Origin of the sequence: Sphingobium bisphenolivorans, from assembly GCF_000412635.1 — a bacterium.
GTDB lineage: Bacteria > Pseudomonadota > Alphaproteobacteria > Sphingomonadales > Sphingomonadaceae > Sphingobium > Sphingobium bisphenolivorans.
Window position 1 is genome coordinate 1 of sequence record NZ_ASTG01000002.1, and the last position, 81,269, is coordinate 81,269.

The window sequence follows — 81,269 nt, forward strand, 5'->3', positions numbered from 1 at the left end:
TCCGAAGATCGCCGCCTGTCTGCATTTCGTCAGCGACGGGGCGAGGAAATCAATCCTCGCTGCGCACGTCCCGGCGCTCGGCGATGCGAGCGCGCTTGCCGGTGCGGCCGCGCAGATAATAGAGCTTCGCACGACGCACGACGCCGCGGCGGACCACGGTGATCGAATCGATGTTCGGCGAATAGAGCGGGAACACGCGCTCCACGCCTTCACCGAACGAAATCTTGCGCACGGTGAAGTTGCTGCCCATGCCCTTGTTCGAGCGGGCAATGCAGACGCCTTCATAATTCTGGACGCGGCTGCGGTCGCCTTCGATGACCTTCACGCCGACGCGCAGCGTGTCACCGGGGCGGAATTCCGGAATATCCTTGGCGAGGGCCGCGATGTTCTCGGCCTCGATCTGCTGGATCAAGTTCATGACTTAGGTCCTGTCTTTTCGCGTTGCGCACCAGAGGGCGACTGGTCCCGAACGCCGATATGGCGTTCCCAAAGGTCCGGCCGCCTTAGCCGAGTATCTTCTTCCGCCCTTTGTTTCCGCCAGGCGGCGATCTTCGCATGATCCCCCGATCGCAACACTTCAGGGATCGTGCGCCCTTCCCACAGAGCGGGTCGGGTATAGTGCGGATATTCGAGAAGGCCGCTTTCGAAGCTCTCTTCATCCCCACTGGAAGCGGCGCCCATTACCCCGGGCAGCAGGCGAATGCAAGCATCCAGCAGCAGCAACGCGCCCATCTCTCCGCCAGAGAGGATGATGTCGCCCATGCTGATCTGCTCGACGGCACGAGCCTCGAAAATTCGTTCGTCAAACCCTTCGAAGCGGCCGCAGAGAATGGTGGCGCCGGGGCCGGCGGCGAGTTGGCGGACGCGGGTCTGCGTGATCGGCTTGCCTCGCGGGGTCATGGCGATGACCGGCAGGTCGGGCGCCTTCTCCACCGCATGATCGATCGCGAGCCCGAGAATATCCGCACGCAGCACCATGCCCGCGCCGCCGCCCGCGGGCGTGTCATCCACGGTCCGGTGCTTGTCGGTCGCGAAGTCGCGGATATGGATAGGATCGCACGTCCACTTCCCCTCCGCCAACGCGCGGCCGGCGAGCGACACGCCCAGCGGGCCGGGAAACATCTCCGGATAAAGAGTCAGGATTTGCGCGGCGAAGGTCATGCCTCGCGGGCCCGGAAAGACACTGGCCAAAGGACGTCATGCTGAACTTGTTTCAGCATGACGTTCGAGGAGGAAGTCGACTCCACCCGATCAGACCGCAAAGGGGGCTTCAACGACAGCGCGATCCTCGGCGATCGTCACCGCATGCATAGGCGCCATGAAGCGCTTGCCGGTCGGCCGCTCCACCTCGACAATATCGCCGGCGCCAAAATTCTCGACCGCAACGATCGTGCCCAATCCCTCTCCTTCGTCGGAAAAGCAGGCCAGGCCGATCAGGTCGGCATGATAATATTCGCCCTCCCCCAACGGCGGCAGCGCCGAGCGTGGAACCGTGAGTTCGGTACCCCGCAGCGCCTCGGCTGCGGAGCGGTCGCCGACTTCGGCAAAGCGGGCGACAGCACCGTTCGGTCCCGGCCGGATCGACTTCAACGTGAGCTTACCCAAGCCAGCGTCGAAACTCTGATAGCCCTTGAGCGCTTCCGCGCCCTCGCCGAATATCTTGAGGCGCACCTCGCCCGATACGCCATGTGCGCCGATGATGACGGCCAGGGTCACAGGGCGGTCGGTAGTCATGCGATCCTCATACGACAGAAACAGCAGAAGCGGGCGCTGGAGGCCCGCTTCCTTGGTCAGATGGGCGCGGACAGGCCTTGCCCTCGCCCGATCTGCGACGATCAGCCCTCGGCAGCAGCTTCTTCGGCCGGTGCTTCTTCAGCGGCCGGAGCAGCAGCGGCTTCAGCGGCGGCAGCCTTGGCGGCTTCGGCAGCTTCAGCGGCTTCGGCAGCCTTGGCCGCGCGATCTTCGGCGCGATCCTTGGCCTTCTGACCCGGCTCGGCCTTGTTCGGGTTGTTGCGGGCGGCGCGCTCCTTCACGCCGGCGGCGTCGAGGAAGCGGGCAACGCGGTCGGTCGGCTGCGCGCCAGCGGCAACCCAGTGCTTCGCGCGCTCAACGTCCAGAACGACGCGCTTCTCGTCACCCTTGGGCAGGACGGGGTTGTAGCTGCCGATGCGCTCGATGAACTTGCCGTCACGCGGCGCGCGGCTGTCGGCCACGACGATGCGATAATAAGGACGCTTCTTGGAACCACCGCGCGAAAGACGAATGGACGTTGCCATGACTATTTTTGACCTTTCTACTCTAATCTAAATGCTTGAAACTATTTATTTCTTCATGAAATTCTGAAAGCCGGGCGGCAGGTTCGGCATATTGCCGCCGCCGCCAAGCCCGCCGAGGCCACCGAGCCCGCCAAGGTCGGGGGCGCCGCCCGCGCCACCCATCAGCTTGTCCATGCCGCCGCCGGTGAACATCTTGGCCAGGCCTTTCAGGCCGCCCATCTTGCGGATCTTCTTCATTGCGCTTTCCATCTCCTGATGCATTTTCAGGAGCTTGTTGACTTCCTGCACGGTGCGGCCGGAACCCTTGGCGATGCGGATCTTGCGCTTGGCGTTGATGAGCGCCGGCTTCTCCCGCTCCTTCGGCGTCATCGACCCGATCATCGCGTCCAGATGGATCAGCGTCTTGTCGCTGGCGCCGCTCGCCGCCATCGCCGCCTGCGCCTTTTTGAGGCCCGGCAGCATTCCGGCCAGCGCGCCAAGGCCGCCCATGCGGCGCATCTGATTGAGCTGGGCGCGCAGGTCGTTCATGTCGAACTGACCTTTCGCCATCTTCTTGGCAAGCTTGTCCGCTTCCTCGGCGTCGATCGTCTCGGCCGCGCGCTCGACCAGCGACACGACGTCCCCCATGCCAAGGATGCGCTGCGCCACGCGCGCAGGATGGAAGGGCTCGATCGCGTCAAGCTTTTCGCCCGTGCCCGCAAACTTGATCGGACGGCCCGTGACCGCGCGCATCGACAGCGCCGCACCACCGCGCGCATCGCCGTCCATGCGGGTCAGCACCACGCCGGTCAGCGGAACCTGCTGGGTAAAACTGGTCGCGACATTGACCGCGTCCTGGCCGGTCAGCGAGTCGACCACCAGCAGGATTTCCGCCGGGTTGGAGACTTCGGCCACCGCCTTCATCTCGTCCATCAGAGCCTGGTCGACGTGGAGACGACCCGCCGTGTCGAGCATCACCACGTCGAAGCCCTGAAGCTTCGCGGACTGGAGAGCGCGCTTGGCGATATCTACGGGCTGCTGGCCCGGTACGATCGGCAGGGTCGCGACGTCGGTCTGGGTGCCCAGCACTGCCAGCTGTTCCTGTGCAGCCGGGCGCTGGACGTCGAGCGACGCCATCAGCACCTTCTTGCGCTCTTTTTCCTTCAGGCGCTTGGCGATCTTCGCCGTGGAGGTGGTCTTGCCCGAGCCCTGCAGGCCGACCATCATGATGACGGCGGGCGGCGTGACATCGATCAGCAGGTCGGACGTCTCGGCGCCGAGCGTCTCTGTCAGCGTGTCGGAGACGATCTTGACGACCATCTGCCCCGGCGTGACGGAGCGCAGCACGTCGCTGCCGACAGCCCGCTCCGTTGCCTTCTCGACGAACTCACGAACGACCGGAAGCGCGACGTCGGCTTCCAGCAGCGCGATTCGCACCTCGCGCATCGCGGCGCGGACATCGTCCTCCGTAAGCGCACCGCGCCCACGCAGCTTGTCGAATACCCCACCAAGACGATCGCTGAGCGAATCGAACATCATCACCTCATATGGGCCAAAAAGCCCGGAAAACTGCGCCACCCTGCCAAACGACAAAATCGCCGGCGGGCGAAAACTCGCCGGCCAGCGTCCATCCGGTACTCCTCTTGAGTGCCATGGATCTGTCAGGGTATCGGACAGCTAGCCGCCCGATTGCTGGGGCGCCCTTAGCGCAACGGGCCCATATGCGCAAGCAGCCGGGCTGGTCTTTTGCGCGCGCACCCCTTACATGCGCGGCGCTATGGGCCGTTTTTCGAAAATGCATGGACTGGGCAACGACTTTGTCGTGATCGACGCGCGCGAGCAGGGCCTCGACATGCCCCCGGCGCGCGCGCAAGCCATAGCCGACCGGCACGCCGGCATCGGCTGCGACCAGCTGATCCTGATCGGCGCCTCCGACAGGGCCGACGTGTCGATGCGCATCTTCAACAGCGACGGCAGCGAGGTCGAGGCCTGCGGCAACGCCACCCGCTGCGTGCCGCTGTTCGTCGGCCGCGACGTGCTGATCGAGACGAAGGCGGGGCTGCTGGACGCCAGGAGCGTCGATGGCGGCTCGAGCGTCGATATGGGCGAACCGCGGCTGGAGTGGAATGCGATTCCCCTCGCCTACGCCATGGACACGCTCACCCTGCCGGTCAGCTGGGAAGACCTTCCCGCACCCGCAGCGGTCAATGTCGGCAACCCGCACGTCATTTTCTTCGTGGACGATCTGGACGGTGTGAACTTCGGCCATTTGGGGCCGCTGATCGAGACGGATGCGCTCTTCCCCGAGCGGGTGAACGTGAACTTCGCGCAGGCCGTGGGCGACAATCACATCCGCCTGATCGTCTGGGAACGCGGCGCAGGCCTGACGCGCGCCTGCGGCACCGGCGCCTGCGCGACGGCGGTCGCGGCTGTGCGGCGCAAGCTGGCGAGCGGCGCGGTTCGCGTCACCCTGCCCGGCGGCGACCTCATGATCGACTGGCAGCCGGGTGGCCGCATTCTGATGACCGGGCCGGCCGCCCATGTCTTCGACGGCGAGGCTGACTGGACGCGCTTCTGAAATGGGCGGGCCGCAGATCATCACCATGGGCTGCCGGCTCAACATCGCGGAGAGCGAGGCAATCCGCGAAATTGCGGGCGGACAGGATGACCTGATCGTCGTCAACAGCTGCGCGGTCACGGCAGAAGCCGTGCGTCAGACGCGACAAGCCATTCGCCGGGCACGGCGCGAACGGCCGGACGCACGCATCATGGTGACCGGCTGCGCCGCCCAGACGCAGCCTGAGACGTTCGCCCGCATGACAGAAGTCGATGCGGTGATCGGCAATCGGGAGAAGATGGAGGCGGCATCTTACTCCACCGCCGTTCGTGTCGAGCAAAGTCGAGACACGGACGCACGGCCACTTCGCGACTTTGCTCGAAGCGAAGGGCACTCTGCGGCAGTCCAAGTCTCCGACATCATGGCCGTCCGCGAAAGCGCGCCGCACATGGCGAGCGCCTTTGCCGAACATGCCCGCGCCTTCCTGGAGGTGCAGAATGGCTGCGACCATCGCTGCACCTTCTGCATCATCCCCTACGGGCGAGGAAACAGCCGCTCAGTTCCGGCCGGCGCCGTCATCGACAAAGCGCGCGAACTGGTGGATGCCGGTTACCGGGAGATCGTGCTGACCGGCGTGGACGTCACCAGCTATGGCCCCGACCTGCCCGGCGCGCCGTCGCTCGGCCTGCTGATCGAGCGCATCCTGAACGGCGTGCCCAATCTCACTCGCCTGCGCCTTTCCTCGCTCGACAGCGTGGAGATCGACGACCGCCTGTTCGATCTGCTTGCCCATGAACCGCGCATGATGCCACATCTGCACCTCTCGCTGCAGGCGGGCGACGACATGATCCTCAAGCGCATGAAGCGCCGCCACAGCCGCGCCGAAGCGATCCACACCGTTGAACGGCTGAAGACCGCCCGCCCAGATATCAGCATCGGTGCAGACATCATCGCCGGTTTTCCGACCGAGGATGAGGCGATGTTCGCCAACAGCCTGAAGCTGGTAGACGAGTGCGCGATCGTCCACGGCCACATCTTCCCCTATTCGCCCCGTATCGGAACGCCCGCCGCCCGCATGCCGCAGGTCGACCGCTCCACGATCAAGGCACGCGCCGCCCGCCTTCGCGAAGCGTGCGAGGTGCAGCGGCGATACTGGCTCCGCGGCCTGATCGGCTCCGGCCAGTCGGTGCTGGTCGAGCGCAACGGCACCTCCGGCCACGCGGAAAATTTCGCCCCGGTCCGGTTCGCGGCGCCGCAAACGCCATCCTCGATCGTCCGCGCGACCATCACGGGCCTTGAGAATGGCTCGCTTATCGCGCAAGAGGCGGCGTGATTGGGAAATCTATCTACCTTGTCATCCCCGCGGAGGCGGGGATCCATCTCGAGCGCGAGCATATGTGGATATGGGGGGAGTATGGACTCCCGCCTTCGCGGGAATGACGGTGTCGACTAATGGCTGAAACATCCTGGCGCGATCGCCTCTTCGGCGGCCTCAAGCGTACTTCCGACAAGCTGGGCGAGAATCTCACCGGCCTCTTCACCAAGGCCGCGCTCGATGAGCAGACCCTGGACGAGATCGAGGAGGCGCTGATCGTCAGCGACCTTGGCCCGGCCATGGCCGCCCGCGTGCGCGACCGCCTGTCGGAGGGCCGCTACAATCGCGAACTGACCGAAGAATATCTGCGCGAGATCATCGCCGAGGAAATCGAGAAGACCCTCGCTCCCGTCGCCCGTCCGCTGGAGATCGAGGCTTTTCCACGCCCGCAGGTAATCCTGGTCATCGGCGTCAACGGATCGGGCAAGACCACCACGATTGCCAAGCTCGCCAATAATTTCCTGGAGCAGGATTATGGGGTGATGCTGGCGGCGGGCGATACGTTCCGAGCCGCTGCCATCGGCCAGCTCAAGGTCTGGGCGGAGCGCCTCGGCATTCCGATCGTCGCAGGCAAGGAAGGCGGCGACGCGGCTGGGATCGTCTTCGATGCGGTAAAGCAGGCCACCGCCACCGGCATCGACGTGCTGATCGTCGATACGGCCGGGCGGCTTCAGAACAAGACCGAGCTGATGGATGAACTGGCCAAGGTGCGCCGCGTGCTGGGCCGCCTCAACCCGGCCGCACCGCACGACGTCGTGCTGGTTCTGGACGCCACGACGGGGCAGAATGCATTGAACCAGATCGAGGTGTTCAAGGAAACCGCACAGGTGACCGGCCTTGTCATGACGAAGCTCGACGGCACGGCGCGCGGCGGCGTGCTGGTCGCGGCCGCGGAGAAATTCCGGCTGCCGATCCACGCCATCGGCGTCGGTGAGAAGATCGAGGACCTGCGTCCCTTCGATCCGGGTGACATGGCTCGCGCCATTGCGGGAACGGCTTATGCGCGGTGATTTCCCCCACCTTCTCCAAACCCATCTCGTCCTCCCCGCGGAGGCGGGGATCCATCTCCCAACCTCGCGATTGGGAATATGGCCGGAGATGGATGCCCGCCTTCGCGGGAATGACGAAGGATAATATATGGCTGACGCAAAACCTACCCATGGCGGCAATCTCAGCCTGGCGCTCGATTTCGGGCCGCTCCTCATCTTCTTCCTGACCTACAAGGGCGCGGGTTGGTTGTGGGGTCCGGCCAATCCGATCACTGCCATGACGTTGGGGACCGGCGCCTTCATGGCCTCGATCGTGATCGCCGTCATCGTCTCCAAGGTGAAGCTCGGCCGCGTGTCGCCGATGCTTTGGTTATCGGCGCTGCTCATCCTGTTCTTCGGCGGCCTCACCATCTATTTCCGCGACCAGAGCTTCATCCAGGTGAAGCCGACCATCATCTACGCCTTCTTCGCTCTGATGCTCTTCGGCGGGCTGGCGCGCGGCAAGGCGCTGCTCAAATATCTGCTCCAGGCCGCCTATGACGGGCTAACGGAGGAAGGCTGGCGCAAGCTGTCGCGCAACTGGGCCTTCTTCTTCGTTGCCATGGCGCTCGCCAACGAAGTGATGCGGCGGACCATGAGCTTCGACAGCTGGCTCGCGGTCAAGGTGTGGGGCATCACGATCGTGTCGATCATCTTCGCGGCCGGCAACATCCCCATGCTGATGCGCCATGGTTTGACGCTGGGCGAAAAGCTCGACAGCGACGAAATCGGCGAAACCACTCCGCCCCAAGGCTGATCCGACGGCGAACCGGGGAGCCTAGGCCATCGTTACGTATCTGTCACATGGATATTTTCAGCCCTTCTGACAGAAATATGATGTTTTCTGCGATAGGCCAAGGCTGCTAGGGCCAAGGAGCCTTCCGGCCGCAGCGTCGTTATGCGGCCATCCATCACGAACCCGAGGAGTTCCGACATGGCATTCATTCTGCCCGATCTGCCTTATGCCAAGGATGCATTTGGCGACATTCTTTCCGCCGAGACATTCGACTATCACCATGGCAAGCATCACAATGCCTATGTCGTGAAGGCGAATGAGCTGGTCGCCGCCGATCCTGCCCTGCAGGGCAAGTCGCTGGTCGAGCTGATCAAGTCCAGCAAGGGCGCGCTGTTCAACCAGGTCGGTCAGATCTGGAACCACACCTTCTACTGGCACTCGCTCTCGCCGGAAAAGAAGGCCCCCTCGGGCCAGCTGCTCGACCTCATCAACGAAGGCTTCGGCTCGGTCGATGCGCTGCTCGACAAGCTGAAGGCGGAGGCCGTCGGCCATTTCGCCAGCGGCTGGGCCGCGCTGATCCTGAAGGACGGCAAGCTGGAAGTGACCAGCTATCATGACGCCGACACGCCGGTCGCGCATGACCATGCGCCGCTGCTGATCCTCGATGTGTGGGAACATGCCTATTATATCGATTATCGCAACCTGCGCCCCAACTATGCTGAAAAGCTGCTGAAGGAAGCGATCAACTGGGACTTCGTCGCCCAGAATCTCGACGGTCAGGGTGCCAGCCGCGCCGACCAGCCGGGCTGATCATGGCGCCTCCGCCGCCGGGGACAGGCGGCGGAGGCGACACACCGTTTCTTAACGTCCTTGCCCCACTGTGGTTCGACGGGACGGCAGGGAAACGATCTACATGAATCTCGACGAGTTGCGGCAGCAACATGACACGATCGAGGCTCTTGCCCGCCGATTCCAGCAGGCGGTTGCCGACGAGGGCAGTCCACAGCGGCTGGGTACGCTACGCTGGCAATTCGCCCGCGAGTTGATGGCTCATCTGGCTGTCGAGGACCGGCTTTTCTACCCCAATATCCAGCGGCAAAGCCATGAGGCGCTGCGCACGATGGCGGCGCGCTTGCAGATCGAGATGGCGCCCCTCGCCGACCGTTTCTCCGCTTATCTCGCCCATTGGAGCGACGAGCGGATCGCCGAGAACTGGCCTGCCTTTTGCCGCGAGACACGCAACATGCTGAGCGCCATCCTTGCACGCGTGGAAAAAGAGGAGCGATTGCTGATGCCGCTGCTCCAGGAGGCGGGGCTGAACCCGCTGCTCAAGCGGGCGGGCTGAGCGGCGGCGCCAAATCGAGCGCTTGCGCCAGTTCGTCCAGATCGGCGCCCGGCCGCACCAGCAGCCAGTCGCGTGACCGCGCGCCGTTCACCACCGTCACCGCGCCCTTGGGACAGACGCCTAGGCAATTCACCTCAAGGATACCTGCGGCGGCCTTGCGCCCCTTCTTGAGCGACAGGTGGCGGCGCAGCGCCTTGGCGAGCCGCTCCTCACCATCAGGACCAAAGCCGCCGTCGAGCTTCTTCGAACATTTGCGGCAGATGAGCACCGCATGGTCCCAGTTCGACCTGACGAACTGCTTCAATCCGCCTGCTCCCGCGGCTTCCACGTGCGCCGTTCCTCGGCCGCGCGCAGCACCTCATAGGCGGCCTGGATCGTCTGAAAGCGGACCGCGGCCTGCGCGTCCCCCGGTTTGACATCGGGGTGGTTTTCCTTGGCGAGCCGCCGCCAGCTTTTCTTCACCGCGTCGAAATCGGCATCGTCCTCCAGCTCGAGCGCTTTCAAGGCGTGAAGCTCGTCCCGCGACCGGCTGCCGTCGCCCGGGCCTCCCCAGCCATGATAGGCGCTGTGCTGATAGCCCCCGGCATCGCGCCGCTCGGCATGTTCGCGCTGCTCCCGTTCCTCGCGGTCGAGGCCCTGAAAATAGTCCCAGTTCCGGTTATACTCCGCCGCATGGTCGGTGCAGAAATACCAGCGCTCGCGGCTGTTGGGTGACTTGGGCGCGGGGCAGTCGCCCGGCCGGTCGCAACCGTGCCGATCGCACAGACGCACCTGCTGCGCCTCACGCGATGCGCCATAGCTGCGCCAGCGGGGAAAGCCCCAGTCATTGGATCGGCTGTTTCTTGCCATGGTTCCAAATTAGGCAGGCCGCAGGCGGAACGCCACCCCGGCGGTTGAGGAATTTACGCGGTTCAGGATCGCGATCCTGTGCCAGAGGGCCTGTAAGCCGGGTTCTGTCCTCCCGAAGGAGTGGCGACCATTCCTCTAGGGGACGGATTGCTCCGTCCCTCAAGCAACCAACCCGGGCGATCTCAGTCGAAACAGACCTAGCAGCCAAATTCTCTCGAACAGTCTGCGCGCCGCCCCTATTCGGTCTTGCTCCCGGTGGGGTTTACCGTGCCGCCTTCCGTTGCCGGAGACGCGGTGCGCTCTTACCGCACCCTTTCAATTTCGCGTGGTCGAAACCCCAATGTCCTAAGACAAAACGCGACCTGCTTTCTGTTGCACTGTCCCTTGGATCACTCCAGCCGGCCGTTAGCCGGCACCGTCATTTCGTGGAGCCCGGACTTTCCTCGCCGTGGAAGTTACCCGCCACGCCGCGGCCGCCCGGCCCTCTGGCACGAGCGCCTATACACGGACGATCGGCGTCAGTCATCCCCCTGCGGACGGGGAAGCAACAGCGCGAGCAGGATTGCGCGGCACTCGCCATCGATGATGCCGTCGATCAGTTCGGGGCGGAACCGGCGCTGGAAGGCGACCACCGCCGCCTGCGGGTCGGCAATGTCGTAACCGAACCGTTCCAGCGCGAGCATGAAGCCGCCATCGCTCCACAAGGGGTCCATCAGATTCTTGGTCGGGCGCGGCAACGCCAGCCTGAGCCGGGCAAGCTGCCCCCAGGGGAAAAGTTCGCCCGGGTCCTGCTTGCGCGCCGGGGCCACATCGCTGTGCCCGACGATGTTGCCCCGCGTGATCTTGTGCCGCCGGGTGATGTCGTGGATTAGCGGGATAAGCGATCCCATTTGCGCATCGGGGAAAGGCCGATAGCCCCATTCGTGACCGGGATTGACTATCTCTATGCCGATGCTCGCCGAATTGATGTCATCAATGCCCCGCCAGTGGGAACGGCCCGCATGCCAGGCACGCTTGCTCTCATCGACCATGCGGACCACCTGCCCATCCTCGGTCACGACATAATGAGCGGAAACCTTCGATTCCGGGCTCGCCATCCAATTGATCGCGCTCGCCGCGTCCGGCATGCCGGTATAGTGCAGCACCAGCATGGAGATCGGCAGGCCGCGCTCATCGAAATTGGGCGATGGGGTTTCGATCATCGGAAAATCGGTCATCGCGATAAGGCCAGCACTCGCATTCGTCGATCGTCAAAGCGCAGCGGGGCTGCGCTTGCCCGACAATGGCCGACAGCCTCGCGCCAATCAAGCGCGGCGTAGAAAGACGGCGCTGACGGAAGTGGCGATCAGACTACCTTGCGCAGCGGTTCGCTCCCGGCCGTGGCGATCCGCCGTCCATATCCGCCGCGAAAGTCGGGGTGCGGGATGAAATCTTCGCTATGCCCGATCACCGTCTCCCCCGCCCCTAGCAGCAGGACGGAACGCGGATGGCTGTGCCGCGCCAGCAGGCGAAGCACCGTCTGGCGCCGTTCCGGGGTGAAATAGAGCAGCACGTTGCGGCAGAGCAGCAGGTCATATTCGCCGATGGGTGCTCGCGCATCGAACAGATTGTCGGTCCGAAAGTCGATCATCTGGCGCAGACGGGAATTGGCGCGCCAATCATCGCCCGAAGGCTCGAACCATTTGATGAGATCGCCGACGGCCAGCCCCCTCTGGACATCCATCTGCGAAAAAATTCCCGACTTCGCCTGCTCGATCGCGGCGGAGGAAATGTCTGTCGCCAGTATCTCGATCCGCCAGCCACGCCACCGCGCAACATCATTGCTGAACTGAATCGCGAGCGAATAGACTTCCTGCCCCGTCGAGCAGCCGGCGCTCCAGACGCGCAGGACGCGATTCGAGCGCTCTTCCTGCACGCGCGGCAGGATGTGGCGGCTGATCATGTCGAAAATCTGAAGGTCGCGGAAGAAGCTGCTTTCATTGTTCAGCAGCGCATTCACGACCTCATTTTCAAGGTGGCTGTCCTTGTACCCCACCAGCCGAGTAGCGAGCGCATCCATGTCCGCCAGCCCATGCGCGCGCAGGACCGGCTTCAGCGCCGTTTCCATCCGCCACGCCCGGCTCTCCGACAGGATCTGCCCCGTTCGCGCTTCCAGCAGGCCCGACAGGATGCGGGCCGCACCTCGCGAAGCGGGTCCGGGCGGGGGTGTCAGTTCCATCAGCCTTTGATCTTTCCTCGGTGCGCCACGAAATCCATGATCGCATAGGGTTCCAGCAAGGCACAGCTCAAGCCTTCGCCTGCGACCGATCCGGGCATTCCCCAGACGACGCTGCTGGCTTCATCCTGCGCCACGATCCAGCCATGCGCCGCGACAACATCGCGTGCACCGACAGTGCCGTCGCGGCCCATGCCGGTCAGGACGATCCCTGCCGCGCCCGCGCCATAGGCCTGCGCCATGCTGGAAAACATCGGATCGACGCCCGGCAGGTTACCCGCCGGTGTTCGAGCGGGATCGAGCACGATGTTCACACGACCGTGCAGCCCGGCCCTCACCTGAAGATTGGCGTTGCCGGGCGCGACATAGACGGTGTCGGGAACAACTCTCTCGCCATGCTCGGCCACCTTGACACGCAGCGACGTCATGCGGGTCAGTTGCTCCGCGAAATATTGGGTGAAGCTGGCCGGAAGATGCTGCGTCAACAGGATCGGTACGCCCAGTGGCTCCCGCATGCCCGCGAAAAGCTGGCCCAACGCATGGATGCCGCCCGTGGACGCGCCGATGCCAAGACAGGCCAGCGGCTCGGCTGCGGGTTCGGCCTCCACCCGCAGCGGCGGCGGGTTGGCCACCGCTTGGCCGCTGGTGAACAGGCGTGAGAGCCGCTCGATCAGGGTATGCGGGAATTGTTCGCCGAAGCTGCCGCTGCCGGGCTTGGCGAAAATGTCGCTGGCCCCCAGCGCCAAAGCTTCGATTGCCGGTGCGCTTCCAGCGCGGCAATTGCCGGACAGGATCACCACCTTGGTGCGGGGGTTCGCGCGCAGGATCGCCGGCAGCGCTGCAATACCGCTCTGCCCCGGCAGTTCGATATCGAGCAGCACAAGGTCCACCTCATGCGCGGAGAGATAGTTGAGGGCATGCTCCGCGCTGTTCGTCTTGTGTGTAACGGTAAAGCCGGGGTCCGTGTTCAAGATACGCTCGATCACCGTTCGCACGACCACCGAGTCGTCGACAACCAGCGTCCGCACCGGGGCGGCTTCCTCTTTGCTGCTGGCGATGCTCGGCAGAACGACGCTCATGGGAACAGGACTTTCCGAACGGAAGGTGGGTGGAAGGATGGCGGGGCCAGGTCCGCGCGGGTCAGATCACGCCGACGATCGTCAGCTTGCTCTCCAGCGTTTCGCGGTCGAACGGCTTCATCACATATTCGTCAGCGCCCGCCTCAACCGCCGCACGAATATGGCTGATCCCGTTTTCGGTCGTGCAGAAGATGATCTTGGGCCGGGCAGTCAGCTTGGCGCCCGACAACGCCTGCAGAAACTCCATGCCGCTCATGACCGGCATGTTCCAGTCAAGCAAAACTACGTCCGGGGTCGATTCCTCGCACTGGGTAAGCGCGTCACGGCCATCCACCGCCTCGCTGACCGACAGGTCAAGCGATTCCAGAATATGGCGGGCAACTTTTCGTATGACTTTTGAATCATCAACGACCAGGCAGTTTTTCATGAAGCGTCCCTTTTTTGCTTCTGTTCACGTCAAGCTTTACGTTGCAAAGCCGAGCATTTGGTAAATGCGCGGAAAAAGATATTCAGGCGGCCTGCGGCAAGGCGGTGTTGTCGATAAACCCGGCCAGCGACACGAGCAGATAGGGTTGCCCCTGATGCTCCACCAATCCGCGCACATAGGGGGTCCAGGCCTTGTCCAGCTGGCCACGCAGGGGAAGTTCGCCGTCGGGCAGCTGGCAGATGTCGTGAACGGCATCGACCATCAGCCCATAGCTATGCCCGCTGATATCGGCGATGATGGCAAGACGCTTGTCAGCGGTGGGAGTGGCGTTCCCGCGAATCAGGGCTGCAGCATCGATAATCGTCAGCACGCGGCTTCGGAGAGCCGAAAGCCCCGCGATATGCGCGCCCATGCGGGGAACCGACGTGATGTCGGTGAGCTTCACCACCGCTTCGACCTCTGCCGTCTCGACCGCGATGCGGGTGCCCGCCAGCGTCGCGAGCAGATAGAGCTGATTCATCGACCCGTTCTCCTTCAGCGCCGGACGCCGGCAATGGCCGCCATCAACGAGTCCTGGTCATAGCGGTAGATGCTTTCGTCTTGCGGCCCAGTGGGGCGCGGCGTTGCGCGCAACTGGACAACGCGACAACCAAGCATATCGACTGCCTGCGCAGTGTCGCCGTTGCTGAACAGCAGCACATCGTCAGGCTCGATTGGTGCATCGATGGGTAAACCCAGCACGACTTCATGCCCCGCCTGCCGCAGCAGCGGGGCCAGAATCTCGCGGGTCCAGCCATCGTCTCCATCAGCCAGCAGGCAGCGGCCCGACCCCTTCTCCCTTAATGGACCATCCGGCAGTGCCGCGAAGAGCGCGAAGGGATTGATCACTTCCAGATGCTGCCCCTCGACGACGGCAACGCCGCTCAAGATGCCATGCATCGCCACCATGTCAGGCACGGCCGGCATGTCCACAATGTCGAGCACCGCCGCGACGGGGTAGCAGGCCTCGCGGCTGCCGTCGCGCAGGCGCAGTGCTGCCACCTTTTCTGCGGCAAAATCATGCTGCCCGTTCACGACCGGCACCAGCCTTCCGTCCAACCGCACAAAAGCATGACCGCCAGACCGCCCGAACAGATGAGCGTCGATATCCTCCACCCGCTCGATCAGCGACAGTTTCAGCAGGCGGCGTTCGCCTGTCAGTTCCTCAAAGCGCAGGGCCGACACCATCTCAACACCCTGCTCCCTCTCTTGGTCCTCGCTGCTTCGCCTTGCCGCGGGATCATCGATGATGTTGGGCAGCCCCGCCGCGCTCGCGAGGCCGCCTGCATCCAGCAGCAGCATCGGCTTGCCATTGTCGGGCAAGGTCATGCCGGCGTAGACCCCTGCCGCCATGATCAGCGGAGAAGCGGGCCGGATGACCAGCTCCTCATGATTATCGACCGCCGAGACGCCCATGGCGAAGGGAACGCCGGAGGCGGAGCGCACTACCATGATCGCGCGCGGCCCGGCCTGCTCAGGCTTCTCCATGCCCAGTACATGCTCCAGATCGATCATCGAGTGGCGAACCGACCGGATCGTGGCGATTTTCGCGCCGCCGACTTCGGCAATCTGCAGCGTTTCATTATTGTCGTGCAATATCTCGACCACCGCCGAGCGGGGGATGGCGAAGTGCAGCCCGCCCGCCCGGACGATCAGCCCCGGAATGATGGTCAGCGTCAGGGGTACGCGCAGCGTGATGGTCAGCCCGCGGCCCGGTCGGTTTTGCAGCGTGATCGCGCCGCCGATCCGCTCGACATTGGCGCGCACCACATCCATGCCGACGCCGCGTCCGGATATCGCCGTCACCTTGTCTGCTGTCGTGAGGCCGGGCTGGAAGATCAGGTCCAGCTTCTCCGCCTCGCTCATGCGTATGACGGCATCCTTCGTGAGCCGCCCCGCGTCGATCGCCTTCTCGACCAGGTGTGTAGTATCGATGCCCTTTCCGTCGTCGCTGACCTCGATAACGATCTGGTTGCCGGACTGGCGCGCCTGCAAACATAGCTGCCCCACTTCCGGCTTGCCCAGCGCACGGCGTTTATCAGGCGTCTCGATGCCATGGTCGATACTGTTGCGCACGATATGGGTGAGTGGATCGACCACCATCTCCACCATCTCGCGGTCCATCTCGACGTCGCCGCCCTCCAGCTGCAGATCGATGCGCTTGCCAAGGTCGCGGCCAAGGTCGCGCACCATCCGCGGGATAGCGGTGAACAGCCGATCGACGCGCTGCATCCGCGTCTTGGAAATGGCGTCCCGCATGTCGGCAACACAGGTGGACAGCCGCTCGAACGCACTTTCCAGTTCAGGGTCGCCCGACCGCTCCCGAAGCTTGCGCGACAGTTCGTTGCGGGCCAGCACCATGTCCGACACGCCGTTCATCAACTGGTCGATCAGGGCCAAAGGCAGGCGGATCGTGCGCGGTGCGGCCTGGGTTCCCGACGGGCGAGCGACAGCAACCGAGGCTGCTGCTTCCTCAGCTTTTTCCGCTGCCGGAGCACCGGCATCGGCGATAAGGGCGCCGATCAGATATTCGTCATTTTCCTGCGGCAGCGCGGCACCGATCGCCACCGCCTCGGCCAGCTCCGCGATCCGGTCCATGATCGCCAGTACGGCGCTGACCGTCGCGTGATCCGCGGTGCGCGTGCCTGCCCTGATCTCCGACAGCACATCCTCGGCAGCGTGGCTCAGCCGCTCGAAGCGCGGGAGGTTCAGGAAGCCGCAGCTGCCCTTGACTGTGTGGAAAAACCGGAAAATCGCGTCCAGCCGGTCACGATCGGACGGATCAGCCTCCCACGCGACGACCTCCCCCGCCAGGGCCTCCAGCGTTTCCTGTGTCTCGGATATAAATTCCTGAAGTAGTTCGTCCATTCCCAGGCCCCGTGGATCGGCGGACGGACCATGGGCCAGCCGTGGTTAAAGGGCCGTTAAAGACAGGAAATGCATAGTAAAAGGGCGCCGCGACCGTGATCGCGACGCCCTTTGACAGCTCAGAGCTTCAGACCTTAATGATCGGCCTTCTTCTCGGCGGCATCTGCAGCGTTTTCACCAGCCTCGCGGGTCGCATCAGCCTTGTTCTCCAGCGCGTCGGCTGCGTTTTCAGCAGCAGCTTCCGCGTTGCCGCTCAGATTGTCAGCCATGGCTTCCATGTTATCGGCCTGATTGTCGATGGCGTCCGCCTGATTCTCATACGCGTTCTCAACCTTGTTCTCCTGCTTGGAATCGCACGCTGCGAGCGCGATCAAGCTGGCAAGGCCAAGGACAGAGACGATGGTTTTCACGGCGTGTTCTCCTGTTACGCCCCCCTGGGGCTGACGTCGTTCGGCAAGGGCCGGAAATCCCGGAACCCTGACGCCCAACAACTGGTCGCACGCAGGATGGTTCCCGGCGCAGACTCCTTTCGTCGCAGAAATGATTATTTTTTGAGCGAATCGCGAATTTCCCGGAGCAGCATGACCTCTTCCGGAGTGGCGGCCGGTGCTTCCTCCGGCTTTGGCATCAGCCTGTTCACCGCCCTTACCAGCAGGAAAATGATGAAGGCGAGGATGAGGAAATTGACCAGCACGGTCAGAAATTCGCCCCAGCCGAACATCGCGACGCCTGCGGCCTTCAGATCGACATAGCTTTCCGGATTGCCCTTGAAGCCGGCGGGTATGTCGCCCAGCCGGATGAAGTAGCCGGAGAAGTCCGCGCCGCCGAACAGGAAGCCGACTACCGGCATGATCAGGTCGTCGGTCAGCGACCTTGTAATGGTGGCGAAAGCGCCGCCGATGATGACGCCGACAGCGAGGTCCATGACGTTGCCGCGGTTGATGAAAGCCTTGAATTCGGAAATCAGCCCCATGGAGAAACCCTTGCCCTGATTGCGATCATCTTAGCATGAGGCGTTGCGAACGCATCGACAACCACCTATTTCCGTCAGCGAAACAAAGCTTAAGGATGCTCCATGACGATCCTGCGCCGTCTTCATCTTTTCCTGCTGCCGCTGCTGGGGGCCTTCGCCCTTTCCGCGTGCGGCATAAACAGCGTTCCTGCCGCCGAGGAAGTCGCCAAGGCCAAATGGGCCGACGTGCAGGCGCAGTATCAGCGCCGCGCGAACCTGATCGGCAATCTGGTGGCGACGGTGAAAGCCGCGGGCAAGCAGGAGCAGGACACGCTCGTCCGGGTGACGGAGGCCCGTGCCAAGGCGACATCGGTGCAGGTGAATGCGGAGGATCTTTCCGATCCTGCCAAGGTGCAGCAGTTCCAGCAGGCGCAGGCGCAATTAAGCCAGGGGCTCGGCCGCTTGCTCGCTTCGGTCGAGGCTTATCCCGACCTCAAGACCAACCAGAATTTCCTCGACCTGCAATCGCAGCTGGAAGGGACGGAGAACCGCATCGCCGTCTCCATCCGCGACTATAATGAAGCGGTGCGCGCTTATAATACTCGCATCCGCACCTTCCCCGACGCGATCGGCGCCAAGATCATCCACGGGGCCAAGCCGATGACGCCATTCCAGGCAACCACACCGGGCGCCGAGGAAGCGCCGAAGGTCGACTTCGGCAACTGATCGCCATGCTCCGCCGCCTGCTCCTGATCCTTGCGCTGCTGGTCTTCATTCCAGTGGCGCAGGCCCAGACATTCCCTAAGCTGACCGGACGGGTGGTGGACGGCGCGAACCTGCTCTCGCAGGCCCAGGAACAGGCGCTGAGCGACAAGCTCGCCGCGCTGGAAACACAGAGCGGGCGGCAGCTGGTTGTCGCGACCCTGCCCGACCTGCAGGGCTATGACATATCCGATTATGGCTACCGCCTTCTTCGCGCCTGGGGCATCGGCAGCAAGGAGCGCAACGACGGCGCGATCCTGATCGTGGCGCCCAATGAGCGGAAGGTCAGGATAGAGGTAGGCTATGGCCTGGAGGGCATACTGACCGATGCCCTTTCCTCTCAGATCATCCGCAACAGCATCACGCCGCGCTTCAAGGCCGGCGACATGGCGGGCGGCATCGATGCCGGATCGGATGCTCTCATCACGCTGCTCAACCTCCCGCCCGACGAAGCGCGCGCGCGCGCCGTTGCCGCAGAGGAGGAGCAGCGCGCTGCCAGCGATGACGGCGGTTCGGTCATGCTGATCTTCTGGCTGTTCATCGGCTTGTTCGTGATCCTGCCGATGATCTTCGGCCGGCGCGGCGGACGACGTTATCGTGGCGGCGCGGGACCCGTCATCATCTGGGGACCCGGGAGCGGCGGTTCGGGATGGGGGTCCGGCGGAGGCTGGGGCGGCGGCGGCTTCTCCGGCGGCGGCGGTAGCGGCGGGGGCGGCGGCGCCTCCGGAAGCTGGTGATGCGCATGCACTTCAACCAGGCCGATCATGATCGGGTCACAGCAGCGGTTGCGGAAGCGGAGAAGGAAACGAGTGGGGAGATCGTCACCATTGTCGCCCACCGATCCGACCCCTATCATGACGCGGGGCTGCATTGGGCGATCGGCGTCGTCTTCCTCGCGCTCTCCGCCGCAGCAGCCTTTCCCCACTATTTCCGCGCGCTCTGTGCCTGGCTGCTGCAAAGCTGGGAGCATGAGATTGAGGATTGGAAGCTGCTGACGCTGCTTCTTGGTCTGTTGATCCTCAAATTTCTGATCGTCCGCTATGCGCTGGCATGGATGCCCTTGCGCATGGCGCTGACCCCCAAGGGAACGAAAGCGCGCCGCGTAAGGCGACGGGCGATCACCCTGTTCCGCGCCGTCGCGCAGGGCCGCACCCGCGCCCTGACCGGCGTGCTCATCTATCTGTCGCTCGACGAGCATCGCGCCGAAATCGTCGCCGACGCCGCGATCAACGAGAAGGTGACGCCCGAAGTCTGGGGCGAGGCAATGGCAGCGCTGATCGACGGCGTTCGGGAGGGTCGGGCAGCAGACGGCATGGCCGAGGCGGTTCGGCAGGTTGGTGCCGTGCTGGCGCAGCATTTCCCCGCCACGGGCGACAACCCCAATGAACTGCCCGACAGGCTGATCGAACTATGAGTGACCATGACGCCGACTCTCCTGAAGAAACCATGTGGGAGGGCCGCTTCATTACCGCGAAGCGGCGGGGCCGCTGGGAATATGTCAGCCGATCGCGCGGCATCCACGCTGCCGTCATCCTGGCGATCGAAGATGCTGCGGATGGCCGCCATGTCCTTCTGGTCGAACAATATCGCGTGCCGCTGCGCCGCCGCTGCATCGAACTCCCAGCAGGGCTTGTCGGCGACCATGAAGAGGGCGAGGAAGCCATGCTGGCGGCGAGCCGGGAACTGGAAGAGGAAACCGGCTATCGCGCCGGCCATATGGAATCGCTCGGCGATTTCCACAGCTCACCCGGCATGGTGTCGGAAAGCTTCTCCCTCTTCCGCGCCCATGATCTGCGAAAAACCGGCGAAGGCGGCGGCGTGGATGGCGAGGACATCCGCGTTCATCGCGTGCCGCTGGCCTCGCTGTCGCAGCAGGTGGGCGCTTGGCGGGCGGCGGGCTTCGCGATCGACGTGAAGCTGCTGTTGCTGTTGGGTGCGGGAATGGTGGGGTAGAGAAGCCACCCTCCTGACCCTCGTCCCAGCTTCCGCGTGGACGACGCCACTATTTCACCCGATACCATCCCGCCACGCGATCCAGCGCCAGGGTCAGCACCAGCTTGCCCGCACGACTCGGCCATCCCAGCGCCTTTTCCGCCGCGATCAAGCCTTCGCCCGCGCAGACGACCCGCCACAAAATGTCGGCCAGCCCCGGCCCTGCCGCGCGGAGCGCCCCGTCCAAACGCTCCCGCGCGGAAAGCTGGGCATGTGTCGGATCGGCCTTCAGCCCGCTTCCCTTTTGTGACGGCGCGGCGTCCCAGCGCATCGTGACGCGTGCGCCAAGGCCCGCCCTCTCCCAGTCCGCCCTCAGCAAATCGCCCGCGACATAATGGCGCTGCGACACATGACCACGAGCATGCAGCCAAGCCAGGGGCGATTCGCCGATATTGACCGCCACCTTCTGCATCCGCCCGAACGGGTCTTCCACAAGCTGCTCGACAAATTGCGCTGCCATTGCGACCTCCTTAACTTGATCCGCCAAAGAAGGCCTTGCCATGCCGCGCCGATTGTAGGAAAGCAGAAAAACCAAATAGGTAAAATCAGGAAGCTATATGATCACCCGCATCCGGGAGGTACGCAAAGCCAAGGGCCTTACATTGGAGCAGGTGGGCGCCCTGTGTGATCCACCTACAACGGCACAGACCATCGGACGCCTGGAAACCGGCACCCGAACCGTTTCGGTCAACTGGCTCAACCGTATCGCCAAGGCGCTCGGCGTTTCCTCATCGGAACTGGTAGCGCTGCCAGGACAAAGCGTGGTCCCTGTCGCAGCGCTGCTGGGGCCGGAGGGCGCACGCGCGCCGACCCGCCCCCTTTCGCTGCCGCCGCCAGCACCGGCCGACGCGATGGTGGGCGTTCAAGTGTCCGGCAGTATCGGCGATTACCGCAGCGGTGACGAAATCTGGTGCCGCCGCATCACGCCGGATGAATTTGCGAGCGTGATCAATCGCGACCTGCTGCTGCCCCGTCATGCAGGCCGCTTCCTGTTCGGGCGGCTGATCGGTCGGGAGGACGACCGCCTGCATGTTCTTCCGCTCGGGATCGGCACGCGACAGCAGGTGATCACAGACCCACCCTGGGCCGCCGTAGCGGTTCAACTGGTGAGACGGCTGTAGCCAAACGGGCGCTTCATCCTTAACCCGGAAGAAACCATGACGCTGTAGGAAGATGGCATGACGCTGAACGTCCTGATGCTTTCCACCCTGTTTCCGGACATGAGCCGCCCGAATTTCGGCGTTTTCGTGGAGCGGCAAGCGCGGGAGCTGGCGAGCCGGGAAGGCGTCAGGGTAACGGTGGTCGCTCCGCTTGGCGTTCCCCCATGGCCGCTGTCCGCAACCAAACGCTATGCGGCGCTTCGCGCCCTGCCGCGCAAGGAACGATGGCAGGACCTCACCGTCTATCGACCCACCTTTCCGATCATCCCCAAATTCGGCGGGCGTCTCAATGTCGGCAGCATGACGCGGGCGATCCTCCCGCTCGTCAGGCAACTGCATCAGCAGCAGCCATTCGACGTCATCGACGCCAGCTTCTTCTTCCCCGATGGCCCCGTGGCGCAGCGGCTCTCCCGCGCGCTGGGCATCCCCTATTCGGTCAAGGCGCGAGGCGCGGACATTCATTATTGGGGCGCCCGCAACGACACCCGCAAAATGGTCAAGCGCGCCGCGGATGATGCCGTCGGCCTGCTCGCCGTGTCGGGTGCGATGCGCCGGTCGATGACGCGCATGGGCATCGATGAGGAAAAGATACGCGTCCATTATACCGGTGTCGATCTCGACCGGTTCGAGATCGCGGATCGAGCGGCCGCGAAGGAGGCCTTGGGTTTCGAAGGGCCGGTCGTCCTTTGTGTCGGCGCGCTCATTCCGCGCAAGGGGCAGGACCTGCTGGTCCAGGCCCTGCCGCTGCTGCCGGGCGTGACGCTGCTATTTGCGGGACAGGGTCAGTATCGCCGCGCGCTGGAGAAGCTGGCGGCCGACCTCGGCGTCGACCGCCGCATCGGCTTCCTGGGCTCGGTTCCGCACGACCGCCTGCCCCGCATCTACGCTGCCGCTGACGTCATGGCCCTGCCCTCCTCCTCGGAGGGGCTCGCCAATGCTTGGGTGGAGGCGCTGGCCTGCGGCACGCCGATCGTCATCACCGACGTGGGCGGTGCGCGGGAACTGCTCGACAGGCCCGAGGCGGGACAGATCGTCGCCCGCGAGCCTGAAGCGATCGCCGCCGCCATCAGCGACATCCTCATCAATCCGCCGGATCGCGAAGCAGTGCGCGAAACCGCGCTACGCTTCACCTGGGCCACCAATGGCGATACGCTGGTGGAGCATCTGCACGGCATAGCCGCCAAGGGAGCTGGCTAGCTGTCCCAATAGGCCACCAGCCGCGCCTTGCGGTTGCTGGTGGGAAAGCGGCCCTCGTCGAACGGCACCTCGCCCCAGCGCCAAGGGGTCAACTCAGCATAGGCAGGGTTGGAGATCGGCGCGTGCCTTCTGAGGTTCAGCAGGCGCCTATCCTCATTGTAATAAGCCGTCAGTCGCGCATGCTCGCGATAAATTTCCGCCGGCCGTTCATAATGAAAGGCGTCGCCCCAGCCCATGGCGCGGGCGATCTGCGTCACGATCCACCAATCGGGCCTCGCCTCTCCGGCCAGCGGCAAAAGGTGCCGCTGGCGGCTGATGAGACGGTCCGTGCTGGTGAGCGTGCCATCCTTTTCTATCCACGGCGGCGACGGCAGCGCAATTAGTCGGCCTGTCTTCAGTTCCGGCTCGATCCAGGGAGTGGAGAGGATCGCCAGCGGAATGCGGTCAAGCAGGCCGCGCAGCCGATCGGCGGCGGAGGACAGACCGCCCAGCATCAGCATGGCTTTGATGCGCCCACCGGCCACCGCCTCGGTCAGCGCCTCACCCGACAGCCCAGCGCCGCTCACCAAGGCAGGCGCGCCCCAGAAGCGCGCAACATGGGCGGCCCCCGTGCCACAGAAGTCGCGATGCGCCGAAAGCTCGGCCGCCCCGCAACCAACCTCCCGCGCGCCCATGCTGTTGGGAGCGCCGGCGATGGCGAAGGGCGCAGCGCCGGGCTTGCCGACCTGCCCGGTGGCAAGATGCAGGTTGAGGATCGTGCCAGCGAGCCGCACCCCGACATCGCCGGACGCGTCGCTGTCGGGGCTGAACAGCGTCACCAGCCGGCCACTCCCCAGCACCATCTCATAAAGGCTGCGCAATGGTCCTGCATCGAGCCCGCAAAGGCGCGCTACCGACCAAAGGTCATGGCCTCGCTTCAAGCCGGCCCAGAAATCGGGCGGGATGATCAGGCTGCTCGCGATTAACGACTCGTCCAGCGAGCCGCTATCATGAGCATGCAGCAGCAGTCCGGAGAAGAACGCGGCTTCCGAACCCGGGGCGATGGCGACGCGCAGATCGGCATCGATGTCTCCCCCCTCCTCACCGCGCGCAATCAGGACCAGTCGGCTGCCCTGTCCCGCCCGCGCGGCCTTTATGCGCTCATGCAGGATGGGGTGACGGTGAAGCGTTGCAGCGCCCACGACCAGCAACAGGTCGGCCTGCTCCACATCCTCCATCGCGGCGGGCATGACATCTTCACCGAAGGCGGCGCGTTGCGCGGCGGCTACCCCGTCCGTCTCGATGCCGGGCGCGTCGATATGGGCAGAGCCGACAAAGCCCTTCATCAGCTTGTTGGCGACATAATAATCCTCGGTCAGGAGATCGCCGGCAACGTGCAGCGCCACGCTTTCACCGCCATGGCACGCGATGATGTGGGACAGACGCCGCGCCGCGTGAGAAATCGCCCGCGGCCAGCCGACCGGACGTCCATTGATCATTGGCTGCAGCAAGCGGTCGTCCAGCTTCAGTTGCTCGGTCAAGGCGGTGCTTTTCGGGCACAGCCGGCCGCTATTGACGGGATGCGCCGGGTCGCCTGCTATCGATACTTCGCGCGCCTCCCCCACCACGGCGCGAACGCCGCATCCCAGGCTGCACTGACCACAAAGCGAACGGATTACGGGCATGGATCAGGTTGCGACTCTGATCATGTCCTGAAAGCTCGGCACAACTAAGATGGGATCGCAGATCATCTCGCCGCCTTAGCTGATGGTGAGGCGAGACAAAAGTATGGTGCAATGGCAGAAGCAGCGGATGAAGCCGATTCTCCGCGCGCTCGCGCTCGTCGCTATATTCCTCCATATATCGGATACGCCCGCCATGGCAGCCCAGCGGGGACCGCTGGTCCTGGCCGCCGCGAGCATGCAGGAGGCGATGAACGCAGCCGCAGACGCCTGGGCAGCGCAGCGCCATGTCCGGCCGGTCCTCTCCTTTTCCGCATCCTCGGCTCTCGCCCGCCAGATCAGGGCCGGCGCCCCAGCGGACCTGTTCGTCTCGGCGGATGAGGATTGGATGGACGAGGTTGAGAAGGCGGGATTGGTCGCGCGCGGCACCCGCGCCGACGTGGCGGGAAACCAGTTGGTGCTGATCGCACCCGCGCGCTCCTCGCTGCGGTTGAGGATCGGACCCCGCATGCCGATCGCCCGCGCGCTCGGCACCTCGCGCCTTGCCATCGCCAATCCGGACAGCGTGCCGGCGGGCAAATATGGGAAGACGGCGCTGACCCGGCTGGGCGTCTGGCCGCAAGTAGCCGACCGGTTGGCCCGCGGAGACAATGTCCGATCCGCCATGGCCCTGGTGGAACGTGGCGAGGCGCCGCTCGGCATCGTCTACGCGACCGATGCCCGTGCTTCGCCGAAAGTGCGCGTCTTGGGCGTATTCCCGGCCAGCAGTCACGAGCCGATCCGCTATCCGTTGGCGAGGCTGACCGGCAGCCGCCATCCAGAAGCAGAGGGCTTTCGCCGCTTCCTACTGTCAGGTCGGGGCCGACAGATCCTTGCGCGCTATGGCTTCAGCAAGCCCTAGCGCCGGGGATCGCATCGGCGCGGCTCGCTTATTTCTGACAAGCGACGATCGCGTCGATCACCGACAGTGTCTCCTGCGGATCGCGTACCCGCACCGTATCGAGGCCCAGCGTCTTGGCCGGATAGTCGTTGCCGCCGGGGAAGATCGCGTCACCGATGAACAGCATCGCCTCCAACGCGATCCCGCTGGCGTCGCGCAGCTTCTGAAGCCCATAGGCCTTGTCCACCCCCTCCCGCGTGATGTCGATGGAAGTCGCGCCACCCATGTTGATCGACAAACCGGGCAGCCGCGTGCGCAGGTCCGCTTGGATCACCTTGCGCTTGGCAAAATCGGGGTCCCACACTTCCTTGGCATGGATCGGCGCCTGCTGGCCGAGCGCCGAGAAGGTGATCTGGCTCCCACGATCCTCGATCCGCTCGCCCCAGGTTTCTTCCGGAACAAAGCCGGTCGCCTCCAGCGACGCGTCGAATGCAGCGAAAATGGCCTGCTTCTGCGCGTCATCGAACAGTTCGGCATAGACCGGCGTCCAGCCGGCCCCTCCATGGGTGAACAGCTTGGTGCCGGTGGTCGGCATCAGCCACAGGCGCGAAAGGTCCGCGCGCGCCGGCAATCGGCTCGCGACCTGCTTGTCGAACTGCGGCCAGTCCCCGCCGGAGATCACCGCGACGTGCGCCACCGCCAGCAGGTTTGCCAGCGCCTCCCCCATGGCCTCGCCCAGCGGCTGCTTGCTTTCCGCCAGCGTGCCATCAAGGTCGAACGCGATCAGCTCTTTCATTTAACGGGCTCCGGACAGGGTACTCGAACGGCATTGCCTTGTGCATCAACGGGATGCAACCGCGATGACGCCGCTTTGCAATTGACCGCAATCGCGAAGCTGGACGAAAGAGGCGGATGATGCCTGGCCTCTCCCCCGAAGAATGGACGATCCTGTTGCTCTCGCTGAAGGTCAGCCTGGTGGCGGTCGCCGCCATGCTGCCGGTGGCGTTCGCCTTCGCCTGGCTGCTGGCGCGCGTCCGCTTCCCGGGCAAGCTGCTGATCGACGCCTTCGTCCATCTGCCGCTTGTCGTTCCCCCGGTGGTGACAGGATGGCTGCTGCTCATCCTGTTCGGCCAGAACGGCCCCGTCGGGGGCTGGCTGGAGCGAACGATCGGCCTCAGCTTCATGTTCCGCTGGACCGGCGCCGCGCTCGCCTCCGCGATCATGGCGATGCCGCTGATGGTGCGCGCGATGCGCCTCTCGATCGAAGGGATCGACCTGCGGCTGGAGGGCGCCGCCCGCACGCTTGGCGCAGGCCGCTGGCGCGTCTTTCTCACCATCTCGCTGCCGCTCTGCCTGCCCGGCGTCATGGCAGGTCTGGTGCTCGGCTTTGCGCGTTCTATCGGTGAGTTCGGCGCGACGATCACCTTCGTCTCCGACGTTCCGGGCGAAACGCGCACCCTGCCCATCGCCATCTATTCTGCGCTGCAACTGCCCGGCGCGGAAGTCGCCGTCACCCGGCTGGCCATCATCTCCATCCTTCTCTCCCTTGCCGCCCTGGTGGCGTCGGAGGCCCTCGCCCGGCGCGCGAGCGGCGGCAGGACCAACCATGTCCTTTGACATCGACATAGACCATCGCGTCGGCGACAGGCGCATCATCCTCCAGGCGCGGACCGGTCCCGGCCTGGTCGCCCTTTTTGGCACATCGGGCGTGGGCAAGACCAGCATCCTCAACATGGTGGCCGGGCTGATCGCGCCGGGGCGCGGCAGGATCGATGTCGACGGCGAATTGCTGTTCGACAGTGAGGCGGGCATCGACCTGCCCCCCGCGCGGCGCCGCGCGGGCTATATATTCCAGGATGGCCGGCTGTTCCCGCACATGCGGGTGCGCGCAAATCTCCTCTATGGCCGCCATGGCGAGCCGCCCCTGCCCTTTGCCGCCGTGCTCGACTTTCTCGGCATCGGCCATCTGCTCGACCGCTGGCCCTCCACCCTTTCCGGCGGCGAAGCGCAGCGGGTGGCGATCGGCCGCGCCCTTCTGTCCGGCCCCCGCTTCCTGTTGATGGACGAGCCCCTCTCGTCCCTCGACCCCGCGCGGCGCGAGGAAATCCTGCCGGTGATCGAGCGGATGAAGCGCGATCTCGCCATGCCGATCCTCTATGTCAGCCACGACCGAGCGGAGGTCGAGCGGCTCGCCGATCACATCATCTCGATGTGACCACCGGTAGTGGCAGCCCGACCGCTGCCAGCGCCCGATGCAGATAAGCAGTAAAAGCTCGCTGCCGTACTGGCCCGCGTGCGCGCAGCCACGCCAGCGCCACCACCGCTCGCCATTGCGGTTCAAGCGACAGCGGCTCGCCCGCGCAACGTCTATAATGAGTCATATAGCGCCGCGCAGCCCAGTCGCGCGCGTGGTTGGTGAGCCAATCCTGCGGCCCCTCGCCGAAGCGGAGCAGCATCTCGCTACGCAGCACATCGGCCGTCGCTGCCCCATGCGCCGCCTTGGACCAGTCGATCGCTATGGGCCCCTCGGCCGACAGCAGGATATTGCTGATATGGAAGTCCCCGTGCAGCAGGCTTTCGCCCTCCGGCAACTCCTGCAGCAAAGCGAGAGCGGCATCCTGCACCACCGGCTCGGCCGGACCATAGCTGATATCGGTCGCCAGCACCTGCTTCAAGGAGCGCAGGCTTGGCGCGGCGCAGCCGTGGATTTGGCGGTGCAGCAGCGCCATGTCGCGCAATAGGGCGTCGCTTTGCAGCGGCCGCGCGCGCATCTGGCGCATGAGTGTCGGCCCTTGCACTTCTGGATAGAGGATCGCGCGCGCGCCTTCGATCATGTCCTCACGCAAGGGGCGAGCCGTGGGGACGCCGCCCTCCGCCGCCAGCGTCGCGGCGGTGAACTCCCGGGCGATCATCTCATCGGAGACGGCCGCGTGGAAGATCTTGACCACGCGCTCCCCCGGGAGCCGGCAAACACGCGAGCTCGCGCCGGACGCGAGAGGGATCAATTCCGCGCTCAACACCGACCGCCGTACGGCTCAGCGTATCGCTGTGCGTGGCGGGGTCCGGTCATGAACGAGCCGTGGCTCGCGCTTCTGCGACCGAGGCACCTCACGCCGGGTCAGCCGCTCCGCCGCGTTGCGCACCAGCATCTCCAGTCCCTCGTCGCTCAGCAGCCCACCCCGAATGAGGCAGCGGTCGATCAGCACCCGCCGGAACGCCGAATAAAGCGCCATGTCGGGCGCGCCCGGTGCCGGCCAGAACTCATCCAGCGACCGCTTGTGGACGACGCCCGGCACCTTGTAGACGGCGTGCCCCAGCACCACGACCGGCTTGCCCGCGTTCAGCGCCAGCGTGCCCACCGTGCTGTTCACCGTGACGACGCCGAGCGACTTGCCCACGACTTCCCCTATGTCCCAGTCGGCGAGGTAGAAGACACGATCTGACACCCCATATTGTGCAGCGAGCCGGCGCGTCAGCCGCCCCCAGCCGACCAGGCCGGGGTCCAGCGGGTGGCGCTTCACCACCAGCGCGGTGTTCGCCGGAGCATGGGCCGCGAAGCTCTTGATGACGAAGCGCAGCGCCGCGCGCATGTTGCCGAACGGCGAATGGACACGGATCTGGTAATCGGAGTCCAGCTGAAGCGGCAGGGTGAAATAGGGCCGGTCCTTGACCTTGCCCCATTCCTCACGCGACCTGCGGCGCTCGACCTTGCGCAGGTTCAGCTTCTTGAACCAGCCCACCGTCTCCCAGAGAAAGCTGTTCGGCCGATGCGTGCGGTAGAAGGGGAAGGCCGGGCGCAGCAGGGCCGATGCCATGCCGTTGCGGCCGGTGTTCAGCGCGCGCTGGCGGAAGGTGGAGGGAATTTGCGGCTCGCGCGTGCCTTCCTCTTCCGAGGAAAGCGCCTTCGCCTGTTCCAGATACCAGTCGGGGTCGAGTGGCAGGGTGGAATTCCCGTTCACCCCGTCCTCCTGCAAGGTCAGGAAGTCGGGGCGAATATAGCCCTCCTCCACCACATGCACGCGCAGGTTGCGCAACCGCGCCATCTTGTGCGCGGACGCGTGATAAGGGCGGCAATCGCCGTACAGGATCAAGTCGGTCACGCCGTGGTTGACGATGAAATCGTCGAAGAAGAGCGGCCAGTTTTTGAAGGTGCCCCGATAGTCGGTCGCGCCCTCGCCCGGCCAGTCGATCTTGTCGCCGCCATTGATGTTGATGCGCAATGCCACATGACCGCGTTCTCGCAGCGCATCGGCCAGCATCGCGAAATAGGGGCCATGGGGTCCCTGGAGAAAAAGGAAAGTTCTGGCCGCCGCGTCAACCATGCAAATACTCAGCAGACAAGGTCATAAATCGCTGCAACTTTCCCTGTAAAGTCCGCATCCGGCTTAGCCATGACCCTGACGACGGCGCCCCGCTCGCCAAACGTTCGACCATCACTTCTGGTCCGCAAGGCAAGCGCGTCACCGGGTCAAGATATCTTGGATAGAGAATCAAGGCTCCCGCGACAAGCTGATCCAGCGTCAGCACGCGGCCCCTGCGATGAGTGGACGGCGCCAGATCGCGGGTCAGTCCCCAGCCGGCATAGAAGGGCATGCCATGCACCGTCACCGGGCGGCCGCGCATCAGCGCCTCGAACCCGGTGAGGGAGGAAAGGACGTGGACTTCATCGACCGCCTGCACCAGCGCCATCAGCGGCGATCCGGTGTCGATCGCGTCGGCGTGGTCGAGGATTGCCGTGTCGCTCAGATGCCCTCGGCGCAGGCCTGCCTGAACGTCCGGATGAGGGCGATAGATGATATGGGCGTCCGGCTCCGCAACCCGCACCCGCCTCAAAAGGTCAAGATTGCCCGCGCAACCTGCCCCGCCGAAGGCGACCGAGAGATCATCCTCGACCTGACCGATCGCGAGCACCGTGCGGCACTCGGCCGGCAGATCGATCATTCGCCCGGTGTCCGTTCCATATTTGGTTACACCCGACGCGCGTATGAGCGCACGCAGGCGAGCAGCGCGCTGCTCCAGCTCAGCCGAGAAATCATGGGTGGCCAGCAATGTTTCGAGATCGCTGGGGAAGCGGGCGTCATAATAGATGCCCGACCGGTCGATGACAACGGACCCAGGCGGATGCAGCGCCGCGCCCAGCCCCTTGGAGCGCAGGAAGCCATCCTCCACCTTGGCGACGGGCACGCCCTCCTGTCGTGCTCGTTCCATGTCAGCCTGCGCTACACGGGATGGCCAAACAGCTAGCGTGCCGCCCGTCTTCCCGGCCAGCCGCAAGCCCCGCTCAGCGGACAGCAAGGGCGGAGAGCCCAGCCCATCCCACAAAAAGCGGCGGATCGCATCGCGCTTCCAGAAGGCCATGCCGCTCGCCGCGGCAATGCCGCGATTGCCTTCGAAATAGCGGCGCCAGTCAGCCAGTTGCGTGACCGCTTGTTCCGCGCCGATGGGCCTGCCGCTGAAGCAATCCCGATAGTTGGCCGCCGCGATCGCCCGGCGCGCGTTGTCCCGCAGGATATGGGGCGCGATCGGCTGCAAATCGGCCCCCAGGACCGGAATGCCCAGCAATCCCGCGATAATCGCCAGTTCATCCTCCGGCTCGGCATGCACCGATCGGGCGGCGGCAATGATTGCCCACGGATCGCAGGGTGACGGTAGCAATCGGCCCGACACCCCGCTCCGTCGCACATTCGCGCCGCGGACTATGCCAATCTCATCGCGCGACAGCCCTTCAAGCAGCGGCTGCGGCACGGCGACACCCTCGCGTACGACCAGAGTCACGCTCTCCGGCCGATGCCCCCAGAAGGAGGAGCCGACGCGCGCCATGGCAACCATGTCGAGCAGTTTGTCAGAAACTGGCGCGTGCGCCTCACCACCCGCCACACTCACCGCAGCGGTGGCAGGTGCGATGCCCGGAAATGGCGGAGAGCGCAGAAATGGTAGCGCAGTCATGAAAAGCCGTCCCCGCCCCTTCGCCCAATCAGCCTGCAACGCAGAGAAGGGCGCGAAATCGCGGCCTTTCAGCGGCTTCCATGATCGTCCGGAACACAGACGTCAAGCAGGTGCCATCGCCGTCATCTCGTCAAGCATGCCCACGACGATATCGAAATAGGCGCCCCAGGTCGGCGGACGCCATTGCGCGATCCGTGCCAGTTGCGCTTCCCGCTGCGGCGAATCCGGCTGGCTATAGGCTTCGACCGTGCGCAGCCATCCGAGGCCATCGAGCGGATCGAGATAGTCAGGCGCTTGCCCCCCGACCTCGCGATGGGCGACGATGTCGCTGCAGATCACCGGCACGCCGGCCGACAATGTCTCGATCACCGGCATGCCATAGCCTTCCTCGAAAGACGGCATCAGCATCGCGCGGGCGCCCGCCACCAGCGCGTTCATCTCATTGTCGGGTACGCTGCCCGCTTCGATCACATGACCGCGCAGGATTTCCGCGCGCTCCAGCATGTCGACCACATTCTCATTTTCCCACCCGCGCCTACCGACGAGAACCAGCACGGGGGCCTTATCGCCCAGCCTCTCGACCAGCCGCCGCCAGACATTCAGCAGCAGCAGGTGGTTTTTTCGCGGCTCGATGGTGGAGATATAGACGAAATAGGGCCGCTCCGGCACCGCATGATTGCCGGTGACCACCATGTCGGGCGCGTCCGCACCGAAATGCGCGACCCGGATCACCCGCCCGTCGAGCCCCCGCTCCAGATGCGGCGCAAGGGCATCAATGGTCGCCTGGCTGTTGCCGATGATGCCGTCGGCGAAGCGGTCGATCGTGCGCACCCGCTTCAGATGCTCCTCCGCCCCTTGCGGCCGGGCGAATTCCGGATGGGTAAGCGGGATGACATCATGCACCAGCGTCACGAAGCGTGCGCCCTCCGCCCGCAGGATCGCCTCGACCTGTTCGGCATCGTCCAGATGGTGGGGCGACACCTGCAGATAGATGCGCGGCCCCTGCGCCGCCGGCACGGGGCGCGGCCGCAGCGCGATCAGATGCTTGATCACCGCCGCCTTGCTCGCCCGCTCGTCCACCGGTTCGGTATTGCGCCAGCGCGCGGCGGTGAAGGCCAGGAACTGGCGCACCGCCGCGTCATTCAGCCGGCCATAATAGCCGCCCGCCGGATGAACCGCCGCAAAGGCGAGCCTGCCCGGGATCCGCTCCAGCAGTTCGCGGGCATAGACGAACTCAACCCTGTCGATCCCGGTCGGCGCGGCATGGAAGCTGCGGGAAAGCAGGCGCGAAACGTCGAGGATCACCTCGGCCGGATGCTCGCCGCCGCCCGCGAAGCGCCGGCTTTCCCGCTTCGAGCGCAAAGCAAGCCGCGCACCGGGCGCCTTGAATGGCTTCAGCGCCATGCGACATCCGTTCCAGACTGGAAAGCGTGCATCAGAACTGGGCGCGAATCTCGTCGGCCAGTGCCTGCAACTCGGCAGGATCGGCAAAATGGCCCTGCGCGTGCGCGACGAATGTGCGCGGCTGCCCTTCCCAGCGCGGCACGATGTGGAAATGCAAGTGGAAGACCGTCTGCCAGGCCGGGGTTCCGTTGAACTGCGCGACATGGATGCCGTCGGGATCGAGCGCCCTGCGCGTGGCGGTGGCGACCTTCTTCACCGTCGCCATCACCTGGGCCAGCGCCTCATCCTCGATCTCGAGGATGTTGCGCGCCTTGGACCATTTGGAGATGACCAGGCTGTGCCCCTTCGACTGCGGCTGGATATCGAGGAACGCATAGGTGTGCTCATCCTCGTAGAGTTTGGTCGAAGGGATTTTTCCCTGTAGAATGAGGGCAAAGACATTGCTCTCATCATAAGTTCCATCAAGGCTCATACCGCCGCTTCCTCAGCTGAGATAAGAGGCGCTAGTCTTAGCCGCGACTTCCTCCGCCGTCACGCCCGGAGCGAGTTCGATGAGCCGGAACGGGCTGTCGTGGTCGGGCCGCTGAAAGACGCAGAGGTCGGTGACGATCATGTCGACCACATTCTTGCCGGTCAGGGGCAGCGTGCAGGCCGGGATGAATTTCGGGCTGCCGTCCTTCGACGTATGCTCCATCACCACGATGATCTTCTTGACGCCCGCGACCAGGTCCATCGCGCCGCCCATGCCCTTGATCATCTTGCCCGGGATCATCCAGTTGGCGATGTCGCCATTTTCCGCGACCTCCATCGCGCCCAGCACAGTGAGGTCGATATGCCCACCCCGGATCATCGCGAAGCTGTCGGCGCTGGAAAAATAGGCCGATTGCGGCAGTTCGCTGATCGTCTGCTTGCCCGCATTGATGAGGTCGGCATCCTCCTCGCCCTCATAGGGGAAGGGGCCGATGCCCAGCATGCCGTTTTCCGACTGGAGCGTCACCTCGACGCCCGCCGGGATATGGTTGGCCACCAGCGTCGGAATGCCAATGCCCAGATTGACGTAGAAGCCGTCCTTCAGTTCCTTCGCCGCCCGCGCGGCCATCTCATCACGAGTCCAGGGCATCAGACAGCTTCCTTCTGGCGAACGGTGCGGAATTCGATCTTCTTGTCGTAAGGCGCGCCGACGATCATGCGCTTGACGTAGATGCCCGGCAGGTGGATCGCGTCGGGATCAAGACTACCGGTCGGCACCACTTCCTCGACTTCGGCGACGCAGATTTTCGCCGCGGTCGCCATCGGCTGGTTGAAGTTGCGCGCGGTCTTGCGGAAGATGAGGTTGCCGCTCTCGTCGGCCTTCCAGCCCTTGATGATCGACACGTCAGCGAAGATGCCGCGTTCAAGGATATAATCCTGTCCGTCAAAATTCTTGACTTCCTTGCCCTCGGCCACGGCCGTGCCGACGCCGGTCTTGGTGTAAAAGCCGGGAATGCCCGCGCCGCCGGCCCGGCAGCGTTCGGCCAGCGTCCCCTGGGGGCAGAATTCCACCTCCAGTTCGCCGGCCAGATATTGCCGCTCAAACTCCTTGTTCTCGCCGACATAGGAGGAGATCATCTTCTTGACCTGGCGCGTGCGCAGAAGCTTGCCGAGGCCCTCGCCATCAATTCCAGCGTTATTGGATGCGATGGTCAGGTCCTTGACGCCGCTATCGCGGATCGCGTCGATCAGCCGCTCGGGAATGCCGCACAGGCCAAAACCGCCGGCGCACAGATGCATGCCGTCGAAGAGCAGCCCCTCCAGCGCAGATGCAGCATCGGGGTAGAGTTTCTTCACCATATCCTGTGGACCTCCTCAACGTGGCCTAGCTGATAAGAGCAAGCAGGCGGGGGGTCAATTTGCTGCGTTGGCGAAAGTTGTTTTGCTGGAGAAGCAAAGGAGATGCTCTCCTGCGCCTCCCTCACCTTACCCAGCGGAAGGGAGGAGAATTCCAATCAGGCCTCGCCTATCTAGATCAGCCCCGCCAGCGGGCTCGACGGATCGGCATACAGGCGCTTGCCCATGCGGCCGGCGCGATAGGCCATGCGGCCGGCGTCGACTCCGGCCTTCATCGCAGCGGCCATCAGCACCGGATCCTTGGCCTCGGCGATCGCCGTGTTCATCAGCACCCCGGCGCAGCCCAGTTCCATCGCCTGCGCCGCCTCGGACGCGGTGCCGACACCTGCATCCACCAGCACGGGCAGCTTCGTGCCCTCGACGATCAGCCGGATCGTCACCCGGTTCTGGATGCCGAGGCCCGATCCGATCGGCGCGCCCAGCGGCATGATCGCGACCGCGCCCGCATCCTCCAGCCGCTTGGCCGCGATCGGATCGTCGACGCAATAGACCATCGGCTTGAAGCCTTCTTTCGCCAGCACCTCCGTCGCGCGCAGCGTCTCCACCATGTCGGGATAGAGGGTGCGCGCCTCGCCCAGAACTTCCAGCTTGACGAGGTCCCAGCCGCCCGCCTCGCGCGCCAGCCGCAACGTGCGGATCGCCTCCTCGCCGGTGTAGCAGCCCGCCGTGTTGGGTAGATAGGTGATCTTCTTCGGATCGATGAAGTCGGTCAGCATGGGGGCCTTGGGATCCGACACATTGACGCGCCGAACCGCAACCGTAACGATCTCCGCCCCCGAGGCGGCGACGGCCGCCGCATTCTGCTCGAAATTCTTATATTTGCCGGTGCCCACGATCAGGCGCGATCGAAACGTCTTCCCTGCGACGGTCCAGCTGTCGTCATCGACCGCCGAAACGTCGCCGCCCCCTACAAAGTGCACGATCTCCAGTTCGTCGCCATCCTCCACGCACACCTGCGCGAGGGTCGAGCGCGGCACCACCTCAAGGTTGCGCTCCACCGCGACCTTCTCCGGCACGAAGCCCAGTTCGCTTGCCAGTTCCGCCAGCGTCATGCCGGCGCGGACGCGGCGATGCTCGCCATTGATGGTGATCGATACGGTTCCGTCGACGTGCAATGCTCTGTCCTGTCTCATCAGAAAGAACGTGTCTCGACTTGGCGCGACACGAACGGCTAAAGATCACGGCGCATATAGGGGCGGCGATGCCCCGCTCGCAACTATAAGGGGACCGCCATGACCGATACGCGCAAAATCTATGTGCTGAACGGCCCCAACCTGAACATGCTGGGCACTCGGGAACCGGATATCTACGGCTATGACACGTTGGACGATATAGCCGAGCGGATGGAGGATGCGGCCGGCCGCGCCCATGTGGAAATCGACTTCCGCCAGTCCAACCATGAGGGTCATCTGATCGATTGGCTGCAGGAGGCGCACACTGAGGGTGCGCACGCCGTGATCCTCAACCCCGGCGGCCTTACCCACACATCGATCGCGCTGCACGATGCGATCAAGGGCGTCACCGTGCCGGTGATCGAAGTTCACCTATCCAATCCCCATGCGCGCGAGCCCTTCCGCCACAAAAGCTATGTCGGCATGGCGGCAAAGGGAACGATCGCGGGTTTCGGCGCCATGTCCTATATGCTGGCGCTGGAAGCCGCGCTCGAACTGTAGAAGCCAGGGGATTTTGGCGCACAAAAGTTGCGCTTCGCCCGAAATGCGCATAGGCGCGGGCGTCAGAACGAAAATTTACCGGCCAGGGACATGACATGAACGACAAGGCTGAAAAGGGCGCAATGCAGGTGGACGTGCAACTGGTGCGGGATCTCGCCGCTCTTCTGGACGACACCAATTTGACAGAGATCGAGGTCGAGGACGGCGATCGCAAGATCCGCGTCGCGCGCAAGGTGGGCGGCGGGAATGGCATCGCCTATGCGCCCGCTCCTTTTGCCGCCGCTCCCGTTGCGGCACCCGCCCCGGCCGCGGCCGCCCCGGCCGAAACCGCTGCGCCCGCCGCTGCCGTAAACGCCGTGCGCTCGCCCATCGTGGGCACTGCCTATCTTGCTGCCGAGCCAGGTGCGGCACCCTTCGCGCCGATCGGTTCGACCGTGAAGGCGGGCGACACCGTGCTGATTGTCGAGGCGATGAAGGTGATGAACGCGATTACCGCGCCCAACGCCGGCACGGTCAAGGCTGTGCTGGTCGATAATGGCCAGCCGGTCGAATATGACCAGCCGCTGATCGTCATAGAATAAGGCCGCTTGCATATGGCCATCGAAAAGCTGCTGATCGCCAACCGGGGCGAAATTGCGCTCCGCATTCATCGCGCCTGCCATGAAATGGGCATCAAGACGGTGGCGGTCCACTCCACCGCCGACGCTGACGCCATGCATGTGCGCCTTGCCGACGAAGCGATCTGCATCGGCCCGCCCGCGGCCAAGGACAGCTATCTCAATATCGCCGCGATCATCTCCGCCGCCGAAATCTCCGGCGCGGACGCGATTCACCCGGGCTATGGCTTCCTCTCGGAAAACGCCCAGTTCGCGGAGATCGTGGAGGCGCACAACATCGCCTTCGTCGGTCCGAAGCCCGAACATATCCGCATCATGGGTGACAAGGTGGAGGCGAAGCGCACCGCCGGTGCGCTCGGCCTGCCGCTCGTTCCCGGTTCCGACGGCGCAATCACCTCGATCGAGGAAGCCAAGCAGGTCGCCGCGAAGATCGGCTACCCCGTGCTGATCAAGGCGGCGTCGGGCGGCGGCGGTCGCGGCATGAAGGTCGTGCCGGAAGAATCCCAGCTCGAAACGCTGATGAAGCAGGCCGGCTCCGAAGCCAAGGCCGCGTTTGGCGACGACACCGTCTATATGGAAAAATATCTGGGCAACCCCCGGCATATCGAATTCCAGATCTTCGGCGACGGCAATGGCAAGGCGATCCACCTAGGCGAGCGCGACTGCTCGCTCCAGCGCCGCCACCAGAAGGTGCTGGAGGAAGCCCCCTCCCCCGTCCTCTCCGCCGCCGAGCGTAACCGGATGGGCGAAGTGGTGCGCAAGGCGATGGCCGACATGGGCTATCGTGGCGCGGGTACGATCGAATTCCTCTGGGAAGACGGCGAATTCTACTTCATCGAAATGAACACCCGCCTGCAGGTGGAACATCCGGTGACGGAGATGATCACCGGCGTCGACCTCGTCCGCGAACAGATCCGCGTAGCGGAGGGCAAGCCGCTCTCGGTCGAGCAGGACGATATCGAGTTCCACGGGCATGCCATCGAATGCCGCATCAATGCCGAAGACCCGCGCACCTTCGCGCCTTCGCCCGGCACGGTCACCAGCTATCATGTGCCCGGCGGCATGCATGTCCGCGTCGATAGCGGCCTCTATCAAGGCTATAAGGTGCCGCCTTACTACGACAGCATGATCGGCAAGCTGATCGTCTACGGCCGCACCCGCGAAGGCGCGATCATGCGCCTCAAGCGGGCGCTGGAGGAATATGTGATCGAGGGCATGAAGACCACGATCCCGCTCCACCAGAAGCTGCTGACCGATCCGGACTTCCTCAACGGCGACTATACGATCAAGTGGCTGGAAGATTGGCTGGCGAAGGACGAGGCCCCGTGACCAAGGCGATCATCTGGCATAATCCGCGCTGCTCCAAATCGCGGGCTGCACTCGCGATCCTCGAAGCGGCGCCGGGTGTCGAAGCCGAGGTCGTCGAATATCTGAAGACCCCGCCCAGCCGCGCGGAGATCGAAGCCGTGCTGGCGAAGGCAGGTGTCCGCCCTTCGGAGGCGCTGCGCAAGGGCGAGGCCGTCATGAAGGAGATCGGCCTGGACGTTACTGACGATCAGGCTGTCCTGGACGCGATGGCCGCGCACCCCATCCTGATCGAACGCGCCATCGTCATCACGGACGAGGGTGCGGTGATCGCCCGTCCGCCCGAGCGCGTGAGCGAGTTGCTGAGCGAAGGCAACTGATCTGCGCCCCTAGCGCACCGTCCATCGACATTCCGTGCGTTAAGAGTCCTTTCGTCACCCCGAGCTTGCCCCGGGGTTCCGCTGCCTCGCCAACGGCAAGGAAGCAGCGGAACCCCGGATCAAACCTGTCCTGAACTTGTCGAAGGGCCCCTTGTGACGGTCACTCGAACTGGGTCAGGCCTCAGCGCACCGTCCACCGATAATCCTCTTCCCGCACCTCCGACACGGCATAGCCGTCGGGATCACGGGCGGGGCGGAAGCGGTAGCGTTCCATGATGATGCGGCAGGTCATCGTATCGACTTCCGGATAACCGCTGCCTTCGATTACGTCGCACTGGTCGACGCGGCCTGACGGGTTGATGGCGTAGCGGACGCCGATCTTCACCCGGCCGGCGCCGCGCAGCTCATCGGGAAAATCCGCATTGCGAAAACGTCCGCCTGTCTGGCGGGCGCGGGAAAATTCGCCGCCGCCTCCGCCCGATCCCTCGCCGTCGCCGCCCCCTCCCGCGCCTGACCCTCCAGAGCCGCTCCCGCTCCCGGTTTCACCCTCACCCCCGGACCCGGAGCCGACAGTGAGCGTCGGCGGCGGACTGGCAGCGGCCAAGGGCTGAGCAGGAAGCGTGACAATGGGCGCTGGCGCAACGACAGCTGTTTCCGCCACGACTTCTTTCCGGCTCGGGGGAGAAGGCGCGGCTTGAGCGCTCTCGCGGCCAGCTGCACGCGGCTTTTCCGGTACCGCGGCAGGATGCGGCTTTTCCGCCGGCGGCTTCAGATCGAAGAGCGCCAGCTGCACCTCATCCTTGACGGTTTGCAACAGCGGACCCGCCTGCAATCCGATGATCAGCGCGTAGCCGATGATCGCATTGACAATGAGCGCGGCGATCGCGGGAGCGATCCTTGCCTGCCCCCGCCATCGCTGCGCCCATGGGCCTGTCATCTCGATAAAGGCCGTGCGCCAGGCACGGCGGCTTCGCGTTTAGCGATAAACGCGGTTGCCGTTGCGATCGATATAATAGTCACGACCGCGGCTGTCGCGCCGCCAATTGCGTTCGCCGTCCGACGTCGCTGCGCCGACGACCGCGCCGCCTGCCGCACCTATCGCCGCGCCTTCAGCCACGCCCAGCCCCGGCACGATCGCGCCGGCGACTGCACCGCCTACCGCGCCGATACCCGCGCCGCGCAGGCTGTCGCGCGTCGTTTCACGCGCACAGCCGCCCACCGAGGCGGCGGCCGCCAAACCTGCAATCAACAAGACTGATTTCATCATCGTCCGTCTCCAGATTAACCTGGATGTGAAACGAAGGAGACGGCGTTTGGTTCGATTATTTCCCTTGCTGGCTCGCGGCGCGCGATCGCCGCCTCCAAAAGGGAGAAGACCGGGAACAAACAAGCGGGCTGGAGCCACTCTGCATAACCCGCTATCCCCTGCGCCATGCCCCAGAATCATCTCTATCTCGTCGACGGCAGCGGCTATATCTTCCGCGCCTATCACCAGCTGCCGCCGCTCACCAACCGGCACGGCCAGCCCGTCGGCGCGGTCTATGGCTATACCACGATGCTCTGGAAGCTGGCCGACGAGCTGGGCAAGGCGGAGGGTCCGACCCACCTTGCAGTCGTGCTGGACAAGGGCAGCCACACATTCCGCAACGACATGTATGACGCCTACAAGGCGAACCGTCCGCCGCCGCCGGAGGACCTGGTTCCGCAATTTCCGATGATCCGCGACGCCACCCGCGCATTTTCCCTCCCCTGCATCGAGGAGGCCGGGTTCGAGGCGGACGACATCATCGCCAGCTACACCAAGGCCGCCGTCGCGGCGGGCTGGCACGTCACCATCGTCAGCTCCGACAAGGATTTGATGCAGCTTATCCAGCCCGGTGTCGACATGTACGACACGATGAAGAATGAGCGGCGCGGCGCCGACTATGTCATGACCAAATTCGGCGTGCAGCCCGAGCAGTTGGGCGACGTCCTCGCGCTGATGGGCGACAGCGTCGACAATGTTCCCGGCGTTCCCGGCATCGGCCCCAAGACCGCCGCCAAGCTCATCACAGAATATGGCGGCCTGGAAGCCGCGCTCGACGCTGCGCCGCGCATGAAGAAATCGAAGATGCAGGAAAATCTCATCGCCCATGCCGACATGGCACGGTTGTCGCGCAAGCTGGTGGCGCTGCACGATGGCATGGACCTGCCCGAACCGCTGGAGGAACTCACCCTTAAAGGTCTCCCGACCGAGCCACTGCAGAATTTCCTCGAGCATCACGGCTTCAAGTCGCTGCTGACCCGCCTCGGCGCGCCGGCAGCCGCGGTGGCGATCGCGACCGCTGCCGCTGCCGTTACCGAAGCGGCCGCTCCTTCAGCGCCAGTGCTGGAGGAGGAGCCGCCGATCGACCGAAGCCTCTATGAAACGGTGGTGACGGAAGGGGCGCTCGACCGCTGGATCGCCGCCGCTCACGCGGAAGGCATCGTCGCCGTCGATACCGAGACGGACATGCTCGACTGCGTGTCCTGCGCGCTGGTCGGCATCAGCCTCGCCGTCGGTCCGAATGCGGCCTGCTACATCCCCGTCGGCCATGGCGGCAAGGATATGTTCGCCGAGCGGCCCGAACAGCTGCCCAAGGAGTTGGTCCTCGCAAAGCTCAAGCCGCTGCTGGAGGACGACAGCGTCCTCAAGGTCGGCCAGAATCTCAAATATGACTTGACCGTCATGCGCCGACACGGGATCGAAATCGCGCCCTATGACGACACCATCGTCATGAGCTTCGACCTTGACGCCGGGCAAAGCCTTGCCGGACACGGCATGGACGAGGCGGCGAAGGTCCACCTCAATCACACATGCATCAGCTTCAAGGATGTGTGCGGCACCGGCAAGAGCCAGATCAGCTTTGCGGAAGTGCCGCTCGACAAGGCAACCGAATATGCGGCAGAGGACGCCGACGTCACGCTGCGCCTGTGGAAGCGGTTCAAGAACCGGATCGCCAACGAAGGCGCGAGCCGCGTCTATGAATTGGTCGACCGCCCTCTCGTCTCGGTCATCGCCCGGATGGAGCATGAGGGGATCAAGGTGGATCGCGAGGCCCTCTCCCGCCTCTCCGCCGAGTTTACCGCCGAAATCGCCAAGCTGGAGGGGGAGATTCATGGCATAGCGGGCCAGCCCTTCGTCATCGGCTCGACTCAGCAGCTCGGCGCGATCCTGTTCGACAAGATGGGCTATAAGGGCGGAAAGAAGGGCAAGTCGGGCGCCTATTCGACCGACGTCACCATCCTGGAGCAGTTGAAGGCGCAAGGGGCGGAGATCGCCGGCAAGGTGCTCGACTGGCGCCAGCTTTCTAAGCTCAAATCCACCTATACCGACGCACTTCAGGCGCAGATCAACAGGGATTCGAGCCGCGTCCATACGAGCTACAGCCTGTCGGGCGCGCAGACCGGCCGACTATCCTCGACCGATCCCAACCTCCAGAATATTCCGATCCGCACCGAAGTCGGCCGCCAGATCCGCCACGCCTTCGTTGCGGAACCGGGTAACGTCATCCTGGCGGCGGACTATAGCCAGATCGAACTGCGCCTCGCCGCCCATATCGCCGACGTGCCACAGCTGCGCGAAGCCTTCCTAGCCGGGGAGGATATTCATGCCGCGACCGCCCAGCAATTGTTCGGCGAAGTCAACCGCGACACGCGCGGGCGGGCCAAGACGATCAACTTTGCGATCCTCTACGGCATCTCTCGCTGGGGCCTCGCCGGCCGGCTGGAGATCAGTGCCGACGAGGCGCAGGACATGATCAGCCGCTATTATGAGCGCTTCCCCGGCATCAGTCTCTACATCACCGAGACGATCGAGAAGGCGCGCGCGCAGGGTTACACCGAAACGCTGTTCGGCCGGAAGACCTGGTTCCCACGCATCAAGGCGCCGGTGCAGCATGAACGGCAGGGCGCCGAGCGCGCCGCGATCAACGCGCCGATCCAGGGAACCAGCGCCGACATCATCAAGCGCGCCATGACCCGCATGGGTCCGGCGCTGGCGGCCGAAGGGCTGCATGGTGTGAAGATGCTGCTGCAGGTGCATGACGAGCTGGTGTTCGAACTGCCGGAGGGCGATGTGGAGCAGGCCAGCGCCATCATCCGCCGCGTGATGGAAACGGCCGCCGAGCCGATCGTGAAGCTCAGCGTGCCGCTGGGCGTCGAGATCGGTCATGGCCCAAGCTGGGGCGCGGCGCATTAGCGGCTTTCACCTCATCATCTTGACGCTTGCGGCAATGACTGAGAGGATAGGCGGCGCCTTCACCCCCGCGCGTACCGATCCTCATAGCGCACGATATCATCCTCGCCGACATAGGACCCCGTTTGGACCTCGATGAACACCAGTGGGATGCGGCCGGGATTTTCCATCCGGTGCCGGGTGCCAACGGGAATATAGACGGACTGGTTTTCCGAGAGCAGCTTGATCTCCTCGTCAACGGTCACCTTCGCGGTGCCCTCCACGATGATCCAATGTTCCGACCGATGGAAATGGCTTTGCAAACTGAGCGAGGCGCCCGGCAGGACGGTGATCCGCTTGACCTGGAACCGTCCGCCGACCAACAGGCTCTCATACCAGCCCCAGGGGCGATGATCCTTGGGGAAATTCTCCGCCTGCGCCGCGCCCTTCTTCTTCAGCGCATCAACCGCCAGCCGCACGTCCTGCGATCGCGACTTGTCGGCGATCAGCACAGCGTCGTTCATGGCGATGGCGATCACATTGTCGAGGCCGAGGCCGACCAGCTCCAGCCCCTCGCTGTCCGAGCGCAGCAGCGTGTCGCGGCAATCGATGGCCGTCGCGGCGCCGGATAGCGCGACGCCCTGCTCATCCGGCTGCAAATGGCTCCACACCGCGTCCCAGCCGCCCAGATCGGACCAGTCGCCGCGATAGGGCACGACGGAGAGGTTCGCCGCCCGCTCCATGATCGCATAGTCGATGGAAATGTCGGGGCAGGCTTCCCAAGGCTCGACCGCGAGCCGGCAGAAGCCCAGATCGCCTTCCGCCTGCTCGACAGCCGCCTTTACCGCGCTCAGCACCTCCGGCGCATGCGTTTCAAAGGCGGCGATCAGGTCCTTGGCCGCGAACAGGAAAATCCCGGCATTCCACAGATGGTCGCCGCTTGCGAGCATGGCAGCGGCACGCTCCGCATCGGGCTTCTCCACGAAGCGGGCCAGCTTCACCGGATGGCCGGCGGCATCGGGCTTCGCAACCAGCTGCAAATAGCCATAGCCCGTCTCCGGCCGCGTCGGCGCGATGCCGAAGGTGACGAGATTGCCTTCCAGCGCTGCTGAAACGCCCTGCCCCACCGCCGCGCGAAACGCGTCGGCATCGGGCACGACATGATCGGAGGGCGCCACCAGCATCAAGGCGCCGGGCCGCCGCGTCTGCAGATAGAGCGCTGCCGCCAATATGGCGGGGGCGGTATTGCGCACCGCCGGCTCGATCAGGATCGCTTCGGGGTCCAACCCCTCCTGCGCCAGCTGCTCAGCCACGATAAAGCGGAAGGTGGAGCTGGTCAGTACCAGCGGGCGTGAAAAGGCGAAGCCCTCCCCCGCACCGGTGAGGCGCGCAGCTGCCGACCGGAACAGCGTTCCCTCACCCAGAAGCGGGACAAATTGCTTGGGGTAGGATTTGCGCGACAGGGGCCAAAGCCGCGTGCCGCTGCCGCCAGCCAAGATGACGGGCGTGACATTCTGAACTTCCGACGCGGCAATCTGGGGCATGGCTCGACTTTTCAACAGGAAACGAGCATCGTCTATGCCCGATCGGCTCCGCATTTCAATCCGCGCGCGCACCTAATCGGAAAACAGGAGGCGTGAAAAAGCCGGACCAGCAATGCCGGCCCGGCTCATCCCGTCAGTCGAAAAGCTCTTCGAGAAAGCTCTTCTTCCGCTTCTTCTGATAATATCGCCCATCATCGCGATAGTCGCGATCCGGCCGGTAGCTCGGCTGGACCACCGGAGCGGCGGCGGCAACATCCCGCGTCGAACGCTCGATGATCTTGTCCAACTCGCCCCGGTCCAGCCAGACGCCCCGGCACTGCGGGCAAAAATCGATCTCCACCCCCTGCCGGTCGGTCATGGAGAGGCCCACATGACAGACCGGGCAGAGCATGGCCGACACCGCATGAGCATCCCGCATTATTCGCGCTCGCCCGTCAGGCTCAGCAGCATCTGGAACAGGTTGACGAAGTTCAGGTAGAGCGACAGCGCGCCCATCACCTGCATCTTCTGCGCGACCTCATGGCCGGCATAGGTGAAATATTCCGACTTGATGCGCTGCACGTCCCAGGCGGTAAGGCCGGTGAAGACCACGACACCGATGATCGAGATCACCATCGCCATGGCGGACGAGCCGATGAAGATGTTGATGAGGCTCGCGACCAATATGCCGATCAGGCCCATGATCAGGAACGACCCGAACTTCGACAGGTCACGCCCGGTGGTATAGCCCCACAGCGCCATGGCAAGGAACATGACCGCAGCCGAGAAGAAGGCCTGTGCGATGCTCCCCCCGGTGAAGACCAGGAAGATGCTGGCGAGCGACACGCCCATCACGCCTGAAAAGGCGTAGAAGGCCATACGCGCTCCCGCGGTCGTCATCTTTTCGATGCGGAAGCTGAAGAAGAACACGAAGGCCAGCGGCGCGAAGATCGCCACCCATTTGAGCGGGGTGCCGAAGATCGCGGCAGCCAGCGCCGGCGTGTTGCCGATGAAGGCGGCGACCAGGCCTGTGATGACCAGGCCGATGCCCATATTGCGGAAAACGCCCAGCATGTGCGCGCGCAGCCCGGCATCGGTCTGCGCCGTCTGGCTCGCACCATAGCCCGGCATACGAACGGGATTGTTCACGGCGTTAATACTCCATCCAAACGTCGGTTAGGGATCGAGTGGCCCGGCGCGGTCTTCGTGCACGTCAGAGGGGGGCAAACGCTCACGAACCTGCACCGAGCACACTCGATGCGGTCCGACATCACGGCTGGATCATGTCACATCGATCCAACCGCCAGAGGGGCCCGGCCCGCACAAGCAATATCGGTGGATGAACGCCCAAGTGCAAGGGATCGGCCCGTTGGCAACAATTTGTTACAAATCACGCCAAAGTTGATTCTTGGGCAGAACCGCCGCATGGCTGCGCCAATGAGCGACCAGTTCACCCCCGCCGAGCAGCATGCCGATGCGCCTTTGCGCCTTTTCAACAGCCTGACGCGCACGGTCGAACCCTTCGCGCCCATCGAAGCGAACCGCGCCCGCATCTATAGCTGCGGCCCGACGGTCTATAATTACGCCCATCTCGGCAATCTGCGCGCCTATGTCTTCACCGACACGCTGCGCCGCACCTTGCTGTGGAAAGGCCTGACGGTCACCCACATCATCAACATCACCGATGTCGGCCACCTGACGAGCGATGCCGACGCCGGCGACGACAAGATGGAAGCCGCCGCCCGCGCGCAGGCGAAGAGCATCTGGGACATCGCCGCCCATTATACGCACGCCTTCAAGCAGAATATCGCCGACCTCAACATCATCCCGCCCAGCGAATGGACGGTCGCCACCGACTATGTCCCGCAGATGATCGAATTTGCGCAGAAGATCGCGCCCATCCACTGCTACGAACTGGAAACGGGACTTTATTTCGACAGCAGCACGGTCCCCGATTATGGCGCGCTGGCCGGCGGCCGGGACGACGCAGCCCATGCCCGCATCGATCCGGTCGCGGGCAAGCGCAACGCTTCGGACTTCGCGATCTGGCGCAAATCTCCTCCGGGCGAACAGCGCCAGATGGAATGGGACTCCCCCTGGGGCAAGGGCGCGCCGGGCTGGCATCTGGAATGCTCGGTGATGAGCGAGGCGCGCCTCGGCCATCCGTTCGATATCCACACCGGCGGCATCGATCATCGCGAGATTCATCACCCGAACGAGATCGCGCAGAACCAGGCCTTTCACGCTTGCTGCGATGCGCCGGATGCCGCGAGCGCAAGCTTCACCGGCGCCAAATGGTGGATGCACAATAATTTCCTGGTGGATCGGCAGGGCAAGATGAGCAAGTCGAAGGGGGGCTTCACCACCCTCTTCTCCCTGATCGATGCCGGCGTGCATCCGCTCGCCTATCGCCTGTTGTGCCTGGGCGCCCATTATCGCAGCGAGCTGGAATTCAGCGCGGAGAGCGTCGCCGCTGCCCTTACCCGGCTGAAGCGCCTCGTCATGGGCGTGGAAAGCCTCAAGGCCCGTGCCGAGGGGGTAACATGGCAGTCACCCCGTCTGCACTATCTGCGTGCCAATCTGCACCCCAAGCTCGCGCCCCTGCTCGAACAGTTCGATGCCGCGCTCAGCGACGACCTTATGACGCCGCGCGCGTTGCCGCTGTTGGAGGAGACGATCGCGCTCAAGAAGGTGCCCGTCGATGAAAAGCTCTGCCTGCTCGCCGCTTTCGACCAGGCGCTGGGCCTCAATCTGCTGACGATAGGCCGTGCGGACCTGCGCTTGGCGCCGAAGGATGCGGCGATCACTCCCGAGGAGATCGAGGCCGAGCTCGACCGCCGCCAGACCGCTCGCGCGGAGAAGGACTTCGCCCTGTCCGATGAAATCCGCGACAGCCTGATCGCTCGCGGCGTGGAGGTCATGGACGGCGATCCGCTGCGATGGGACTGGCGTTTGGCCCTGGCCTGAAAGCCACTCTGGCAGGACGCTAAGGCGGCGTTCAGGTGCAGGAACATAGCCTCCTCTTAAAAGTGCGTAATCCTTATCCTCACTGGAGCGCGGCTCGCGCCCGAGGCACTATGGGCGCGGATTAGACCGTCCGCTTTGGGCAGCCTGTCCGCCAAGGGGCAGTCTTTGCAGATGCCAAGATATGCATTCGCCGCGATCCTCGCGCTCGGCAGCCCTGTATCGCTGCCCGTGGCCGCGCATGCGCAAAGCTATATGTTCGAAACCGGCGCGACCCTGCTCGCCAAGTGCCGCAACAAGGCGCCCGAATATGCGCTCGCCTGCACCGCCTATATCGTCGGCGCGGTCGACGGCATCAAGAAGGACGTGTTCATCGGCCGGGCGCGGCCCAATTGCTGGCCGGCCCAGATGGATGCGGAGGAGGTGAGGCGCATCGTCGTTGCCTACATCACCCGCTATCCGGACCAGCGCAAAGGCCCCGCCTCCGTGCTGGTCAGCATCGCCCTCAACGAACGCTACCCCTGCGACAAATAGCTCCTGGGCCGCAAGCTGCCCGCCACCGCTATAAACTTGCGTTAGCCACTGGTTGCGCGTAGGTGCGGCGCCTATTTCATTATCTTTGGGAGACTCAAAGTGGCGGCGAAATGGACGCCGGAAAGCTGGCGGGAGCATAAGGGCATTCAGATGCCCTCCTATCGTGATGCGGAGGCTCTGGCCGCCGTGGAGGGACAGCTCAGTCAGTTTCCCCCGCTCGTCTTTGCCGGCGAAGCGCGGAACCTGAAGCATGATCTTGCCAAGGTCGCGAACGGAGAGGCGTTCCTGCTGCAGGGCGGCGATTGCGCCGAGAGCTTCGCTGAGTTCCACCCGAACAACATCCGCGACACTTTCCGCGTGCTGCTGCAGATGGCGGTGGTGCTGACCTTCGCGTCCAAGCTGCCGATCGTGAAGGTCGGCCGGATGGCGGGTCAGTTCGCCAAGCCGCGCTCGGCCGATACCGAGACGATCGGCGGTGTGGAGCTGCCTAGCTATCGCGGCGACAATGTGAACGACATCGCCTTCACGCCCGAAGCGCGCGAGCCCGATGCGCAGCGCATGATCCGCGCCTACAACCAATCGGCCGCGACCCTCAACCTGCTGCGCGCCTTCTCGACCGGCGGCTATGCGAGCCTCGACCGGGTTCATGGCTGGATGCTCGATTTCATGGGCCGCTCGCCTTGGGCCGCGAAGTTCGATGCCATGGCAGACCAGATCGGCCAGGCGCTCGACTTCATGCGCGCCTGCGGCCTGTCGCCCGACACCGTGCCCCAGCTTGGCGGAACCAGCTTCTACACCAGCCATGAAGCGTTGTTGCTCCCCTATGAGCAGGCGCTGACCCGGCAGGATTCGCTGACCGGTGACTGGTACGACACGTCGGCGCATATGGTCTGGATCGGCGATCGCACGCGGTTCGAAGGCTCGGCCCATATCGAATATCTGCGCGGCATCGGCAATCCGATCGGCATGAAGTGCGGCCCGAGCCTGGAGCCGGATGCGCTCATCCGCCTGCTCGACATCCTGAACCCCTCGCGCGAGGCGGGGCGCATCACGCTCATCTCCCGCTATGGCCATGACAAGATCGAGGCGGGCCTGCCCAAGCTGGTGCGCGCGGTCATGAAGGAAGGCCATCCGGTAGTCTGGTCCTGCGACCCGATGCACGGCAATGTCATCAAGGCGGCCAATGGCTACAAGACGCGCCCGTTCGACCGCATCCTGGCCGAGGTGCGCGGCTTCTTCGCGGTGCACCGCGCGGAAGGCAGCTTCGGCGGCGGCATCCATGCCGAGATGACGGGCCAGAATGTGACGGAGTGCACCGGCGGCGCCATCGCCATCACCGACGAGGGGCTGGCCGATCGCTACCACACCCATTGCGACCCGCGCCTCAACGCGGCGCAGAGCCTGGAACTCGCCTTCCTGCTCGCGGAAATGCTGAACGAGGAACTGAAGGAACGCCGCGCCGCGGCCTGATCCTTCACAACGAACAAAATCGATCCCGCCGCGTGGACACCTCGCGGCGGGATTTTTTATGGCACAATCCCCTGCGCCATGCGGCGGCTTGAGGGGAATATATCGTGCGCGCCCATCTAGATACAGGATCAACTCGGCGAACCTACCCCCTCCCCGTTCGCCCTGAGCTTGTCGAAGGGCTTGCCCATTCCCCAAAGAAAAAGGGGTTCGACTGGCTCAGCCCGAAGGGAGGCACGTGGAAGGAAAGACCATGACCGAAGCATTGGCCGTCGAAACCCGCAGCTTCCGCGATCTGCGCGCCTTTGCGGAAGGCGCGACCATCCCTGCCGACGCACAAGGGGATGCTTTCCTCGCCAGCCGCGCCACGCTCGGCCTGCCGCAAGGCCCTGTCTCCGTCAGCCTGATCGCCCTGCCCCAAGGGCGTGGCCGGGTAGAAACCCTGCCCGACGACGAATTTCTCATCCTTCTCGACGGCGCGCTTACGCTTGAGAGCAGCGACAGCACGACGCAACTCACCGGCAATCAGAGCGCTGTCGTCACCAGGGGGAGCGGCTTCACCTGGTCCTCGCGCGACGGTGCACGCCTGATCGCCATGCGCCGCAACGGCAGCCCCGCCGCCGCGCCGGCGATCATCCCGATCGATGAGAGCGCGCCGCTCGAACCATCTGGCGCGCCGCTTGCCGAACTGCTCGTCGGCCCCACACCCAGCTGCCGCAACTTCACCGATTATCGCTCCGCCGACACGGAGTTCGTGTGCGGCACATGGGATTCCACGCCCTACCACCGCCGCTCCATGCCCTATCGCCATTATGAGCTCATGCACCTGCTGCAAGGCAGCGTGACTTTCGTGGATGGTGAGGGGCGCGAGCAGACATTCCGCGAAGGCGACATCTTCCTGGTCGAACAGGGCGCGCATTGCAGCTGGGAAAGCCGCGAGCACGTCAAGAAAGTGTACGCCATCTACCGTCCTGCCTGAGCAGGCGTCTCCGGCGGGCTGAACGGTCAACCGTCCCTTGGCCGTTCAGCCCGTCACACCGGCGTAACAATGCCGTGATTTCAGCCCTTGCTTTGGCGGCGCAGCAAGATAGCCTCCGCCCATGGCAAAGGAACCGGCATTGGCGACCATCGCCGTCTACAGCCTCAAGGGGGGCGTTGGCAAAACCACCTTCGCGATAAACCTCGCCTGGGCATCGGCCTGCATCTCCAAGCGCCGGACGCTGCTGTGGGATCTCGATCCGCAGGCGGCGTCGAGCTGGCTGATTTCCACTGAGATGGAGAGCCGCGATGCGGCACAGGCGATCTTCAGCAAGGATGTGGAAGTCCGCAGGCTGATCCAGCCGTCAACCGTGCCCGGCCTCGACCTCATCGCCGCCGACACGTCGCTGCGCAGCCTTGATCATCTGTTCCGCGAAATGGACAAGAAGAAGCGGCTTGCCAAGCTGATCGATACGCTGAGCCGCGATTATGACCGCATCATCCTCGATTGCCCACCGGGCCTTACCGAAACAAGCGAGCAGGTGCTGCGCGCCGCCGACATGATCGTGATCCCGGTCATCCCCTCGCCGCTCGCGCAGCGCGCCATGGGGGAAGTCGCCCGCTATCTGGTGCAGCGCGGCGGCAGCCATCCGCCGATCATGCCGGTTTATTCGATGGTCGATCGCCGCCGCAGCCTGCACCGCGCCGCGCTCGACTCGCAGCCCGGCTGGCCCGCCATCCCGATGGCAAGCACGGTCGAACAGATGGCGGTGCGCCGCAAGCCGCTCGGCGCCTTCGCGGCAGCCTCACCCCCGGCGCAGGCGTTCGCGGGGCTGTGGACCTCGATCGAGCGGCAGGTGCAGAGGGTTTAGGCGCTGGCCCTCAACGGGTCGCGCGGGAACAGGGTGAGTGCATCGGCAGCCGACATCGGCCGCCCGAAATAATAGCCCTGCACCTTGCGGCAGCCCAGCCGCCGCACCATCGCCAGTTCGGCTTCCGTCTCCACCCCCTCGGCTGTGGTCGCCATGCCCAGGCTGTCGGCAAGGGTCACGACGGCGCGAATGATCGCCAGGCTCGCCGCCTTGTTGTTAGACGCGCCCACGACGAAGCTGCGGTCGATCTTGATCGTATTGAAGCGCGTGCGGCTAAGATAGCCGAGCGAGGAATAGCCGGTGCCGAAATCATCGAGCGAAAGCTGGACGCCGAGCGCGAGCAGCTGATCGAGAATCTTGAGTGAGCCCGCAGCGGCGTTGACGAACAGGCTTTCGGTCACTTCCAGCTCCAGCCGGTGGGCATCAAGACCGCTTTGGCCCAGCGCGGACACGACCGCCGCGATAAAGCTGGGGTGCGTCAGCTGCTCGGCCGACACATTCACCGCGACCCGCACCGGGTCAGGCCAGCGCGCCGCCTCCATGCACGCGGTCCGCAGCACCCATTCGCCGATCGGACCGATCAGCCGGGCTTCCTCGGCCACCGGCACGAACTTGGCGGGCGAAATCGGCCCCATTTCGGGATGTGTCCAGCGAGCCAGCGCCTCGAACCCGAGAATGGCGGCGCTGTCCGCATCCACGACCGGTTGGTAAAGGACATGCAGTTGATCCTTCTCCAGCGCGTCACGCAGCGCCAGTTCCAGCTTGCGGCGTTCTTCCGCCTGCGCGTGAAGTTGCGGCTCATAGGCGCAATGCATGCCCCCGCCTTCGCTCTTGGCGCGATAGAGCGCCAGGTCGGCGCTGCGGATCAGCGCTTCGGGTTCTACCCCATCCTGCGGCGCGACCGCCGACCCGACCGAGGCGCCGACGAACAGCATGTGCTGATCGACCTGGTAGGGTGTGGACAGGCCGCTGATGATCGCGGCCGCCAGCCGGTCGATCGCGTGTTCGGGGCCGGAGTGCGGAATGACGATGGCGAACTCATCGCCCCCGATGCGGCCGCAGAATTCACTGCCGGAGCAAATATGACGCAGCCGTCGCGCTACCTGGCTCAGCAGCTTGTCGCCGATCTGATGGCCCAACGTATCGTTGACCGCCTTGAACCGGTCGAGATCGATCATCAGGAAGGCGCAATTGGCCGTTCGGCCAACGCCGCCGCCGCTCATCGCCTGGTCGAGAACGTCGCGCAGATGGGCGCGATTGGGCAAGCCGGTCAGCGCATCGAAGCGCGCAAGCTGGGTGATCCGCTCGGCCGACTCCCGCTGTTCCGTGATATCGGAGCCGACGCCCCGAAAGCCGAGGAACGCGCCCGCATCATCATAGCGGGGCGAGGCCGACAATTCCCACCAGCGGGTCAGTCCCTTGACCTCGACCGGCAGCACGACGTTGCTGAAGCTTTCTCGGCGTTTCAGATGGTCGGCAAGCCCATGAAGACCGGCCGGGAACAATCCGCTGTCCCACGCGCTGCCGGCCAGCACCTGGACCAGTAACGCGCCTTCGACGGCGCTTGCCGGCACCCCCAGCATCTCTGCAAGGCGCGGAGATACGCCGTTCAGCCGCCGCGCTGCATCGGTCTGCCACAGCCAGTCCGGCGCGCCCTGGTCATATTCGCGCAGCAGGAGGCTCACGACCTCGCTCTTTTCCTCGAGCTGGACGCTGGCGCTGTGCTGACGGGTGAAGGTCCGCGCATAGATGAAGCAGCCGACCAGCAGCGACAGGGCGTAGCTGGTCGCCAAGGCAAGTAGCGGAAGCTGGCCGCTGGCATTGAACATCCCCGGCAAAGCCGCGACGCAGGGCAGCAGGAAGCCGGTGGCGGCGAGCGGCGTGGCCGCGAAACTGATCGCGCCGCACACCATGACGCAGCTGATCAAGGTCCAGTGCGCGACCAGCTCAGCCGGACCATGCCCGGTCGGCATCGACACCATGCACCCTGCCCAGAGCAGCCCGTGGAGCAATCCGCCAAGGCCCTGCGAGCGCAGATCGGCGACCGTCAGCCCGCCATAGCCTGACGACCGCCGGCGGCTGCAGGATAGGATATTCAAGACAATCGACAGGATCAGCAGGACGCTGAACAGCGACAGGCGCGAACTCGCCCCGTGGCCGCCGAACACCTGCCAGAGGAAGATCAGGCCGAAGAGGTTCATCGCGTGGCGGAGCAGCGCGACATTGTCGCCCGAGCGCAGTTGCGCCGCGAGGACGCGGGCGGCGGCTTCGCCTCGATCGCTGCCGAGCCCCATCATCGCCTTCAGCGAGACGCGCTCCTGCTGTTCCGGTTCAGGGATCGAGTGTTGCCCGCTTCTCACCCCGACGGTTTAGCGACAAGCGGTTAGCAATCCGTAACCCGCGCGCCTGCTCTTAGGGGTTATATCCTTTGACAAGGGGCAGGAAAGCGGCCTCGACTCCGTTCGCTCAGGCCGCGATATCATAAGGGCGGATTTCACCCGTCAGATAGAGGTTGCGCGCCTTCGACCGGCTGAGCTTGCCCGAGCTGGTCCGCGGCAGGGTGCGCGGCGGCACCAGTTCGACGACGCAGTTCATGCCGGTGATCGCCCGCACCCGCTCGCGAATCTGGTCGCGCAACCGGGTGCGCTCGTCATTGTCGGAGGTGCGGCAATGGACCAGCACCGCAGGCGCTTCCTCGCCGCCCGGCGTGGTGATCGCGAAGGCGGCAATGTCGCCCTGCTTGAAGCCGGGCAGCTGCTCCACCGCCCATTCGATATCCTGCGGCCAGTGATTCTTGCCGTTGATGATGATCATGTCCTTGGCGCGGCCGACAATGTAGAGATAGCCGTCGCTCAAATAGCCCATGTCTCCGGTGTCCAGCCAACCACCGGCCATGCAGGCGTCGGTCGCCTCCTGGTCGCGGAAATAGCCAACCATGAGGCTGGGTCCGGTGGTCCACACCTTGCCGATCTGCCGCTCGCCAAGTACCCCGCCATCCTCGTCGCGGATTTCCACGATCATGTCGCGCGCGGGCTTGCCGCAATTGACAATCGAGCGGAAGCGCTGCGGACGTCCTTCGGTTGCGTCGCCGCCGGACAGGTCGGTTTCCTCGACCAGTTCGACGATGATGCCCTCGCCCGGCGGCATGATGGTGACCGCCAGCGTCGCCTCAGCCAGGCCATAGCTCGGCAGGAACGCCCTGGGGCTGAAGCCCGCGTCGCCGAATGCATCGACGAAGCTCTGCATCACGTCGGGGCGGATCATGTCCGCGCCATTGCCCGCCAGCCGCCAGCGTGACAGGTCGAAACGGTCCTGGGCCTTGGTCTGGCTCGACATGCGCCGCGCGCATATGTCATAGCCGAAGGTCGGCGAATAGCTGATCGACGTGCCTTCATTGCGGCTGATGAGATCCAGCCACGCCAGCGGACGGCGGGCAAAATCCTCGGTCTTCATATAATCGGTCGAAACCTGGTTGGCGACGACCGACAGGAAGCAGCCGACCAACCCCATGTCATGATACCAGGGCAGCCAGCTGATGCAGCGGTCGCTGTCCTGCACCTGCATGCCATGGCTGTGGGCGGCGAGGTTGCTTAGCAGCGCGTGGTGGGTCACCGCCACACCGTGAGGGAAGCGGGTCGAGCCGCTCGAATATTGCAGATAGGCGATTTCTTGCGGCTGCGCTTGCGGCAGGTCGCAGGCAACGGCTTCGCGGGCGATAAAATCCTCGAACGCGATGCTCTCGACATTTTTCTGACGGCCGGACTCACCTGCCATCTCTTCCAGCTCCTTGGGGAAGAGGAACAGCATCGGGTCGCAGCTGTCCAACTGCACATTGAGCTGGTCGATATAGCTTTCCTTGCCACCGAAGCTGGTCGGCAGCGGCAGCGGGACCGGCCAGGCGCCGGCATAGACGATGCCGAAGAAGAGCTGCGCGAAATCCGCGCCCGTCTCCGCCACCAGCGCCACGCGATCCTGCGGTTTCACCCCATGGGCGATCAGCCGGTGGGCGCAGGCGATGGCGTCGGCGCGCAATTCGCTGAACGGATAGGGCCGCGCCAGATTGCCGCGTGCGTCATGGAAATTAAGGCCCCGCTGCCCCATCGCAGCATAATCCAGCGCTTCGCCCAGCGTCTCGAAATCCGAGAAGCGGCGGGGCAGATCGTCGGTGGTCGGCGTAGGTGCCATCATGCTTTGCGAACCCGTCATGTTGGTGTCACCCAATGTCATATTTGTCATAATCATATGTCCGGGCGCGCCGCTAACAGCTTTGAAGCGGCTTTGCACCGGATATTGCATTCCAGCTTGGTCTTCTAGCGCATAAGGGGCGGTAAAATTCCGGCCCGACTGTGGCATAATCAAGGCGTTTGCAGCATGGTGCGCGGGCATGAACGGCAAACGACCCCGCCCCCCGCTGGATGAAGAGGGCCTGCGCGAACTGGCGCTCCGCTATGTCAGCCGCTTTGCCACCAGCCGGGCGAAGCTGCTCTCCTACCTCCAGCGCAAATTGCAGGAACGCGGCTGGGGCGGCGAGGGTCCCGCTGATCCAGAGGCGCTGGTGGAACGGTTCACCGACCTGCGCTATGTCGACGACGCGAGCTATGCCGTGATGAAAAGCGCTTCGCTCGCCCGGCGCGGCTATGGCGCGCGCCGTGTCGCTCAGACGCTGCGCGCAGACGGCATTGCTGAGGCTGACCGTGTGCAAGCCCACGCGCAGACCGAGAAGGAGGCCTGGTCTGCCGCCGATCGCTTCGCCCGCCGCAAGCGCCTCGGCCCCTATGCACAGGCTCGCCCGGACCCCAAGCAGCGCGAGAAGGCCATCGCCGCCTTCCTGCGCGCGGGCCACAGCTACGACATGGCGCGGCGCTGGATTGACGCTCCGCCTGGCGAGGTGCCCGAGCCTCAAGAATGAGCGCCTGTGCTCCTGCAAAAAGCGGGAGCCTGGTTCCGCCGCCTCAACTGGCTCTGTCTTCGCAGGGCGCATTGTCTTCCCTATGGCACCCCGCCAGCTGTTGCAGTAACCCGCTCTCCATGAAGCGCTTTTTCCTCATCGCAGCCACCCTCCTCACCGCCTGTTCCCAAAGCGCCCCGAAAGCGGAAAACGCCGCATCCATCGCGAGCACCCAGTCCACAACCCTGCTACCCCTAACCATCCGCACCCCCAGGGCCGAACACCGTTTCAACGTCGAGGTCGCGCTCTCCCCCAAGGAGCAGGAGAATGGCCTGATGTTCCGCAAATCGCTGGCGCCGGACGGCGGCATGCTTTTCCCGATGGACCCGCCGCGGACGGCCAGCTTCTGGATGAAAAACACGCTCATCCCACTCGACATGCTGTTCATTCACACCGACGGCACGATCGCCTTTCTGAAGGCCAATGCCCAACCCTATTCGCGAGAGCCCGTATCGGCCGGCATCCCCGTCATCGCTGTCCTCGAACTTCCGGGAGGGCGCGCGGCAGAATTGGACATCCGGCAGGGTGACCGCGTCCGTTGGGGGAACTGCGCCGCCTTGGCCGCGGACAAGGGACGCATCGCGCTCAACTTCTGCCCCGATTAGCGCTCCGCCCATAGAAGCGCCTTGCCAAGCGCCAGCCGCAGCGGCTAAGCGCTTCGCCCATGGGAATCCTTGGCAAGATCTTCACCTGGTGGGATGGCGCAACCATCGGCACTTCACTCTTCACCTCCCGCAACGGCACGAAGGTCGGGGAGGATCATCAGGGCAATCTCTATTACGAAGGCGGCAAGGACCCGAACGGGCTGACGCGCCGCTGGGTCATATATAACGGAAATAATGACGCGAGCCGCGTGCCTGCCGAATGGCATGGCTGGCTCCATCACACGATTGAAGGCACGCCGGAAAGCTTTTTGCCGCCGCCGCGCATCTGGGAACGGGATTTCACCCCCAACGCCACCGGCACACCCAACGCCTATCGCCCCTCGGGCGCGCTCGAAAAGGGCGGCCAGCGCCAGAAGGCGACCGGCGATTATGAGGCGTGGAGCCCCGACGCATCATGATGCAGCGCCTGGCGGGGCGCTTCCTGCCGATCCTGCCTTGCGCACTGGCACTGATCGTCACCGGCTGCGGCGGGGATGACATGCCCACCAGCAATCAAAGCGGCCCCGTCCGCATAGAGGGACAGAAGATCCGCAACGGCGGTGGTGCGGCGGCACTTCCCGGCACGCCCATGGCGGAGCGGGCCGCGGTGATCGGCCTGCTCAACAAGCGCAACGGCATCACCACAGACCTCACCATGAAACCCGGCGAAGCGCTGCGCGTGGGCGACGCCATCGTTCGGCTACAAGCCTGCGAAACGACCGCACCCTGGGAAAACGTCCAGGAGACCGGCGCCTTCGTGCAATTGGACGTGCGTAGCACCGCCGACAATAAATGGCGCCGCAACTTCTCGGGCTGGCTTTTCAAGGAACGGCCCGACCGCAACGTGGTGCAGCACCCGATCTATGACGTCTGGGTCAGAAGCTGCACAATGGCTTGGCCTGATACCGGGCCTGACACGGTGAAGCTGGGAGATAAGGGCGGCGTATCGTCGGCACGGGGCAGCGATACCGCATCGCCGGCCAGCGGCGAAAATGCCAGCTCTGCCCAGACGCCGGAGCCGCCTGCCAGCACATCGCGTCCCGCCGCCAACGGCACCCCGTCCAACGCTCCTGCCAACGACTGAAGATATTCGCGCTGGCTGATCTCGATCGCGCCGAGCGATCGGAGATGCTCAGTCATGAACTGGCAGTCCAGCAGGGTGAAGCCGCCGAACCGCATCCGCGCCGTCAGCCAGGCGAGCGCCACCTTGGACGCGTCGGTTCGCCGCGACACCATGCTTTCCCCGAAAAAGGCGCGCCCCAGTGCCACGCCGTACAGGCCGCCCACCAGTTCCTCACCCTCCCAGACCTCGACACTATGGGCGAAACCGATCTCGTGCAGATGGCGGTAGGCGCGTTCGATTGGATGATTGATCCAGGTCGATGGCCGATCGACGGCCGCCTCTGCGCATAGCTGGACTATGCCGGCGAAGCTGCGGTTGGCCGTGACACGGAAGCGATCGCGTTTGATCGTCTTGGCCAGCGAATGCGAGATATGGAAGCCGTCGAGCGGCATGACCGCCCGCCGTTTCGGCTCGATCCAATAGACCTCGTCCGCTTCGCGGTCGTCGGACATGGGAAACACGCCGATCGCATAGGCCTGCAACAACACCAGCGGATCAATCGTCATCAGCCAAAGACTTACCCTGTGACACGCAGACATGCCAGAGGGCGTTTGCGGCTTCAGGCGTCAATCATGGATAGGTCGGGAGAGGGCGCGACCGCCCTCCCGCCCAATCTCACGGATAGCGCGTGCTCCAGTCCGCAGGGTAAGGCGCCTGCCAGCGCGACTTGGGCGCCCACGCCGTTCCTCTTGGTGCGAAGCCTTCCTCTACCGTGCCGACGCGCGTCATGGCATCCTTCGTGGCTGCGTCCCGGCAACTCGGAGCGACGGGACTGGCGCTGTCGGACTCGCCCAGACGTCCGCACAGATAGCGGGCGGTCAAGGAGACGCGATGGCGCAATTCGGCTCTCCCTGCCGCTGTGCTGAGGTCCAGATCGGCGTAGCTCACCGCTTGCGACAGCGACTGAACATTGCTCGGTACCTGGCCGTAGCGGCCCATGACGATGATCTCCTCGTCACTCTGCGCCAGAGCCGGGACGGCCGCGGCGAGCATGAAGCCGGCGAGGGCAATCCCCGCCACTGTCAAAGCCGATGTTTTCATGGGGGCATCCTCCTTATATTCCGGAGACGACTGCGACACGCTCAAGCATTGTTCGCCGTCAGATGCCCAACGAGAGGGAAAGAGCTTCGTTCCGCGCCCGGACTTCTTGCGGGCACCCGTATCGCACAAGAAAAAGGGCGGCACCTTGCGGCCCGCCCTCTTCCGGTCAGCTTATGGCAGGACTTAGTAAACGCGTGCCTTGGGCTTGATATATTCTGCCTCGTCGGTGAGCGTATAATCGTGCACCGGGCGGTAATCGAGCGACACCTTGCCGCCCTTGCCGCCCCAGCCATCAAACCAGCTGACGGTGTGCTTCATCCACCGCTCGTCGTCGCGGTTCGGGAAATCCTCATGCGCGTGCGCGCCCCGGCTTTCCTTGCGATTTTCCGCGCTGACCATGGTGCAAACCGCCTGGGACATCAGGTTGTCCAGTTCCAGCGTCTCGATGAGGTCGGTATTCCAGATCAGCGAGCGGTCGGACACGCCGACATCAGCCAAGCTGGCGTTGACCTGCGCCATCTTGGTGACGCCCTCGGCCAGCAGCGCGCTGTCGCGGAACACGGCGGCATGCTTCTGCATGGTGTGCTGCATTTCCAGGCGGATCTTGGCCGTCGGCGAGCCGCCCTTGGCGTTGCGGTAGTGATCGAGCCGCGACAGCGCCAGATCGGCTGCATCCTTGGGCAGCGGACGGTGCGAACCATTCGGCTGGATCGTCTCCTTAAGGTGCAGACCGGTTGCGCGGCCGAACACGACAAGGTCGATCAGCGAGTTGGAGCCAAGGCGGTTCGCACCATGGACCGACACGCAGGCCGCTTCGCCGACAGCGTAGAGGCCCGGCACCACGACTTCGGGATCGGCGCCAACCTTGGTCACCACCTGGCCGTGATAATTGCAGGGGATGCCGCCCATATTGTAGTGGACGGTCGGCGTCACCGGCAGCGGCTGGCGGGTCAAATCGACGCCTGCGAAGATCTTGCCGCTCTCGGTAATGCCCGGCAGGCGCTCCGCCAGCACCTTGGGATCGATATGGTCGAGGTGCAGGAAGATGTGATCCTTGTTCGGACCCACGCCGCGGCCTTCGCGCATTTCCATCGCCATCGAGCGCGACACGACGTCGCGCGACGCCAGATCCTTCGCCGACGGGGCATAGCGTTCCATGAAACGCTCGCCTTCGGAGTTGGTGAGATAGCCGCCCTCGCCGCGCGCGCCTTCGGTGATCAGCACGCCCGCGCCGTAAATGCCAGTCGGGTGGAACTGCACGAACTCCAGATCCTGCAGTGGCAGACCCGCGCGCAGCACCATGCCGCCGCCGTCGCCCGTGCAGCTGTGCGCCGAAGTGGCGGAGAAATAGGCGCGGCCATAGCCGCCCGTCGCCAGCACGACCGCCTTGCTGCGGAAGCGATGGATCGAACCATCCTCCATGCAGATGGCGATGACGCCCCGGCATTCCTTGCCGTTCGGGCCATCTTCCATGATGAGGTCGATGGCGAAATATTCGATGTAGAAGTCCGCGTCATATTTCAGCGACTGCTGATACAAAGCGTGCAACATGGCGTGGCCGGTGCGGTCGGCAGCGGCGCAGGTGCGCTGCACCGGCGGGCCGGCGCCCATATTTTGCATGTGACCGCCGAAGGGACGCTGATAAATCGTCCCATTCTCGTTGCGACTGAACGGCACACCGGCATGTTCCAGCTCGATCACAGCCGCCGGCGCTTCGCGCACCATATATTCGATCGCGTCCTGGTCGCCCAGCCAGTCGGACCCCTTGACGGTGTCGTACATATGCCAGGTCCAGTGGTCGGGCGAATTGTTGCCAAGGCTCGCCGCGATGCCGCCCTGCGCCGCCACGGTGTGGCTGCGGGTCGGGAACAGCTTGGTGATGCAGGCGGTCTTGAGGCCCGCCTCGGCGCTGCCCATGGTCGCGCGCAGGCCGGAGCCGCCCGCGCCTACCACCACCGTGTCATAGGTGTGGTCGATGATCTTGTAGGCTTCGGTCGACATCAGGAAGCGGCCCCCATGAATGCAATCTTCGCGATGGCGAAGATCCCGGCGGCCGCGCCGCCGATGGCGTAGAAGTTCAGCAGCAGGATGCAGAAGAAGTTCAGACCCTTGTCGTGAACATAGTCCTCCAGCATGATCTGCATGCCGAGGCGCAGGTGATAAAAGACACTGACCAGCATGAGCATCAGCGGCACGGCGACCAGCGGATTGGCGATCCAGTTGCGGACGCTTTCATAATCCAGGCCGGGCAGGCTCACCAGGCTGAAGATCAGCCACAGCACCAGCAGCAGGTTGCCAACAGCAGTGTAGCGCTGCGCCAGCCAATGATGCGCGCCATGCTTGGCCGAGCCAAGGCCGCGAACGCGGCCGATTCCGGTTCCGCTACCCATCAGATTTTCCCCGAGAAGATGGTGGCCCATAGCGCCACGGTGGCGAGCGTCGACAGGGCCGGGATCACCATCGACCAGGTCTTGTTGACGTTGAGTTCATAGCCCGCGCCCAGGTCGAGCACGAAGTGGCGCAAGCCCGACATCATATGCTGGAAGAAGAACCAGCTGATGCCGATCATGACCAGATAGCCGATGGGCGAAGTCGCGCAGGCGATGAACCTGGCGTAGGCCTCCGGTCCAGTCGCGGCGGCGAGCAGCCACCACACCACGCCCAGAATGCCGACGGTCGCCAGACCATTGCCGGTGATGCGGTGCAGAATGGAGATCGCCATGTGCGGCCCCCATTTCCAGATCGTCAAATGCGGCGAGAGCGGCCGGCTTTTGGTTCGCGCCATCGTTACTCCGTCCCTGAAGCTTATCCCTGATTCCCGTCCCCTTAAGAGCGAAACCAGTCAAGGGCAACCCGCCCCGACCCTGCGGCGAACAACATGCGGCTAAGAAGTGATTAACCAATGGCCTCTATGACTGAGCAACCAGGTAAGCTGATTTTTCGAGGTTTCGCCGCTCATGACTTCCGCCGCCGCATATAAGAGCAATCTGGCCGAATTGATGAAGGAAGCCGATCCGCACGGCGACGTGGCAAGGGGGATGCGCGAGATCCGCGAGTTGATCGGGGACGGGGCCACGATCGTCGCGCGCACCTTCTTCGATGCCTATATGGAGGAGACGGGCCTGCGCTCCCGGCTCAACCCTTCGACTCTCGCCAAGGTGGAAACCGAGGCGCATGAATATGTGCGCCAGAAGCTCAGCCATTATGAGGCGGCCGAATGGGCGAATAGCGCCACCGCCTGCGTGCGGCACGCCCGCAGCCACGGCTTTTCCGCGACATCGGTGCTGCGGCCGGTCGCAACCGCGAACCAGAAGCTGCTGGATTTGGTCTGGGAACGTGCCGCCGATGAACCAACGCGGCAGAGGCTCATCAAGCTCCTGATGCAAGTCGGCATGGCCGATGCCGGACTGATGGCGAACGTCACCGCAATGGATGAAGCCGAAGCGCAGCGCAGCGAACGCCAGCAGTTCGGACAAATGTTCGAACAACGGATCATGGGCGAGATCGACAGCGCCTCGCAACTGGGCGAATCGCTGCGGGAACAGGCCAAGGACGCGTCTGCCGCCACCCGTGGCATGCTCGGCAAGGCGTCGGAAGTCGCCGCCGCCGCCGAACAGTCCGCCCTCGCGATGCGTGAAGCCGCCCGCACTTCCGCAGGCCTCATCCGCGCGATCGAGGACGCACGCACCGAAGTGGAAACCGCGGCCGACGTGGCCCAGCGCGCTGCGCGCCAGTCCGGCGACGCCGTCGCCATGTCCACTACCCTTTCGGACCATGCCAAGTCGATCGAGTCGATCCTTGGCCTGATCCGCGACATCGCCGGGCAAACCAACCTGCTGGCTCTGAACGCAACGATCGAGGCGGCGCGCGCCGGCGACGCCGGACGGGGCTTCGCGGTCGTCGCGCAGGAGGTGAAAAGCCTCGCCAACCAGACCGCCCGCGCCACCGACGAGATTGCCGGGCGCATCGCCGACATCCAAGCATCTACCCGCCTGTCGGTCGAAACCAACGAACGCATCCGCGATACGGTAGGGGAAGTCCAATCGAGTGCGGAACGCATCCGCCACGCGATGGACGCGCAGGCGCAGACCGTCACGATGATTACCGCCGCCGTCGATGAAACCGCACTCGCGGCGGACTCCATGTCTTCGACCATCTCGGCGATCCGACAGGATACCGAAGTCGTCGCGTCGGAAATCGACCAGCTGGAACGTGGGTTCATGAGCGTCGAGGGCAAGCTCACCAGCCTGCGCCACGCGTCGTCCGACTTCGGCAAGCAGGTGGCTTGAGGAGGTAAGACGCGCTTCCCCTCGCCTGCGCAAGGGGTTAAAGGGCGGCGTCATGAACGATGCCGCTACTCCGCTCGGCCAGAGCTGGAAAGTCACCCTTCCCTGCACCCGCGCCGAAGCGGAGGCGCTGGACGGGGACATCGCCGCCTTCGCACTGATGGATCGCCCGCCGGTGCTGATGACCAGCGAAGCAGAACCCGACAATGAGGACAGCTGGCGGCTGGATGCCTATTTCGAGGGGCAGCCCAGCCCGACGGCGGTCAAGCTGCTTCGCTCGCTAGTCCCCAGCGCCGCCGGCATCACGCCGCAGATCGAGCAGCTGCCCGATGAGGATTGGGTGACGCTGAGCCAGCAGGGACTGGAACCGGTCACCGCCGGCCGTTTCCATGTGCGCAACCTCCCAGCCGACCCGGAGCAGGCTGGCCATGTCAATTTCCTCATTGAGGCCAGCCGCGCCTTCGGGACTGGACAGCATGAGACGACGGCGGGCTGTCTCGCCATGCTGGACCGCATGCGCCGCGTCGGCATGCGGTTCGGCAATGTCGCGGATATCGGCACGGGAACGGGACTGCTCGCCTTCGCCGCGCTCCACCTCTGGCCGCGCGCCTATGCGACAGCCTCTGACATCGATCCCGTCGCCGTCGAAATCAGTGCGCAGAATGCCGCCGCCAACCGCATCACCCTTGGCAAGGGTCAGGGGCAGCTGGCGCTTTATACCGCAGCGGGCGTGGATCACCCGGCCATCGCCGCCCGCGCGCCTTATGACCTGCTGATCGCCAACATCCTGGCCGGGCCGCTGATCGAACTCGCCCCCTCGCTTTGCGCGCGGATCGAGGAAGGCGGCACGATCGTCCTTGCCGGACTGCTGAAGGAACAGGCCGACGGGGTGCTCGCCGCCTATCGCGCACAAGGCATGCGCCTTGCCGAAAGGGCGGACCGAGGCGATTGGCCGACCCTGCGCCTGCGCAAGCGCCCGAAGATCGGATGGAAGCGCCCGCGACGGATCGACGGCACGGCGCGCGGCGAAGCGCCCGGCTTCGGCAGCCTTTGACTTGGCCTTGCCCTGCTCTCACCAGAAGGATCAGCCCATGACCATCACCCGCCAAGTCATCGTTCATGAGGGCCCCGGAGGCACTTTCGAGAGCATGGCCGTCCTGGACGACCGCGCGAGCGCGCCCCGACCCGGCATCCTGCTCTTCCCCAATGTGCTGGGCACCAAGGAGGCGGACTTCGCCTATGCGGAAAAGCTTGCCGCGTTGGGCTATACGGTGCTCGTCGCCGACGTCTTTGGGCAGGGCAAGCGCACAACCCGCGCGGACGCGGATTTCGGCCGCTACATGGCTGAGCTGAACGCCGACAGGGAGCTGCTGCGCGAGCGGGTGCACACCGTCCATGCCGTGCTGAAGTCGCTTGACGAGGTGGATGCGGATCGCACCGCCGCGATCGGCTTCTGCTTCGGCGGGAAATGCGTACTCGATCTGGCACGTTCAGGCGCTGACATTGCCGGCGGCGTCAGCTTCCATGGGGTCTATGACGCCCCTCCTTTCGAAAACGCGCGAATCACCGCCAAGCTGCTGGTCTGCCACGGCTGGGATGACCCGATCGCTCCGCCCGAAGCCACCGTCGCTCTAGCAACTGAACTTACCGAGGCGGGCTGCGACTGGCAGATTCACGCCTACGGCCACACCGGCCACGCTTTCACCGACCACGACGCGAACATGCCGGACATGGGGCTCGCCTACAACCATGCCGCGGATCAGCGCAGCTTCCGCGCGATGACGGATTTCCTCGGCGAGATTTTCTGAAGGCACCCTCTCCGTCATCCCAGCTTTCGTCGGGGATGGCGGCTGTTACTTCAAACTTCGTCGATCATCTCCGCCAGCACTGCCAGGCAATCCTTCGCCAACTGGATCGAACGGGCGGGCGACCAGCCGAAATCGGCGTCGGGCAGGTCGTCATTATCCTTGAACGGCATCTCCAGCGTCATCGCGACCGCACCAAACCGCTCCGCGAGCTGGTTGGTCGACATCGACAGGTTCGCCTTGCCCTCGCCCGCTAAGGGATAGCCCTTCTTCGTCTGGAAATCGGGTGTCCGCGCGGCGAGCGTATCGCGGTAGCGGTGGTAGAGCGCCAGTTGCCGCTCCGTAATGGAGGGAATGCCTTCGAAGCCGGCGAGGAACACGGCCGCGATTGCTTCATCGCCATGCACGTCCATCGCGAAGTCGACGCCGGTCTGCTCCATCGCCGCGCGGATGTGGAAAACCTCCGGGCTGCGCTCCGTCGATGGCTCATGCCATTCGCGATTGAGGTTGATGCCCGCCGCATTGGTGCGCAGATGGCCCCGGCGGCTGCCGTCGGGGTTCATGTTGGGCACGATGTGGAACGTCGCCCGCGCCCGCAGCAGCCGCGCCACGGCATCTTCCTCGTCGCAGAGCCGCTCCAGCGCGCCCTCCATCCACCATTCGGCCATGCTTTCGCCGGGATGCTGGCGCGCGTAGAGCCAGACCTTCTTCGGCCCATCCCCCAGCACCAGAAGGTCGAGCGGCTGCCCGTCGAGCGTCAGCCCCAGCTCGCGATGCTCGACGCCCGGCTGGCTCGCGGCCCAGGCAACCAGATCATGGTGCCGCTCCATCGAGTAAGGCGCGAAATAGGCGAGCCACACAGCATTGCTGTCAGGCGACAGGCGGATCGTCAACGTACCGTCGGCATAGCCGGTGTCGGCGAGCAGCCAGTTCTCCCGATCCTCGCTGTAGCGCGCCTTGTAGCCCGGCCAGCCATCAGGATAGGCCGATGTGCCGCAATTGGTGATCGCCAGCTCCACCTCACGGCCTGCGACACCGGCGACGCGGAAGTGGAACCACTGATAGAATTCGCTCTGCCGGTCGCGCACGATCTCCAACTCGGCGCGGACCCCAGCGGGGGTATCGGTGATGGAGAGGACGCTGATATTGCCGCTGTCGAAGGCGCTTGTGATCGAGATGGTCATTTGACGGTTATAGTGCGCCCGGATTCCCCCGGATAGCCCCCGATCAGCGCGGATGCGAGCTTCTGCGCGGAGACGCCAGGCTGGGCCGCGGGCGATCCCTCCCGCGCCTGGGTCATCGCGCGGCCTTCCCAGATCGTGGTCGAATCGGATCGGCGACGCAGCTGCACCTGCAATTCGGTATAAACGACTCCTTTGGGCTTGCCCGACAGGTTGATCCCCAGACCAAGGCCCACGCCCGAGAAGCCGCCGCTGCCGACCCCTCCACCTACGCCAACGCTCACAGGGCCGCGCCGGGTATCATAAGCGGGATCGCGGAAAGAGCGGCTGAAACCCACCAGCGCGATATAGTCGCTCCCGGCGGCGGGGGCGGAGGTGAAGCCCGCGCGCTGCAATTCCTGCTCCACGGCCGCCGCATAGGTACGAAATTCCAGCCCGACATCAGGATTGCCGGGCATTTCCTGCACCACGACCGTGCCGCTGCGGGCCGGATTGTCGATGTGGAAGCGGGTTACCTCGACAGGCGGAACCGCGGTCGCACAGGCGCCGAGCGACAGGGCGAGGAGCGAAGGAAGAATGATCTGCTTCAACATGGACGCTTATCTCCGAAGATGATGTCCTCTACACGACGCGGCTACGGGATTTCCCTCTAACGCTTGAAACCGCTCCTTCGCTGCATACCGGATCAACGACATGAAAAGCCACGGCGCAGACCCTTGACTTTGGGGCGCCCCGCCCATAGGGGCTGCGCTTCGATTTTCGATCACAAGATTTCAAGGGCCGACCATGAAGATCCGTAATTCGCTCAAGTCGCTCAAGGGCCGTCACCGGGACAACCGCGTGATCCGTCGTCGCGGCCGCACCTACGTCATCAACAAGACCAACCGCCGGTTCAAGGCTCGCCAGGGCTGACCAATGACGGAGGTTGCCGCCGTCATCTTCGACGTCGGCAATGTCCTCTATCATTGGAACCCTCGGGTTCTGTACGAGCGCCTGATCGATGATGATCGGGCGCTCGACGCGTTTCTGCGCGACGTCGTGACGCCGGAATGGCATTTCCAGCATGATGCGGGACGCCCTTTCGCGGAAACCAGTGCTGAGCTGATTGCCCGCCATCCCGAACATGCCGCACTGATACGACATTGGGGCGACAATTTCATCGACAGCGTCGCCCCGGCGATCTCGGGCATGCCGCAGCTGGTGCGCGATCTGCATGAGGCCGACGTGCCGCTCTACGCCATCACCAATTTCAGCGCGGAATTCTGGCCGCTATTCCATGCCCGGGAGCGGGCGCTTTTCGCACCCTTCCGCGACATCGTCGTCTCGGGCGCCGAAGGGCTGGTGAAGCCCGACAGCGCCATCTACCAGCTCGCCCTCGATCGATTCGGCATTCTCCCGAGCCAGGCGCTGTTCGTGGACGACCGGCCCGAGAATATCGCTGCGGCTGAGGCGGCGGGCATGCGCGGCCATCTCTTCATCGACGCGGCGGCGCTGCGCCGGGACCTGGCCGCGCGGGGACTGCTTACGCCCCGTCCCGTCCCCTGAGTTCATCCCCGCGAATCGCGGTGACGTGCAGCACGTTGGTCGATCCGGGCGTGCCGAATGGCACGCCCGCCAGAACCACGATCTTGCCGCCCTTCTCGGTCATATTGTGGCGCAGCGCCATGCGGCGGGCTTTGCCGATCATTTCCTCGAAATTGCCGACATCCTTCGTCCGCACCGCATGCACACCCCAGGTGAGGCCGAGTTTACGCGCGGTGTCGGTGCGCGGCGTCAGCGCCAGAATCGCGGTCATCGGCCGCTCGCGCGCGACGCGGCGCACCGTGCTGCCCGATAAGGTGAAGCAGGTGATCGCGCTTGCGCCGACCACGGACACGATCCCGGCTGCGCCTTCTGCGAGAGCGTCGGCGGTCGTTGCGTCCGGCTTGGTTTCGGTGAAATGCAGCCGCGCAAAATAGCCGGGATCGCGCTCCACGCTGTGGGCGATGCTGTCCATCATCGTCACTGCCTCGACGGGCCAGTCGCCCGCCGCCGTCTCTGCCGACAGCATGATCGCATCGGCGCCGTCATAGACTGCCGTCGCCACGTCCGACACCTCAGCGCGGGTCGGCGTGGGCGCCTTGATCATCGATTCGAGCATCTGCGTCGCCACCACCACGGGCCGCCCCATGCGGCGCGCGGTGGCCACGATCTGCTTCTGCAACGGCGGCACCGCCTGCGGCGGCAGTTCCACCCCCAGATCGCCGCGCGCGACCATCACGCCATCGGCCAGTTCGATAATCTCCTCCAGCCGCTGCACGGCGGAGGGCTTCTCGATCTTCGCCATCAGCGCGCCATGGCCGCCCATCAGCTTGCGCGCCTCCGCCAGATCCTCGGGCCGCTGCACGAAGCTGAGCGCGATCCAGTCGCAGCCCTGTTCGACCGCGAAGCTGAGGTCGCGCCGGTCCTTTTCGGTCAGGGCCGGCACGGGCACCACGACGTCGGGCACATTGACGCCCTTGCGGTTGGACAGCGTGCCGCCCACCTCGACCACCGTGTCGATGCGGCTGTCCGTCACCGCCTTGACGCGCAGCACCAGCTTGCCATCGTCCAGCAGCAGCCGCGTATCGGGCAGCAACGCCCGATAGATTTCCGGATGCGGCAGGTTGACGCGCTGCGCGTCGCCGGGCGCCGGGTCATTGTCGAGTATGAAGGCGGCGCCCGTCTCCAGCACGGCAAGCCCGCTGGCGAAGGTTCCGACGCGAAGCTTCGGCCCCTGAAGATCGCCCAGGATCGTCGTCGGCCGGCTGAATTCCTTTTCCAGCGCGCGGATGGCGGCGATGCGCGCGGCATGATCCTCATGCGCGCCGTGGCTCATGTTGATGCGGAAGGCGTCTGCCCCTGCCACGAAGAGCGCCCGGATCATCTCCGGGCTGTCGCTCGCAGGGCCAAGGGTCGCCAAGATACGGACCTTGCGCGTGCGGGGCGGTAATCTCATCATTCTGTTCAAGCTCCTGACCGTCATGGTCGCCGCTGATTTGCCAGGGCGCGATTTTCGATTATCCGTGCTGCACGACAGGATTATGTAGACAGCGAAAGGGCTTCGCCGTGACCGACACCATACTCAACGACGTCGTTGCCGCAACCGCCTTCCGACGCTTGGTGGCTCATTTGCAGCATCGCACCGACGTTCAGAATATCGATCTCATGGGCACGGCGGGTTTCTGCCGCAACTGCCTGGCCGACTGGATCGCCGAAGCGGACGGCGCGATGAGCAAGGATCAGGCGCGCGAGATCATCCACGGCATGCCCTTTGCCGAATGGAAGGCACGCCACCAGAGCGACGCGACGCCGGAACAGATCGCGCGGATGCAGGAGAGTGTGGCGAAGAACGCCGATACTCATTAGGAGCGTCCGCCAACCGATTCACACATTACCGGAGACTTGAAGGAATGAGCGAGGGCAACGTCGCCGCAGATCAGCTACGCCTGCTGATCGAGCGCATCGAACGGCTTGAGGAAGAAAAGAAGGGGATCGGCGACGACATCAAGGACGTCTATCTGGAAGCCAAGGCGACCGGTTACGACGCCAAGATCATGCGCCAGATCATTCGCTTGCGGAAGATGCCGGCGCACGACCGGCAGGAGATGGAGGCCATTCTCCAGACCTACCTCGCTGCGTTGGGCATGGAATAAGCCGCGTTTCCTTGACTCCGCTCCCGATGCGCCTGACCAATATGGGCCGGCGTATCGGGACCGCTCTGAGGCGCCTTGCCAACCTCTGTCAGGGATCATGACCATGTCCGAGATCATCGTCAGCACCACCAGCCGTCTGGAAGGGCGACCCGCGAAGGAATATCTCGGCATCGTCACCGGCGAGGTGATCGTCGGGGCCAACCTGTTCCGCGACCTGTTCGCCAGCGTGCGCGACATCGTCGGCGGCCGTTCGGGCGCTTATGAGGATGTGCTGCAACGCGCGCGGGAGCAGGCGATCGGGGAGATGCGAATGCGCGCGGCGACGCTGGGCGCAAATGCGGTGGTGGGCGTCGATCTCGACTATGAGGTGCTCGGCGCCAACGGCTCCATGCTCATGGTGTCGGCATCGGGCACGGCGATCCTCGTCTGACGTTGCGCATCCACGGCGTGCTCGCTAGAGAGCGCGCTTCGGACAAACAGACAGTTTAGGAGCAGGCCGTGGCCGGCCATAGCAAATTCAAGAACATCATGCATCGCAAGGGCGCGCAGGACAAGAAGCGCTCCTCGATGTTCTCCAAGCTCAGCCGCGAAATCACCGTGGCGGCGAAGATGGGCATGCCCGATCCGGACATGAACCCGCGCCTGCGCCTGGCGGTCAACGCGGCCAAGGCGCAGTCGATGCCCAAGGACAACATCCAGCGCGCGATCGACAAGGCGATCGGCGGCGACACGGAAAATTACGAGGAAATCCGCTATGAGGGCTATGGCCCCGGCGGCGTCGCCATCATCGTCGAGGCGCTGACCGACAACCGCAACCGCACCGCGACCAACGTGCGCACGGCTTTCTCCAAGAATGGCGGCAATCTCGGCGCGTCGGGTGCGGTGAGCCATGGCTTCGACCGCATGGGCCTCATCACCTATCCGGCGAGCGCCGGCGATGCGGACTTGGTATTCGAAGCGGCGCTGGAAGCGGGCGCGGACGATGTCTCCTCGAACGACGACGAACATGAAATCTGGACCGCCATGGACGCGCTTCACGAAGTCGCCAGGGCGCTGGAAGCCAAGCTCGGCCCGGCAGAAGGCGCCAAGCTCGCCTGGAAGCCGCAGACCACGGTAGAGGTGGACGAAAGCAACGCCGCGACGCTGATGAAGCTGGTCGATACGCTGGAAGAGGATGACGACGTCCAGACCGTCTGGGGCAATTATGAAGTCTCCGACGAGGTCATGGAGAAGCTGGGCTAATCGCATCGAGTCCGTTCGTGTCGAGCGAAGTCGAGACACGGTAGCGCAACCGCTTCTCGACTTCGCTCGAAGCGAACGGAGGTCCATCCATGATCATCCTCGGCCTTGACCCCGGCCTCGGCACGACTGGCTGGGGCCTGATCGCCGCCGACGGCAATCGACTGACCCACATCGCCAATGGCCAGATCAAGACCGATTCCGACATGGCGCTGGCAAGCCGGCTGCTGGTGCTGGATCTGGCGCTCACCGACCTGATCCTCGAACATCAGCCGAGCGGTGCGGCCGTCGAGGAGGTTTTCGTCAACGTAAACCCGCAGTCCACCCTGAAGCTGGGGCAAGCGCGTGGCGTCGTGCTGCTGGCGGCGTCGCGCTCAGGCATGGAAGTCGGCGAATATGCCGCCCGGCTCGTCAAGAAATCCGTCGTTGGCGTGGGCAACGCGTCCAAGGATCAGGTCCATGCGATGGTCGCACGGCTGCTGCCGGGGGCGAAGGTCGTCGGGCCAGATGCGTCGGATGCGCTGGCGGTCGCCATCACCCATGCGCATCATCTGGCGAGTGCCCGGCGCGTCCCGCGCAAATAAAGCTTTGAAATAGCGGCAATTCACTCCGAAGTTCACAGTGTATGCGCGCGCGTGCCTGAGCGCGCGTGTGCGAGGACTCGATCTATCCACTTTTCAAAGAGGATGGCGGGATAGGCTGGTGGCCGCGAAATAGGACAGGGCCAAATCGCGCTTTGGTGGGAATGTAGGATGTTTTTTTGGCAAGCCTGTGGCCGTTGGGTGACGCTGCGCGTTAGCAGGACGGATGACGCGATGGGCCTCGCTGCCCCTCCCTTGAGGGAGAGGGAGGAGGTTAGCGAAGCCGGCTTCCCGCTGTCCCTACTGCCAGTCGAAGGTGAGCGGCGCCTCGCGGAAGGCGAAGCGGTCGAGATGGTCGGCAACGACTTGCTTGAACCGTTCGACATCCGCGCCCTCCGTTGGCTCGATCGTGAGGGTCAGCGCTTCCGCACCCGCCGTCATGCGGATCGGCCCCATCGGAAAGGCAATGCTGCCCTGGCTCGCGTCGAAGCTCGTCTCGAACTTATGGCTCCAATGCTTGCAGAGCTGCTGGAGATAGCGGCTGCCGTTCGTGGTCGGCACATGAGCGGTCAGGGTCATGGGGTTACAGCCTCTCAATCTTGGTCGCAGCCTCGTCGATTAGCGACGCGACATCGAACATGGTCTGGGCATCGGCCCCTTCCTTTTCAAGCCGCGCCCGGACCGCCATGGACAGATTATGCATGGCCCGCCGGATCGGGGCACCGTCGGTACGCTCGGCCCGCTTTGCCAGTGAAGCCAGCCGCTCCAGCGCTTCCGCCGCAGCGGCTGTATTGGTGGAGAGATGAGCGCTCCCCGCCTCGGTGATGGCAAACAGCTTGCGGCTGCCCTTGCCCGGTTGCTCGGCGATCAGACCCATGTCGGCAAGCAGCGTCAGTGTCGGGTAGACGACGCCAGGACTGGGCGCATAGGCCTCTGCCGACAGGCCCTCGATCTCGCGGATAAGGTCATAGCCGTGGCGCGGACTGTCCGCGATCAATTTCAGCAGGATGAGTTTCAGCGCGTCATTGGTGAAGAGCCGCCGGCGACCGCCGCCGCGCCCTCCCCTTCCGCCGGAGGGCCCGCCTTCGAAGCGGCCTCTGCCGAACCCGCCATGGCCGAAGCCCTCCGGACCGAAGAAGCGGTGATGGTTGCGGCCGTCCCGATGCGGAATATGTCCGCGTTGGGCTGAGTGGAAGTGCACGTCTGTATCTCTCAAATATTCCATGATGGATCTAGATATATCTATAACTCGCGATGTCGACCGTTGCGATATATCTTTTGTATCTGACTGACCGGAAAACGCCCTGCTCCGGCAAGCCAGAAGCGCAGTGAAGCGTTTGGACGGTTTTCCCGCCTGCACAGGAGCACGCATCTCGGCAAAGCAAAGGCCCGCCGAACCGGAGTTCGACGGGCCTTCAACATGTCAGCCAAATGTCAGCCGCCGTCAGTCCGGCTTTTTTGCCACGCTCACCAGCGCCGGGCGCAGCAGGCGGTCCTTGATCATGTAGCCGGCTTGCATCTCCACCATGACCGTGCCCGGCTCCACATCGGCGGAAGGCACTTCCATCATCGCCTGATGCTTGTTCGGGTCGAGAGGCTGACCGACCGACTCCAATTTGGAAATGCCGTTGCGGCCGAACACATTGTCCAGCTCGCGACCGGTGGCTTCAAGGCCGGCAACCAGCCCCTTGAACTTCTCATCCTCGCGCAGGTCCGCCGGGATAGCTGCTAGAGCCCGGCCGAGATTGTCCGCGACGGAGAGGATGTCACGGGCGAAGGCAGTCGCCGAATAGGCGCGGGCGTCGGCCAGCTCCTTTTCCAGCCGCCGCCGTACATTCTGCGTTTCGGCATGGGCGTAAAGGACATCCTGCTTTGCGGTCGCCAGCTCATTTTCCAGCGCCGCGATCCGTTCGGCGGCGGCGTCGCCGGCGGGCGCCGCATCCTCGGGCAGTTCGTCGACGACTTCGGTATTCTCGATATTCTGTTTTTCTTCGCTCATCTCATCAATCTCGATAGCGTCTGGGCAGTGAAGTCCACCATGGGGATCACCCGCGCATAGTTCAAGCGTGTGGGGCCGATCACCCCCACCACGCCCACGACGCGGCCGTCCCCGCCGCGATAGGGCGCGGCTATGACCGAAGAACCGGACAGGGAAAAGAGCTTGTTTTCCGAGCCGATGAAGATTTTGGTCGCGCTGCCCGCCAGCGCGCTTTCCAGCAGGCGGGAAATTTCCTGCTTGCCCTCAAGCTGTTCCAGCAGTTGGCGCACCCGCTCCAGATCGGCGGCGGTGCCGTCATCCAGCAGATGCGCCTGCCCCCGCACGATCAGCACCGGCCGATCGTCGGCATCATGCGACCAGACCGCGATGCCGCGCTCCACCAGTTCACGGGCGGCGCCCTGGAGCGCGCTGCGATCGCCATCCACTTCGCGCCGAAGCGTCTCGCCCGCTTCGCTGAGCGTCAGGCCGTGGAAGCGCGCCGACATGAAATTGGCCGCCTCGTTCAGCATCACAGGGGTGACCCCCGCCGGCAGATCGACCACGCGGTTTTCGATGGAACCGTCCTGCCCCACCAGCACCGCAAGCGCTTGCCGTTCGTTCAGCGGCACGAAGCCGAACTGCCGCATCACCGGCTCACGCTTGGGCACCATGACGATCCCCGCGCAGGCCGACAGGCCGGAAAGCGCCGCGGTCGCGGCGGAGAGCGCCTCCTCGATCGGGCCGCCCTCGGCGATCCCCGCCTCGATCGCGCGTCGTTCCTCGATAGAGGGCTCCGCCGCCTGCATCATGCCGTCCACGAACAGGCGAAGCCCGGTTTCGGTCGGCAAGCGGCCTGCCGAAGTATGGGGAGAGGCGAGCAAGCCCAGTTCCTCCAGATCCTGCATCACATTGCGGATCGAGGCGGGAGACAGGCTCAAGGAAGCAAGCTTGCTGATCGTACGCGAGCCGACGGGCAGCCCGGTGCCGAGATAACTCTCAACCACCAGCCGGAAAACGTCGCGGGCGCGCTCGTTAAGTTCGGTGATCGGGGTGACCGCCATGGCGACTATCTAGGCAAGCCCATGCCGTTGCTCAAGCCTATCCGGCCTTGGTCGGCTTCACCATCGGCGCGACGTCGAGCATTTTGGGGATAGAAGCGATCGCCGCCCGGAGCCGGCCATAGCCCGCATCCATGCAGCCCGACTGGAATTCCAGCCGAGTCGCCGGCGCATCTCCCTTGGTCCACTCGATGACATAGCCCGGCATGTCGGTGGCGAAGCGGGTGCAATTCTCCCCCTGGGCGATGCGCTTCACCGTTCCCTCCGCCGGGCGGAAGGGCGCGAGCGCGGCGCGCAGCCGGCGATATTGCGCGGTCGATACGGTGAAGCGGGTCGGCCCGGGAATCGCGGTGAACCGCTCCGGCTCGATCAGGCCCGATCCGTCAGGCGTCACGCGCAGGCTGTAGCTGGGGCAAACACCGAAACAGGGACCAGCGGAAAAGCGAATGATTTCCCCTGCCGCGACCGGCTTTTCCAGTTCCGGCTTTTCCAGCATGCTGCAGCCACTTAGCAGGCCCATCCCGGTCAAAATCATCAAAGTCTTGAGCCGCATCTGCTGTCCCACCCATGTTTCCCATGCATCCACACTGGCATGACGCCGCGTCGGACGCTAAGCCGCACTCCACTAAACGTTTCGGAGAAAAATTGAAATGCGTCCTTCCGGCCGCGCGCCCGACCAGATGCGCGATATCACCATGGAACCCGGCTTCACCATCCATGCCGAGGGCAGCTGCCTCGTCAGCTTCGGCGACACGCGCGTCCTGTGCACGGCCTCGGTCGAGGAGAAGGTGCCCCCCTTCCTGCGCGGCAAGGGATCGGGCTGGGTTACGGCCGAATATGGCATGCTGCCCCGCGCCACCCACACGCGCGGCAGCCGTGAGGCGGCCAAGGGGAAGCAGTCGGGCCGCACGCAGGAAATCCAGCGCCTCATCGGCCGCTCGCTGCGGGCCGTGGTCGACATGCAGAAGCTGGGCGAGCGGCAGATCGTCGTCGATTGCGACGTGATCCAGGCCGATGGCGGCACCCGCACCGCCGCCATTTCCGGCAGCTGGGTCGCGCTGCGTATCGCCATCGACCAGCTGATCGCTTCAGGCGCGCTCAAGGAGGACCCGATCATCCAGAAGGTCGCGGCGATCAGCTGCGGCATCTATGAAGGCACGCCGGTGCTCGACCTCGACTATGCCGAGGACAGCAATGCCGAGACGGACGCCAACCTGATCCTGACCGGCGACGGCAAGTTCGCCGAGGTGCAGGCGACCGCCGAGGGCGCCGCCTATGACGAGGAAGAACTGCTCCGCCTGCTTCGCCTCGCCCGCATCGGCTGCGCGCAGATTTTCGCGGCGCAGGACAAGGCGACCGGGCGGTAAGCGCTGTTTGACGTCACCCGGGCTTGACCCGGGGTCCCGCTTTCTCTTGATTGAGCGTGGATGAAGAAGCGGGATCCCGGCTCAAGGCCGGGATGACGAAAAGTGAAAGCCAAAGATAATAATGAGCGACGATTTCGGACAGGAACAGGCGATCCGCAAACTGGGGCCGGGCAAGCTGGTGATCGCTAGCCACAATCCGGGCAAGGTACGGGAAATTGGCGAGCTGCTGGCGCCCTATGGCATCGAGACGGTTTCGGCGGCCGAGCTTGACCTGCCCGAACCGGAAGAGACGGGCACCACCTTCATCGCCAACGCCGAGCTGAAGGCGATGCAGGCGGCGGACCTTTCCGGCCTGCCCGCGCTCTCCGACGACAGCGGCCTCTGCGTCGAGGCGCTGAACGGCGACCCTGGCATCTTTTCCGCGCGCTGGGCCGGTCCGACCAAGGATTTCGGGCTCGCCATGCAGCTTGTCTGGGACAATATGCAGGCGAAGGGACCCGATGCGGGCCATGACGCGCATTTCATCTGTGCGCTGGCGCTCGCATGGCCGGATGGTCATGTCGAAGCCTTTGAAGGGCGGGTCGATGGTACCATCACCTGGCCGCCGCGCGGCGACCGGGGTTTTGGCTATGACCCGATCTTCCAGCCCAACGGCCATGACGTCAGCTTCGGCGAGATGGACCCGGAGAAGAAACATGCGATGAGCCACCGCGCCGACGCATTCGCGCAGTTGGTGGCGGCGGTTTTCTGAGGTTTAGCTGACAAGAAACCGTGCTCCTGCGCAGGCAGGAACACCGGGTGTGTTTATCAGCCGCCGCTGGCGTAGCGCGGCGGCGCAGCCTCGTCGCGATCGAGCGGGTTGCGGCCAAAGACATTGCCCGCCGGGAAGTAGCGACAGACGAGATAATCATAGCTCTGCCCTTCGGCCAGGGCGCAGCCCACCTTGCGCGTGCCGCGCCAGATGATCTGCGTATAGTGGCCGACATCTTCCCAGCGGCCGCTGGTGCTGATGTCGGGCAGCTTGCCGGTGCGGCGGAACAGTCGGCGCTCATCAAGGAAGGCGTCGACCATTACCTGATAATCATGATGGCCCCGCGATCCCATCCACAGATTCTCGCCGCTGGGGATGGCGCGGCTGGCGCGCGGGGAGTGGCGGAAAATGTCGGTGCGGGCCATCTCCCGGGCGTAGCTGGCCGCGTCCGCCGCCAGTGCGCTGTCCCACGCCAGCGGGGCAAGACCAAGCGCCTCCCGCTCCGCATTGTGCATGCCCAGCACCACCTCGCGCATCAGGCCGTCGTTCCGTTCGGCTTCCTCCATGCCATAATAAGAGGCAGGCATGGTCGTTGGCAGCGCACGCCAGGCGGGTTCGGCCTTCCCCTGCCCCACCCCCCAGATCAGGCCGGCCGCAATTGCTAGCCGGGCAGGCCAAAGCCGTCTAAGAACGCCCCCGCTCATGTCTTCAAACCCCCTTATGCCCGCTTCGCCGTCCGCCGAACCCCTGGCTTTATATGTGCATTGGCCATTTTGCGTTTCGAAATGTCCTTATTGCGACTTTAACAGCCATGTCCGATCGGACATCGATGTGGCTGCATGGCGCGATGCGCTGCTAAAGGATCTGGCGCATGAAGCGGCGCTGAATGGCGGGCGGCGGCTTTCCTCGATCTTTTTCGGCGGGGGCACGCCTTCGCTGATGCCGCCGGCGATCGTCCAGGCACTGATCGACGCCGCGGCAAACTACTGGTCGCCGACCGAGGATATCGAGATCACGCTGGAGGCAAATCCGAGCTCGGTGGAAGCGGCGCGCTTCGCCGATCTCGCGGCAGCGGGCGTGAACCGGGTGTCGCTTGGTCTTCAGGCATTGGAGGATGAAGCGCTGCACTTCCTCGGCCGCGCGCATGATGTGCGGGAGGGGCTGGCGGCGCTCGACATCGCGCAGTCGGTATTCGCGCGCGTGAATTTTGACCTGATTTATGCCCGCCCAGTCCAAAATGAGGCCGATTGGGAGGCGGAGTTGGGACATGCGCTGTCCTTCGGCACCGATCATCTCTCGCTCTATCAGCTGACGATCGAGCCGGGCACGCGCTTCGCTACGCTCGTCGCGCAGGGCAAGCTGACGCCGGCCGATCCCGATCATGCCGCGACTCTCTATGAGCAGACGCAGGCGATGACCGCCGCCGCCGGCATCCCTGCCTATGAGATCAGCAATCATGCCCGTCCGGGGCAGCAGAGCCGGCATAACCTCGCCTACTGGCGCTATGGCGATTATGCCGGTATCGGCCCCGGCGCCCACGGCCGGCGCGGAGGGTTGGCGACGCTGCGGCATCGCAAGCCGGAAAACTGGATGGGCGCCGTCGCGCGCAACGGGCACGGGTTGCAGAGCGAGGAAGCGCTGGACCCGGCCGACCGCGCGCGCGAGGCGCTGCTGATGGGGTTGAGGCTTGCTGAAGGCGTCGATCTGGGCAGGATCGCCCGAATGTCCGGAGTGCCTGCCGCTTCGATGATCGATGAGGATGCCGTTGCGCGGCTAAGTAGGCTCGGGCTGATCGGATGGCAGGGACAGCGGCTTCACGTCGAGCCAGCAGGCATGCTGCTGCTGGACGCCATATTGCCGGAAGTGGTGGCGGTTTGAACGTGACGATGTGAACTCCGCGCCGGTCCTGCGCAGGCAGGAGCGGGCCCGGCTTCGGCAAGCGCTATATCACTCCTCACCCTCCCCCATGCCGGCGATTTCCCTGTCCAGATCGCGCAGCACATCGGCCTTGATCTTTTTTGAGATGCGCACCGCTGCCGCGATCTGGGCGCGGGCGATGATCAGCCCGTCGCGCGCAGCGCGCTCGGCCCTGGCTTCTATCTCTTCCTGACAAACGCGCACGCGGATATGGCGGCGACCCTTGTTATCGACCGTGTCGCGGCGGCTTACGTTGCGCCCCTCCTCGCAGCCATCGGCGATATCTATGCTGGGTATCCGACGAGGAATCACTCCGCCATCCCGGGCATCATGGAATTCAGCCGCGCTGGCCGGTTCTGCCGCGGCTGGAGGCTGTTCGGGCGGAGCCAAAATGGCCAACGCGGCGATGATCCAGACGCTCATGGCTCCAATCCCTTCAGGATCTTCTCAAGATCCCGACTCAGCGCACCATACTCCCTGTGGCCGACAAGCGGGTCACAAAAAAAGCGGCCCGGAAACCAGACCGCTCCTTGTCGACTATCAACGCCAGTTCAGTTGGCCGAGGCAACGCCCTGATCAGCCATCAACTGCTGCAACTCGCCGGCCTCATACATTTCCATCATGATGTCGCTGCCGCCGACAAATTCGCCCTTCACATAGAGCTGCGGAATGGTCGGCCAATCGGAGAAGGCCTTGATCCCCTGCCGCACCGCCTGGTCCTGAAGCACGTCCACCGACTCGTAAGCGACGCCGATATGGTCGAGGATCGCGATCGCGCGGCTCGAGAAGCCGCACTGCGGGAACAGCGGCGTTCCCTTCATGAAAAGCACAACGTCATTGCCGTTGACGATCTCGGCGATGCGCTGATGGACGGCGTCGGTCATTAATAGGTCCATTCCTGTCGGGCGCCGCACAAGGGCGCGATCATAGCTGGCCGTTAATTGGGTACGGCGGTGGTAAGTTGCAAGGCGTGGAGCACGCCGCCCATGCGCCCGCCAAGCGCCGCATAAACGGCGCGCTGCTGGGCGACTCGGCTGAGGCCGCGGAAACTTTCCGATACCACGCGCGCCGCATAATGATCCCCGTCGCCGGCAAGGTCGGTGATCTCGACCTGCGCGTCAGGGATAGCAGCACGGATCATCTCCGCGATTTCATCGGCGGCCATCGGCACGAAAAGCGTTCCTTGTCCTTACTGCGCTTCGATGAACATGCGGCGGGCGACCACCTGCTGCTCATCCAGCGCGGTGCGCACGCCGGCTTCATCGATATCAACGCCGGCCTGAGTCATGTCGCCGACCAGCTTGCGGATCACATCCTCGTCACCCGCTTCCTCGAAATCAGCCTGGACCACCGCCTTGGCATAAGCGTCGGTTTCCTCAGGCGTCAGACCCATCTTGGCCGCAGCCCATTCCCCCAGCAGGCGATTGCGCCGAGCCTGGATACGGAACTGCATTTCCTGATCATGGGCGAACATATTTTCAAAGGCTTTTTCACGGTCGTCGAAAGTCGTCATGCCTGTGCCCTGTAGAAAAACCGGATCCTGTGGTCCGAGATAGGTTGATCGAGACGCTTACGCAACGGCGGGGATCAGCCAAGGGCGCGCGCCTGCATCCTTGGCCTCGAACGCGCCGATCGTGTCAGCCTGCGCCAATGTCAGGCCGACCTCATCCAGCCCGCCGATCAGGCAATCCTTGCGGAACGGATCGATCTCGAACTGGAAACGGTCCTGGAACTGCGTCGTGACCGTCTGATGCTCCAGATCGACATGGATGGGATCAGTCTTCGCCACTTCCATCAGCCGGTCGACCGCTTCCTGCGGCAGCACCACGGTCAGGATGCCGTTCTTGAACGCATTGCCAGAGAAAATGTCGGAGAAGCTGGGCGCGATGACGACGCGAATGCCGAGGTCCGCGAGCGCCCAGGCGGCATGCTCGCGGCTGGAGCCGCAGCCGAAATTGTCGCCCGCGATCAGGATTGGGCTGCCCGCATATTCCGGGTCGTCGAAGACGTTGCCCGGCTCCTTGCGCAGCACCTCGAACGCGCCCTTGCCAAGGCCCGAGCGCGAGATCGTCTTGAGCCAATGCGCCGGGATGACGATGTCGGTGTCGACATTCTTCATCCCGAACGGATAGGCACGGCCATCAACTATATTCAGCTTTTCCATCAATGCGCCCGCTTGATTTCCGCTTTCGCCGTATCCGCCGCCCGGCCAAGTCCTGCTGCCATGGCAGCACTCGCCAGCGCACCCAGCGCAAGAACCCAAAATACCTTCTTCATGCGACCGCCTCCCCTTGTTTTTCGCCCATCAGTTCACGTACGTCGGTCAGATGGCCGGTGATGGCAGCGGCGGCCGCCATGACGGGCGAGACGAGATGCGTCCGCGACCCCGGTCCCTGCCGGCCCATGAAATTGCGGTTGCTGGTCGACGCGCAGCGCTCACCCGCCGGCACCTTGTCCGGGTTCATGCCAAGACAGGCCGAGCAGCCAGGTTCGCGCCATTCAAAGCCCGCTTCGGTGAAGATTCGGTCCAGCCCCTCGGCCTCGGCCTGGCGCT

The 81,269-nt window shown here is 64.3% G+C and carries 94 protein-coding genes, 1 other RNA gene and 1 pseudogene; 42 read left to right on the forward strand and 54 right to left on the reverse strand.

Going from position 1 to position 81,269, the window contains the following annotated elements; translation table 11 throughout:
- Positions 1–49: 49 nt before the first annotated feature.
- The 5 genes from rplS to ffh form a co-directional block, all read right to left on the reverse strand.
- Positions 50–418 carry a 50S ribosomal protein L19 gene (gene rplS, locus L858_RS0101795; RefSeq protein WP_022681436.1) on the reverse strand — a complete coding sequence of 123 codons (369 nt, stop codon included), beginning with the start codon at positions 416–418 and terminating at the stop codon, positions 50–52.
- The gene (gene trmD, locus L858_RS0101800) at positions 415–1,161 is read right to left on the reverse strand and encodes a tRNA (guanosine(37)-N1)-methyltransferase TrmD (protein ID WP_028055688.1); all 747 of its coding nucleotides are present in this window, start codon (positions 1,159–1,161) and stop codon (positions 415–417) included. The genes rplS and trmD overlap by 4 nt, the downstream gene beginning before the upstream one ends.
- A gap of 90 nt (positions 1,162–1,251) precedes the next feature.
- On the reverse strand, positions 1,252–1,734 hold the full coding sequence (gene rimM, locus L858_RS0101805) for a ribosome maturation factor RimM (protein ID WP_022681438.1): 483 nt from the start codon (positions 1,732–1,734) through the stop codon (positions 1,252–1,254).
- A gap of 101 nt (positions 1,735–1,835) precedes the next feature.
- Positions 1,836–2,276: a 30S ribosomal protein S16 gene (rpsP, locus tag L858_RS0101810; RefSeq protein WP_022681439.1), complete on the reverse strand. Its 441-nt coding sequence runs from the start codon at positions 2,274–2,276 to the stop codon at positions 1,836–1,838.
- Positions 2,277–2,321: 45 nt separating this feature from the next.
- Positions 2,322–3,794 (reverse strand): signal recognition particle protein, encoded by a 1,473-nt coding sequence (ffh, locus tag L858_RS0101815; RefSeq protein WP_028055689.1) that lies wholly within the window; start codon positions 3,792–3,794, stop codon positions 2,322–2,324.
- Between the two features lie 238 nt (positions 3,795–4,032).
- Between ffh and dapF the strand changes: the two genes are divergently transcribed.
- The 6 genes from dapF (at position 4,033) to L858_RS0101850 (ending at position 9,296) form a co-directional block, all read left to right on the forward strand.
- Positions 4,033–4,833: a diaminopimelate epimerase gene (dapF, locus tag L858_RS0101820; protein ID WP_022681441.1), complete on the forward strand. Its 801-nt coding sequence runs from the start codon at positions 4,033–4,035 to the stop codon at positions 4,831–4,833.
- Between the two features lies 1 nt (position 4,834).
- Positions 4,835–6,145, forward strand: a complete 1,311-nt coding sequence (mtaB, locus tag L858_RS0101825) for a tRNA (N(6)-L-threonylcarbamoyladenosine(37)-C(2))-methylthiotransferase MtaB (RefSeq protein WP_022681442.1) — start codon at positions 4,835–4,837, stop codon at positions 6,143–6,145.
- A 119-nt stretch (positions 6,146–6,264) separates the two neighbouring features.
- Complete coding sequence (ftsY, locus tag L858_RS0101835) at positions 6,265–7,197, forward strand: signal recognition particle-docking protein FtsY (RefSeq protein WP_022681443.1); 933 nt, start codon at positions 6,265–6,267, stop codon at positions 7,195–7,197.
- 127 nt (positions 7,198–7,324) lie between these two features.
- The gene (locus L858_RS0101840) at positions 7,325–7,972 is read left to right on the forward strand and encodes an inner membrane-spanning protein YciB (protein ID WP_022681444.1); all 648 of its coding nucleotides are present in this window, start codon (positions 7,325–7,327) and stop codon (positions 7,970–7,972) included.
- Between the two features lie 177 nt (positions 7,973–8,149).
- Positions 8,150–8,761, forward strand: coding sequence for a superoxide dismutase (locus L858_RS0101845; protein WP_022681445.1), 612 nt, complete (start codon positions 8,150–8,152; stop codon positions 8,759–8,761).
- 103 nt (positions 8,762–8,864) lie between these two features.
- Positions 8,865–9,296 (forward strand): hemerythrin domain-containing protein, encoded by a 432-nt coding sequence (locus L858_RS0101850; RefSeq protein WP_022681446.1) that lies wholly within the window; start codon positions 8,865–8,867, stop codon positions 9,294–9,296.
- On the opposite strand, the gene L858_RS0101855 is transcribed toward L858_RS0101850, so the two are convergent.
- The 11 genes from L858_RS0101855 to mscL all read right to left on the reverse strand — a co-directional run bounded on the left by L858_RS0101855 (position 9,280) and on the right by mscL (position 17,746).
- Positions 9,280–9,624 (reverse strand): NADH-quinone oxidoreductase subunit NuoE family protein, encoded by a 345-nt coding sequence (locus L858_RS0101855; RefSeq protein WP_022681447.1) that lies wholly within the window; start codon positions 9,622–9,624, stop codon positions 9,280–9,282. The two genes, L858_RS0101850 and L858_RS0101855, sit on opposite strands and share 17 nt — an antisense overlap.
- On the reverse strand, positions 9,597–10,145 hold the full coding sequence (locus L858_RS0101860) for a J domain-containing protein (RefSeq protein WP_022681448.1): 549 nt from the start codon (positions 10,143–10,145) through the stop codon (positions 9,597–9,599). Before L858_RS0101860 ends, L858_RS0101855 begins: the two co-directional genes overlap by 28 nt.
- 77 nt (positions 10,146–10,222) lie before the next feature.
- Positions 10,223–10,634, reverse strand: an RNA gene (rnpB, locus tag L858_RS20885) — RNase P RNA component class A.
- A gap of 29 nt (positions 10,635–10,663) precedes the next feature.
- Positions 10,664–11,362: an N-acetylmuramoyl-L-alanine amidase gene (locus L858_RS0101865; protein ID WP_022681449.1), complete on the reverse strand. Its 699-nt coding sequence runs from the start codon at positions 11,360–11,362 to the stop codon at positions 10,664–10,666.
- Positions 11,363–11,490: 128 nt separating this feature from the next.
- Positions 11,491–12,363, reverse strand: a complete 873-nt coding sequence (locus L858_RS0101870; protein WP_022681450.1) for a CheR family methyltransferase — start codon at positions 12,361–12,363, stop codon at positions 11,491–11,493.
- Positions 12,363–13,439 carry a chemotaxis protein CheB gene (locus L858_RS0101875; RefSeq protein WP_022681451.1) on the reverse strand — a complete coding sequence of 359 codons (1,077 nt, stop codon included), beginning with the start codon at positions 13,437–13,439 and terminating at the stop codon, positions 12,363–12,365. Before L858_RS0101875 ends, L858_RS0101870 begins: the two co-directional genes overlap by 1 nt.
- A gap of 61 nt (positions 13,440–13,500) precedes the next feature.
- Entirely contained in the window at positions 13,501–13,866 is a 366-nt protein-coding gene (locus L858_RS0101880) for a response regulator (protein ID WP_022681452.1), read from the reverse strand.
- An 82-nt stretch (positions 13,867–13,948) separates the two neighbouring features.
- A complete protein-coding gene (locus L858_RS0101885) occupies positions 13,949–14,386 on the reverse strand; it encodes a chemotaxis protein CheW (RefSeq protein ID WP_022681453.1) in 438 nt (145 codons plus the stop codon).
- Between the two features lie 14 nt (positions 14,387–14,400).
- Positions 14,401–16,773, reverse strand: a complete 2,373-nt coding sequence (locus tag L858_RS0101890; protein WP_022681454.1) for a chemotaxis protein CheA — start codon at positions 16,771–16,773, stop codon at positions 14,401–14,403.
- A 134-nt stretch (positions 16,774–16,907) separates the two neighbouring features.
- A complete protein-coding gene (locus L858_RS0101895) occupies positions 16,908–17,183 on the reverse strand; it encodes a hypothetical protein (RefSeq protein ID WP_022681455.1) in 276 nt (91 codons plus the stop codon).
- Between the two features lie 134 nt (positions 17,184–17,317).
- Complete coding sequence (gene mscL / locus L858_RS0101900) at positions 17,318–17,746, reverse strand: large conductance mechanosensitive channel protein MscL (protein ID WP_022681456.1); 429 nt, start codon at positions 17,744–17,746, stop codon at positions 17,318–17,320.
- Between the two features lie 102 nt (positions 17,747–17,848).
- On the opposite strand from mscL, the gene L858_RS0101905 reads away from it, so the two are divergent.
- The 4 genes from L858_RS0101905 to L858_RS0101920 are packed head-to-tail and all read left to right on the forward strand — an operon-like array spanning position 17,849 to position 20,440.
- Positions 17,849–18,451, forward strand: coding sequence for a LemA family protein (locus L858_RS0101905; RefSeq protein ID WP_022681457.1), 603 nt, complete (start codon positions 17,849–17,851; stop codon positions 18,449–18,451).
- Positions 18,452–18,456: 5 nt separating this feature from the next.
- The gene (locus L858_RS0101910) at positions 18,457–19,224 is read left to right on the forward strand and encodes a TPM domain-containing protein (RefSeq protein WP_022681458.1); all 768 of its coding nucleotides are present in this window, start codon (positions 18,457–18,459) and stop codon (positions 19,222–19,224) included.
- Entirely contained in the window at positions 19,224–19,901 is a 678-nt protein-coding gene (locus tag L858_RS0101915; RefSeq protein ID WP_022681459.1) for a TPM domain-containing protein, read from the forward strand. The genes L858_RS0101910 and L858_RS0101915 overlap by 1 nt, the downstream gene beginning before the upstream one ends.
- The gene (locus L858_RS0101920) at positions 19,898–20,440 is read left to right on the forward strand and encodes an NUDIX hydrolase (RefSeq protein ID WP_022681460.1); all 543 of its coding nucleotides are present in this window, start codon (positions 19,898–19,900) and stop codon (positions 20,438–20,440) included. The genes L858_RS0101915 and L858_RS0101920 overlap by 4 nt, the downstream gene beginning before the upstream one ends.
- 49 nt (positions 20,441–20,489) lie before the next feature.
- Here the strand turns inward: L858_RS0101920 and L858_RS0101925 are convergent, their stop codons facing one another.
- On the reverse strand, positions 20,490–20,939 hold the full coding sequence (locus L858_RS0101925) for a DUF6456 domain-containing protein (protein WP_022681461.1): 450 nt from the start codon (positions 20,937–20,939) through the stop codon (positions 20,490–20,492).
- Between the two features lie 97 nt (positions 20,940–21,036).
- On the opposite strand from L858_RS0101925, the gene L858_RS0101930 reads away from it, so the two are divergent.
- Positions 21,037–21,600 (forward strand): helix-turn-helix domain-containing protein, encoded by a 564-nt coding sequence (locus tag L858_RS0101930; protein ID WP_022681462.1) that lies wholly within the window; start codon positions 21,037–21,039, stop codon positions 21,598–21,600.
- A gap of 57 nt (positions 21,601–21,657) precedes the next feature.
- On the forward strand, positions 21,658–22,836 hold the full coding sequence (locus L858_RS0101935; RefSeq protein WP_022681463.1) for a glycosyltransferase: 1,179 nt from the start codon (positions 21,658–21,660) through the stop codon (positions 22,834–22,836).
- Here L858_RS0101935 and L858_RS0101940 read toward each other — a convergent pair.
- Entirely contained in the window at positions 22,833–24,500 is a 1,668-nt protein-coding gene (locus L858_RS0101940) for a molybdopterin oxidoreductase family protein (RefSeq protein ID WP_022681464.1), read from the reverse strand. The genes L858_RS0101935 and L858_RS0101940 overlap by 4 nt on opposite strands.
- A 127-nt stretch (positions 24,501–24,627) precedes the next feature.
- Between L858_RS0101940 and modA the strand changes: the two genes are divergently transcribed.
- Complete coding sequence (gene modA / locus L858_RS0101945; RefSeq protein ID WP_037504249.1) at positions 24,628–25,398, forward strand: molybdate ABC transporter substrate-binding protein; 771 nt, start codon at positions 24,628–24,630, stop codon at positions 25,396–25,398.
- A gap of 28 nt (positions 25,399–25,426) precedes the next feature.
- Here modA and L858_RS0101950 read toward each other — a convergent pair whose 3' ends face one another.
- The gene (locus tag L858_RS0101950) at positions 25,427–26,173 is read right to left on the reverse strand and encodes an HAD-IIB family hydrolase (RefSeq protein WP_022681466.1); all 747 of its coding nucleotides are present in this window, start codon (positions 26,171–26,173) and stop codon (positions 25,427–25,429) included.
- A 119-nt stretch (positions 26,174–26,292) separates the two neighbouring features.
- Here L858_RS0101950 and modB point away from each other — a divergent pair, with 119 nt between their 5' ends.
- Positions 26,293–26,994: a molybdate ABC transporter permease subunit gene (gene modB / locus L858_RS0101955; RefSeq protein WP_028055692.1), complete on the forward strand. Its 702-nt coding sequence runs from the start codon at positions 26,293–26,295 to the stop codon at positions 26,992–26,994.
- Positions 26,984–27,592 (forward strand): ATP-binding cassette domain-containing protein, encoded by a 609-nt coding sequence (locus L858_RS0101960; protein ID WP_022681468.1) that lies wholly within the window; start codon positions 26,984–26,986, stop codon positions 27,590–27,592. The genes modB and L858_RS0101960 overlap by 11 nt, the downstream gene beginning before the upstream one ends.
- Here L858_RS0101960 and L858_RS0101965 read toward each other — a convergent pair.
- The 8 genes from L858_RS0101965 to thiS all read right to left on the reverse strand — a co-directional run bounded on the left by L858_RS0101965 (position 27,579) and on the right by thiS (position 35,729).
- Positions 27,579–28,397: a phosphotransferase family protein gene (locus L858_RS0101965; protein ID WP_028055693.1), complete on the reverse strand. Its 819-nt coding sequence runs from the start codon at positions 28,395–28,397 to the stop codon at positions 27,579–27,581. The two genes, L858_RS0101960 and L858_RS0101965, sit on opposite strands and share 14 nt — an antisense overlap.
- 15 nt (positions 28,398–28,412) lie before the next feature.
- Positions 28,413–29,699: a capsule biosynthesis protein gene (locus L858_RS0101970; RefSeq protein ID WP_022681470.1), complete on the reverse strand. Its 1,287-nt coding sequence runs from the start codon at positions 29,697–29,699 to the stop codon at positions 28,413–28,415.
- Positions 29,692–31,323: a capsular polysaccharide export protein, LipB/KpsS family gene (locus L858_RS0101975; protein WP_022681471.1), complete on the reverse strand. Its 1,632-nt coding sequence runs from the start codon at positions 31,321–31,323 to the stop codon at positions 29,692–29,694. Before L858_RS0101975 ends, L858_RS0101970 begins: the two co-directional genes overlap by 8 nt.
- 102 nt (positions 31,324–31,425) lie before the next feature.
- On the reverse strand, positions 31,426–32,727 hold the full coding sequence (locus L858_RS0101980; RefSeq protein WP_022681472.1) for a glycosyltransferase family 4 protein: 1,302 nt from the start codon (positions 32,725–32,727) through the stop codon (positions 31,426–31,428).
- Between the two features lie 31 nt (positions 32,728–32,758).
- Positions 32,759–33,199, reverse strand: coding sequence for an HIT family protein (locus L858_RS0101985; protein WP_022681473.1), 441 nt, complete (start codon positions 33,197–33,199; stop codon positions 32,759–32,761).
- A gap of 12 nt (positions 33,200–33,211) precedes the next feature.
- Positions 33,212–33,847 (reverse strand): CoA transferase subunit B, encoded by a 636-nt coding sequence (locus L858_RS0101990; RefSeq protein ID WP_022681474.1) that lies wholly within the window; start codon positions 33,845–33,847, stop codon positions 33,212–33,214.
- Positions 33,847–34,557: a CoA transferase subunit A gene (locus tag L858_RS0101995; protein WP_022681475.1), complete on the reverse strand. Its 711-nt coding sequence runs from the start codon at positions 34,555–34,557 to the stop codon at positions 33,847–33,849. The genes L858_RS0101990 and L858_RS0101995 overlap by 1 nt, the downstream gene beginning before the upstream one ends.
- Positions 34,558–34,727: 170 nt before the next feature.
- Entirely contained in the window at positions 34,728–35,729 is a 1,002-nt protein-coding gene (gene thiS, locus L858_RS0102000; RefSeq protein WP_022681476.1) for a sulfur carrier protein ThiS, read from the reverse strand.
- Between the two features lie 117 nt (positions 35,730–35,846).
- On the opposite strand from thiS, the gene aroQ reads away from it, so the two are divergent.
- From aroQ to arsC, 4 genes are all read left to right on the forward strand, one after another.
- Positions 35,847–36,287 carry a type II 3-dehydroquinate dehydratase gene (gene aroQ, locus L858_RS0102005; protein ID WP_022681477.1) on the forward strand — a complete coding sequence of 147 codons (441 nt, stop codon included), beginning with the start codon at positions 35,847–35,849 and terminating at the stop codon, positions 36,285–36,287.
- Between the two features lie 95 nt (positions 36,288–36,382).
- The gene (gene accB / locus L858_RS0102010) at positions 36,383–36,868 is read left to right on the forward strand and encodes an acetyl-CoA carboxylase biotin carboxyl carrier protein (protein ID WP_022681478.1); all 486 of its coding nucleotides are present in this window, start codon (positions 36,383–36,385) and stop codon (positions 36,866–36,868) included.
- Between the two features lie 12 nt (positions 36,869–36,880).
- Positions 36,881–38,233, forward strand: coding sequence for an acetyl-CoA carboxylase biotin carboxylase subunit (gene accC / locus L858_RS0102015; RefSeq protein WP_022681479.1), 1,353 nt, complete (start codon positions 36,881–36,883; stop codon positions 38,231–38,233).
- Entirely contained in the window at positions 38,230–38,589 is a 360-nt protein-coding gene (gene arsC, locus L858_RS0102020) for an arsenate reductase (glutaredoxin) (protein WP_022681480.1), read from the forward strand. The genes accC and arsC overlap by 4 nt, the downstream gene beginning before the upstream one ends.
- A 181-nt stretch (positions 38,590–38,770) precedes the next feature.
- Here the strand turns inward: arsC and L858_RS20880 are convergent, their stop codons facing one another.
- Both L858_RS20880 and L858_RS0102030 read right to left on the reverse strand, forming a co-directional pair.
- Positions 38,771–39,526 (reverse strand): energy transducer TonB, encoded by a 756-nt coding sequence (locus L858_RS20880; protein WP_022681481.1) that lies wholly within the window; start codon positions 39,524–39,526, stop codon positions 38,771–38,773.
- A gap of 39 nt (positions 39,527–39,565) precedes the next feature.
- On the reverse strand, positions 39,566–39,856 hold the full coding sequence (locus tag L858_RS0102030) for a hypothetical protein (RefSeq protein WP_022681482.1): 291 nt from the start codon (positions 39,854–39,856) through the stop codon (positions 39,566–39,568).
- A 165-nt stretch (positions 39,857–40,021) separates the two neighbouring features.
- On the opposite strand from L858_RS0102030, the gene polA reads away from it, so the two are divergent.
- Entirely contained in the window at positions 40,022–42,808 is a 2,787-nt protein-coding gene (polA, locus tag L858_RS0102035) for a DNA polymerase I (protein ID WP_022681483.1), read from the forward strand.
- A 59-nt stretch (positions 42,809–42,867) separates the two neighbouring features.
- Here the strand turns inward: polA and L858_RS0102040 are convergent, their stop codons facing one another.
- The 3 genes from L858_RS0102040 to L858_RS0102050 form a co-directional block, all read right to left on the reverse strand.
- Complete coding sequence (locus tag L858_RS0102040) at positions 42,868–44,328, reverse strand: mannose-1-phosphate guanylyltransferase/mannose-6-phosphate isomerase (protein ID WP_022681484.1); 1,461 nt, start codon at positions 44,326–44,328, stop codon at positions 42,868–42,870.
- A gap of 133 nt (positions 44,329–44,461) precedes the next feature.
- The gene (locus L858_RS0102045; protein ID WP_022681485.1) at positions 44,462–44,746 is read right to left on the reverse strand and encodes a TFIIB-type zinc ribbon-containing protein; all 285 of its coding nucleotides are present in this window, start codon (positions 44,744–44,746) and stop codon (positions 44,462–44,464) included.
- Positions 44,746–45,438, reverse strand: coding sequence for a Bax inhibitor-1/YccA family protein (locus L858_RS0102050; RefSeq protein ID WP_037504247.1), 693 nt, complete (start codon positions 45,436–45,438; stop codon positions 44,746–44,748). The genes L858_RS0102045 and L858_RS0102050 overlap by 1 nt, the downstream gene beginning before the upstream one ends.
- A gap of 306 nt (positions 45,439–45,744) precedes the next feature.
- On the opposite strand from L858_RS0102050, the gene cysS reads away from it, so the two are divergent.
- The 5 genes from cysS to L858_RS0102075 all read left to right on the forward strand — a co-directional run bounded on the left by cysS (position 45,745) and on the right by L858_RS0102075 (position 51,122).
- Entirely contained in the window at positions 45,745–47,274 is a 1,530-nt protein-coding gene (gene cysS / locus L858_RS0102055) for a cysteine--tRNA ligase (protein ID WP_022681487.1), read from the forward strand.
- Positions 47,275–47,445: 171 nt separating this feature from the next.
- The gene (locus L858_RS0102060; protein ID WP_022681488.1) at positions 47,446–47,805 is read left to right on the forward strand and encodes a Rap1a/Tai family immunity protein; all 360 of its coding nucleotides are present in this window, start codon (positions 47,446–47,448) and stop codon (positions 47,803–47,805) included.
- Positions 47,806–47,904: 99 nt separating this feature from the next.
- A complete protein-coding gene (locus tag L858_RS0102065; RefSeq protein WP_022681489.1) occupies positions 47,905–49,275 on the forward strand; it encodes a class II 3-deoxy-7-phosphoheptulonate synthase in 1,371 nt (456 codons plus the stop codon).
- Positions 49,276–49,525: 250 nt separating this feature from the next.
- A complete protein-coding gene (locus tag L858_RS0102070; protein WP_022681490.1) occupies positions 49,526–50,251 on the forward strand; it encodes a cupin domain-containing protein in 726 nt (241 codons plus the stop codon).
- A 121-nt stretch (positions 50,252–50,372) separates the two neighbouring features.
- Positions 50,373–51,122: a ParA family protein gene (locus L858_RS0102075; protein WP_022681491.1), complete on the forward strand. Its 750-nt coding sequence runs from the start codon at positions 50,373–50,375 to the stop codon at positions 51,120–51,122.
- Here the strand turns inward: L858_RS0102075 and L858_RS0102080 are convergent.
- Positions 51,119–53,419, reverse strand: a complete 2,301-nt coding sequence (locus L858_RS0102080; protein WP_022681492.1) for a putative bifunctional diguanylate cyclase/phosphodiesterase — start codon at positions 53,417–53,419, stop codon at positions 51,119–51,121. The genes L858_RS0102075 and L858_RS0102080 overlap by 4 nt on opposite strands.
- Positions 53,420–53,588: 169 nt before the next feature.
- The gene (locus tag L858_RS0102085; RefSeq protein WP_037504251.1) at positions 53,589–55,349 is read right to left on the reverse strand and encodes a fatty acyl-AMP ligase; all 1,761 of its coding nucleotides are present in this window, start codon (positions 55,347–55,349) and stop codon (positions 53,589–53,591) included.
- A 157-nt stretch (positions 55,350–55,506) separates the two neighbouring features.
- Here L858_RS0102085 and L858_RS0102090 point away from each other — a divergent pair, with 157 nt between their 5' ends.
- The 4 genes and pseudogenes from L858_RS0102090 to L858_RS22470 form a co-directional block, all read left to right on the forward strand.
- Positions 55,507–56,031: a regulatory protein RecX gene (locus tag L858_RS0102090; RefSeq protein WP_022681494.1), complete on the forward strand. Its 525-nt coding sequence runs from the start codon at positions 55,507–55,509 to the stop codon at positions 56,029–56,031.
- A 119-nt stretch (positions 56,032–56,150) separates the two neighbouring features.
- Positions 56,151–56,675 carry a DUF192 domain-containing protein gene (locus L858_RS0102095; protein ID WP_022681495.1) on the forward strand — a complete coding sequence of 175 codons (525 nt, stop codon included), beginning with the start codon at positions 56,151–56,153 and terminating at the stop codon, positions 56,673–56,675.
- A gap of 59 nt (positions 56,676–56,734) precedes the next feature.
- Positions 56,735–57,133, forward strand: coding sequence for an NADH:ubiquinone oxidoreductase subunit NDUFA12 (locus tag L858_RS0102100; RefSeq protein WP_022681496.1), 399 nt, complete (start codon positions 56,735–56,737; stop codon positions 57,131–57,133).
- Positions 57,134–57,369: 236 nt separating this feature from the next.
- A pseudogene (locus tag L858_RS22470) lies at positions 57,370–57,540 on the forward strand (DUF2155 domain-containing protein); the annotation flags it as partial.
- Positions 57,541–57,575: 35 nt separating this feature from the next.
- Here the strand turns inward: L858_RS22470 and aat are convergent.
- The 5 genes from aat to sdhC form a co-directional block, all read right to left on the reverse strand.
- A complete protein-coding gene (aat, locus tag L858_RS22155; protein ID WP_022681497.1) occupies positions 57,576–58,343 on the reverse strand; it encodes a leucyl/phenylalanyl-tRNA--protein transferase in 768 nt (255 codons plus the stop codon).
- 109 nt (positions 58,344–58,452) lie between these two features.
- Positions 58,453–58,878 carry a UrcA family protein gene (locus L858_RS0102110; protein ID WP_022681498.1) on the reverse strand — a complete coding sequence of 142 codons (426 nt, stop codon included), beginning with the start codon at positions 58,876–58,878 and terminating at the stop codon, positions 58,453–58,455.
- Between the two features lie 183 nt (positions 58,879–59,061).
- Positions 59,062–60,879 (reverse strand): succinate dehydrogenase flavoprotein subunit, encoded by a 1,818-nt coding sequence (gene sdhA / locus L858_RS0102115; RefSeq protein WP_022681499.1) that lies wholly within the window; start codon positions 60,877–60,879, stop codon positions 59,062–59,064.
- Positions 60,879–61,268 (reverse strand): succinate dehydrogenase, hydrophobic membrane anchor protein, encoded by a 390-nt coding sequence (gene sdhD / locus L858_RS0102120; protein ID WP_022681500.1) that lies wholly within the window; start codon positions 61,266–61,268, stop codon positions 60,879–60,881. Before sdhD ends, sdhA begins: the two co-directional genes overlap by 1 nt.
- Positions 61,268–61,663 (reverse strand): succinate dehydrogenase, cytochrome b556 subunit, encoded by a 396-nt coding sequence (sdhC, locus tag L858_RS0102125; RefSeq protein ID WP_022681501.1) that lies wholly within the window; start codon positions 61,661–61,663, stop codon positions 61,268–61,270. Before sdhC ends, sdhD begins: the two co-directional genes overlap by 1 nt.
- A gap of 172 nt (positions 61,664–61,835) precedes the next feature.
- On the opposite strand from sdhC, the gene L858_RS0102130 reads away from it, so the two are divergent.
- Genes L858_RS0102130 through L858_RS0102140 form a run of 3 tightly spaced genes read left to right on the forward strand, consistent with a single transcriptional unit; the run spans position 61,836 to position 64,972 of the window.
- Positions 61,836–63,167 carry a methyl-accepting chemotaxis protein gene (locus L858_RS0102130; RefSeq protein WP_022681502.1) on the forward strand — a complete coding sequence of 444 codons (1,332 nt, stop codon included), beginning with the start codon at positions 61,836–61,838 and terminating at the stop codon, positions 63,165–63,167.
- Positions 63,168–63,219: 52 nt separating this feature from the next.
- On the forward strand, positions 63,220–64,218 hold the full coding sequence (locus tag L858_RS0102135) for a 50S ribosomal protein L11 methyltransferase (protein WP_022681503.1): 999 nt from the start codon (positions 63,220–63,222) through the stop codon (positions 64,216–64,218).
- A 37-nt stretch (positions 64,219–64,255) separates the two neighbouring features.
- Positions 64,256–64,972, forward strand: a complete 717-nt coding sequence (locus L858_RS0102140) for a dienelactone hydrolase family protein (protein ID WP_022681504.1) — start codon at positions 64,256–64,258, stop codon at positions 64,970–64,972.
- Between the two features lie 50 nt (positions 64,973–65,022).
- Here L858_RS0102140 and L858_RS0102145 read toward each other — a convergent pair whose 3' ends face one another.
- Together L858_RS0102145 and L858_RS0102150 are read right to left on the reverse strand one after the other, a co-directional pair.
- Positions 65,023–66,153, reverse strand: a complete 1,131-nt coding sequence (locus tag L858_RS0102145) for a M14 family metallopeptidase (protein WP_022681505.1) — start codon at positions 66,151–66,153, stop codon at positions 65,023–65,025.
- On the reverse strand, positions 66,150–66,743 hold the full coding sequence (locus L858_RS0102150) for a DUF4136 domain-containing protein (protein ID WP_022681506.1): 594 nt from the start codon (positions 66,741–66,743) through the stop codon (positions 66,150–66,152). Before L858_RS0102150 ends, L858_RS0102145 begins: the two co-directional genes overlap by 4 nt.
- 193 nt (positions 66,744–66,936) lie before the next feature.
- Between L858_RS0102150 and ykgO the strand changes: the two genes are divergently transcribed.
- Entirely contained in the window at positions 66,937–67,062 is a 126-nt protein-coding gene (gene ykgO, locus L858_RS0102155) for a type B 50S ribosomal protein L36 (RefSeq protein WP_004210176.1), read from the forward strand.
- 3 nt (positions 67,063–67,065) lie between these two features.
- Positions 67,066–67,695, forward strand: a complete 630-nt coding sequence (locus L858_RS0102160) for an HAD family hydrolase (protein ID WP_022681507.1) — start codon at positions 67,066–67,068, stop codon at positions 67,693–67,695.
- On the opposite strand, the gene pyk is transcribed toward L858_RS0102160, so the two are convergent.
- Positions 67,673–69,130, reverse strand: a complete 1,458-nt coding sequence (gene pyk / locus L858_RS0102165) for a pyruvate kinase (protein ID WP_028055700.1) — start codon at positions 69,128–69,130, stop codon at positions 67,673–67,675. The two genes, L858_RS0102160 and pyk, sit on opposite strands and share 23 nt — an antisense overlap.
- Positions 69,131–69,237: 107 nt before the next feature.
- On the opposite strand from pyk, the gene L858_RS0102170 reads away from it, so the two are divergent.
- The 5 genes from L858_RS0102170 to ruvC all read left to right on the forward strand — a co-directional run bounded on the left by L858_RS0102170 (position 69,238) and on the right by ruvC (position 71,647).
- The gene (locus L858_RS0102170) at positions 69,238–69,537 is read left to right on the forward strand and encodes a DUF1244 domain-containing protein (RefSeq protein WP_022681510.1); all 300 of its coding nucleotides are present in this window, start codon (positions 69,238–69,240) and stop codon (positions 69,535–69,537) included.
- A gap of 44 nt (positions 69,538–69,581) precedes the next feature.
- Positions 69,582–69,824, forward strand: coding sequence for a DUF2312 domain-containing protein (locus L858_RS0102175; RefSeq protein ID WP_022681511.1), 243 nt, complete (start codon positions 69,582–69,584; stop codon positions 69,822–69,824).
- 103 nt (positions 69,825–69,927) lie between these two features.
- Positions 69,928–70,254: a heavy metal-binding domain-containing protein gene (locus L858_RS0102180; protein WP_171899206.1), complete on the forward strand. Its 327-nt coding sequence runs from the start codon at positions 69,928–69,930 to the stop codon at positions 70,252–70,254.
- Between the two features lie 68 nt (positions 70,255–70,322).
- The gene (locus tag L858_RS0102185; protein WP_022681513.1) at positions 70,323–71,066 is read left to right on the forward strand and encodes a YebC/PmpR family DNA-binding transcriptional regulator; all 744 of its coding nucleotides are present in this window, start codon (positions 70,323–70,325) and stop codon (positions 71,064–71,066) included.
- Between the two features lie 89 nt (positions 71,067–71,155).
- Positions 71,156–71,647, forward strand: a complete 492-nt coding sequence (ruvC, locus tag L858_RS0102190) for a crossover junction endodeoxyribonuclease RuvC (protein ID WP_022681514.1) — start codon at positions 71,156–71,158, stop codon at positions 71,645–71,647.
- A gap of 297 nt (positions 71,648–71,944) precedes the next feature.
- Here the strand turns inward: ruvC and L858_RS0102195 are convergent, their stop codons facing one another.
- The 5 genes from L858_RS0102195 to L858_RS0102215 form a co-directional block, all read right to left on the reverse strand.
- Positions 71,945–72,223: a DUF2218 domain-containing protein gene (locus tag L858_RS0102195; protein WP_022681515.1), complete on the reverse strand. Its 279-nt coding sequence runs from the start codon at positions 72,221–72,223 to the stop codon at positions 71,945–71,947.
- Positions 72,224–72,227: 4 nt separating this feature from the next.
- Positions 72,228–72,845, reverse strand: a complete 618-nt coding sequence (locus tag L858_RS0102200) for a PadR family transcriptional regulator (RefSeq protein ID WP_238564900.1) — start codon at positions 72,843–72,845, stop codon at positions 72,228–72,230.
- Positions 72,846–73,088: 243 nt separating this feature from the next.
- Positions 73,089–73,643, reverse strand: coding sequence for a nucleotide exchange factor GrpE (grpE, locus tag L858_RS0102205; RefSeq protein ID WP_022681517.1), 555 nt, complete (start codon positions 73,641–73,643; stop codon positions 73,089–73,091).
- On the reverse strand, positions 73,640–74,683 hold the full coding sequence (hrcA, locus tag L858_RS0102210; RefSeq protein ID WP_022681518.1) for a heat-inducible transcriptional repressor HrcA: 1,044 nt from the start codon (positions 74,681–74,683) through the stop codon (positions 73,640–73,642). The genes grpE and hrcA overlap by 4 nt, the downstream gene beginning before the upstream one ends.
- Before the next feature lie 37 nt (positions 74,684–74,720).
- A complete protein-coding gene (locus tag L858_RS0102215) occupies positions 74,721–75,233 on the reverse strand; it encodes a DUF6438 domain-containing protein (protein ID WP_022681519.1) in 513 nt (170 codons plus the stop codon).
- 97 nt (positions 75,234–75,330) lie between these two features.
- Between L858_RS0102215 and rph the strand changes: the two genes are divergently transcribed.
- Both rph and rdgB read left to right on the forward strand, forming a co-directional pair.
- A complete protein-coding gene (gene rph / locus L858_RS0102220; RefSeq protein ID WP_022681520.1) occupies positions 75,331–76,047 on the forward strand; it encodes a ribonuclease PH in 717 nt (238 codons plus the stop codon).
- 121 nt (positions 76,048–76,168) lie between these two features.
- Positions 76,169–76,798 carry an RdgB/HAM1 family non-canonical purine NTP pyrophosphatase gene (rdgB, locus tag L858_RS0102225; RefSeq protein WP_022681521.1) on the forward strand — a complete coding sequence of 210 codons (630 nt, stop codon included), beginning with the start codon at positions 76,169–76,171 and terminating at the stop codon, positions 76,796–76,798.
- 56 nt (positions 76,799–76,854) lie between these two features.
- On the opposite strand, the gene L858_RS0102230 is transcribed toward rdgB, so the two are convergent.
- Complete coding sequence (locus L858_RS0102230; RefSeq protein ID WP_193742833.1) at positions 76,855–77,502, reverse strand: CAP domain-containing protein; 648 nt, start codon at positions 77,500–77,502, stop codon at positions 76,855–76,857.
- Positions 77,503–77,518: 16 nt separating this feature from the next.
- Between L858_RS0102230 and hemW the strand changes: the two genes are divergently transcribed.
- Positions 77,519–78,676 (forward strand): radical SAM family heme chaperone HemW, encoded by a 1,158-nt coding sequence (hemW, locus tag L858_RS0102235; RefSeq protein WP_022681523.1) that lies wholly within the window; start codon positions 77,519–77,521, stop codon positions 78,674–78,676.
- Between the two features lie 69 nt (positions 78,677–78,745).
- On the opposite strand, the gene L858_RS0102240 is transcribed toward hemW, so the two are convergent.
- The 6 genes from L858_RS0102240 to L858_RS0102270 form a co-directional block, all read right to left on the reverse strand.
- Positions 78,746–79,138 (reverse strand): hypothetical protein, encoded by a 393-nt coding sequence (locus L858_RS0102240; protein ID WP_022681524.1) that lies wholly within the window; start codon positions 79,136–79,138, stop codon positions 78,746–78,748.
- A gap of 128 nt (positions 79,139–79,266) precedes the next feature.
- The gene (gene grxD / locus L858_RS0102245; protein ID WP_022681525.1) at positions 79,267–79,599 is read right to left on the reverse strand and encodes a Grx4 family monothiol glutaredoxin; all 333 of its coding nucleotides are present in this window, start codon (positions 79,597–79,599) and stop codon (positions 79,267–79,269) included.
- A gap of 53 nt (positions 79,600–79,652) precedes the next feature.
- The gene (locus L858_RS0102250; protein ID WP_022681526.1) at positions 79,653–79,886 is read right to left on the reverse strand and encodes a BolA family protein; all 234 of its coding nucleotides are present in this window, start codon (positions 79,884–79,886) and stop codon (positions 79,653–79,655) included.
- Positions 79,887–79,904: 18 nt separating this feature from the next.
- Positions 79,905–80,228, reverse strand: a complete 324-nt coding sequence (locus L858_RS0102255; RefSeq protein ID WP_022681527.1) for a DUF1476 domain-containing protein — start codon at positions 80,226–80,228, stop codon at positions 79,905–79,907.
- 57 nt (positions 80,229–80,285) lie between these two features.
- Positions 80,286–80,879, reverse strand: a complete 594-nt coding sequence (gene leuD, locus L858_RS0102260; RefSeq protein ID WP_022681528.1) for a 3-isopropylmalate dehydratase small subunit — start codon at positions 80,877–80,879, stop codon at positions 80,286–80,288.
- A 109-nt stretch (positions 80,880–80,988) separates the two neighbouring features.
- The coding region (locus L858_RS0102270; protein WP_028055704.1) for an aconitase family protein at positions 80,989–81,269 on the reverse strand (281 nt) is incomplete at its 5' end.

Excerpts from the sequence above, each read along its gene's own strand:
- rplS (WP_022681436.1), bottom strand. The coding sequence starts at position 418 with ATGAACTTGATCCAGCAGATCGAGGCCGAGAACATCGCGGCCCTCGCC.
- trmD (WP_028055688.1), bottom strand. The coding sequence starts at position 1,161 with ATGACCTTCGCCGCGCAAATCCTGACTCTTTATCCGGAGATGTTTCCC.
- rimM (WP_022681438.1), bottom strand. The coding sequence starts at position 1,734 with ATGACTACCGACCGCCCTGTGACCCTGGCCGTCATCATCGGCGCACAT.
- rpsP (WP_022681439.1), bottom strand. The coding sequence starts at position 2,276 with ATGGCAACGTCCATTCGTCTTTCGCGCGGTGGTTCCAAGAAGCGTCCT.
- ffh (WP_028055689.1), bottom strand. The coding sequence starts at position 3,794 with ATGATGTTCGATTCGCTCAGCGATCGTCTTGGTGGGGTATTCGACAAG.
- dapF (WP_022681441.1), top strand. The coding sequence starts at position 4,033 with ATGGGCCGTTTTTCGAAAATGCATGGACTGGGCAACGACTTTGTCGTG.
- mtaB (WP_022681442.1), top strand. The coding sequence starts at position 4,835 with ATGGGCGGGCCGCAGATCATCACCATGGGCTGCCGGCTCAACATCGCG.
- ftsY (WP_022681443.1), top strand. The coding sequence starts at position 6,265 with ATGGCTGAAACATCCTGGCGCGATCGCCTCTTCGGCGGCCTCAAGCGT.
- L858_RS0101840 (WP_022681444.1), top strand. The coding sequence starts at position 7,325 with ATGGCTGACGCAAAACCTACCCATGGCGGCAATCTCAGCCTGGCGCTC.
- L858_RS0101845 (WP_022681445.1), top strand. The coding sequence starts at position 8,150 with ATGGCATTCATTCTGCCCGATCTGCCTTATGCCAAGGATGCATTTGGC.
- L858_RS0101850 (WP_022681446.1), top strand. The coding sequence starts at position 8,865 with ATGAATCTCGACGAGTTGCGGCAGCAACATGACACGATCGAGGCTCTT.
- L858_RS0101860 (WP_022681448.1), bottom strand. The coding sequence starts at position 10,145 with ATGGCAAGAAACAGCCGATCCAATGACTGGGGCTTTCCCCGCTGGCGC.
- L858_RS0101865 (WP_022681449.1), bottom strand. The coding sequence starts at position 11,362 with ATGACCGATTTTCCGATGATCGAAACCCCATCGCCCAATTTCGATGAG.
- L858_RS0101870 (WP_022681450.1), bottom strand. The coding sequence starts at position 12,363 with ATGGAACTGACACCCCCGCCCGGACCCGCTTCGCGAGGTGCGGCCCGC.
- L858_RS0101875 (WP_022681451.1), bottom strand. The coding sequence starts at position 13,439 with ATGAGCGTCGTTCTGCCGAGCATCGCCAGCAGCAAAGAGGAAGCCGCC.
- L858_RS0101880 (WP_022681452.1), bottom strand. The coding sequence starts at position 13,866 with ATGAAAAACTGCCTGGTCGTTGATGATTCAAAAGTCATACGAAAAGTT.
- L858_RS0101885 (WP_022681453.1), bottom strand. The coding sequence starts at position 14,386 with ATGAATCAGCTCTATCTGCTCGCGACGCTGGCGGGCACCCGCATCGCG.
- L858_RS0101890 (WP_022681454.1), bottom strand. The coding sequence starts at position 16,773 with ATGGACGAACTACTTCAGGAATTTATATCCGAGACACAGGAAACGCTG.
- mscL (WP_022681456.1), bottom strand. The coding sequence starts at position 17,746 with ATGGGGCTGATTTCCGAATTCAAGGCTTTCATCAACCGCGGCAACGTC.
- L858_RS0101905 (WP_022681457.1), top strand. The coding sequence starts at position 17,849 with ATGACGATCCTGCGCCGTCTTCATCTTTTCCTGCTGCCGCTGCTGGGG.
- L858_RS0101910 (WP_022681458.1), top strand. The coding sequence starts at position 18,457 with ATGCTCCGCCGCCTGCTCCTGATCCTTGCGCTGCTGGTCTTCATTCCA.
- L858_RS0101915 (WP_022681459.1), top strand. The coding sequence starts at position 19,224 with ATGCGCATGCACTTCAACCAGGCCGATCATGATCGGGTCACAGCAGCG.
- L858_RS0101920 (WP_022681460.1), top strand. The coding sequence starts at position 19,898 with ATGAGTGACCATGACGCCGACTCTCCTGAAGAAACCATGTGGGAGGGC.
- L858_RS0101925 (WP_022681461.1), bottom strand. The coding sequence starts at position 20,939 with ATGGCAGCGCAATTTGTCGAGCAGCTTGTGGAAGACCCGTTCGGGCGG.
- L858_RS0101930 (WP_022681462.1), top strand. The coding sequence starts at position 21,037 with ATGATCACCCGCATCCGGGAGGTACGCAAAGCCAAGGGCCTTACATTG.
- L858_RS0101935 (WP_022681463.1), top strand. The coding sequence starts at position 21,658 with ATGACGCTGAACGTCCTGATGCTTTCCACCCTGTTTCCGGACATGAGC.
- L858_RS0101940 (WP_022681464.1), bottom strand. The coding sequence starts at position 24,500 with ATGCCCGTAATCCGTTCGCTTTGTGGTCAGTGCAGCCTGGGATGCGGC.
- modA (WP_037504249.1), top strand. The coding sequence starts at position 24,628 with ATGAAGCCGATTCTCCGCGCGCTCGCGCTCGTCGCTATATTCCTCCAT.
- L858_RS0101950 (WP_022681466.1), bottom strand. The coding sequence starts at position 26,173 with ATGAAAGAGCTGATCGCGTTCGACCTTGATGGCACGCTGGCGGAAAGC.
- modB (WP_028055692.1), top strand. The coding sequence starts at position 26,293 with ATGCCTGGCCTCTCCCCCGAAGAATGGACGATCCTGTTGCTCTCGCTG.
- L858_RS0101960 (WP_022681468.1), top strand. The coding sequence starts at position 26,984 with ATGTCCTTTGACATCGACATAGACCATCGCGTCGGCGACAGGCGCATC.
- L858_RS0101970 (WP_022681470.1), bottom strand. The coding sequence starts at position 29,699 with ATGGTTGACGCGGCGGCCAGAACTTTCCTTTTTCTCCAGGGACCCCAT.
- L858_RS0101975 (WP_022681471.1), bottom strand. The coding sequence starts at position 31,323 with ATGACTGCGCTACCATTTCTGCGCTCTCCGCCATTTCCGGGCATCGCA.
- L858_RS0101980 (WP_022681472.1), bottom strand. The coding sequence starts at position 32,727 with ATGGCGCTGAAGCCATTCAAGGCGCCCGGTGCGCGGCTTGCTTTGCGC.
- L858_RS0101985 (WP_022681473.1), bottom strand. The coding sequence starts at position 33,199 with ATGAGCCTTGATGGAACTTATGATGAGAGCAATGTCTTTGCCCTCATT.
- L858_RS0101990 (WP_022681474.1), bottom strand. The coding sequence starts at position 33,847 with ATGCCCTGGACTCGTGATGAGATGGCCGCGCGGGCGGCGAAGGAACTG.
- L858_RS0101995 (WP_022681475.1), bottom strand. The coding sequence starts at position 34,557 with ATGGTGAAGAAACTCTACCCCGATGCTGCATCTGCGCTGGAGGGGCTG.
- aroQ (WP_022681477.1), top strand. The coding sequence starts at position 35,847 with ATGACCGATACGCGCAAAATCTATGTGCTGAACGGCCCCAACCTGAAC.
- accB (WP_022681478.1), top strand. The coding sequence starts at position 36,383 with ATGAACGACAAGGCTGAAAAGGGCGCAATGCAGGTGGACGTGCAACTG.
- accC (WP_022681479.1), top strand. The coding sequence starts at position 36,881 with ATGGCCATCGAAAAGCTGCTGATCGCCAACCGGGGCGAAATTGCGCTC.
- L858_RS20880 (WP_022681481.1), bottom strand. The coding sequence starts at position 39,526 with ATGACAGGCCCATGGGCGCAGCGATGGCGGGGGCAGGCAAGGATCGCT.
- L858_RS0102030 (WP_022681482.1), bottom strand. The coding sequence starts at position 39,856 with ATGATGAAATCAGTCTTGTTGATTGCAGGTTTGGCGGCCGCCGCCTCG.
- polA (WP_022681483.1), top strand. The coding sequence starts at position 40,022 with ATGCCCCAGAATCATCTCTATCTCGTCGACGGCAGCGGCTATATCTTC.
- L858_RS0102040 (WP_022681484.1), bottom strand. The coding sequence starts at position 44,328 with ATGCCCCAGATTGCCGCGTCGGAAGTTCAGAATGTCACGCCCGTCATC.
- L858_RS0102045 (WP_022681485.1), bottom strand. The coding sequence starts at position 44,746 with ATGCGGGATGCTCATGCGGTGTCGGCCATGCTCTGCCCGGTCTGTCAT.
- L858_RS0102050 (WP_037504247.1), bottom strand. The coding sequence starts at position 45,438 with ATGCCGGGCTATGGTGCGAGCCAGACGGCGCAGACCGATGCCGGGCTG.
- cysS (WP_022681487.1), top strand. The coding sequence starts at position 45,745 with ATGAGCGACCAGTTCACCCCCGCCGAGCAGCATGCCGATGCGCCTTTG.
- L858_RS0102060 (WP_022681488.1), top strand. The coding sequence starts at position 47,446 with ATGCCAAGATATGCATTCGCCGCGATCCTCGCGCTCGGCAGCCCTGTA.
- L858_RS0102070 (WP_022681490.1), top strand. The coding sequence starts at position 49,526 with ATGACCGAAGCATTGGCCGTCGAAACCCGCAGCTTCCGCGATCTGCGC.
- L858_RS0102075 (WP_022681491.1), top strand. The coding sequence starts at position 50,373 with ATGGCAAAGGAACCGGCATTGGCGACCATCGCCGTCTACAGCCTCAAG.
- L858_RS0102080 (WP_022681492.1), bottom strand. The coding sequence starts at position 53,419 with ATGATGGGGCTCGGCAGCGATCGAGGCGAAGCCGCCGCCCGCGTCCTC.
- L858_RS0102085 (WP_037504251.1), bottom strand. The coding sequence starts at position 55,349 with ATGACATTGGGTGACACCAACATGACGGGTTCGCAAAGCATGATGGCA.
- L858_RS0102090 (WP_022681494.1), top strand. The coding sequence starts at position 55,507 with ATGAACGGCAAACGACCCCGCCCCCCGCTGGATGAAGAGGGCCTGCGC.
- L858_RS0102095 (WP_022681495.1), top strand. The coding sequence starts at position 56,151 with ATGAAGCGCTTTTTCCTCATCGCAGCCACCCTCCTCACCGCCTGTTCC.
- L858_RS0102100 (WP_022681496.1), top strand. The coding sequence starts at position 56,735 with ATGGGAATCCTTGGCAAGATCTTCACCTGGTGGGATGGCGCAACCATC.
- aat (WP_022681497.1), bottom strand. The coding sequence starts at position 58,343 with ATGACGATTGATCCGCTGGTGTTGTTGCAGGCCTATGCGATCGGCGTG.
- L858_RS0102110 (WP_022681498.1), bottom strand. The coding sequence starts at position 58,878 with ATGAAAACATCGGCTTTGACAGTGGCGGGGATTGCCCTCGCCGGCTTC.
- sdhA (WP_022681499.1), bottom strand. The coding sequence starts at position 60,879 with ATGTCGACCGAAGCCTACAAGATCATCGACCACACCTATGACACGGTG.
- sdhD (WP_022681500.1), bottom strand. The coding sequence starts at position 61,268 with ATGGGTAGCGGAACCGGAATCGGCCGCGTTCGCGGCCTTGGCTCGGCC.
- sdhC (WP_022681501.1), bottom strand. The coding sequence starts at position 61,663 with ATGGCGCGAACCAAAAGCCGGCCGCTCTCGCCGCATTTGACGATCTGG.
- L858_RS0102130 (WP_022681502.1), top strand. The coding sequence starts at position 61,836 with ATGACTTCCGCCGCCGCATATAAGAGCAATCTGGCCGAATTGATGAAG.
- L858_RS0102135 (WP_022681503.1), top strand. The coding sequence starts at position 63,220 with ATGAACGATGCCGCTACTCCGCTCGGCCAGAGCTGGAAAGTCACCCTT.
- L858_RS0102140 (WP_022681504.1), top strand. The coding sequence starts at position 64,256 with ATGACCATCACCCGCCAAGTCATCGTTCATGAGGGCCCCGGAGGCACT.
- L858_RS0102145 (WP_022681505.1), bottom strand. The coding sequence starts at position 66,153 with ATGACCATCTCGATCACAAGCGCCTTCGACAGCGGCAATATCAGCGTC.
- L858_RS0102150 (WP_022681506.1), bottom strand. The coding sequence starts at position 66,743 with ATGTTGAAGCAGATCATTCTTCCTTCGCTCCTCGCCCTGTCGCTCGGC.
- ykgO (WP_004210176.1), top strand. The coding sequence starts at position 66,937 with ATGAAGATCCGTAATTCGCTCAAGTCGCTCAAGGGCCGTCACCGGGAC.
- L858_RS0102160 (WP_022681507.1), top strand. The coding sequence starts at position 67,066 with ATGACGGAGGTTGCCGCCGTCATCTTCGACGTCGGCAATGTCCTCTAT.
- pyk (WP_028055700.1), bottom strand. The coding sequence starts at position 69,130 with ATGATGAGATTACCGCCCCGCACGCGCAAGGTCCGTATCTTGGCGACC.
- L858_RS0102175 (WP_022681511.1), top strand. The coding sequence starts at position 69,582 with ATGAGCGAGGGCAACGTCGCCGCAGATCAGCTACGCCTGCTGATCGAG.
- L858_RS0102180 (WP_171899206.1), top strand. The coding sequence starts at position 69,928 with ATGTCCGAGATCATCGTCAGCACCACCAGCCGTCTGGAAGGGCGACCC.
- ruvC (WP_022681514.1), top strand. The coding sequence starts at position 71,156 with ATGATCATCCTCGGCCTTGACCCCGGCCTCGGCACGACTGGCTGGGGC.
- L858_RS0102195 (WP_022681515.1), bottom strand. The coding sequence starts at position 72,223 with ATGACCCTGACCGCTCATGTGCCGACCACGAACGGCAGCCGCTATCTC.
- grpE (WP_022681517.1), bottom strand. The coding sequence starts at position 73,643 with ATGAGCGAAGAAAAACAGAATATCGAGAATACCGAAGTCGTCGACGAA.
- hrcA (WP_022681518.1), bottom strand. The coding sequence starts at position 74,683 with ATGGCGGTCACCCCGATCACCGAACTTAACGAGCGCGCCCGCGACGTT.
- L858_RS0102215 (WP_022681519.1), bottom strand. The coding sequence starts at position 75,233 with ATGCGGCTCAAGACTTTGATGATTTTGACCGGGATGGGCCTGCTAAGT.
- rph (WP_022681520.1), top strand. The coding sequence starts at position 75,331 with ATGCGTCCTTCCGGCCGCGCGCCCGACCAGATGCGCGATATCACCATG.
- rdgB (WP_022681521.1), top strand. The coding sequence starts at position 76,169 with ATGAGCGACGATTTCGGACAGGAACAGGCGATCCGCAAACTGGGGCCG.
- L858_RS0102230 (WP_193742833.1), bottom strand. The coding sequence starts at position 77,502 with ATGAGCGGGGGCGTTCTTAGACGGCTTTGGCCTGCCCGGCTAGCAATT.
- hemW (WP_022681523.1), top strand. The coding sequence starts at position 77,519 with ATGCCCGCTTCGCCGTCCGCCGAACCCCTGGCTTTATATGTGCATTGG.
- L858_RS0102240 (WP_022681524.1), bottom strand. The coding sequence starts at position 79,138 with ATGAGCGTCTGGATCATCGCCGCGTTGGCCATTTTGGCTCCGCCCGAA.
- grxD (WP_022681525.1), bottom strand. The coding sequence starts at position 79,599 with ATGACCGACGCCGTCCATCAGCGCATCGCCGAGATCGTCAACGGCAAT.
- L858_RS0102255 (WP_022681527.1), bottom strand. The coding sequence starts at position 80,228 with ATGACGACTTTCGACGACCGTGAAAAAGCCTTTGAAAATATGTTCGCC.
- leuD (WP_022681528.1), bottom strand. The coding sequence starts at position 80,879 with ATGGAAAAGCTGAATATAGTTGATGGCCGTGCCTATCCGTTCGGGATG.